Source organism: Sphingomonas sp. P4_D12 (assembly GCF_056401895.1).
Map to the genome: position 1 here is coordinate 113897 of NZ_JBFUIL010000003.1, position 112449 is coordinate 226345.

Consider the following 112449-nt stretch of genomic DNA (forward strand, 5'->3'; position numbering starts at 1 on the left):
TCCCGGACATCCGCCTGCGCATCACGCGCTCGCGCGACATCCGGGCACCTAACCTCAACGAATTGTACGCCGCGGGCTCGTCGAACAGCGATTCCGTCAGCAATCCGTTCGGCGCGGGAAGCGGGCCCAATGGCGGCAGTTACGGGACCAGCATCTCCTATTCGGCATTGGCTCTGGGCAACCCGAACCTGCGCCCCGAAAAATCGAACCAATGGAATATCGGCGCGGTCCTGTCGCCGCGCTTCCTGCCCGGTTTCAACTTCTCGGCCGACTATTTCCGCATCGATATGCGCGATGCGATCGATACGCTGAGCGCGCAGGAGATCATCAATCGCTGCAAGGACGGCCGGCCGGAATATTGCGCCTCCATTACGCAAGATCCGAACAACGCGACACGCATCCTGATCCGTACCCAGCCGTTCAACTTTGCACGCAAGCTGGTTCGCGGCATCGATTTCGAAGGTTCGTATCGCGTTCCGCTCGACAACCTGTTCAAGAACGCTTCCACCTTCACCCTGCGGGGCACGGCGACGCGCTATATCGAGAACATCAGCGATCCCGGCATTCCGGGCAATGTCGTGGTCAGCACGGTCGGAGCCAATGGCGGTCAGGGCAGCACGCCGACATGGATCTTCCGCTTCAGTGCAACGCTCGACATGCCGACGACCTCGGTAACGGCGGTCGCTCGTGGAGTGAGCTCCGGTCTATATACCGCCAACGGCATGGTGTGCACGACGAACTGCCCGGCCAACCAGACCACGACCTCGGTCTATCAGACCTATGACGAAAACCATGTCTCGGGCTTGTTCTACTTCGATCTCAACCTGGCGCAGAAGATCAAAATCAACAACCAGTCCGATGCACAATTCTTCGTCAACGTGACCAACGTGTTCAATCGCTGGCCACTGCTGGTCCCCGAAACGGGCCTCGCTGCGAACAGCACCTATTCGGACATGCTGGGTCGCACGTTCCGCGTCGGCGTCCGCATCCAGCTACGCTAACAACAGAGTCCCTCCCCGGGGCGTCGTGCGGAGAAATCCGCGCGGCGCCCCTCCCTTTTTGGGGAGCGGTTTTGCAATCCATAGCTTTAGGGAATAGGCACGCAAAACCGCGCCAATCCCATGTCGTTAGCGTCACTTTCCGGTGCTGCGATGCCACGACCTAATAGACTGGCGCGCGATCACCCGGCGTTTCGGCGCGGCTATCAAGAGGGCCAAGACATGAACCTGCGCCAGCTCGAAGTCTTCCACGCTGTCTATCTGCACGGCACCGTCAGCGCCGCGGCGCGCTCGCTCAATGTCTCGCAACCCTCTGTCACCAAGGTGCTCCGGCACGCCGAAGATTCGATCGGTCTGCCACTGTTCGAGCGCGCCCGCGGCCGACTGATCCCTACACAGGACGCCCGCGCGCTGTTCGGCGAAGTGTCGGAAATCCAGGACCGCGTGCGGTCGCTGCGCCAGGCGTGCCACAATATGCGGCTCGGCCGGGGCAGCCTGTTGCGCATCTCCGCGCTTCCCTCGCTCGGCCTTGGCGCCATTCCCGACGCCGTTGCGGAGTTCCTGCGCGGGCATGAGGACATCTTGTTCGACCTGCAGACGTTGCATCATGACGAGATGGTGCGCAAATTGTACGAGCGCGAGACGGATATCGCGATCAGCTACGAAGTGCCGCCTGCCGCGCCCGTGGGGCATCAGGTAATCGGCGAAGGCGAACTGGTCGTGCTCTATCGCGAGCAGGATTTCCCGGACGCACCGTCACGCATCCATCTTACCGATTTGCGTGAGCACAAATTCATCAGCCCGGTCCAGTCGGGGCCGATCGGGCGCATGTTGTCGAGCGAACTCAACCAATTGGGCGTGGTGCTCGACGAAGTGGTGTCGGCGCGCACTTACTATGTCGCCGCCGCGTTGGTCCGCGCCGGCGTCGGCATGGCGATCGTCGACAATTTCACCGCGCAGGCATCGGTAGCAACGGGGCTGGCGTCGCGCCCGCTCCAGCCGGCGATCACCTTCGACATCAACGCGGTCTATATGCAGGACCGCCCGCCAACCCATACCGCCTCCGAGTTTCTCGACCTTCTGGCGGACGTGATCGATAAGCTATAGCCTTACGCTATAGGGGCCGTGGTGTTAAATATTGGGGCTCGTCCGGGCGCGGCGATACAGTTTGGCTTCCCTGGAAATTTGCAGCCGAACCGACATGATCGCCACGCCTTACCTTCTGTATCTCGGTCACTCGAACGACCATGCCGGTATCAAGACGTCGCGCGGGCTGGCCGTGTTCCGGCCGGAAGTGTGCGTCGGTGAATTCCGCCACGACGATTGCAAGCTCACGCTCGACTTGCCGCGGATGGATTTTGCGACCGCGGTTGCGGCCGGCGCCAGGACGCTGATCCTGGGCGTCGCCAATGCCGGCGGCACGCTGGGTGAGGACATGGTCGCCGACGCGATCGCCGCGATGGAAGCGGGGCTGGATATCGCGTCGGGCCTCCACCAGCGGCTGAAAGACGAGCCGCGGCTGGTCGAGGCGGCGAGCCTGCTCGGTCGCGCACTGCACGACGTGCGCGACCCGCAGCCGGGCATTCCGGTCGGCAACGGCAAGCCGCGCGAGGGCAATCGCCTGCTGACCGTCGGCACCGATTGTTCGGTCGGCAAGATGTACACCACCTTGTGCGTGACGCGCGGGCTCGTCGAGCGCGGCGTCAAGGCGGATTTCCGCGCCACCGGCCAGACCGGCATCCTTGTGGCGGGAAGCGGCGTTCCGCTCGATGCGGTGATCGCCGATTTCATCTCGGGTGCGATCGAGCAATTGTCGCCCGCTCGGGCCGATGGTGGCTGGGACCTGATCGAGGGCCAGGGATCCTTGTTCCACCCGTCCTTCGCCGGGGTCTCTACCGGCCTGCTGCACGGCGCCCAACCGGATGCGATCGTGATGTGCCACGACCCGGTGCGCAAGCACATGCGCGGGCTGCCGCATTTCGGCCTGCCCGGGCTCGCCGAGTGCCTGGAAGCCAATCTGCAAGTCGCCCGGCTGACCAATCCCAAGGTGCGGGCAGTCGGCATCGCACTCAACACCTCCGCCATGCCCGAGGATGAGGCACGCGCGCTCTGTGCGCGGACCGCCGACGAACTCTCCCTGCCCTGTTCCGATCCGTTCCGTTTCGGGGTCGATGCCATCCTCGACACATTGCTCAGTGAGCCCGCCCGCGCCGGCGCCAGACAAGTCGCCTGATTGCCGCCATGCGCCGCACGATATCAATCCAGCCCGAGACCTTTCCGCTCAGCACGCCGTTCCGCATCTCGCGGGGGACCAAGACCGCCGCCGAGGTCGTGACCGTGCGGATCGAACAGGACGGCGTGGCCGGACGCGGCGAATGCGTTCCCTATCCGCGCTATGGCGAGACGGTCGACAGCACGATCGCCGCGATCAGCGCCGTGCGCGACGCGCTCGAAAGCGGTGTCGGACGTGACGAACTGTTGCGGCTGATGCCGGCAGGCGCCGCGCGCAACGCCGTGGATTGCGCGTTATGGGATCTGGAGGCGCGGCTCGCGGGCAGCGACGTCGCCACGATGATCGGGTTGAAGCAACCGATCGGCCCGATCGCGACGGCCATGACCGTCGGACTCGACACGCCCGACCGCATGCGCGTGGCGGCGGCGGCGCTGGCCGATGTGCCGCTGATCAAGGTCAAGGTCGACCGCAGCGATCCCGCCGCGCAACTGCGCGCCGTCCGCGACACCGCGCCCCTGCCTCGCCTGATCGTCGATCCCAACGAGAGCTGGACGATCGGCGAGGTGAGCTCGCTTCAGCAATTGCTGATCGAGCTGAGGGTCGACCTGCTCGAGCAACCGCTGCCGGCAGCGGACGATACCGCGTTGGCTGGGTTCGTCTCGGCGATTCCCATCGCCGCCGATGAATCGGTGCATGAAGCATCGAATCTCGCGGCGTTGCCCGACGGCTATGCCGTGGTGAACATCAAGCTCGACAAGGCCGGCGGCCTGACCGCCGCGCTCGACCTGGCGCAGGAAGCGCGCCGGCGCGGGCTGGGCGTGATGACTGGCTGCATGATCTGCTCTTCGCTGTCGATCGCGCCAGCCCTGATGGTCACCGTCGACAGCATTTTCGCCGATCTCGATGGGCCCTTATGGCTGGCGAATGATCGGGAAGGCGGAGTCGAATGCGTCGGCGGGATGCTGAGCGCGCCACGGCGGGGATTTTGGGGCGACAGCTAGAGGCGCGCGCGATCAAGTCTGAAAAGGTGGCTATTATCGCTACGGCAGCGATGCACCTAGAATAGTTTTCGGTCGATCCATCACCGTACCCCCACGGCAGATGCCGCAGAAGGCGCGACAGTGTGCCACTCATTCCGAACTAAAGCGTTGTCCCTTCCATGCCGGTCAAGGGAGAAGGTCATGTTCAATGTACTTGTCATCGACGACTCGCTCACTGTGAGGGCGATCATCGAGCAATTACTGGAAGGCGAGAAAGATTTCCGGGTCGTGGGATCCGCCGATAGCGTGGTTGCGGCGCGAGAGATGATCGAGAAGTTCGTGCCGAGCGTCATCATACTTGACCTTGCTATGCCAGGTGTTGACGGCTTCACCTTCCTCGATGAGCTGGCTGGCCATCCGCACGCACCCGTACTTGTGGTATCGTCGCACACAACATGGGGATCGGCCGCCGAGACCGAGGCGATCGAGCGCGGCGCCAAGGCGTGCTTCGACAAGGCTCAGTTGGTACGCCACGGAAAGAGCTTCGTCGCGTTGGTCAGGAAAGCAGTGAGCAGCACGGCAACATTGGATAGAGCGTAGCGAACCCCAGCCCTCCGGGCGTCGTTGATCACAAGGAACGGTGGCTCGGATCGGCGGCCATGGAATTATGGTGACCGCTGCAACAACTCCGGAATTTAGCTTCGGGGTTGATGCGCCCGTCCCCGTAAACCCCAGTCGACCTACTTCACGCGGGTCAGATAGGCCTTGAAGACGGCAGCCCAAGTGCGCCCGCCGTCCTGCGAGTAAAAGATTTCATAGCGGTGCGAATCTGCCGTGATGTCCGACCAAACCCCACGCACCATGACGCTGCGCCCCTTGTATTTCTGGGTCGCGTAAAACTCACCCCGCCCGTCCTTGAATTCACCAATGCCTGGCGAGTCTACCTCGCCGGTTTCGCTGTCGATATATGACTGGCTCCATTGGCGGGCCTTCGCGTTGTAGAGAAAGACCGTCGCTCCTTGCCAATGTCCGTCCTGGCCATCGACATCGAGCTCCTCGATCCAGCCGCGGCCACCCCAGATCGGCGTAGCGGTCTTGGTGCCGTCGGAAGTGGTGATATGGGTTCCGCCGTCGAACGGATCGAGCACGCGGGTGATGTGCGTGTGCCAGACGCCGCGCGCGAAATCGAAATCATGCGCCCCGTCATGCAGCATCTGAGGCACAGCATTGGTGTCGGCGGCGCGGCCGATGCCGACCGGTAGACCGAACGCGAGGGTCAAGGCTAAACCGAAGGCCAGTGGGGCGCGAATGTTCATCCGTACATCTCCGAGAGCATCATCGCGGCACATGTGATCGGACATGCAATCGGATCGAAGTGCCGGTTGCCGGAAATCTTTCTGGTCCACTCCACCAGGTGCATCACTCAACCGGCACGCCCGCGCGGGTGGAGCGTGGAGAAATTACAACGATGCATGGGCCGCTTCTGATCACGCCCAGCCCGGCGTCCCCTCAGATCAATCTGCCCGCCAATAGTCGAACGCGATCTGTTGCTGCTCGCGGACTACCTTTATCGCCGCCGGCCCCGTCCATAGACCGTCATACCCCAACACGAACGCCCTCGCCCCGCTCCACCAGCCCTGCCCGGGCAGACCGTCCGACTCCCGCACCACCAGCACCGCGAGTTCTGGTTCGCCCGCAGCGATGGCGGCCTCATCGATCATGTCGAGCGTCTTGCACACCGCGCGCATCTTGGGCCGGGTGAAACGATGCCCCAATTGTGCCAGCAGGTGCGAATAGCTGATCGCCTCGCCCGCCTTCGCCGCCTCGATCAGCAGCGCGCGGACGCGGGCGACATCGGCGATCGAATTGGCGGAGCTCTGGTCGATCATGACGCCTTCGGGATGACACGCACCGGTCAATTGGGCTAGTCCGCTGCAACTCGCACCATGTCAGGGGCGTTGCGGAACCTCAATGATCAAGGTCGCGAGCTACAATATCCGCAAAGGGGTCGGCACCGATCGCATCCGCAGCCCGGAGCGGATCATGGCGGTGCTGCACGAAATCGATGCCGATGTGATCGCCTTGCAAGAGGCAGATCGCCGGTTCGGCCGGCGCGCGGCGATCCTGGGACCCGATCATTTGTCCGATCACGGCGCGTGGAAGGCGCTGCCATTCGGATCGCGGCCGTTGTCGAGCGGATGGCATGGCAATGTCCTGCTGGTCCGGCGCGACGTGCAAGTGGTCGATTGCGAGGCGATCCATTTGCCGACGCTGGAGCCGCGCGGCGCGGTGATGGCCGATCTGCGCATCCGCGGCCAGGCGATCCGCGTGGTGGGCATGCATCTCGATCTGTCGGGACTGATGCGGCGGCGCCAGGCCGACGCGATCCTGGCGCATCTCGACGCCAGCACGCAGCAATTGCCGACGGTAATGATGGGCGACCTCAACGAATGGACCCGCGCCTCGGGTTGTCTCAAGGACTTCGGCGCGCGCTTCCACTTCGCGGCGACCGGACCGAGCTTTCACGCGCGACGACCGGTCGGGCGGCTCGACCGCATCATGGCCTCGCCCGACCTCGCGATCACCGATTGCGGTGTGCATGTCAGCCACGCATCGCGCTGGGCATCCGACCATCTGCCGATCTGGGCCAAGGTCGCGACGGCATGACGCGCGAAAAGGAACTGCGCATGGCGCTGGTCTGCTACGGCGGGATCAGCCTGGCGGTCTATATGCACGGCATCACCAAGGAGATCTGGCGCCTGGCCCGCGCCAGCCGCGCTTATCATTCCGGGCAGGCGCCAAGTGTCGAGTCGACCGAACACATTTATTGCGGCCTGTTGAGCGAGATCGAGAAGGAAGCCGAGGTGCGGCTGCGCGTGCTGCCGGATATCATCGCGGGCGCCAGCGCGGGCGGGATCAACGGCGTGTTCCTGGCGCAGGCGATTGCGACCGGGCAGAGCCTGGAGCCCTTGACCCAATTGTGGCTCGACGTCGCCGATATCGAAGCGTTGCTCGATCCGAAGGCAGCCCCGTCGCATCGGTTCGCCAAGGCCTGGGCATTGCCGATCGCCTGGATGGCGCAACGGCGCGGCGCGGTGCGGGTCGACGAATTGGTCGAGGCCGGAGCACGCGCCGAGGTCGAGCGGAAATTGTCGCATTTCGTCCGCTCGCGCTGGTTCGAGCCGCCGTTCGGGGGAGAGCGTTTCACCAATCTGGTGCTCGACGCGCTGGCGGCGATGGCCGCGGGCGGCGGCGACGGGCGATTGCTCCCCGCTGGGCAACCGCTCGACCTGTTCGTCACCGTCACCGATTTCCGCGGCCATCCCGAACGGCTCGAACTCAATTCCCCGCCCGAAGTGCTGGAAACCGAGCATCGCCTGGTCATCCCGTTCACCGACCATGGCACGGGCTGGTTCGCCGATCCCGCCGAGCTCGTCTTCGCGGCACGCGCCACGTCGAGCTTTCCCGGCGCGTTCCCGCCCTTCACCGTTGCCGAGCTCGACAAGGTGCTGGCCGATAGGGAAATGACATGGCCGACGCGCGAAACATTCCTCGAACGCGCGTTGCCGCGGCAATATGCCGTGAATGCGATCGACAGCGCCGTGCTGATCGACGGGTCAGTGCTGGTCAACGCGCCGTTCCGACCGGCGATCGACGCGCTGCGCGAACGCCCGGCGCGGCGCGAGATCGACCGGCGGTTCATCTATATCGACCCCTCGCCCGGCGCCGGTTTCCATTTCGGCACGACCGCGGCGCCCTCGCCGGGCTTTTTCCAGACGATCATCGGCGCGATCTCCGAAATCCCCCGGCAGCAACCGATCCGCGACAATCTCGAGGAAATCCAGGAACGCAGCCAGCGGATCGAGAATATGCGCGCGATCACGCGATCGATCCGACCGGAGGTCGAGACGCAGATCGAAAGCCTGTTCGACTATACGTTGTTCATGGACTCGCCGACCGCGACCCGACTCAAGAACTGGCGCGCCAAGGCGCAGAATGCCGCCGCGGCGAAATCGGGCTACGCTAATGCGGCCTACGGTCATCTCAAGGTGGCGGGCGTCATCGACCTGATCAGTAACCTGCTCCAAGCGGTCGGCGGAGAGCCCGGGGCCGATCGACTGACGCGCATCCGCCAGGCCGTCGAAGCCGCGGTGCAGGCCAGCGACGGCGGACTGACCTTCGCCGGCAAGGCTAGCGAATCGGCGATCCTGTTCCTGCGCTCGTTCGACCTCGGCTTCCGTATCCGCAGGCTGCGGCTAGTCGCCCGCCGGCTCGCCGAGCTGGAAGACGTTCTGTCAGAGGAGCAGCTCACCGCCGCACGCGATGCGATCTACGATGCGCTGGCCGCTTATCTCGAGGCCAAGCGGACGGACACCCATCTCGCCTTGCGCCGCGATGTGCGCAGTTTGTACAATGACGCCGCGCCATTGCTCGAAAAGCTGGCGGCATCGCTCAACCTTAAAGAACTCGACGACGACACCGACGCCAAGCTCGCCGACGCCTTTGCCGGCATGGCGAAGGATGTGAAGCGACCGCTCTTGCTCAGTTATCTCGGCTTTCCGTTTTTCGACGTCGCCACCTTGCCGCTGCTCCAGGGCGAAGGGCTCGACGAATTCGACCCGATCAAGGTCGACCGCATCGCACCGGAAGACGCCACAGCGATTCGCACCGGCGGCGCCGAAGCGACGTTGAAAGGCATCCAGTTCAACAGCTTCGGCGCGTTCTTCAGCCGCGCCTATCGCGAGAACGACTATCTCTGGGGCCGCCTGCACGGCGCCGAACGGATGATCGACATCATCGTGTCGGCGCTCCCGCCGCGGGTGCGGATGAAGCCCGGGCGCGTCGCGACGATCAAGCGCAATGCGTTCCACGCAATCCTGGACGAGGAGGAAGCGCGGCTGACCGCGGTTCCGGGCATGATCGATGCACTCAGGCGGGAAGTCGGCTGAGCTTGCGACCCAGCTCGCTTGGCTTGGCTCGGCTTGAGCGTTGTCCGTCTCAGACGCGCTCTATAGCGTCGTCGCGATGAGCACGTTCCCGACGAGGACAGCGGCCATGACGACCATCAATACGCCCTTGAGCCGCGTATCCGGCCGGCGGCACAGCCGCGCCCCGAAATAGACGAGGATCGCCGCCGCGATCATCGCTACGGCATAAATCATCTCCAGCATCGCGTTCAGGACTCGCTTTCGCTCAGCGCCGGGAAAGCCGGCGCCTCGGCCGGTTCGGGGGCCAGCGCCCTGGCATAAGCGTCGATATCGACATTGCCGCCCGACAAGATGACCAGCATTCCCGCCTCGGCGGCCACCTTGCCCGCGAGCAGCGCCGCCAACCCGACCGCACCGCCCGGCTCGACCACGAGATGCAGTTTCGCCGCGGCCCAGCGCTGCGCCGCTCGAACCTCGGCCTCGCTTACCGCTACGCCCTTGGCATCGCGCCGCGCCAGTACTTCGAAGGTTAACGGCGAGACGACCGGCGTTTGCAGCGCATCACAGGCGGTCGGCGGCGGGTTCGGACCGACCGGCTCGATCCAGCTCGCCTCCAGACTGCGGCGCATATCGTCCCAGCCTTCGGGCTCGACCACGGTGATCCTGGCCTCGGTCAGGCCAAGCGCGATTCCCGCTGCGAGCCCGCCACCGCCGCAGGGAATCACGACGTGCGTAGGTTCGCCCAGCCCGATCGCCTCCATCTGCCGCCGCGCCTCGATCCCGGCGCTGCCCTGGCCTTCGATGATCCAGGGGTCGTCGAAGCTCGGCACCAGCACCGCGCCGCGCGCTTCGGCCAGCTCGGCGGCGATTCGCACCCGGTCCTCGGTCATGCGATCATAGGGAACGACTTCCGCCCCCAGCGCGAGCGTGCCGTCGCGCTTCGCCTTGGGTGCATCCGACGGCATTACGATCGTCGCCGGAATGCCCAACCGCTTCGCCGCCCAGGCGACTCCCTGGGCGTGATTACCCGATGAGAAAGCGACCACGCCTTTCGTGCGCTGATGATCGTCCAATGCGGTCAGCCGATGCCACGCGCCGCGCAGCTTGAACGCGCCGATCGGCTGCAGCGATTCGGCCTTGAAGGCGATCGTCACGCCATTGATTTCGTGAGTGAAAAGCGGCGATGGCGCCAGGATCGCCGTGATCTTCGCCGCTGCGTCCCTGACCCCTGCCCGTGTCGGCTGTCTTACGATCGTCACTTTTCGCCTCCGCTCACCAAATTCGGTTCCAAAAAGTCTTTACTTGGTAACCTTTGGACCTTATCTGCCCGCTTCCCGCTGCCCCATGGGACTTCCAACCGCAAGGCAGCATTTCACCGTACGGCGCAAGCCACTTGGAGGTCCCTTGAGTTGCACAAGCATCATAGCGCGCTGGGGCTAGCGAAAGCCCCTGGTAATTCCGCCCGCGGAATTGCTCTTGATCAGCGGCCGGTTGCTCCGGTCACGCTCATTCGCCCGCATGCGGCAGCCCGCGCCGCCCGATTCTTCGTCGAGAAGTTTCCGGGCCGCTCGATGTATGCCGTCAAAGCGAATCCATCGCCCGAGTTGATCCAGATCCTCTGGGACAACGGCATCACGCATTACGACGTCGCCTCGATCGCCGAGGTGCGGCTGGTGCGGCGCACGTTGCCCGACGCGACCCTGTGCTTCATGCACCCGGTCAAGGCCGAGGAAGCGATCCACGAGGCGTATTTCAAGCACGGCTGCAAGACGTTCAGCCTCGATTCGATCGAGGAACTGGACAAGATCGTCCGCGCCACGCACGGCGCGAGCGACCTGACGTTGTGCGTCCGCCTGCGCGTGTCGTCAGAGCATTCCAAGCTCAGCCTCGCGTCGAAATTCGGCGTGGCGCCGGGCGAATCGAAGGAACTGCTGTTCCAGGCGCGGCAGATCGCCGACGCTTTGGGCATCTGCTTCCATGTCGGCAGCCAGGCGATGACGCCCGCGGCTTATGCCGAGGCGATGGAGCGCGTGCGGCAGGCGATCGTCGAGGCCGGCGTGACCGTCGATGTGGTCGATGTCGGTGGCGGCTTTCCGTCGACCTATCCCGGCATGGAGCCCCCGCCGCTCGAACATTATTTCGAGACGATCCATCGCGCGTTCGAGAGCCTGCCGATTTCCTATTCGGCGGAACTCTGGGCCGAACCGGGTCGCGCGCTGTGCGCCGAGTACAGCTCGATCATCGTGCGCGTCGAAAAGCGCCGCGGCGACGAATTGTACATCAACGACGGTGCCTATGGCGCGCTGTTCGACGCCGCGCACATCGCCTGGCGGTTTCCGGTCACGTTGCTGCGCGAGCCCGACAGCCACGCCAAGGACATGGCGTACAGCTTCTACGGCCCGACCTGCGACGATCTCGACCATATGCGCGGGCCGTTCATGCTGCCGGCGGATGTGCGCGCGGGCGATTATCTCGAGATCGGGATGCTTGGCGCCTATGGCTCGGCGATGCGGACCGCGTTCAATGGCTTCGGATCGGACGAGACGGTGATCGTCGACGACGAGCCGATGGCGTCGCTTTACCTGAGCGAGGACCGCGAGGTCGCGTCGAACGTCGTAAAGCTGTAACGGCGTAAAGCTAACAGCCTTCCTCTCCCCTCCCGCTTGCGGGAGGGGCCGGGGGAGGGCTTGTTATGGAGAGCGCCGTCCACCGATACGCCCTCCCCTAACCCCTCCCGCCAGCGGGAGGGGAATTTTACGGGTTTCCGCGTCCCCATAACGACGGCGGCATGAGAGAACGGAACCGATTCATGAGCGACACCCTGACCAAGACCGCGGCCGCCAACGCGCCGATCAACGACAACCGCAAGGCGGAATTGCTGTCGACGACGGTCAAGCATATCGACATCACATCGTTCGACGCGCGGCCGATCGTCGACGCGATGGCCGACATGAGCTTCACCAGCCGCGACCTCGGCCGCGCGACCAAGATCTACAACCAGATGCTGGCCGACAAGGATTGCACCGTCGTCCTGGTCATCGCCGGCTCGACCTCGGCCGGCGGCTGCATGGACCTCTATGCTGAGCTGATCCGCAACAACATGGTCGACGTGGTCGTCGCGACCGGCGCGACGATCGTCGACATGGATTTCTTCGAAGGTCTTGGCCACAAGCACTATCAAGCGCTTGAAATCCCCGACGATGATACGCTGCGCTCGCTCTATATCGACCGCATCTACGACACCTATATCGACGAAGAGCAACTCCAGGATTGCGACCACACGATCCTGAAGATCGCCGACAGCCTGGAGGCCAAGCCCTATTCGAGCCGCGCCTTCATCCGCGAGATGGGCAAGTATCTCGCCGAGCATGGCAAGAAGGACAACAGCCTGGTCAAGCTCGCCTATGAGCATGACGTGCCGATCTTCTGCCCGGCGTTCGTCGACTCGTCGGCCGGCTTCGGCCTCGTCAAGCACCAGGTCGACCGCGCCAAGGCGGGGCAGCCGTATATGGTGCTCGACGCGATCGCCGATTTCCGCGAGCTTACCGAGATCAAGATCCAGGCGGGAACTACCGGCCTGCTGATGATCGGCGGCGGCGTGCCCAAGAACTTCGTCCAGGACACCGTCGTCTGCGCCGAGATCCTCGGCCACGAGGATGTCGAAGTGCACAAATATGCGGTGCAGATCACGGTTGCCGACGTGCGCGACGGCGCCTGCTCGTCCTCGACGCTGCAAGAGGCGGCCAGCTGGGGCAAGGTCAACACCGGCATCGAGCAGATGGTGTTCGCCGAAGCCGGCTCGGTGATGCCGCTGTTGGCGAGCGACGCCTATCACCGGGGCTTGTGGAAGGACCGGCCGGAGCGTCGTTGGGCGAAGCTTTTCGCGTAAGCGCTGAAGCCTGTCGAGATAACAAAGCGGCGTCCGGTCCATCGGGCGCCGCTTTTCTTTTCTCCTTCTCCCCTTGTGGGAGAAGGAAGGGGCCCACTCGCGCAGCGAGTGGGAAGGATGAGGACAGATCGGATCACCTGCCCTCACCCTTCCGCCGACTTACGTCGGCTCCATCCCTCTCCCAGAGGGAGAGGGAATTAGCATCAATCCTTCGCCCGATAAGCCTCGGGCACGACGAACACCTCGTCGGCGCGGGTATAGCCGCCATCCCGCACCTCCTCGATCAGCACCATCGTATGCGCCCGCGCGCCTTCGCCGAAATATTCGACGAGCAGGTCGGTCGTGCGATGTGCGAGGTCGGCCTTTTGCGCCTTCGAGAGCGCGGCTTCGGGAAGCTTGAAATTCGCGAACGGCATGTCGGCGTCCTTAATTCTGATTGCCGCGCGCCTGGCGGGCGAACTGGTTGAGTTGTTGGAAAGTCTCATCGAACCGGCCTTCGCGCTCGGCATTGCGAAGGAAGGCCACGCGCTGGACCAGTATCTCCGGCGGCGTGGGCTGCTGGGCGAACAATGCCATCACTTCGTCGGCGAATTCGTCGAGCGGTTGATAGCCTTCACGCGATTCCTGCCCGGGGGTCAGCCCCGTCTGCACCGCGGGCGGCGCGAGTTCGATCACCTCGACCTTGCCGTTGAGCGCGTCGCGCATCGCGACGGTGTAGGAATGGATCGCCGCCTTGGTCGCATTGTAGGTCGGCGTATCGACCAGCGGCACGAACGCCAGCCCCGAGGTCACGTTGACGATCGCCGCGTCGGGCTGCGCGACAAGATGATCGATCAGCGCATTGGTCAGCCGGATCGGGCCAAGCAGGTTGGTGGTGATCGTCGCCTCGGCATCCGACAGGTCACGGGCATGATCGAGCGCCTCGAACCGCATGATTCCGGCATTGTTGATCAGCACGTTGAGCGCCGGGAAACTCGCGAGGACGCGCGCCGCGAAGTCGGCTACGCCCTCGGCGCTTTCGACATCGAGCGTCATCGCATGGATATTCGGCCGGCCCGCCGCCGCCGCGTCGAGCGCGTCCTGGCGGCGGCCTGCGATGATGACGACATTGCCGGCGTCGTGGAACCGGTGCGCCAGCGCTTCGCCGATGCCCGACCCGCCGCCGGTGATGAGGATGGTGTTGCCGCTGCTTTTCATCGGATCGCTCCTACCTGGGGTTGATGGCCGCGATGTACGCTCCTACTCTCCACATGAAAGAAGGCACCGAAAAGATTTATACTTACCCGAAAGAGAGTGACGGCATGAACGCCCCTGCCCCCAATCATCTGCCCTGGCCGACCGACATAGATCCGCGCGTCGAGGCGCTGGTCACCGAGGTGATCGGCCGGGTGGCGGACAAATGGACGATGCTGATCCTCGATGTCCTCGCCGAGCGGGGCGAGTTGCGATTCACCCAGGTCGGCCGTGAGGTACCCGGGATCAGCCAGAAGATGCTGACCCAGACGCTGCGCCAGATGGAACGCGACGGGTTGGTCGTGCGCACTGTCCATCCGGTGATCCCGCCACGGGTCGAGTATCGCCTGACCGATCTCGGCTTCTCGCTCGGCGAAGCGTTTTGCGGCGTGTGGATCTGGGCGAAGGACAATCTCGAGCGTATCGACGCCGCGCGCGCGTCCTTCGATTCCCGACGGCCGGGCTGAACGCCGCGCAATCCGTTGCAATATTCTACCGGTTGATGCGGCTTCCCGCTGCAACCAGTCCGGGTGTCGCCGGGCGAAACTATTCGCCTGAGGGATACACCGCTACCCGCCGACATGCTGCTTGCGAATAGCGACCAGTGTCGGTAATTCTCTGGGCTAAGGGGTTTATCGATAGGGGGATTCTTGCGGCGTATTCTTTTCGCTCTTTCGAGCGCGTTGATCCTCGTATCCTGTGGCTCCGACGGGTCGGGCACGGCCGGCACCGGGACACCCACACCATCGCCCAGTCCATCGCCATCGCCCTCTCCGTCCCCATCCCCCTCTCCGACGCCGACGCCGACGCCGACGGCGAGCTATTCGACATTCGACGCGCTTACCGGAGACCAGAACTATCCGACCGGCTGCGTTTCGGCACAATTTCCCGCCGGCCTGCCGACGGTCGGAGCGGCAACGGATTTCGGCAGCGGCCTGCAATTCACCTATACGGCAGCAACGCAGATCCATGCGCTGAGCGGGGACGGAATCTCGGTCAGCTTCGGCCCCGGCGACCATTCTGCGCTGAATTCCACAGCCAATGCTGATGTCTGGATAAAGGGCAGTGAAGACCTCACGCTCGAGGCACTGACCTGGAGCGGCACGCGGATGGCATACAACCGCGTCTCCTATCTGGAGACCAGCAAGGCTGGCGCTCCCATTACCTATGCCTGCATCACCGGGGTACCGACGTTCGCATTCGACGTGCCGACGTCGGGAACGGCGGCTTTCCCAAAGGCAGGGATGGATGCTGGCGCCTTTACTCTGAATGGCGGCACGGTCACTAATTACTCGCTGGCGAAGACGCTCGTCACCTTCCAGGCCGATTTCGCGGGAAAGACGGTGACCGCCACGCTGCACCTGATTGCTACCACTTCGGGACCGAGTCCCCATACCGACGTGGATCTCGGAACGGTGACCGGTAACGGCACGATCAATGCCACGACCGGCCGCTTCTCAGGCACTTGGTCGAGCACGGATCGCGATGCCCATGGCAATTTCGCAGGCAGCTTTTTCGGACCTCAGGCGCAGGAATTCGGGCTTACCTATTCCGTCGAGGGCAAGGATGGGGCCGGGACGCGGATATTCGCGTCCTATGGTGCCATCAATGGATCGCGTTAAGCGGCGATCACTCGTTGTGTGATGTAGCCAAATGATGCAGCTTCGCCCGATACAAGTCGGGGGAAGCTTTTTTCATGCACAGTGAAATCCTGAAGCCGGTCGTCGTCCTGATCGCCTGGACGCTGGTGATGCTCGTCTGGATGATGGCGGTGCGGTTGCCGGCAATGAAGGCCGCCGGGATCGACATGACCAGGTTGAAGGGCGGCAAGGGTAGCGACGCCGACGGCGTGCTTCCTCCCCAGGCGCAATGGAAGGCGCACAATTACAATCATCTGTTCGAGCAACCGACGTGCTTTTACGCGGTATCGTTCGTAATCGCCTTCACCGGCACCGGAGACGGGATCAATGCCTGGATCGCCTGGACCTATGTCGCGCTGCGCATCGCGCACAGCCTGTGGCAAGCGACGGTCAACAAGGTCTCAATCCGCTTTACGATCTTCATGCTGGCGACCTTGTGCCTCATCGCCTTGACCCTGCATGCCGCGATGGCGGTGTTCGGCTGGCACCATGGCTGAGAAATTCGAGCGCCACCGTCAGCCCTGGCGACAGGACGAAATCCAAAAACTCCACACGCTGGCCAAGAAGGGCATGGCGCTGAAGGCGATCGCCAAGGCGCTGACGCGGAGTGAGGAGTCGGTCAAGCAGCGGGCGAAGGAAGACGGCCTGTCGATCGCGAAATTGCGGTGAGATTCTTCTCCCCTCCCGTTTACGCGTGCGAGGTCGGCCATGCCCCCGGCATGGCCTGAAGAGCGCGGGGCGCTCTTCACCTCGCACGGGGTCGGGGGAGGGCTTGTTATTGAGAGCGCCGTCCCCTCAGACACGCCCTCCCTAGCCCCTCCCGCGAGCGGGAGGGGAATTAGCCGAACAACCTCTCGAGGCTGCGATCCAGCGTCACCAGCTGCCACAAGGTCCGGCCGTGCTCCGCCCGACCCGCTTTATGCTCGGCCGCGATGCGCTCGATCACCGGCCCGTCGAACCATTGCAGCAGCCGCGGCGATCGCGCCAAGTCGGCCGCCTGATCGGCCAGCGCGCCGCGGAACCACGCGCTGATCGGGGTCACGAATCCCATTTTCGGCCGATAAAGGATGTCGTCGGGCAGATAGCGCTGCATCGCCTTCTTCATCAGCCACTTGCCCTGGCCGCGCCGCAACCGCATCGACACCGGCAAAGTCGCGGCGAATTCCATCAGCTTATAGTCGAGCAGCGGTTCGCGTGCTTCCAGACTGACGGCCATGCTGGTGCGGTCGACCTTGGTCAGGATGTCGCCGGTCAGCCAATGCTGGATATCGGCATATTGCGCGCGGTCGAGCGCATCGCGCGCCGGCGCGTCGTGCATCGTGGCGATATAGCGATTCTCAGCACGATGGCCGCCGAGCTGGCGCCAGGCCCCGGCGGTGAACAATTTTTCGCGCAACCCGGGTGTAGTCACCCCGACCGAGCGCGCATAGGCAGTTGCGCCATCCTCGGCGAGCGCAAGCAAGGTCGTCTTGGCGCGCAGCGGGCGCGGCGCCCAATCGGCCTTGGGATAGAGCCGCCCCAGTGTTCCGAACACATTGGCCGACATCTCGCGCGGCAAGAGCGAACGGATGCGCTCCTCGGCCGCCTGGAACTTGTAGCGGCGATAGCCCGCAAACGCCTCATCCGCGCCATCGCCGGACAAGGCCACTGTCACCTGTTCGCGCGCCAGCTCGCAGACGCGGAACGTCGCCAGCGCCGACGCATCGGCGAAGGGTTCGTCGAACGCGCTAGTCAGCCGGTCGATCAAGGCGAAATCGTCGGCGGCGACGACGCGCTCGCGATGATCGGTGTGATAGCGCGCGGCGATCGCGTCGGCATAAGCGCGCTCGTCATGCCCGGCTTCCTGGAAGCCGATCGTGCAGGTTTTGACGGCCCCCTTCGACAATTCGGCCATCAGCGCAACCACCGCCGAGCTATCGACGCCACCCGACAGGAACGCGCCGAGCGGCACGTCGGACACCATGCGCAGCTTGACCGCGGCACGCATGCGGTCGACCAATTCGGCCTCGAGATCCTTGAGGGAGCCGCTCGCGCGGTTGGTGAAGTCGAGATCCCACCAGCGGCGCGGCATCGGCACCGGCCGCCCACGCTCGAGCATCAGATAATGCGCGGCGGGCAGCTTCTTCACGCCGGCCACAATACTGGCATCGTCGGGCACGTAGCCCAGCCCCATGAAATCCTCGATCGCGGCGAGATCGGGCGCGCGGCGGAGCAGCGGATGCGCGAGCAGCCCTTTCAGCTCGGAAGCGAAGGCGACCGATCCGTCCGAGAGCACGACGTAATGGAGCGGCTTCACCCCCAGCCGGTCGCGCGCCAGGAACAGGCATTGCCGCCCCGCATCGTGCAGCGCGAAGGCGAACATGCCGTTGAGGCGATCGAGCATCGCTGGACCCCATTGCCGCCAGCCATGGAGCAGCACTTCGGTATCGCCATTGGTGACGAACTTCGCGCCCATCGCCTGCAGCTCGGCACGAACCTCGGCGAAATTGTAGATCTCGCCATTATAGGTGACCGTCAGGTCGCCATCGTGCATCGGCTGCGGGCTGCCCGCGACGTCGATGATCGCCAGGCGGCGATGCGACAAGCCGACGCCAGACGCGGTCCACACGCCGGCGCCATCGGGGCCGCGATGCGCCTGGACATCGGCCATCGCCAGCACGCGGGCGCGATCGACCGGCTTGGGGGTTCCGGGATGATAGATCCCGGCGATGCCGCACATATTATTGACCAACCCCCGTGTTCGTGCTCGTCACCCCAGCGCAAGCCGGGGTCCCAGGCAATGTCGCCATAACTCTAGAGATCCCAGCTGTCGCTGGGATGACCGGAGTTGTCACCGGATCATCCCCGCCGAACGATCGGCCAAAACGTCGAGCGGCCCCAATGCCCCGAGGAATTTCGCCATCGCCGCGCGCGGGGCGTGGCCGGGCAGCGTTTCAGCTGAAACATGGATCGCAACCGCACGCTGCGGCCCGCCCAGCAGCTTGGCCTTGAGCGTTTCGAGCTTCACGATTTTGGGGTCGGATGTGAGGACATTGCCGATCCGGTACCACGTCGCGACCTGACGCTCCACCGGCCCCGGCGCGGTGATGCGCATGACCGTACCGCCGTTGAGATCGTCGAGATCCTCGACGCGCACCCAGCGGTCATCCTGTTGCATGACGCCAATCCCGAAGCCCACCATCTCCTTGCCCTGATGCTGGCTGCCATAGACCGCGATGGCCAGGTCCACGGCGTTTCCGGTCCCATCGACATAGCGGCCGAACAATTGATGATCGGCGCCGGGATAGGTCGGCGCCCAGGGCGCGCGCGTGCTGACCGGCGCGCGGGTCCAGCCGGCGACCTGCGGCAAGTCGATACGCTGCGGCAATGCCTGCGCGCGACCGGCGATCGCCGCCGACCATCCAGGGAATGCGGCCGCGACAGCGAGCACCAGCAACGCCGCGACGATCGTGTCGAGCGGCCAGCGGACCGCGCCTTGCAACCGCGCCGGATCGAACGCCGGCGCATCGGGCGCGCGGTCGAACCATTTCCAGCCGATCGCCAGCACCGCTGCCATCACCAGCCCGAAGAACACCCAGCCGAACACAATATGATCGTAGCCGGTCGCCTGTTCGACGCTGGTCAGCACCGCGGCATAGATCGTCCCGAACGCGCGGACGCCATTGGCCAGCACCGGCACGATGATCGCCATCGTCATGAAGGCGATACGCCGCGGCCAGGTGCGATAGCAGAGGTTGGCGACCAGAACGCCGTAAGCGATCATCGCGATCACGAACTTGGAGCCGGAGCACGCCTCCGCCACTTCGAAATATTTGTCGCCGGCGGTGATCAGCACACCGTCGACCGTCGCCGCGACGCCGACCAAGTGAAGCAGATGCATCGTGAGCCATACGGTGATCGTCTGGAGCGGCGGCTCGAGGAATTCGCCGAACGGCACCAGGAACAGCGCATAGACGATCGGAAAGAGCAGCCCGCGCGCGACATTGGGCCCGAATATCGTCACCACCGCGCCCTGCAGCATCATCACCACGCCGAGATGCCGCGCGAACGATACCCCCCCGGCATCGCCGAGCAGCCAGCCGAATCCGCCCGCCGCGACCAGTGCTAGCCCCGGCGCCCAAGCCTGGGGAGTCAGTTGCGCCAGCTCGCTCCGCCTAATCCATACCAGCCAGCCGACCACCGGAGCGATGAACAGGCAATGCCCGAAGGTAGTATTGGTCCAATAGAGTTCGGCCAATGCCGCAACGTCACGCCGGAACATCAGCAAGATCATCGCCATCGCCGCGGCAAGCGCCACCACCGGGCGGCGCCAGGCAGGAGCGATGGCGAAATCGGGACGAGGCGCGGAACCGGCAACGCTGGTCATGCCGCGGCCCGTCCCTTCGCCTTTGGCGGCACACCCTTCGCACCCCAGCCGATCAAGGCATCGAGCGGCGCCAGCCTGGCGTTCCAACCATAGCGCGCCTGGACCCGCTCGCGTGCCTTGCGCCCCATCGCCGCTGCGCCCCGTACGTCCGAAAGCAACCCGTTCACCGCGTCCGAAACTTCCGCCACGGTGTCGCCGCTCAGGATCGTGCCGTCATGGTCGATTCCCTCGGCGGCGGGCCTACTCGCGACGACCGGGCGCGCCATCGCCATCGCTTCGAGCACTTTGTTCTGGATACCGCGCGCGATCTTCAGCGGTGCGACCACGCAGGCCGCCGCCTCGATCCACGGCCGTACGTCCGCGACTTCGCCAGTCACCCGCACGCCATCCTGCTTCGTCAATGCGGTAACCGCGTCGGTCGGGTTGCGTCCGACGATGACGAAGACCGCATCGGGATGAACGACACGGATATGCGGTAGCACCGTTTCGGCGAACCAGATCACCGCCTCGACATTGGGACGATAGTCCATCTGACCGGTGAACACGATCAGCTTGCCAGTCGTATCGATCCGGCGAAACGACGCGGCGGGATCGAAGAAGTCGGTATCGATTCCATTCTCGACCACCTGCACATTGGCGGTGCCGGTGCGCTTGCGGAACAGATCGGCCTCCGCCTCGCTGACGAACAGGCTGGCATCGACGCGCCGCGCCACCTGGCGCTCGAACTGGAACAACAAATTCGCCTCGCGCCGCATCAGCCAGCGCATCGGTCCGCGCGAGCCCTTCGCGTAATCGGCGAACTTGAGCGAATCCATGTCGCAAAAGTCCATGATCACCCGAGCACGGGTTTTGGCCGGCACATATTGCGCCATCTGACCCGAAAAGACGTAGATCGTGTCGATCGAGCGGCGCTCCAACAGGTCGGCGACGACCTCGTGCATCGCGTGATTGTCGAACGCGGTCAGCGACGCCGGCCTGCGCTGGACCAGCGCCTCTACGAGCGCGCGCCGTCGCGACTTGCCGCGCCACAGGATCGACCGGCTGGCGGTGAACGGCACCAGCCCCTTCTTCGCCTTGAGGTCACGGGGATCGTCGGCGAAGGCGACGAGATGCACGCGATGTCTCGCAGCCAAATGCTTGAGCACGTTGAACGCGCGGATCTTGTCGCCGCGATCGGGTGGAAAGGGCGATCGATGCGCGAGGAACAGGATATCCGCCATCAGCCGAGGCCTTTGGCGATCACCGGTCCCATCGCATTGGCGAGCCACAAGGGCAGTTTCTTCCACACCGCCACTTGCAGCCGGTATTTCGGGCTCATCGGGTTCATCTCGCGCGGCGTTTCGCCAGCGGCGACACGCTTGGCGTAGCGTAGCGGGACGCCCTCGAATCCCCAATTCTTCTTGAACGCGGCGACTCCCGTCCCCGCTTTCGAGCGGCCAAAATCGTAGCGCGTGCACCCGCGTCCACGCGCATGGCGCATCAGTTCGTAATAAAGCCGGTCATTGGCCTTGAGCGCCCTCGCCTCCCGCGTGCCGCCGCCCCAGAACGGATAGACGGTGCCGTTGAGGTAGAGGCTGAACACGCTGGCATGCGGCTTGCCGTCTTTGGATACAGTCACGACGTCGGCATGCTCGCCCAACTCGGTGGCAACCGCGCGAAACAGCTTGGCCGGGAATACGGGCGTGCCGAGGTTGCGGACGGACTCCGAGAACACGGCATAATGCATCGCCAGATCTTGCGGCGTGCTGCCGATCGCGATGTCCAAATCGGCGTCGAGCGACTTGCGGACGTCGGCGCGCTGCTTGCGCGGGATCGCGAGCAGTTCGGCTTCGTCGTCCTTGGCGAGATCACGCGAGAAACCGAGATAGGTCGTCTCGTCGACGATCCATCCCTCGCCCGGCGCCGGCCCGCCGCGCAATTCGAGGCTGGGACAGCCCAGCCGTTCGGCCATCGCCCAGGCCGACGCGGCGAGAGCGTCGGCAATCGCGTCGCGGCTCGTCAGGATGCCGCCATCGACGGCGAACCCGGCCGAGACCAAAGCCTTGCCGAACAGCGGTGAGCGGATTTCGGTCAGTGGCAACACGCCGGCGAGCGTGCCATCGGCGTGCTCGGCGATCAGGCAATGCGCGGTCTGGCCGCAGGCGAGCGCAACCGCGACGTTCCAGCCGGTCAGGTGGAACGGCGTGGCATCAGGATGCGCGCGGACATAGGCATCGATCCGCGCGCGCTCGCTCGGATTGCCCAAGTCGGCGTCGTTGATCGCCACCGGCGTCGAGACCAAAGGCATCGTCACTGCAGGCGCTCCGCTTCGATGGCGACGACGGCGTCGACGCGGCCCCAATCGTGCCGCTTGACCAGCCCGCGCAATTTGCCCGCCATCGCGCCGAGCCGGCTATAATGGCGCAGCCGCGACTTGAGCGGCGCGCGCGCGACGCGCGGCTGGTCGGGGTCGACTTCCCAGGGATGGAAATAGAAGACCGCCGGGCGATGCTCGTCGCGATTGGCGCGCGCCACCGCACGATCGGTGATCGCCGCCGGGAACAACCGGAAGAATCCGCCGCCGGTGGTGATCTTGCGCCCCGCGACATCGGCGAGCGTGATCGGCAGTTCGATCAGGTCCGACCCGGCCACCGGATGATAGGCGTATTTGGGCGCGTCGGCCCAGCCATAATGGTCGTGGACGAGCGGCGCGACGCTCGACGAATAGGCATACCCTTCATCGGCCAGCACCTGATGCGCCCAGGGCGTGCGCTGATCGATCGAGAAGCTCGGCGCGCGATAACCGGTCACGCGTTGGCCCGATGCATCCTCCAGCGCGATGCGCGCTCGCTTGAGGTCGGCGCGGAACGCGTCGGGGGTCATCGTGAAGACGCGATCGTGGTCCCAGCCATGGCTCGCGACCTCATGGCCCTCATCAGCGATGCGGCGGATCAGCGCAGGGTTTCGCTCGGCCACCCAACCCAAGGTGAAGAAGGTCGCCTTGACCCCTGTCTCCCCGAACAGGTCGAGCACCATGTCGGTATTGTAAGCGACGCGGCTGTCCAGGCCGTCCCAATCGGCCTTGGCGATCACGCGTTCAAAGGCGCCGACCTGGAACCACTCCTCGACGTCGACGGACAGGCCGTTGCGCATGATGCCGCTCCCGTCGCGCGTCAGGCCGCGCGGCCACCGCGCGCTGCCGCGGCCTCGTTACCTTCGACCCAATCGACCAGCAATGCCAGCACGCGGCGCAACGCCGCATCTTGTTCCTCGAGCCGCGCCTCGATCGCCGCGAAGCGATCATGCGCAATCTCGATCGGCGCGGGCCTGGGGTCGTTCGCTGGTGCCGCAGGTTCCACCGCCGCGAGCGGTTCGCGCGTTGCGACCGGCTCAGGGGCCTTGATCGGCTCCGGCACCGCGAAGATTTCGGGCTCGGGCTTGGGTTCGGGCGCAGCAACGACCGGCCGCGGCGCGGGCGCGCTTGGGGCGGGCATGTCGCCGGTGATATCGGCGATCACCGCATCGACCACCTTGGCGTCGATCACGTCGACCTGCTCGATCGCGCCGAACAGCAACACGCGTCCCGCCAGCTGGTTGAGCCGGCGCGGCACGCCGTCCGACCCGCGATAGAGCGCAGCAAAGGCGTCGGGCGTGAATTTGGGACGGCCGTTCCAGCCGACCAGCGACATGCGGTGCAGCACATAGGGCTCGACCTCTTCGGCGCCCATCGGATCGAGATGATGCATCGCGATCACGCGCTGGCGGAGCTGTTCGAGCCGGTCGCTGCCATGCAGCGCAGCGCGGAATTCGGGCTGGCCGAGCAGGAATATCTGCAGCAGTGCGTGGCCGCCGGCCTGGAAATTGGACAACATGCGCAATTCTTCGAGCGCGCCAGTGTGCAGTGCCTGCGCCTCGTCGACGATCAGCAAGGTGCGGCGGCCCGCGCGGGCGATCGAATGCAGCCCGCGTTCGATCGCGACGAGCAATTGCGCCTTCATCAGGCCCGCGGTCTCGACTCCCAGACCAGTGGCGACGATGCGCAACAGATCGTCGCCATCAACCTGGCTCGACACCAATTTGATCACGTGCAGCCGCTCGCGGTCGATCGTCGCCATCAGATGGCCGACCAACGTGGTCTTGCCCGCGCCGACATCGCCGGTGATGACGATGAAGCCCTCGCCCTGGCTCAGGCCATAGCCGAGATACGCCATCGCCTTGCGGTGGGTGGCGGTATCGAACCAGAATTTCGGATCGGGCGTCAGCGCGAACGGGCGTCCGCTCAATCCGTAATGGTCGTCATACATCGTCTTCGTCTCCGGGCGGGGAGCCCCCGCCTCTCCGGTCAGAACTGGTAACGTGCTCCCAGCGACGCCTGCGCGCTCGTCTGGTCCTCTTGTCCCTTCTGGCTGAAGGTATAGGCGCCCACCGAGACGGTCGTGCCGAGGCGGCCAAAGCTGCGCGAGACCGACCCGGTCGCGCCCAAGCTGTAGATGCCCGGCGCAAGGCCGCTGTCGTAATAATTGGCGAACAGGTCGGCGTTGAACGACGTGTGCTCGCCGATCGAGGTCGAGTAGAAGAGCTGTGCGTAATAGCTCTCGTCGCTGGTGCCGATGATCACCACGCCCGGGCTGTTGGGCGCATAGAATTTGCGATTCGAATAACCCACGCCGAAGCCGAGCGTTGACGTGCCGCGAGTCAGCGTGGCCACCGCATCGACGCCGCGCGAGCGATAGGTCGCGGTCGACACCGACTGGAACACCGAATTCATGCACGCGCCCGCAGCGCCGCCGCCGGTCGTGCCGAAGGTGCATCCGGAGAATTGCTGAGCGAGCAAGTCGCGCGTCGCGGTGAACTGGGCGGGGAGCCCGCGCAAGCTGCGCTGCAACTGGCCGCCGAAGGTCTCGACCGTATCATAGACGCCGACCTGAACGCCGACGCTTCTGCTCGGGGCGTAGCTGAGCGAGCCGGTATAGCTCCACGACCCGTAACGGCGGCCGACATGCGCCTCGACCGCAGTGCGCGGGCTCGGACGCCAAATGACGCCGGCATCCCAATAGATGCCGTCGGTCTGATAGGCGATGCGGCGCGGCGAATTGGGATCGGTCACGAACCGCCCACGGCTGTCGGTGACCGGCACGCCGGCCGTGTCGAGCAACGGATCGCGTGCGCTCGAGGTCAGCTTTTCATAACCGACGCCGCCGACGACCGCGACATTGCCCGACAGCGGCATCACCGCGTCGACGCGGCCATAGAGATCGTCGAAGCGGTTGCCGAGCTGGCTCTGGTCGTCGCGCGTCCAGCCGCCGCTCGCGGTCAGGCCGACCGGGAGCACGGTGCCCGATTTGAAGCCGATCGAGGCGGTTGCGATCTGGGTTTTGGAATCGTCGAAATAATCGAGCCGCGGGCTGCCCGGGGCGACCCCGGTCGGACCCGGCTCGGTCACCTTGGTATAAGCAAAGCGATAGGCAGCGTTGATAGCGACCGGCCCGCTGCCGGTAGTCAGCGTCGGGCCGATATAGCCCGAATAGACGTTGCTGACATTGTCGCGGTCGTTACCGAAGAACACAGGTGCCGCGCCGCGAATGTCGCTGCGCGAGCGCGTGGCGATGCCGCCCGCGTCCAGCGACAGGCCGCGCGCCACACGCACCTGTGCGTTGGCAAGACCGGTGACGACATCGGCGTCGCCGCTATTCTTGTCCCAGGCGAACTGATGCTCGTAGCGCGCCGACAGATTGACCGACACGCGCCGTGTTTCGACCGAGGCGTCGACCCCGGCCGCGGCCGAGCTATAGGTCAGCACATCGCCCGACTGGACGTCGGCGGTCAGCACCTGGCTGAGCTCGATATAGGGCGCGATAGTGACCTTGCGGCCCCCGCCGTCGCGGTCGTCCTGCGCCGCTGCCGGCATTGCTGCCAGCAGCGTCGCAAGCGCGACCCCCGCGGAAATGCTGCGGATCATTGGCCCTCGTCCTCCTGGCCGTAATAACTGCCGAAACGAGCCCCCCCCGGGGCAAACGCAACGCTGTTCAACAAAAGCTGGATGTGCTCGCAGCCCTCAAGGCGCTGCACGGTGTCACGGATCTCGCCTTCCGTCGTCTTGTCGGCGCGGACCACGAGCATGACCTGGCCGACATGCAGCGCCAGCACCGAGGCGGGCGACGCCGACAAAGCAGGCGGCGAATCGAAGATCACCATGCGATCCGGATCGGCAGCGAGCAGCCGCGCGATCAGATCGGGCGTGCGGCCGCTGGCGACCAGTTCGGTATCCGAAATGGTCTGGGTGCCGGCAGGCAGCAGGCTGAGATTGGGAATATCGGTGCCGACCACGCATTTCTCGATATCGATCGAGGGATCGTTCAGCGCGTCGAGCAGCCCCGGACCATCCTCGACGCCGAGCCGGCTCATGATCGCCGGCTGGGCGAAATCGGCATCGACCAGCAGCACGCGGGTATCGCGCTCCGCCGCCATCGAGATCGCCAGGTTGATCGCGCAATAGGTCTTGCCGTCGCCGGGCTTTGCCGAGCAGACCAGGATCGTCCGTGCCTTGTCGGGCTCATGCTTGTTGAGCTGGCGCGCGGTGAGCAGCAGATGGCGCTTGGCGAGGCGGAATTCCTCGGCCAACACGCCGATCGCCGCACCTGGGATGAGCAACTGGCTTTCCACAAGCAGATCGCGGTCGACTTTGGCCTGGCGGCCCGCCACGGGCAGAGCCGCTGGCGGTACTGGCGCCGGCCGAGCGACGGGGGCGACGGGCGCGTCCACATGAACCGCAACTGCTTTGGGCGCCTCGACGGGTTTCAGCGCTTCGGCAACAGGCACGGCCGCAGGTACGGGCACGACCGGTTTGAGCACCGGCGGAGCCTGTAAATCGCTTTCCGGAATCGCGCGCGCGTTCAGCCGCGCCGAGAAGTCGTAGACTTCGGCTGCGCGCTCGAGCAGCGATCCCTTATTGGTGATGATCGGCTTGTTCATGCCGCGAGCCCCCGCATCAGCATCTCCACGCCAAGCAGGCCGACGAACGCCACCGGCAATGCGGCCGCCGCGCCCGCGAACATGCGCAGCTTGCGTTTCCTGAATTCGACTTCGACCCTGGACACGCGCTCGCTGATCGACCCGATCACCGGCAGTCCGGTCGCCTTTTCGAGGCGTCCGGCAGTGGCATAGGTCGCTTTGAGCTGTGACAGCGCGAACGCACCGCCGACGCCGGCGAAGATCGCCGCGAGCAGCACCCCGGTCAGCAACAACGGCCGGTTGGGCGCGGTCGGCGCACGCGGCGCCACCGGCGGATCGATGACTTTGAACTTGATCGAGTCGGTCTGCGCCTGCGCCTGCGCCCGGACGCGAACGTCCTCGCGGTCGCTCAGCAATTTGTCATATTGGTCCTTGAGCACCTGGTAATCGCGGTCGATCTGGCTCTGCTCGTTGGCCGCCGCGGGATCGCCGTTCAGCTTGCTGGTGATCGCGTCCATGTCGTGCTGCAGCTGTTGCTTGCGCGCCGACAAAGCCGCGACTTGGGACTGCTTATCGACCTGCATCGACTTGAGCGAGAGATATTGCGGGTTGGGCTGGCCGTTGCCGGCAAAGCTGCCGACCGCCGGCTCACGCGCCGCCGCCGCACGCGCGGCACCGAGTTGGCTGTTGAGCGCGATCACGTCGGGATGCCTGTCGGTATAGCCCTTGGCCCGGGCATCGGCGAGCTGCCCCTCGATCGCGGCAAGGCGCGCGCGCGCTGGCCCGGCGCTGCCGGCACCGCCAACCCCTGGAATGCTCACGGCGGTTCCCGACATCTGGCCGTTGATCGACGCCAGGCTGGTCTGCGCGGCGGCGAGGTCGCCATCGATCTGCGCCATTTGCGTGCGCGCCGCCGACATGCGGTCGGACAGCGAGCCGGTACCGGGCAGCGATCCGAGATATTGCGTCTGGAACTGTGCGCGCTTGGCATCTGCATCGCCCAGCCTGCGCTGCAGATCCTCGACCTGGCTGTCGAGGAAACGCAACGTGCTCTGAGTGTCATTGCGGCTATCGGCCAGGTTCTGGTCGACGAAGATCGAGATCAATTTCTGGTTGATCTGCGCGGCGAGCTTGGGGCTCGACGAGGTCACGCTGATCTCGAACAGATTGTTCTGTTGAGCGACGATCTTGACGGCCTGCTGCAGGCCGGCGACGCGGTCGGCGATCTCCTGCGGCGTCGAGACGGTGTTGGCCAGGTCGGTGCCCCGCACGACCTTTTCCAGATTGACTGCGCTGGTCAGCGTCTGGCGGATCGTATCGACATCGTTCTGCTGCTCGGCCGCGCTGATGCCGATCTTCGACGGCAGCACCTGGCCCATCTGGACGAACACGCGCGCTTTCGATTCGTAGCGATTGGGCATCTGGCTGACCGCCAGCCAGCCCAGAATCGCGACGGCCCAGGCCGCCGCCAGAGCAATCCAGCGGCGGTTCCAGATCGCGTGGAGCGCGACGCGAAATTCGTCATAAAGGCCGTTCACGGTTTCAGGGCCTCCGTCAGAACATCGATTCGGGGATGATGATCACGTCGCCCGGCTCGAGCTTGACGTTCGCCGACGGGTCGCCGTCCTTGAGCAGCTTGCCGAGCTTGACGTTATACTGGCGCTGCTGGCCGGTATTGCGGTCCTGGCGCACCAGCCGCGCGCGGTTGCCCGCGGCATATTGGTTGAGCCCGCCGACCGCGATCATCGCGTCGAGCAGGGTCATGTTGGCGCGATACGGGATCGATGCCGGCTTTTCAGTCGCGCCGACGATGCGGATCGACTGGCTGTACGTGCTCTGCGGGCTCTCGACGATGACCGAGACGATCGGGTCCTTGATATAGGTGCCCAGCGCGATCTTCATGTCGTCGGCGAGCATCGCCGGGGTCTTGCCGACCGCGGGCATATCGTTGACCAGGGGTGTGGTGATGCGGCCATCGGGGCGCACCTGAACCTTCGCCGACAATTCGGGGTTGCGCCAAACGAAGATGTTGAGCTGGTCCATCGGACCGATCACATATTCCTCGCTCGGCTGTTCGCGCGTTCCGACGAACGACGCGGGCGGCAATTGGGCACCGCCGCCGCCGGCACATCCCGTCAGCACGCTGGCGCTCGCACCGACGAGCATCAAGGCCTTGGAAAACTTCACGAAACTCATAATCAGCCTCCCGTCTGCGCACGGCTGGACCGGTGACGTCACTCCGGCACGCGCAGACTTCGGGCTTGGCTATGGGGTCGAGGGGGTAAAGATTGCGTTAGGAGTAATCGGTCACACCAGTATTTCCCCGGGTCTGGGGTGGCCCAGGAATTCCCAGGGACTGGCGGTAAGTCCATATGCTCCCGCCATGAAGATCGCGATGACGTCACCCGGACCGGCCCGCGGCAGTTCGACCTGGTCGGCGAGGCGATCGAGCGGGGTGCACAGCGGACCGACCACGCTCACTGTTTCGCGCGGCGCGTCGGCCGACGCCGTGGCGACGGCAAGGGGATAGTTGCGACGCACGACGGTGCCGAGATTACCGGTGGCGGCGAGTTGATGGTTGAGGCCGCCGTCGCACACCAGGAAGGTCTCGCCCCGGCTTTCCTTGCGATCGATGATGCGGGTCAGATAGACGCCCGCTTCACCCACCAGCCAGCGCCCGAGTTCGATCGCGAATCGCGTGTCGGGGAGCGCCTTCAGCCTGAGCGTCAGCGCGGCACCAATCGCTTCGATATCAAGCACCTGCTCGCCCGGGAAATAGGGAATGCCGAACCCGCCGCCGAGATTGACGAGTGGCGGCGTTGCCCCCGCTGCCTCGGCCAGCCGGGCTGCAAGGTCGAGCGTATGCGCCTGGCTGTCGATGATCGCCGCGGGATCGAGCGCCTGCGACCCCGCGAAGATGTGGAATCCGCGCCAATCGGCGCCGGCCTTCAGGAGTCGTTTCACCAGCGCCGGGACGCGTTCGGCATCGACCCCGAAGGGCGAGGCGCGCCCACCCATCCGCATCCCCGACCCCCGCAGCTCGAATTCGGGGTTTACGCGCACCGCGAGGCGCGGTGCCGCACCCCGCCGATCAGCGATAGCCAACGCACGATCGGCTTCGTTTTCGCTCTCCAGATTGATCGTGACCTCGGCTGCAATGGCGGCGTCGAGCTCGGCATCGGTTTTTCCCGGCCCGGCGAAGCTGACTGCTTTGCCAAGCGTGGCAACCCGCGCCAGCTCGCCTGCGGATGCGACGTCGAACCCGTCGACCAGCGGAACCATCGCGGCGAGCAACGGTGCGAAAGGATTGGCCTTAACCGCGTAATGGAGGTCGATGCCCGGAAAAGCTGCGCGGAACCGCGTGATCCGGCTTCGGATCACTGCTGAATCGTAGACGAATAGCGGCGAGGAGCTGAGCAACTCTTCCACCGACCGGCCGCCGATCGTCAGCGGAAGTGACTGAAATTCCAGAGGGATCGCGCCCATTGACTTCATGACGTCATCCCTCTCAGCCCGGCGCGATCGAGCTTGCCGTTGGCATTGCGCGGCAGCTCGGCCAGCCAGATGTAGCGCGCCGGTTGCATGAAATTGGGTAGATCGCGGCGCAGACGCTCCCGCAAGACCGTTTCGGTGGAACCGTCACCCTTCGCCGCCACCACGATCGTCTGGCCCTGGCGTTCGTCGGGCACGCCGATGGCGACGGCCTCGCTGGTCTCGCCACCGGCGGTGATCGCTTCCTCGATTTCGTTGGGGCTGATGCGGTTGCCGGCCGATTTGATCATCTCGTCATCGCGGCCGACAAAGCGCAGCAGCCCGTCGGCGTCGCGTACCGCCGTATCGCCCGACCATACCGCCATGCCGCCCGCTTGCGACCAAGCCGGTGCCGGGCGGAAGCGCGCCGCGGTCCGTTCGGGATCCTGCCAATAGCCTTGGGCGACGAGCGGTCCGGCATGGACCAATTCGCCCGGCTCATCGACGGCAGCCTCGGTCCCGTCGGGCCGCACGATCATGATTTCGGCGAAGGGGATCGCTCGACCGATAGAGTCCGGGTGGTCGGCGACCAAGGCGGGATCGAGATAGGTCGAACGAAACGCCTCGGTCAGCCCGTACATCGGATAGATATCGGCCTGCGGGAAACGCTCGCGCAGTCCGGCAATCAGCCGCCGGATCAACGCGCCGCCTGAATTCGTAATTCTTTTCAAGGAGCTTGTGTCGATATCCTGAGGGTCGATATCAAGTAACTGCGCCCACAGTGGCGGCACGCCGGCCAAAGTCGTGATCCGCTCGCGCTCGATCGCGCGGTAGACGTCGCGCGGCAGCAGATAGTCGAACGGCACGACACACGCCCCCGCTGCCCAGGTCGAGAAGAGTTGGTTCTGGCCGTAGTCGAAGCTGAGTGGCAGCACGCCGAGCACGCGGTCGGCGGGAGCGAGCGCGAGATAATGCGCAACGCTGATCGCGCCGAGCCACAAATTGGCGTGGCTGAGCATCACCCCCTTGGGCCGCCCGGTCGATCCCGAGGTGTAAAGCAGCGCCGCCAAGGCGTCGGGATCGGCGTCTGAGGGCGGCAGATATTCATCGCGCCCCGCACTAAAGTGGACCGGAACCAACGGCGGTACGTCGCCTGTTTCCAATGTGGAAGCACGTGCCTCCTGTGTGACGAGAACGCTTGCGCCACTGTCTGCCAAGATGTGAGCGACCTGCGCGCGCTTCAGCAGCGGGTTGATCGGTACGTGCACGAGCCCAACGCGCGCTGCTGCCAAGGGCAGTAAGCAGGCGTCGCGTGTCTTCGGCAACCAAGTCGCAACGACGCCGCCGCTGCCGAGCCCGAACTGCCCTAGCCAACCGGCGAGTTCGCCAACCTCGCGCTCCAGGCCAGCGAAATCAAACACGCCGTCGCGCGTCGCCAGCGCGGGATCGCCCGCGCGTCCCAGCAGCGTCAGGTGATCGAGCGGCCGCGGCACGGGGTCGAGTGGGATCATGCCCCCTGATAGCGGCGCGCTGCGGTTACCCCAAGGGCCTCCGTCTCGCTTCAATTCAGCCTCAACTTCCTCCTCCATCACCCCGGCCTTGTTCCTGGGTCCAACTCTCCACCACGGAATCCAGCCGGTGTTGCGCGTTGGATGCCGGGACAAGCCCGGCATGACGGCTTTGGCGTTTCGCAAACGGTGCGCGCGCCTTCGCTGCGATCACCCGACACCCTTCCCAAGCCGCTTCCCTATCGGTAACGCGCCGAAACGATGACTACGCACCACGCTTCGTCGACGGTCGACCAGACCGTGCGCGCCGTTCTCAAGGATGTCCTCGCGCTCGACGCCGATCGCGTCGCCGCGTTCGACGACGATACGGCGCTGTTCGGCGCCTTGCCCGAACTCGATTCGATGGCGGTCGCCGGCGTGCTGACCGAGATCGAGGATCGGCTGCACATCCTGATCGAGGATGACGAGGTGGATGGCGAGATGCTCGAAAGCTTCGGCGCGCTTCGCCGCTTTGCCGAGGCCAAGGTCGCGGCAAGGGATTCCGCATGATCGATCACTACGATTGGGCCGGTGGGCGCGAGGCGATGATGCGCTTCGGCCCCGCCACCGGCCCGGTCGTGGTCGCGGTGCTGCCGCTGTTCGAGGAAGCCAATCGCACGCGCACGTTCCTGAGCGGCGTGTTGCGCCGGCTTGCCGAGCGCCATATCGCAAGCGCACTCCCCGACCTTCCCGGTCAAGGCGAGAGCCTGGTGCCGACCGAAAATGCCATGCTCGCCGGCTGGCGCACCGCGCTGGCGTCCGCCGCAAGCGCTGCCGCGGGCGAGCGTCCTATTCATATTTTATCCTGTCGCGGCGGGGCGTTAGTCGATCATGACGTCAAGGCGGTATCGCGCTGGCAACTCGCGCCCGCCAAAGGCGAGGCGCTGGTCCGCGAGCTGCTCCGCACCAGCGCTGCCGCGGGCGAGCGGATCGAAATCGACCTCGGCAATTACAACGACGAGGGCAATCCGGTGACGATCGCCGGCAATGCATTGTCGCGCACGTTGCTCCGCGATCTCAACGCCGCCGATTGCGTGCGCGACGGCGCCGTCCGCGTCGTCCGGCTCGAGACCGACCCCGCTGTCGCCGATCGCAAGGTCGCCGGCGCACCGCTCTGGCGCCAGAGTGAACCAGGCGACGATCCCGCGCTCGCCGACGTGCTCGCGGACGATATCGCCGACTGGATCGCGCGATGCGCGAGCTGACCAATTTTCCCTGCGATGGCGACACGCTGATCGGCACGCTCGACGATGCGCCGGGGACGACCGGCCTGTTGATCGTATCGGGCGGCAACGAACTGCGCTGCGGTGCGCATCGCGGCATGGCGCTGCTGGCCGCCGATCTCGCCGCCGCCAGCATTCCGGTGTTCCGCTTCGACCGGCGCGGGATCGGCGATTCGGACGGTACTAATCACGGCTATCAGGATAGCGGGCCGGACATCGCTGCCGCAGTTCGCGCTTTCCGCACGCTGGCACCGCAACTGACTCGCGTCGTCGGCTTCGGCAATTGCGATGCCGCCACCGCGCTCGCCTTGTTCCATCGCGGTGCCGGGATCGATGCGCTGGTGCTCGCCAACCCCTGGGTCGGCGACGAAGACGATTCTTTGCCCCCCGCCTCCGCCATCCGGTCGCATTATGCCGATCGCGTGCGCGATCCGCGCGCATGGCTTCGCGCCTTGTCGGGAGGGATCAATATAGGAAAAGCGATCAAGGGGTTACGCAAGGCTTCTTCCAAATCGAAAGAAGCTACAAATCCGATCGCCGCACGGATGGCGGTGGCGATGGTCGATACGCCACGCACCATCCTGCTCGCCCAGCGCGACAATACCGCGATCCGCTTCCAGCATGCGTGGCGCGAGTCGGATACGATCCGTCGCCGCGAAACCGACAGCCACAGTTTCGCGCGGCCGGGCGATGGCGACTGGCTGCGCGAGCAGATTCTGGTGGCGATCCGGAGCGCCTGACGCGGGAACGCCCCGCTCGCCTTCGCGTTTAGCCGTGACGTGACGGGAGCTACCGCATGTTTTCCAACCAAGATGTCGTCCGCGGAGCGCTGCAAGCTTATGTCGACAAGGACCGCGAGGCGATCGAGCAGTTGATCGCTGAAGACTTCCACTTCTCCAGCCCGCTCGACAACCGGATCGACCGCGACACCTATTTTCGCCTCTGCTGGCCCAACAGCGGCAACATGGAGGATTTCAAGATCGTGCGCATGGCGACCGACGGGGACGCGGTGTTCGTCACCTATATCGGCACGGTCAGCGGCAGGCGTTTCCGCAACACCGAAGTCCATACCGTACGCGACAGCAAGATCGTCGAGGTCGAGGTCTATTTCGGCTGGAACGTCCCCCATGACGTCGCCGAAGGCGAGCATGCCGACCCGAAGGCCGAGCCGGCAACCGCCTGACCTCACTCGGCCGCTTCGGCGACCTTCTCGAAATCCGCCTCTGCCAGGAACCGCTCGGCGTCGAGCGCGGCCATGCAGCCGGTCCCCGCGGCGGTGACCGCCTGGCGATAGACCTTGTCCATCACGTCGCCGCAAGCGAACACGCCGGGGACGCTGGTCCGCGTCGTGCCGGTTTCGACCTTAATATAATGGTCGGCGTCGAGTTCGAGATGTCCGCGGAACAATTCGGTCGCCGGATGATGCCCGATCGCGACAAACCCGCCCTCGACATCGAGCCGCGACAATTCGCCGGTCACCGTATCGCGCAATTCGAGCGCAACCAGCCCGGATGTGCCGCCGCCGTCGACGAAAGTCTCGACTTCCTTGTTCCACAACACCTTGATCCGCTCGTTGGCGAATAGCCGTTGCTGGAGAATTTTCTCCGCCCGAAAAGAATCGCGGCGGTGGATCAAGGTCACGTCGGGCGAGTGGTTGGTCAGGTAGAGCGCTTCCTCGACCGCGGTGTTGCCGCCGCCGATCACCGCGACCTTCTTGCCGCGATAGAAGAAGCCGTCGCACGTGGCGCAGGCGCTGACCCCCTTGCCCTTCAACGCTTCTTCACTGTCGAGCCCAAGCCATTTGGCCTGCGCGCCGGTCGCGATCACCAGCACATCGCCGACATAGACATCGCCGCTATCGCCGATCAGTCGGAACGGGCGCCGGGTCAGGTCGACCTCGACGATCGTGTCCCACATCATCCGCGTGCCGACATGCTCGGCCTGCGCCTGCATTTCCTGCATCAGCCAGGGGCCCTGGATCACCTCGCGAAAGCCGGGATAATTCTCGACATCGGTGGTGGTGGTCAACTGGCCGCCAGGCTGGATGCCCTGGACGACGATCGGCTCCATCCCGGCGCGCGCGCCATAGATCGCGGCAGACAGGCCGGCCGGGCCCGAGCCGAGGATGAGCATGCGAGTGGTATGCGTAGTCATGCGGGACGTCCTAAGGGCGAAGGGCCCTTTCGCGCAAACATGGGTTGAGATTTATCCACAACAAGCTGCGTGGAGACGGAGAAAAGCTTGCACCTGCCCAAGTGCGGCAGGATGCTGGGCCGATCAATTTTCGAGCAAGGAATGCGATGGTGCGACGTCTCGGATCGTCGATTCTCTGTGCGCTAACCCTGACCAGCCTCGCTTATAGCGCGCAGAGTATATCGCAGTCGGACAAACAGCCCGCCCCCGCCAAGAGCGCGCCGCCGGTGCGCACCATCGGAGTCTGGCAACCCGCGGCAGGGCAAACCCAGTTGCCAATCTGGCCCGGCAGCCCACCCGATGGCACGCTCAGGCCACAGCCGCCCGAAAGCGTGAATACCTACAAGGAACCGCCCGAATTCGGCGGCAAGTCCGAAGCGGTGCTCGACATCGCGATCCCGACGATGACGATCATCCCGCCCAAAGGACGCAGCAACGGCACCGCCGTCATCGTCTTCCCCGGCGGCGGGTTTCAGATGGTGTTCGTCACGCTCGAGGGCACCGAGATCTGCGACTGGCTGGTCACCAAAGGCATCACCTGCATCGTCTCGAAATATCGCGCGCCCGGTGGCAATGAATATTGGGACGACGGGCTTCAGCGTCACATCACGCCCAAGATCATGCGCGCGCTACAGGACGCACAGCGGACGATCCGGCTGGTTCGCTCCAAGGCGAAAGAGTTGAACATCGACCCCAACAAGATCGGCGTGATGGGCTTTTCGGCGGGCGGCTATCTGGTCGCGCAGACCAGCAATATTCTGACGCCCGCGTACAAGCCGGTCGATGCGATCGATCGCATCAGCAGCCGGCCCGACTTCGCCGTCGCACTCTATCCCGGCCATATCTGCCGCGACGGCAAGTTCGACCGCACGCTGCCGACCATCAAGAATGCGCCACCGACCTTTATCGCCCAGGCCTGGAACGACCCGATCGACCCGATCTGCAACAGCTTGATGTACGCCGCCGCGCTCGACAAAGCCGGCGTGTCGACCGAAATGCACCTGTTCGCCAAAGGCGGACACGCTTTCGGACTGCGTAAGAAGAATGAGCCAGTCGGCGTCTGGCCGCAACTAGTCGAACGCTGGATGACGCAGATCGGGATGCTCTAGGCGAGCATCCAACCCGTACTTTCACCCCGGCCTTGTGCCGGGGTCTACCGTCCCCCAAGCTGACGCGCCAGCGGCTCCGTGGATGCCGGCACAAGGCCGGCATGACGGAGGTAGCTTCACGGAATCTCGAACAGCCCCGCCGCGCCCATGCCGCCGGCGGTGCACATCGACACGACGACATATTTCACGCCGCGCTTACGCCCCTCGATCAGGGCATGGCCGGTCAGGCGCGACCCCGTCATCCCGAACGGATGCCCGACCGCGATGGCGCCGCCATTGACGTTGAGCTTGTCGGGATCGATCCCCAGCGTGTCGCGGCAATAGAGGCATTGCGACGCGAACGCCTCGTTGATCTCCCACAGGCCGATATCCTCGATCCTGAGCCCCGCGCGCTTCAACAGCTTGGGGATTGCGAAGACGGGGCCGATGCCCATTTCGTCGGGCTCGCACCCCGCGACCTGGAAGCCGCGATAGATGCCGAGAATGTCCTTGCCTTCGGCCTCGGCCGCCTGGCGCTCCATCAGGATCTGCGCCGCCGCGCCATCCGAGAGCTGCGAGGCATTGCCGGCAGTAATGTACTTGCCTTCCTTGATCACCATGCCGTCCTTGAACACGGTGCGCAGGCCCGACAGGATTTCCGCCGTCGTGCCGCCGCGAATGCCCTCGTCCTGCGTCACCGTGACCTGTTCGGTGCCGGTCTGGTTGCCTTCCTTGTCGAAGGTGGCCTTTTCGACCGTGATCGGCACGATCTCTTCGGCGAACGCGCCTTTCTGCAGGCCATCATAGGCACGCTGCTGGCTCATCGCGCCGAACTCGTCCTGCGCCTGGCGAGAGATGCCATAACGTTCGGCAACGACCTCGGCGGTCTCGATCATCGGCATATAAGCGTAGGGCTTCTTCGCGATCACCGATTGGTTCTGATACGGCTTGCCGGCCTGTTTGGCGGTCAAGGTGATCGATTCCATCCCGCCGGCAAGCGCGACATCGAGTTCGTCGCACATGATCCCACGCGCGGCGAGGGCGATCGCGGTCAGGCCCGATCCGCATTTGCGATCGAGCGTGAAGGCGGGAATGCTGGTCGGCAGGCCGGCGGCGAAGACCGTGTTGCGCGCGACGTTATAGCCCTGCGTCCCCCATTCGTTGCCAGCGCCGTAAAATACGTCATCGATCCGCGCCGGGTCGATCCCGGCACGCTCGACCACGGCGTTCATCACGTGCGCGCCGATCACCGGCGCCTCGGTGATGTTGAAATAGCCACGATTGGCCTTGCCGATGCCGGTGCGGGCGGTGGAGACGATGACGGCTTCGCGCATGGGCTACCCTCTCATTTATCGAATATCGGGTATGGCGCTTAATCTCGCCGCGCGCGAAAAGCGAGAGGGCTGGCGCACGCCCCTCACCTGCGCCAGAACGCCGCCATGAATATTATCCCGCTTGCCGCACGCTCCTTGCTGTTCGCCCCGGGCGATTCGCCCCGCAAGCTTGAGAAAGCCGGTCTGAGCGCCGCCGACCTGGTGATTATCGACCTGGAGGACGCGGTCGCCGAAAGCGCCAAGCCCGATGCGCGCAAGGCAGTCGCCAGCCACCTCAAGACGACGCATCGCCGCCAACCGCATTGGGTACGGATCAATCCGCTCGATACGCCCCACGCGCTGCCCGACCTCGCAGCGATCGTGCCGGCGCGTCCCGACGGCATCATGCTGCCCAAGGCGACTCGTGCCGACGCCGAACGGCTCAACCATTATCTGACCGCGCTCGAGGCCGCCGCGGGCCTTCCGATCGGTGCGATCCCGGTGTTCGTGCTGGCGACTGAGACCGCGGCGGGCGTGTTCGACGTGGGCAATTATGCCGGCTGCCCGCGCCTCGTCGCCCTGAGCTGGGGCGCGGAGGACAGCGCCACGGCGCTCGGCGCGACCAGTAACCGCGATGACAACGGCGAGTACGACTTCCCTTATCAGCTATTCCGCGCGCTCTGCCTGACCGGCGCCGCTGCCGCCTCGGTCAGCGCGGTCGAAACGATCCACGGCGATTTCCGCGATTCCGATGGTCTGGAGAAAATGGCCCGCCGAGCGCGCCGTGCGGGCTTTCGCGGGATGCTGGCGATCCACCCCGACCAAATCCCGGTAATCAACGCCGCCTTCACGCCGTCGCCCGAAGAGATCGTGCATGCGGAGAAAGTTCTCGCCGCATTCGACTCCAATCCAGGCGCCGGCACGGTGGGTCTCGACGGCGCCATGCTCGACATGCCGCATCTCAAGCGGGCGCAGGCGTTGCTGGCGATGAAGCGATAAAGCTGGTTACGAACGGAATGACGGCAAGAGCCCGGATCGCCCTCATGGTGGCGCTCGCCGTTCTTCCGGGAGCAGCAAGCTCGGCGCCGGTCGCCGCCCTGCCCGACCGCGCGCTGGATGCGGTGCTGGCCAGTTTCGACAAGGACGAACATCCCGATTTGAAAGGCGTCGTCGTCATGCGCGACGGACACATCGTCGCCGAGCGCTATTTCAACGGCGATACCGCCGAAACCCTGCACGACATCCGCTCGGCCGGAAAAAGCATCACATCACTGCTGATGGGCATTGCGATCGATCGGAGAAAGATCGCCGGCATCGACGATCCCGTCGCACGTTATTGGCCTCAGGCAAAGGGCAGCGCGATCGGCGATGTGCCGCTGCGTGACGTGCTGACGATGCGATCGGGACTTGCCGCCTTCGACGAGGATCCCGCCTCGCCCGGCAATGAGGACAAAATGGACGAGGCGGCCGACCCGCTCGCCTTCGTCCTGTCGGTGCCTCGGGCCGACCAGCCGGGTACGCGGTATCGCTATAATTCCGTCACCGCTTATGTCGCGGGCCTCGTGGTGGCGAAAGCGACCGGCGGGACACTGGCGGACTTTGCGCGCGCCAACCTGTTCGGTCCTCTCGGCATCACGCGCTGGCAATGGCGCGCCGACGCGGCGGGCTATACCAAGGGCCAGGGAAACTTGTCGCTGACCACGCGCAGCCTCGCGGCGATCGGCGAGATGGTGCGCGAGGGTGGACGCTATCGGGGGCGCCGCGTCGTCAGTGCCAATTGGCTGCGGCAAGCGCTGGCGCCGAAGGTCGCCATCGCCGCCAGCCACCCGTTCGCCGACGGCTATGGCTATTTCTGGTACGCAAAGACCCAACAGGTCGCCGGCACCGCGATCCCGGTGTCGTTCGCATCGGGCAATGGCGGCAACAAGATCTATGTCGTGCCGAGCCGCCATCTGGTGGTGGCGATCACGTCGAGTGCTTACGGGCGCGGCTATGGCCAGCGGCGATCGGAGACGATCCTCAAGACCATTCTAGCGCAGGAATCGCCGACGCGTGCCGACGATCGAAAGCGCTAGTTCGCGCCCTTCCCCGTCCACTTGCCCATCCAGCCAAGCACCTCGCGATACCATTGGCGACTTTCCTTGGGATTGAGCACCCAGTGGCTGCCGCCCGGGAAGACGATCAGGCGCGACGGGATGTCGCGGCGCTGGAGCGCGGTGAAGGCGGCGATACCCTGGGTATAGGGAATGCGGTAGTCGCCCTCGCTGGTGATCACGAGTTGCGGCGTCTTCCACTTGTCGACCAGGTTGACCGGGTTCCACTTCTCGAACGCGGCCGGATCCTCGTAATAAGGATGCCCGCCATGCTCCCATTCGTCGAACCATAGCTCCTCGGTTTCATACGCCATGGCGCGGGCGTCGAACACGCCGTCATGCTGGACGATGCACTTGAAGCGATCCGGCCAATTGCCCTCGATCCAGTTCATCATATAGCCGCCATAGGACGCGCCAAGCGCACAAGCATTGTTGCCGTCGAGCCAGGTGAACTTGGTCGTCGCAGCGTCGAGGCCTTTCTTCAGGTCCTCGAGCGGCCAGCCACCCCAATTGTTGCGGATCGCGTCGCTGAAGCCCTGGCCGTACCCGGTCGACCCATGGAAATCGACCGCGACCAGGCCATAACCCGCGCCGGCGAACAAAGCGGGGTTCCAGCGGTAGGACCAGCTGTTGTTGCTCGATCCCTGCGGCCCACCATGCACCATGAAGGCAACCGGCGCCTTGGCGCCCGTAGCGAGCCCGGCTGGCTTGACCGCATAGCCCCACACCTTGTCGTTATTGGCGCCGGTGAAGCTGAAGCGCGTGACCGTCGGCATGTCGATCCCGGCGAACTTGTCGGCATTGACGCTGGTCAGCCGGGCGCTCTTCTTGCCCGCCAGCCAGTAGAAATCGTCGGGCGCGGTCAGCGAGTTCATCGCATAGACCAAGCCCTTGGCGGTCGGCACCACCGCGGAGACCGACCCTTCCTGGGTCAGCCGAGTCGGCTTGCCCGACTTGAGGTCGACCGCGAAGATCGGCACTTCCTGCGTATCCTCGGCAGTGACGTAGACCGTCTTGCTGTCCTCGCTCCACGCGATCGAGCCGACCGAGCGGTCCCAGCTTTCGGTCAGCGCGCGCACCTGCCCGCTTGCCAGATCGCGAACCATCAGCACCTGACGGTCGGCTTCGTAGCCCGGACGCTTCATCGCGAACCAGGCGAGATATTTGCCGTCGGGCGACGCGGTGGGCAAATTGTCCATGCCGTCATTGGCGTCGGTCAGATTGATCGGCGCGGCGGATCCGTCCGCAGGCGCGGCGAAGATGTCGAGATTGGTCGATAGCGGTTCGGTCCGCCCTGCCTCGCGCAGCGCGAAGAACACCGTCTTGCCGTCCGCCGACCACGATACTTCCTCGCCACCACCGAACGGCTTCGAGGGAGAATCGCCGACCAGCCCGCCTTCGATCGCCTTGCCGTAACCGCTCGCCTTGCCGTTCGCCATCGGCAGCACGAACAGCTGCGACCGTGTCCCGTCGGACCAGCTCGCCCAATGGCGGATGAACATCTGATCGAAGGTGCGGCCATTGCCGGCATCGTCGCGCTTCTTGACCATCGCCGGCTCACTCGACGGCGCGCCGGGCAGGCGATCGGCCCAGATCAGCATCTTGTCTTCGGTCGGCGCGACCTTGAACCCGCCGATCCCGCCTTTGAGGTCAGTGACCTGGGTCGGGGCGCCGCCGGTGACAGCGATCGCCCAGACATTGTCCTCGCCGCCCTTGTCCGACTGGAACCAGATGGTCTTGCCGTCATGAGAGAATTGCGGGCTGGTCTCGTTGACCGCCCATTCGCCGATCAGCTTTTCTGGTTTGGCGCCTTTGGCCGTCAGGTCGAGCCGCCAAAGATCGTAGCGCCCCTTGTCGCCCGCCAGATCGGTCTCACGCTGTTGCCAGACCAGCCAATGACCGTCGGGCGACACGGCCGGCGACGAGACGCGGCTGAACATCGTCACATCCTCGATGGTCAGTTGGCGCGCGGTAGCAGGAAAGGCGAACGAAACGAGCGCGACGCTCGCGAGGAGGAGCTTCTTCATGCAGCGAGATAGAGCAGATGGGGGGTGCGCGAGCAACTGTCCGTCGCGGTGAATACTCGTTTCATCGGCGGATCGTGACTACACCCTCTCCGTCATCCCCGCGCAAGCGGGAACCCCATCTCCCGCAGGGATCAACGCATCGCGCCGGCTCGGGTGTGGATGGTACAAGAGATGGGTTCCCGCTTTCGGCGGGAATGGCGGCTTATTTTTCACGGGCAATCCGTTATCGGCGGCGCCGTTCGCGCAACCGAGAACCCCTCAGCGCTGGCCGGTGATCCGCGCGATTTCCTTGGCGACCATCGCTTCGACCAGGTCGGGCAGGTTCGTATCAAGCCAGTCGCGCAGCATCGGCTTCAGCATCTCGCGGACCAGCCCTTCCAGCGTGTCGCTTCCCGCGACTTCGGGCTTGATGACGAGCCGCGACAGGCTGGCGAGCCTCGCGCGGCTGGCTTCCGCGGCCTCATCGGAGATGATCTTTTCGGCGGGCGTGGCCGGCGCAGGTCCCGCGGCAGCGGGCGCCGCCATCGACGGTGCTTCCGAATCGGGCATGGCTTCGCTCAATTCGAGCACGTCGTCCTCTTCGGCGACCTGGGCCGGAGTCGGCTGCGACGTCGGGCGACGGCGCGCGCGCGATACCCCGCCGGTCTCGACATCCTCGGCGATGATCCGTTTGATCGAGGACAGGATGTCCTCCATCGACGGTTCGGCGCTTACATCCCCCATAGGCGGCCTGCTTCCTGACGACGCACGAACCCGCGCAAATCGCGAGTTATTTGGTCTCGTTTGCGGGACGATCGGGGGCCGTGTCAACCGGGGCGTTCAACTGAGGGTCGAGCGGACGCTTCTGCGACGAGTCCTGCGGGGGCGTATCGCGCGTGCTGGTACCGGTCGGTTTGTAGGCCGGATCCACATCCCAATCGCTCCACTTGCCCTTGACGCGGTTGTAATTGGTCAACGGATCGTAGAGCGCGCCGCCCTCAAGTCCGAGGTCGCGGGCCTCGGCCTGCCCCATCGCCGCGAGCAGCGCGAAACCGGCGACATAAGCGTCGCGCTGCGCGGTCACCAAGGTCACCTGGCTGTTGAGCAATTCCTGCTCGGCGTTGAGGATGTCGAGAATCGTGCGGTTGCCGACGCTATTCTCGGCGCGCACGCCCTCGAGGCTCAGTTTGTTGGCCTCGACCGCGCGCTGCGACGAGGCGATCACCTCGAGCGAGGACTTCCAGATGGCATAAGCCGAGCGCGTCTGCGCGATCACGCCGCGTTCGGTATCCGTCGTCAGTTCGAGCGCCTGGGCGCGGCGTGCCTGCGCCTGGCGCACCTGCGCCGACGGGCCGCCGCCCTGATAGAGCGGGACCGAGAATTGCAGACCGACGGTGCCGGCCGACCCGGTCTGGCCCGGCTTGGGGCTGGTACCGGTGCCGTAGGAACCGAGATAGTTGAAGTAATTGCCGCCGACGACGCCGCTCAATGTCGGCAGCCGCGCGCCCTTGGCCGCATCGATGTCGAAACGCGTCGCGTCGCTGTTCCGCTGCGCCGCGAGCAGCACCGGGTTGTTCTTGAGCGCAACGTCGACCGCGTCGTCGGGCGCATTGGGCAGGTTCGGCAAAGCGGGCGGATCTTCCAACTGCCCCGGAGGCGAACCGACCACCCGGATGTAGCTTTCCTTGCTCGAGATGAGCTGCGCCTGGGCCTGTTCGAGCTGGCCGCGCGCGACCGACAGACGCGCGTCGGACTGCGCGACGTCGGTGCGCGTCAGGTCGCCGACCTGGAAACGATCCTTGGCGGCCTGGAGATTGACCTCCAGCACCTTAACGTTTTCCTTGTTCAGCCCGACGATCGCCTCGTCGCGGATCACGTCCATATAGGCACCGACCACACCAACGAAGGTATCCGATTCGGTGCCGCGCAATTGCATCCGGCTCGCATCGACCCGCGTTTCGGCGCCCTTGATCGAGTTGCGGACGCGACCGCCGCTATACACCGGAACCGCGAGTTGCGCGCTCGCCTGAAGCTGGCGGTCAGGCGACAGCAAGCTGTTCTGGCTGCTGTTGAGTGCGTTCTCGGTATAATTGCCGGTGACGCCGACATTGGGACGACCCTGCGCCTTGGCGATCGGAACGTTCTCGTCGGACGCGCGGACATTGGCGCGCTCGGCGGCCAATCCCGGATTGGTGTTGTACGCTTTGACGAGCGCGTCGCGCAGTGTGTCGGCCGCAGCCGGCACGGCCGCGACGGCGACCATGGCGACACCAGCGAGTAGGACGGAAACGCGCATCAAATCCCCATTTCTTTTAAAACGCCCATTGCTTTCAAAAGACGAAGCTCCGCGGCGCCGAGAAACCTGGCAGCGCGACGCAATCCACGTCGGCGAAAGCGCGCAGCCCGAACGCACCCTTGATCGTGCGCCCCGACGCGAGGCGCGATACGCCACGTTCGCGCAGCCCCGTCACGACACGCCCTCCAGAAGCAATTTGGCCGACCAGCGATTCGGACAGCGCTTCGACGCAGCCATCGACGACCAGCACGTCGTAAGGCGCGCCCGCTTGATGGCCCTGATCGAGCGGTCCCTCCACCAGCTCGACATTGCCGTAACCCACCAGCGCCGCGCTGGCGTGCGCGGCAAGGTCGGTATCGCTTTCGACCGCGACGACCGAGCGAACCAAACCGGACAGCACCGCCGCTGTATAGCCGCCGGCGGCGCCGATCAGCAGTACCTTGTCGGTCGGCTCCAGATAGGCCTCGGTCAATAGCTTGCCGGTCGCGATCGGCAGGTTGAGATAGCGGCCATTGCCGATCGCCACGGCGGTGTCGCGATAAGCCAGGCGACGCGCGCCTTCGGGAACGAACTGCTCGCGTGGGACCCTGGCCATTGCGGTCACCACCCGCGGGTCGTTGACCGCGTTGGTGCGCAGCTGGCTCTGCACCATGGCATGGCGCATCGCCTCGAAGTTGATGTCGTCGCCGATCGTTTCTGGCGCCAAGTTGTTCATAGCCCGCCCAATCGCATAACTGTTTTACGTATGCAACACACTTCGTGCCGCTCGGCTGCTATATGGTGCGCCGCGCCGCACGCCAACCCGCAATAGCGCATTAAATTATAGGCATCATATAAAGCCGCTGTTGACTTGGGGCTGTCCGATGCGCAAAGCCCCGCGCCTTACCACGCCTACGAGGCCCGTTGGCGGAGTGGTTACGCACCGGACTGCAAATCCGTTTACGCCGGTTCGATTCCGGCACGGGCCTCCATCGTCGCGCCTTTGCGGCCGCGCGGTCAGGGTAGTTTTTTCCCCATCGATGCCTGCAGGACGGCGTACCATTCGGCGCGCGTCCATTCGACCTTGAAGGCATCGCGCGCCTCGCGAATTCGCTCGACGCGCTGACTGCCGACGATCGGGATGACCCGCGCCGGATGCGCCATCAGCCACGCATAGGTCGCCGCCGCTGCGGAGACACCGTAGTGAGCGCCCTTCCCCGCCAGCAGCGCGGCAACCGGCCCATCCTGGCCCAGCCGCCCTCCGCCCAGCGGCGACCAGGCAAGGACGGCGTGATCGCGTGCCATCGCCAGGTCGAGCGTGCCGTCCCACAGGGGATCGGTGTGGAGCGGCGAGAATTCGGGCTGCGTGCTTGCCAACGGAACCGTGAGGAAGCTTTCCAACGCCGCGACCTGCGCCGGCGTGAAGTTGGACACACCGATCGCGCGCGTCTTCCCGCTGGCGATCATCTTCTCGAGCGTCGCCGCGAGCTCCTGCGGATGTGCGAGCAAATCGGGACGATGGACCTGCCAGAGATCGACCTGTTCGACGCCCAGACGTCGTAGCGACGCATCGAGCGCGCGATCGAGATAGCCGGGGCTCGAATCGTACGGCACGCCAGGGATGATCCCTCCCTTGGTCGCCACCACCATATGCGCGCGCAATTCGGGCGCCTCGCCCAACACGCGGCCGAGCGCCGCTTCGGCATCGCCAAATCCGTCGGCGCCGTTGAAGCCATAGATATCGGCTGTATCGAACAACGTGATCCCGCTGTCGAGCGCCGCCTCGATCAGCGCCCGGGCGCCGATGACGTCGGCGCCACGCAGCCGCCACATGCCCCAGGCAATGGGTGAGACAAGGATGCCACTTTTACCAAGCGGGCGTGATTCAACGGAAAGATGTTCGATCATGGCAGCGCTCTTGCCACGGCTATGGGCCAGCTGAAATGGCTAAAGGATCACGTCGCCTTCGCCGCCGGCGAGAATGCGCCCCATCGCCTCGAACAGAGCGTCCATCGCCACCGGCTTGAACAATACCTCGTTGGCGCCCGCTGCGATGCAGCGTTCGCGAAGGTCGATCGCGGTATCGGCGGTGACCACGATGATCGGCAGCTTGGCCTTGGCATCGGGACGTGCGCGAATGCGCCGAATCGCGGTGATGCCGTCCATCCCCGGCATGCGCAGGTCGACCAACGCCATGTCGAAATCGCGCTCTTCGATCAGTTTGAGACCGATCTCGGCGCTTTCCGCCTCGGTCATTGCCGCCCCGGCCACGTCGAGCATGTCGGCGACGACCCGCCGATTCATCGGATCGTCCTCGATGAAAAGCACATTCATCGCAGCGACCCCATCCGGACCGTCGGGCAAAGCATATCAGATAGCATGGTTGGTCCCCCTATCCGCCTATGCAGCCCGACTATCAACATCTTCATTTTGCGCTACCGAAACGATCGTCTGGACCAGTGTCGCCCCGGCAATCGGCTTGGCAATCAGTTGATCTACGCCCGCCGCGGTTAACCGGGTGCGGTCAGCCGCATCCGGGTTTGTCCATAGCAACGACACCGGCGCGCCGGCGAGGCGCCCGATCGCGGCGTCCACGTCCCCGTCCATGGCAATCGTCGCTTCATCGGTGACGATCCGCTGGACGCCGCCCGCTGCGATCATCTCCGCCGCTTCGTCGATCGAGCCGGCCGCGATCAGCGTCGGGAAACGCGGCGCGAACAAGGTCTTCAGCATCGCGCGGCTGATTGGGTTCTTGTCGACGATGAGCAGTGCCTTGCCATGCTCGTGCTCGACCGCCGCGGCTTGATCCTCCTCGACGCGAACCAGCGGGACGGCCAGGGTAAAGGTCGATCCCTCACCCGGAACACTCGCCACCGTGACGTCGCCGCCCATCGCCCGTGCGATGTTGCGGCAGATCGCCAAGCCCAGACCGGTGCCGCCGAACTGACGCGTGGTGCCGGCGTCAGCCTGACGGAACGACTCGAAGATGAGTTCGAGCTTGTCCGGCGGGATGCCAATCCCAGTATCGTGGATTTCGATGGTCACGAGTTCGTCGCCGGCCCCCTGAATCACCCCCGACCGGACGTGAATATGTCCATTCTGGGTGAATTTCAGTGCATTGGAAAGTAGGTTGAATACAATTTGTCGCAAACGCGCCGGATCGCTTTCGATCAGTGGTGGTGCCTCGCTGACGTCGAGTTCGAATTCGACACCCTTCGCGGCGGCCTGATCCTGCCACATGCGAGACACGTCGCGCAGCATCGCCGCCAGATCGACGGGTGCGCGTTCGATCGTCAGATTGCCCGTCTCCATCTTGGCGACGTCGAGAATGTCGTCGACCAGTGCGCGCATCGACACTCCGGCACCGTGCACCACGCCGATCCGGTCGCGCATCGCGGGATCGAGCCGTCGGTCGGCCAGCATCACCTGAGTCATCCCCAAAATGCCATTGAGCGGGGTGCGAATCTCATGACTGGTGGTGGCCAGGAATTCGGTCTTGGCGGCCAGCGCCTTGCCCAAGGCCGCATTGCTCGCTTCGAGATCGATGTTCGCCGCGCGAACCTCGTTCCGACTGCGACGGATCGTGACGAGGCCAAAGCCGAGCATCCCAACGATCACCACCGCGGTCACGCCCGATCCGATGAAAATCCAGAATTGTGTATTGGCCCGCGCCTTTTCGTATTCCGCGCGCCGGTTGGCTTCGTCACGCTGCAGCTTGGCGATCTTGAGGCTTTGATTGGCCGAATCGAATCGCGCCGCCATCAGCGCCGTTGAGTGCGACGACACCAGCTTGGCATTATCGTCGTCGAGCTTCTTCAACGCCACCAGGTGGATCAGCGCGTGCTGCGAATCGCCCAAGCGCTCGTAGATCGCAAACGCGGTTTTATGCGCGCGCCACCAGACCATGGTCGGGTTGCCGATATCAACCCCGGCAAAGGCACGCTCGATCATCGTTCGCGCCTGATCGACTTTGCCGCGTTGCAGCGCTGCTTGCGCCGCCACCGCCCAGAATTGTGCGGCGGACCCGTCGCTATCGCCCTTGCGCAACAACTGAAATCCCTGGGCGATCGTGCGATCGGCGGCATCCAGGTCGCCGGCGAGCAATTCGTTGCGCGCCGCGTTGCGGAGGATCTGTGCTTCGAGCACCGGGCTGTCCATCGTCTCGGCAAGCTTGTAGGCGGCGCGGAAATCGCGTTCGGCATCGGGATAGCGCGCCAATTCCATCAACGCGTCGGCGCGATTGTTGTAGATCGATACCAGCAGTTGCGGATCGCCCTGATAGATATCGAGCGCCTGCCCGTAATATTTGAGCGCCGTATTATAGTCGTTCGCCTCCTGATAGAGCGCGGCGATGCTCAGCAGTGCGATCGATTGGCTGCGCGTGTCGTCGATCGTGCGATAGATCAGGAACGCCGATTGATAGTCAGCCAACGCCGTGGCCACGCTAGCCGACGCGGCGTGATAGCCTGCGCGCGACCGCAACACGTCGCCCTTGAGCTTGCTGGCCTTCGCGTCCTTGAGCGCGGCGAACGCGGCGTCGAGCAACGGCCCCGCCGTGACGATATCATTCAGGCGAAGGTGCGCCTCGCCTTCCAGCCATTGCGCGGTTGCGATATCGATCACACGATCCTGCCCGGTGAGCCGTTCGGCTATCGCCCGCGCTTGCTTGGCTTTGGCGATGGTCTTCGCCGGATCGGTGAGCATCGTCGCCTTGGCGTCGCCGATAGCGCTGTCGAATTGTGCGGCCGGATCTCCTTGCGCGAACGCGGAGACGGGCATCGCCAGAAAGGCGACGATGACCAACAAAAGTGCGGCAAACCGACGAGTCATGACGCGGCAGTAATGACCTCCGCAGCGTTAAAACGGCTTTAAGCGCGTCACGCCAGGCGGCGGAACGCGGTCGCGCGGAAACTGGCGCGCGCCGAATCGACCAAGGCGGCATCCTTATGGTCCCGCAGGAACTGGCGGAACGCCTCGATCTCGATGGGACGGCTGATCAGATAGCCCTGGATGATGTCGCATCCCATCACGCTGAGCAGCGCCAACGCTGCCGGCGTCTCGACCCCCTCAGCAGTCACCTCCATCTCCAGCGCGTGCGCGAGGTCGATGGTCGACCGAACGATCAGCGGGTCGCGGTTGCTGCTGGTCAGCTGGAGGACAAACATTTTATCGATCTTGAGCTCTCGCGCCGGAAGCTGCTTGAGATAGGCGAGGCTCGACAGGCCGGCGCCGTAATCGTCGATCGCGATCGCAATGCCGTGGTCGGCAAAGATATTCAAATTGGCGATCGCGCTGACCGGGTCGCGAATCACCGAGGTCTCGGTGATCTCGAAGCCGAGCGGGACGCCCCCCTTGCTGACCATCTCGCACGCGCGTTTCACGAACGAGGCATTGCTCAGCAATTGGCCGGAGATGTTGACGAAAATCGTGATCTCCTGCCCATCGGCCCGGAGATAATGCTGGTCGGTGATGACCTGTTCGATCGTCCACAGCGTCAGCCGGTCGATGTCGCGCGACGTTTCGGCCAGAGGGATGAAGTCGCTCGGCAGGATCAATCCGCGCGTGGGGTGACGCCAGCGCACCAACGCCTCCGCGCTCGCAATCTCCTGGCGGCGGACATGCACCTTGGGTTGATATTGCAGGAACAGCTCGCCGCGATCGATCGCGCCCTTCAGCTCGCGCTTCAGCGTGATTTTGTCGACCATCGGATCGACCAGCGACAAATCGCGCAATACTAACTGGCTCTCATTACGCGACTGGACCAGCGCGTCCTCGGCCTCCTCCGCCAGACGGACATCGTCCAGCGTCCCTGGCGGCCCGGCGGCGATACCGATCGCGAGATCGATGTGATGCCGTTCGCCGTCCAGGTCGAACGGGTCCGCCAGCGCCGCGGTGAGGCTGTCCGAGAATTGCTGAAGTTCGGCCGCGTCGGCAACGCAGGTTTCCACTTCGACCGTCCAGCGGCCGATCACCGTCGCCACGACGCCGGGCATCGCGCCCGCGATTCGGTCGGCGATGTCGAAAGCGATGTCGTTCGACCGCGCGACGCCAAGGTGCCGGCGCAGGAATGCCTGATTGGTCATTTGCGCAAGCGCTTGAACGGCCCAGGGTTTCGTGGGGGAAACCTGCGCGAACGGCGTCGCGGCGCCGCGCATACGGCTCCGCGATGTCGACGAAAGGCCGGTTTGGCCAACCGGTTCTTCGACCGGGCTGATCGGGGTGTGGTCGCGCGCCATCATCGCCCTGCTACCCCAAGGGCCTGAAAGAACTCTTAAGCTCGCAAGCCTGAAGCTCAGGGAAAACACGTAACTGCCCGGAATCGCGATTGCTTTTGAGTTAAAAAACTATTAAGAATTCGCTCGTGCCCGGGGTGGGCGCATTAGGAGTAAATCAATGCTCGCGTTTCTCATTGCGCTCGTCCACGGCGAACTCATTCGTCCCTGGTAAAGCGATTTTAGACGGCCCGCTTCCCACCGATTGATTTGTTGATTCAACAAGTTGACGGTGGAAGCGGGTCGCTCTGTATCTGGCTGGTTCGCTCTCTTGCGCCGCCGCCATCGCGACCGAAAGTCGCGCTAAATTAACCTTTTATTAACTTTTCCGAATCGGGCGCTAACCATTACGCGCCGTGGCAACCCCCTGCGCGAAAAAAATGGCCTGCCTGTTGCGCAACGCGCTCGTTAGCCGGCGCTCGGCGCACCTTCCGACCATCCGCCACCAATCGCCTTGAACAAGGCAACCGACAGCTGTCGCAGCTGTGCATCGCTGTCCGCCAGGTTTTCTCGCGCGCGTAAGACGTCAACCTGCGTGTTGATGACCGTATCCTGAGCGACCAAGCCTGCCTGGTACCGCGCCAGATCGGCGGCGGCGGTGCGGTCGGCGTCGGCCAACGCCTGACGCAGGAGAGCATTGCGACGGCGCTCGGCATCGATCCGGCTCAACGGATCCTCGACGTCGCGTAGCGCCCGCAGCACCGTCAGGCGATAATCCTGATAGGCTTGCTCGCGCTGCTCCTTGCGGATGTTCACCGTCGCCTTGCGCTTTCCCCAATCCAACAGCGGAAAGGTCGCCTGTCCGGTGCCGGTCAACTGCAGGCTATCGCCCGCAAACAGGCTGCCCAGCGAGGTGGAAATGAGCTGTGCCATCCCGGTCAGGCTGAACTTCGGGTAGAGATCGGCGACGGCAACGCCGATATCGGCGGTCGACGCGGCAAGGTTGCGTTCGGCGGCGCGAATGTCCGGGCGGCGGCGTAGCAGGTCGCTGGGCAATCCGGCTGGAATTTCCGGGGTGGGAACCAGCGCAGGCAACGGCCCGGACAGTTCCGCCATCAAAGCCTCTGGCGGTTGTCCGACGAGGACACCGAGCGCGTGCTTGCGCACGTCGAGATCGGCCTTGAGCGGTTCCAATCGCGCGCGTGTCGCAGTGATGTTGCCGTTCTGCCGGGTGACGTCGATCGATGGCGTCAGCCCGACCTTGGCGATGTTCGAGGCGATCTGTAGCGCCCTGCTCTGCCGTTCGACCTCGCTCTCGATCACGGCGATCTGTTCCTGATCGAGGCGAAGCGCGAAATAGGCGTCGGCGACTTCGGCCGCGAGCGTCACCGCGGCGTCGCGCCCGTTCCACTCGGCTGCCTCCGTTCGCGCCAGCGCCGCCTCGACGCCGCGACGGCCGCCACCGAACACGTCAAGCTCCCAGCTCGCGTCGAAACCGACCGCGAAGGTCTTGATACTGTCGCCGGGCAAAGCGACGCCGGAAGGCGGTCCGCTATTGCCGCCTCCCGAAAAGGCCCGCGCTAGCGTCGCGAAGCCGGCATTCTTGCTGAACTTGACATCGGTCGCGTTGGCGTCGGCGTTGACCACCGGCTTGTACTGCGCGCGCGCCTGGATTTCGCCCAACCGCGCCTGACGCACGCGGCTGGCCGCGGACGCCATGTCCGGATTGTCCTTCAGCGCGCGATCGATCAAGTCGGTCAGTTTGGGATCGTTGAACGCCTCCCACCAATGCCCCGGATCGATCGCCTGGCCGGGAGGCGGCGCGCCTTGCGGGCCGGCATAGGTCGCAGGGGCTGCCAGATCGGGCTTGGTATAGTTCGGACCGACGGTGCAGGCGGCAAGCGCCAGCATGGAGACGAGCAAAATCGGTTTCTTCATCATCAATGTCCCATTCCGCCGCTCGCGCCCTTGCCCGATCTCATGAAGATGATCACCGGCAGCAAGATCAGGATCAGCACCATCAGCGACCGGAAGACGTCGAGGAACCCGAGCATCGCCGCCTGCCGCTGCACTTGTTGATAGAGGATCGCGTGGGGCAGCGTGGTCGGATCGCCCAAGCCGGCGAACGCGCCCTGCGCCCTAGCCAGCCAGTCGGTGTAATTGGGATCGAGCGGATTGAGTTTCTGGACCAGCTCTGTCTGGTGCCGCTGCATCGAACCGGCGAGCATCGATTGCGCCGCCGAGATACCGATCGACCCGCCAAGGTTGCGCGCGACGTTGAGCAGGCTCGACGCTTGCGCGGTCTTGTTGCGCGGCAGCCCCTGATAGGCGACCGCGTTGATCGGCACGAACAGGAATGGCAGCGCCATCGCCTGATAAAGCCGCCCCATCGCGGCATCGGCGAAGCTGATATCGACACTGAAATGCGACATGTTCCACAGCGCCGCCGCTTGCACGAGCAAGGCCCCGCCGAGCAGAATCCGGGCGTCGACCTTGCCGACCATTCGGCCCGCGAACGGCACGGCGACCAATGTCGCGAGACCGCCGAGCGTCAGCGCCAGCCCGGCGTCGAACGAGCTGTAGCCCATCACCTGCTGCAACATCTGCGGGATCAGCTGGGTCGTACCGAACAGGATCAGGCCGGTGATGCCCATGATCAGCGTGGTGATCGCGAAACTTCGATTCTTGAACAATTTGAGGTCGACCACTGGGTCCTTGTGGTTGAGTTCCCAGAAGACCAGCGCGACCAGCGATACTGCCGATATCGTCGCGGTGGCGACGATCAGCCCGCTGGCGAACCAGTCCTCGCGTTCACCGCGGTCGAGCGTCAGTTCGAAAAAACCGAGGCCAAGCGCGACCAGGATCACGCCGATATAGTCGATGCGAAGCCCGCCCTCGAGCCGCTTGGCGCGATCGTCCTTCACTTGCTTGGGCTCGTCGACGAACAAATCGGCCAGGATCCAAGCGCCAATACCGATCGGGACGTTGATCAGGAACACCCAATGCCAGCTCGACGTTTCGGTGATCCAACCACCGAGCGTCGGTCCAAGCACCGGACCGACCACGACGACGATAGCGAAGGCCGCCATCGCCATGCCGCGCTGCCTGGGCGGGAAAGTGTCGACCAACATCGATTGCTCGACCGGCGCCAGCCCGCCGCCGCCTATCCCCTGGAAGACGCGCGCGATGACTAAGGTCGTAAGATTGGGCGCGATCCCGCAAACGAACGACGAGATCGTGAACAAGGCGATCGAGATCAGGAAATAGCGTTTGCGCCCGATCGCGTCGGACAGCCAGCCCGAGATCGGGATGACGATGGCGTTGGCGACCAGATAGCTGGTCAGCACCCAGGTCGCCTGATCAATGGTGATCGACAGGCCGCCGGCGATATGGTCGAGGCTGACGTTGGCGATCGAGGTGTCGAGCACCTCCATGAAGGTCGGCAGTGAGATGATCGCGACGATCAGCCAGGGATTGAACCGCCCCGCCGCCGACCTGCCGTCATCCCAGCCATCCTCGCTCGGCGCGGGTTTCGCCGCGCCGGCCGGAGCCGCGGCACTCGCCATCTCAGCGGACCTTGACCGACGGGGTCACCGACATGCCGGGGCCGATCGGGTAATTGCGCGGATCTGGATTGCCGTTGCCGGTGATGAAGTTGATCCGCACCGGCACGCGCTGGACCACTTTGACGTAATTGCCGGTCGCGTTCTGCGGCGGCAGGATGGCGAAGGCCTGACCGGCGCCGCGCTGGATCGAATCGACCCGCCCCTTGAACTCGACATCAGGATAGGCGTCGACCTTGATCGTCACCGGCTGCCCGATCCGCATGTTCTTGAGCTGGGTTTCCTTGAAGTTCGCGGTGACCCACATCGTATCGGGCACGATCGCCAGCAACTGGCTGCCCGGCGCGACGTACGAGCCCTTGTTGACCTGGCGATTGACCACCTGGCCCGAGACCGGCGCGACGAGGCGGAGATTGCCCAAGGTGACATTGGCCTGCGCGACCTGCGCACGCTTGGCGGCGATGACCGCGCCGGCGGCATCGACCTGCCTGCGCGCGACGGCGATCTGCGCGTCCGAGCTCGCGATCTGGCGCTGGGCAGCATCGGCCTGCGCCCGGGTCGAATTGGCGTTGGCGCGCGCCTGGTCGAGCTGGGTCGAGGCGACCGCCGAGCGATCGATCCTCGCCAGATTCTGATAGCGGGCGAGATCCTGTGCCGCCTTGACCGCGGCGGCCATTGGGGCTTGCGCTTCCGCCGCCGACTGGTTGCGCGTGGCGATCGCGCTGCTGACCTGCGCCTGCGCCTGTTGCAGCTGCGCGAGGGCCTGATCGACCCCGGCGCGGGCTTCGTCGAGCTGCGCTTCGGGACCCGTGGGCTTGATCACCGCCAGCAACTGGCCGGCATTGACGTGGCGATTGTCTAAATCGGCGACATCGATCAGCGTTCCGGCCACTTCGGGTGCGATGCGGACGATGTGCGCGTCGACGAACGCGTCATCGGTCGCTTCGAACTGACGCGAGTGCAGATAATAGAGCGTGCCGCCAATGACCGCGACCCCTGCCACCAGGATCAATACCCAGAAGAACGGCCGGCGATAGATCGGGGTCGTGTCCTTAGCGTTCTTGCCATCGTCGTGCGCGCCGGCGTCGGGCTGATCGGCTGCGGGCTCGGGCTTGGTATCGTCGCTCATCGGCTTTCCTTTGCTTCCGCCGTCAGGGCATCGAGAATGGCGTTGGTGTTGATCCGGATTCGCGCGCGGATTCGTTCGGCGAGCGCTGCATCGATCACCTCGACGTCGAGCACACGCAGCACTGAGGCGCGTGCCGATCGCACGACCAACACCTGGCCGAACAACGTCATCGTCGCGATTCGTGCCGCCTCGCTGTCGTCGATCCCGGCCGCGGTGCAGACGAACCGCACCAGCCTCCGCAGCATCTGGCCCATCGGTCCGTCGAACAGCCGGGCAAAGGCGGCGGTTGGGTGCATCTGCTCCCGCACGATGAACAGGCTCCAGTTCCGGACCTGCTGGTCGAGCATCTTGTCGAGCAACGCGCCCAGCACACGGTGAATGGCCTCGCGCGCCGCGACCTGATCTCCGTCGGCCACTTCTATCGCGAACGCGGGCGACATCGTCTCACCCATTTGCTGCGCGATATAATCGGCGGCGGCCAGATAAAGCCCCTCCTTGCCACCGTAATGATAGGTGATCGAAGACATCGCCGTCCCGGCGGCCGCAGCGATTTCGCGCGTGCTGGCCCCTTCCAGCCCATGCCTTCCGAAGGCATCGACCGCGATATCGAGGAGTCGCTGCTGGACCATGTGCCGCCCATTAGTTCGTTCGAACGAACAAGCAACCTTTAAATGAAAGGAGAGAGCAAAATCCGCTCTCCCCTTCCCGCGATCAGATGGTCGTCAGCTGACGAATTGCAACAGGATCCAATATAGGCCGCCCGACAGGATCATTGCCGCCGGCAGCGTTAACACCCAAGCAAGCACCATGTTCCGTATCGTGCGGAACTGCAGCCCGGCGCGATTGGCGAGGCTGGCTCCGGCGACGCCCGACGTCAGGATGTGCGTGGTCGACACCGGCACCGCCATTCTGTCCGCGAACGCGATTGTAACGCCGGCGACCAGTTCCGCCGCCGCGCCCATGCCATAGGTCAGATGCGTCTTGCCGATCCGCTCGCCCACCGTCTTCACGATGCGCCGCCAGCCGACCATCGTGCCAAGTCCGAGCGCGATCGCCACCGCCAGCTTCACCCAGATCGGGATATAGCGCGTGCCCTGTTCGAGATTCTTCTGATAGCCGTCGATCGCCTTGAGTTCGTCGGGGCGGAACCGCGAGCCGGCGTCCTTCGCCTTGGTGATCAGCTTCGACGTGTCGAGCACGAGGTACATGTCGTTGCGCAGGTTTCCGGTCGCCGCCGCAGGAACGTTGGAAATCGTGCCATAGCCCTGGATGCGCTGGCTGATGTCGCCCGACAGCGTGGTGATTGCGCCATAGACGCGAGCATCGTCTGCCTTGCGTTGTTGCAGCGCGGCGACCAAGGTCGCGCGGGCATTGTCGGCATTCGGATCCGCGGCACCGGCGCGTGCCGCGAACGGCGCCACCCCGCTCTTTGCCGTCTCGATGAACGCCGCGCTGGCGCTGGCCGGCATCGTCCGATTGAGCGCATAAGCGGTCGGCGCGCAGCCGATCAGGATGAGCATGATCAGGCCCATGCCCTTTTGCCCGTCATTCGAGCCGTGGAAGAAGCTGACGAGCGTACAGGTAAAGATCAGCAACGCGCGGATCGGCCCCGGCGGCGGCGCGTCACCCTGGGGCGCCTCGTAGAGGCTGGGCGTACGGATCACCTTTTTCATCAGCGAGAGCAGAAGGAACGCGCAGGCGAATCCGATCAACGGGCTCCAGAACAGGCCGGACAGCACGCCATAGGCCTGGCTCCAGTCGACTCCGGCAGTGCCGCCCTTCGAGCCGGCGGAAATGAGCTGATTGGCGAGACCGACGCCGAGCACCGACCCGATCAGCGTGTGGCTCGACGAATTGGGCAGCCCGACATACCAGGTCGCCAGGTTCCACAGCACCGCCGCCAGCAACAAGGCGAAGATCATCGCATAGCCGGCATTGGATCCGACATGCAGGACCAGGTCGACCGGCAACAATGTAACGATCGTATAGGCAACCGCGCCCGAAGACAGCAGCACGCCGAGGAAGTTGAACGCCCCCGACCACATCACCGCGAGCGGCGCCGGCATCGAATTGGTATAGATGACCGTCGCCACCGCATTGGCGGTGTCGTGAAAGCCATTCACGAATTCGAAGCCTAGCGCGATCACCAAGGCAACGATCAGGAACGCAAAGACGTGCGTCGCCATCTGTTCGCCGACATGGTTAGTGTCGACCAGGATCGAATAGCCGGCATAGCCCAGCGCGCCGATGATCAGCGCGACGAACACGAATTTCGCGATCGGATGGTTCGGCTGATCGAGTCGTGGGCCTCGCGCATCCTGGCCGGACTCGGCCGCGAGAAGCACTTGGCCTGAATCAGCCGTCAAATCGGTAGCCATGCCGCCGCCCTGCACGGATCGTGTGACAGGCTTGTTACAGCCCTGTCCCAACGCGGGGCGGCATTGCCGATTTCTTCATAGTCGCGCGGCTAAGCCGCCTCCGATCGACATCGATTCGCCAAGGGACGCGCATGAAGGAGAATAGGTCATTCGTGATCACGCTGGCGCTTGCGATAATGTCGGGCGCGATGATCGGATTGTTCGCGTTCGGCGTTAGCGGCAAGGGCGCTCAGCCGGCCCCCGCGATAGAGGCCTCCCCGGATGCCAATGTCAACGCCAGCGCGGCGCCTTCAGCGCCTTCGCCTTCGAGCCCTACGCCCGAATCGATGGCGCCGGTCCAATATGACGATCCCAATGCCGGCGGCACTCCCGCAGCGACGCCGACGCAAGAGTCTCCGGTCCGCCGCCCCGTCTTGTTGTGATCAGCGGCGGCGCGACGCGGCCAGCCCGATCCAGCTCAGCACTCCCGCCGCCGCCAGATACAGACCGACCCAACCGAGCCCGCGCGCCGACAATGCCTGCGCCGCAAATGGGGTCAGCGCGCCTCCAATCACGCCGCCGACATTGAACGCGATCGACGCCCCGGTATAGCGCACGCGCGCCGGGAATTGATCGGGCAGCCATGCGCCGACGGGCCCATAGACGAACCCCATCACGAACAGCGCCAAGGCGAGAAACACTCCTGCCAGCAGCAGCGGCCCCGCCATCAGCGGCGCGAGCAAGATGCCCGCGACGACCGTCCCGGCGCATCCCCACATCAACACTGCGCGCGGGCTCGACCGGTCGCTCCACCAGCCGGCGATCGCGATGCCCGCGGCCATGAACAGGATCGCGACGAGCTGGACGCCGAGAAACGCCTGTTTGGGGTGGCCGAGTTTGGTCGTGCCGTAGCCCAATGCGAACGCGGTCGCGATGTAGAAGATCGCGAAACACGCCACCACCGCCAGCGTCCCGCGCGCGACTGCGCCGAGATGCTCGCGCGCCATTTCGCCCAGCGGAACACTCGGCGGCGGCCCTTCCGCGAGGACGCGCTTGAACGCCGGCGTCTCGCTCACCTTGAGCCGCACCCACAGCCCGAGCCCGACCAGGATCGCGCTCGCCAAGAACGGCAGCCGCCATCCCCAGTCGCGAAACTGATCGGGCGTCAACGTCACGCCGAGGATCAGGAACAGGCCGTTGGCCGCGATGAACCCGATCGGCGCGCCCATTTGCGGCGCGGTGCCGAACCTGCCACGCCATCCCTCCGGCGCATTCTCAACCGCGAGCAAGGCCGCTCCGCCCCACTCGCCGCCCAGCCCGAACCCCTGGCCGAAGCGCAGCACGCACAACAATAACGGCGCCCACCAGCCGATCTGCTGATAGGTCGGCAGGAACGCGATCAGCAATGTCGACGCGCCCATCAGCATCAGGCTGGCGACCAGCGTCGACTTGCGCCCGATGCGGTCGCCGAAATGGCCGAACACCGCGGCCCCTACCGGGCGCGCGACGAAGGCGAGCCCGAAACTGGCATAAGCCGACAGCAATTGCGCGGTGTCGGAGGTCGACGGAAAAAACAGCGGCCCGAGCACCAACGCGGCAGCCGTCGCGTAGATATAGAAATCGTAAAACTCGACCGAGGTGCCGACGAGCGCGGCGAGCAGGATGCGGCGATTGGCGATGATCGGGTGCATGCGCCCACTGCACGCAGCCTGAGACAATTTGCAACAATTGCGACATTGCGCTGCGACAAAGTGCGCCTACCTATGCGTTGCCGCGGAGAGTTCTTCCCCTTGCTTGCCGCGGTTTGTACCGGTCGCCTCCCCTGTCGGCCGGTCCTCCCTGAACTACGGGGCGGTTCCACCTGCGAACCGCCCCCTTTTTTTTGCCTAGGGAAGCTTCGCCACGCTCCTCATGCGCGGCTGCCGGCCGCTCACAGAAAATCGCTGAGCGTGAACGCAACATCCAGCGATTGCCCGCCTCGCTCTATCTTCAGCACAACGCGACTGCCGACCGATGCGCTGATCGTCCTCAGTACATCGCTCCATTCTCCGACGACGCGGTCGCCCGGCTGGATGCCTGCTTTGGCCGCGGGACTGCCATTGCCCACCGACGCGACAACGATCCGCGGACCGGCGCGATCGAGCCAGAGACCCGACGGGCCATAGCGGTCGGGCGGCGAAACCTGGCGGCTGGGCTTGATCCACAATCTGCGACCGTGGGAATCGATCGACGTATTGAACAGCCGGATGAACGACAAGCCGACAATGCCGTCCAGATTGCTGCCAAGATCGTTGCCGAGCAACGAAATCAGCGGGCGATCGAGCCGCACGTCGCCGAGCGTCATCTCGTCGACCCGCACCGTCCGCGCGATCGGCCCGGCCCCGCCGATGCCGTTGGGGCGGCTGGGAGCGAACGGGCGATTGTCCCACAACCCGAGGCGTCGCGCCGCCGCTTGGTAGAGCGACAGCGTGTTGGGAGACCCGGTGTCGAGCGCGCAACGCAGCGGACGGCCGTTAACGAGGATCGTCGCGACTATCTTGCGCGAACCTCGGTCGGGCTGGTTCGCGCGGGGAATTTCCGAGTCGACCGCGACATAGCCGGCCCGGTCGCCGCGGCCATCGGGATAGATGCGCAACTCGCCCGCATCGAAATCGAGATCGGTGTCGCTCGCAGTCAAGATCCCCGCGGCCAGCGCCCCGTATATGTCCTGCTGATAGCCGAACCTGAACGAATCCTCGAGCACCACCGACGATTGGCGAATCCCGCCGCCGATAATGAAATCGCGCGCGAGATAGATTGCGTACCGGTCGCCCTTACCGCCGATCCCGCGCGAGGCTTCATAGCCCTGAACCGGCAAGTTGAGTTTCTTGGCAAGATCGGGGCGGACAATGCTCACATACGTGCCGGTATCGATCATGAAGATGAACGGCCCCTGCCCGTTCATCCCCACGGCGATCAGCACGCGGTTACCCTCGAGCGAGATGCTCGCCTTGAACACCCGCCCTTGCGCTGCGAATGCGGGCAGCGATCCGACCATGATTCCGCCGGCCACCGTCGCGATCGCAGTCCGCCTGTCAAACTCGACCATGCCTGATTCCCCGCTTCTCGCCGCATCCTATCGGGCACGGTAGTGGAGGAAAACCGTTTGCCGAAAAATCAGTCGCTTGCGACATTTTGATACAGCCGTGACACGCGCGTGCGACAAATGGCGCTCAGAGCGCCGCTCGCGGTAGGCCCCTTGCGTGCCGCGAGCGCCGGTCCATCCCCATGTGCCGGCTCTTCCCGAACTGCGGGGCGGTTCTTCCCCGAACCGCCCCGATTTTTCGGCGGCGATATCGCGGCCAGGCCATAGCGCCGCTCCGCCGGCTTGCCGCTCCGCGGCCGCCACGCCATGGTCGCGGCGATGACCGATACACCCTCCGTCAAGCGCCTCGCCGCCGCGACCAGCGCCTGGCGCGCGGCGCCCGACGATGCGGTCGCGCGTACCCGACTGGCGGCGCTGCTGTGGCGCCGACCCGATCTGGCCGATGCGTCACACTTGCCGGCGATTGCGGCGATGATTCGCGATCCGGGGATCGATCCCGCCCAGTTCGAACGTTCAGGCTGGATTGCGCTTGGCTCCGCCCTGCCCGACCCCGGCGATCCGCAGGCCGCTGCGCGCTGGCTCGACCGCGACGATCTCGCGATCGCGCTGGTCGAGGAAACCCAGGTCGCCGATGCCGCCGCCGAGCGCGTGTTGAGCGCGGTGCGCCGCTGGCTGCTGCTCGACCGCAAGACTGCCGCTTTTCCTCGCCTCACGGCGGCGTTGATCCGGCAAGCGACGATCAACGGTGGTGCCTGGCCGTTCGATGCCGAAGAGCGAGCGGCGCTCTCCACGGCGCCCGATTTCCGCTCCGCCTATTTGCCCGAACCACCGGCCGCCATCGGCGCGGACTTCGCCGCGCCAGTGACGCGCGCGGTGGCGGCGCAATATGGTCGCTGGCCCTATCCGGTGTGGCAACGACCGAACGCCGTCACGCTACGATCGCTTGCCGAGACGTTGCGCACGTGCGGCCCGGACGCACCGATCCTGCCCGAGCGGCCCAATATCCTGGTCGCCGGGTGCGGCACGGGACGCGAAGCGATGAGTCTCGCTCGCCTGGCGCCCGATGCGACGGTGACGGCGATCGAGCTCAGTGAGACCTCGCTGGCCGTCGCGCGGGCGCGTTGCGCCGAGCAAGCCAATTTGCGGTTGCTGCGCCACGATCTCCATGCCGTCGCCGAGCTTGGCCAGCGGTTCGACTATATCGTCTGCTCCGGCGTGCTTCATCATCTGCCCGATCCCGAAGCCGGCTGGGCGGCGCTGGTCGGCGTATTGGCGCCCAGCGGCGCGATGCAGGTCGCGCTGTACAGCCGGATCGCGCGGTTGTCGGTCGCCGCCGCGCGGATGCGGCTCGGCGCGCTGATGCGCGAACCGGTCAGCGACGACCTGATCCGCGAGGCACGGCGCCGGCTGATCGCCGCGCCAGTGCCCGGCGTCACCGACTCGCGCGATTTCTTCAGCACAGCGGGCGTTCACGATCTGCTGTTCCACGTGCATGAGGATTGCTTCGACGTGCCGAGGATCGAGCAGGCAATCGATGCGCTCGGCCTCAAATTGCTGCGCTTCGGCCTACCGACACCGGAAGATGCCGCGCGGTATCGCGAGCTGGCGCCGCACGATCCGCTGCACCGCGATCTCGTTGCCTGGCATGCTTATGAAATCCATCACCCGTCGACCTTCGCGGCGATGTATAAGATGACGCTTACCCGCGCGTCCTGACGGTTGCCCCGCCGGGCGCCGTTCCCTAAGTGTTCACGCGTGACCGACCCTGCCCCCGCCTCTCTTCCCGACGATCCGCCCTATCTGCGCGGCCTCAATCCGCCGCAGCGTGAAGCGGTGCTGACCACCGACGGCCCGGTGCTGGTGCTGGCCGGCGCGGGCACCGGCAAGACTGCGGCGCTGACCGCCCGGCTCGCGCACCTGTTGTGGACGCGCAAGGCTTATCCGTCGGAGATCCTCAGCGTCACTTTTACCAACCGCGCCGCGCGCGAAATGAAGGAGCGCGTCGGGCGGCTGGTCGGCGATGCGGTCGAGGGGATGCCGTGGCTCGGCACGTTCCACGCGATCGGCGCCAAGATGCTGCGCCGCCATGCCGAACTGGTCGGACTGCATCCCAATTTCACCATCCTCGACACCGACGACCAATTGCGCCTGCTCAAGCAGCTCATCCAGGCGGAGGATCTCGACGAGAAACGCTGGCCGGCGCGCCAATTGGGCGGCCTGATCGACGAGTGGAAGAATAAGGGCCTGACCCCCAAGGACGTCGATGCCGGCGAGGGCGAGCGCTACGCCAATGGCCGCGGCGCGCAGCTTTATGCCGCCTATCAGGACCGGTTGCGCGCGCTCAACGCCTGCGATTTCGGCGACTTGCTGCTCCACATGCTGACCATCCTGAAGACCGATCGCGAGGTGCTGCAGCTTTATCAGCAGCGCTTCCGCTACATCATGGTCGACGAATATCAGGACACCAACAGCGTCCAGTATCTCTGGCTGCGGCTGCTGGCGCAGGAGCGCAAGAATATCTGCTGCGTCGGCGACGACGACCAATCGATCTATTCGTGGCGCGGCGCACAGGTCGAAAACATCCTGAAGTTCGAGAAGGATTTCCCCGGCGCCAAGGTGATCCGGCTCGAACAGAATTACCGCTCCACCCCGCACATCCTCGCCGCCGCGTCGGGGGTGATCGCCAACAATTCGGGCCGGCTCGGCAAGACCTTGTGGACCGAGCATAATGACGGCGAGAAGGTCAAGGTACTCGGCGTCTGGGACGGGCCCGAGGAAGCGCGCCGCGTCGGCGACGAGATCGAGGCCGCGCAACAGATCCGCAAGGCCAGCCTGGACGACATCGCCATCCTGGTCCGCGCGCAGCACCAGACGCGCGAGTTCGAAGACCGCTTCATCTCGATCGGCATGCCCTATCGCATCGTCGGCGGTTTTCGCTTCTACGAGCGGCAGGAAATCCGCGACGCGCTCGCCTATCTCCGCGTCGTCGCCCAGCCGGCCGACGATCTGGCGTTCGAGCGCATCGTCAATACCCCCAAACGCGGCCTGGGCGACAAGGCGCTGGCCAAGGTCCACCAGCTCGCCCGCGCCGAACAGGTGCCGCTGACGACCGCGGCAGCGCGCATCCTCGACACCGACGAACTCACCCCGCAAGCCCGCCGCGCGCTCGGCAACCTCGTCATCGACATCGCCCGATGGCGAGACATGCTGAATTCCTCCGCGCTTCGCGGAGAGGGGGACCAGCTAGCGGAGCTGACTGGTGGAGGGGGCGTGCCTCACTCGGAACTCGCCAGAGTGATCCTCGACGAATCCGGCTACACCGCCATGTGGCAAGCCGAGAAATCCGCCGACGCCGCCGGCCGCCTCGAGAACCTGAGCGAACTCGTCCGCGCGATGGAGGAATATGAAACGCTCGGCGCGTTCCTCGAACATGTCAGCCTCGTCATGGATAACGAAGCCCAGGCCGATGAGGCCAAGGTCACGATCATGACCATCCACGCCGCCAAGGGGTTGGAGTTCGACACCGTGTTCCTGGTCGGCTGGGAGGAAGGCCTGTTCCCTTCGCAACGCGCGCTCGACGAAGGCGGGCTGACCAGCCTCGAGGAGGAACGCCGCCTCGCTTATGTCGCGATCACCCGCGCGCGGCGCCGCGCGATCATCATCCACGCCGCCAACCGCCGCATCTACGGTCAATGGACCTCGAGCATCCCCAGCCGCTTCGTCGCCGAACTGCCCGATGCCAATATCGAGAGCGAAAGCAGCATGTCGGGGGGCGAAAGCCTGTGGCGCGCCAACTGGAGCGAGCGCAGCGACCCGTTCGCGGATGTCGGACGTGGGACCGGGCGCGGGCCGGGATGGCAGAGGGCGGCCGGCACGCTCAACGCGGCCAAGCCGGGCGGCGAGTGGCAGAGCCGGACGTTCACGCGCGAACCGGCGCGGGTGGTGGAGAGCCGCGCGAGCGCGGTGAGTTTGGGGAATAAGGGTCGCAGCGACCTGTCGGTCGGCATGCGCGTGTTCCACCAGAAGTTCGGTTATGGCGAGATCGCGGAGATTGAGGGAAATAAGCTTGAGATCGATTTCGAGCAGGCCGGGCGGAAGCGAGTGATGGATAGCTTTGTGACGTTGAGCAATGGTCAAATCTAGGGCGATAGCATCGGCCTTCATTTTGCCTCGACCGTGGGGCGAATCTCTCGAATTCTTGGAGTATCGGCGCGAAGTGCTCAACACTTTGGACGGCCTTCAGATAAACGCAAACGCCTTGGATCCAGACTCCCCCATCGGTATCTGCTCAATTTCGATCAGGTCGCCGCACCCTGATGAGATTACGTTTATCGAGGGGAAATTATTTCGTGGCGGGTTAAAAAGCACCATCGTTTTGGAAATTTGTTCGGACGACTTCTCTTTATCCGAGATGAAGAATGATATTAAATCATCGGATGGCACCCCGCTATCGCCGCACAATGAAACGTATCTACCAAAATACTTCGCCGCGACTAGCTTAAGCTCTATCCTAAATGGATGTTTGTCAATTTGGAATATTTGCTATTTTGGGTGCCTTAACTCGGCCTATCACATCGCCTCTTTTGACGAAGAGACACTGGATTTCGGAGATGCGTGTGAATTCAGGACCCTTTGGGCGGTTGCTGACGGCGGAATGATCGGGAACGCTTTCGACATTAAAGTGGCCCCAATGGCGGCATTAGAGTGGAGTAGAAAATGTTCTGGGTTTTGGAAAGGCTATGCCGATACTAAGATTCAAAGAGCCGCCGCCTGCTTATTGCGAACATTTTCGACAAGAACATCTGGCATGGATACCTACAGCACCCTCATGTGGTCCTTAGCGGGCCTAGAGGCGCTCTATTGTAACAACGAATCATCTATAAAATATCAAATTAGAAAACGAGCGCCGATCGTTGTTGGTCGATTTGGAATAAAGGATCTGGATAGAAATATATCCAGAGGCTATGATTTTAGATCTAGGCTATTTCATGGGGATATAAAGATCAGAAGCCCGATTGCCGACGATGATAGTGACTACGACGACGATAAATATCATAAACTTCAGGCAGATATATATGCAGATTTTTTCTGCCTACTCCTAACCTGTTCTATAAAAGCTGCAATTGAGGAAGAGTCGCAGGAAATTTTGTTCGAAGAGCGCGGGAATTTTGTTAAATGTGGTTCGCCTACAGCCTAGATTAGCCTTCCCCCCGTCCCAACCACCGATCCCCCATCCACACCAGCAACGCCCAGGCCGTCCCGAAACACCAGCCCGCCAGCACATCGCTCGGCCAATGCACGCCGAGATACACCCGGCTCATCCCGATCAGCACCGCGAGCAGGCTGAAGAACGCGACCACCGCGACGCGCCCCGCCCTGCCCCGCCAGCCGTCGCGCGGCATGGCCTCGGCCAGCATCAGCGCCAGCGTCAGGTACACCGCGGACGAGATCATCGCGTGGCCGCTGGGGAAGCTGGCATTGGTCACCTGAACCAGATGCGGGACGAGATCGGGCCGCGGGCGGGCGATCCAGCTCTTGAGCATGCCGTCGATCACCGAGCTGCCGATCAGCGACAGCGCGATCCCCGCCGCCTCCGACCTTTTACCCGCGCCGATCAGCCAGGCGATGCCGGCGACGCCGAACAGCCACAGCAAGGTGTAGCCGCCGAGCGCGCTGATATCGACCGCCGACTGCAACAGCCAGGACGGCCCGATCGGCGTCTGCGGATGGCCAGGCACGCGGAGAGCGAGCAGCAAGCGGGTGTCGAACGAGAAGCCCTCGCCCTCGATCAGCTCGTCGGCAAGATGGACGCCGAGCAATATCAGCGAGACGGCGAACAAGGCGAGCGCGGGCCACGCCCAGCTGCCACGCCGAGCGGGGGCGGTTACCCGTTCGATATCGTCCGCTTCGGCCATCGCTCCTCCAACGCGCGAACTCTCGCACGGTCCTGGCTTGTGGACCAGACGAAGGGTGCTCTCCGCTCCCCTCCCGTTTTACGGGAGGGGAACATCTGCGCGATCGCGCCTCCAGCACTGAAGCCAATATGAACCTGCCAGAGACGGGTCGTTCAGGAACCATAACGGCTGCGAATCGTATCGTTCGGAACGGCTCATATCGGGCCAGGAGAGGTTACATGAAGACGTTCCTGATAGCGGCTGGCCTGATGGCCACCATGCTGGGCGTTACGCCAGCGGTCGCGGCGCCTGTTGCCGGCAACGCGCCGGGGATCGAAGCACCGCAGTCGCGTGGCGACGTGCGTGACGATCGCCGCGATGATCGCGGGATGGATCGGCGCGATGATCGCGGCGACCGCCGGATGGACCGTCGCGACGATCGTCGTGGCGATCGCTGGGACAATGGCCGTCGCGACGGTCGCCAGGATCGTTGGAACAACGGTCGCGGCAATCGCTGGGGCTGGAACAGCCGCCGTTGCCACAATGAGCGCCGTCATCACCGTTGGGTGCGCGTCTGCGGTCGCAACTGGCGCTGAACGAACAAAAGAGGGGCGGCCGGTCGGTCGCCCCTTTTCATGTCACCACAAATTCTTGCCGTCCAACACCGTCACCGGCCAGTCGGCCGCCTCGAAATCGTCGAACAGCCGCGCGTTGACCGCGATCCGCCGCGTCTTGCCGTCCCAGCTGCCGTCGCGCTGGAAATCCGGGCTGTCGGCGTAGAGATCGCACCCGCACGCCGAGCAGAAGTGATTGTGCACCATGCGGCTGTTCCAGCGATAGATCGCATCGCTGTCCGCCTGCGTGACCTTGAATTGGGCCGGCGGGTAGTAAGCGTAGAGATGCCCGCGCTTCGAACAGAACGAGCAGGTGCAGCGGGTCAGCTTCTCAGGCAGGTCGCCATCGACCTCGAACGCATTGCGTCCGCAATGGCATCGGCCGGTCAGTGTCATCAATGCTCTCCCTTCCAATGCTAGCTACGCTCGACTGCGCGGACGGTTGCGGCCAGCGCTTGCCGATGCGCTCAACCGCTCAGGAAAACAGCGCCGCCACGAGCGTGACCAGCGCCAGCGATTGGATCATCGCGATATTCGCTTCCCACCAGCCGCGCAGCAGGGAAACGCCGAGGTGCCGCGCGAACCAGCGCGTCTGCAGCAATCCATACCACAGCAAGGCAATCGCCCCGAGCACGAGCCCCGCCACCCCGCACCATAAAGGCTTGAGGGTGAGGAGGATCCCCGCAATGCCGAGCACCAGGGCGAACGGCGCGGTGACATAGCATTGGCTGTAGAAAGGCGGCCTGAGCGTATCGCGGTCGAGTCGTTGCTTCTGCTGCCGCACCAGCCGCGCCGCCATGATCAGCGGAAACACGCTGAACGTCGCCAGCCGCAGCACCAGCAGATTGGTATCGTCGCCGACCACCGCATCGAGCCCGACCTTGCTCGCGACGATCGGGCTCTGCCCCACCGTCGCGAGTTCGATGCCGTGGCTGAGGATCAAGGTCAGCAGCAGGAATAGCGGCGGCGTGAGCGTGTCGGTATATTGCTGGTCGGGCTGGTCGCCGAGCTCGATATCGGCGTAGTTCATCATCTCCTGCGGCCGCGCCAGCGAGCGCCACAGGGTGACCGGATAGAAGATCAGCCACGACATCACTTCGTAGAGAAGCTCGTCGAGCGACTTCAGCAGCGTGAAGAACCCCATGGCCGACCCCCTGTCAGGCGACCAGGGGAGTTGAGCATGAAAAAGCGTTTCAGGCCAGCGCGATGGCGCGGGCGATGCGGTGGATCAGCCCTCTACCGCCATCAGCGTCGAGCCGACGAAGCGCTCGTCCTCGGGCTCGTAGACCGAGCTGGTCACGAAATCGCGCTCGTCGAGCCGCAGCCCGACCAGCCCGTCGAGCTTGAACAGCCCGACTTTCTCCTCACGCGGGCGCTGCCCGTCGCGCTCGATCGTCACCGCGGCGACGTAAAGCGCGTCGTTCTTGGTGAACAAGGCGTGCGGCGCCAGGATCACCGCCATGCGGTTATAGGTCGCCGCGACGCACTTCTTGCGGACGATCCCTTCCAGGATGACGGGGGCACCGCCATTCGGCGCGGGATCGGTTTTCTCAGCGAGGTACATGACTCGGTTATAGCGTATATGCTGCATTGCAGCAAGAACGTCGGGCCGAAATGTGCTCGCCTATCGGTCAGTCGCGTCAGTCGTCGCGCTGTTCGATCGTCACGCGGTCCGGATAGAAAGCGAGGTGGTCGCGGATGTCGGCGACTGCCTCGTGCGGCTGCTCATAGGTCCAGATCGCATTCTCGCCGCGCTCGATCCCGGGGATCGAGAAATAGGACGCCTCGCCCTTATACGGGCACCAGCTGTGATGATCGGTACGGTCGAGCCCCGACAGATCGGCATCGCCGCGCGGGATATATTGCACTGCGGGATAGCTCGCTTCCTGCAAGCTCAGCGCGTTGCGCGTATCGGCGATGACCTTGCCGCCGGCAGTGACGACGATGTGCTTCGGGTTGACCGTGACGGTGATCGGATGGTCGGGCCCCGGAATCAGGGTGCGGCGGGCAGTGGCGGTATCGGACATGACGGTCCTCCTTGGGGCTACCCGTCAGATGGGTCCGCCCTCTGCCCCACTCAATAGCCGCTCATCGAATAAGGTCGCGACGCGATGCTCGCCCCCCACGTCTTGTTGGGTGTCGCTGCCATCGTGAAGCGCAGCGTCCCGCCGCGCATGATCTCTTCATGCCCGATCCACACGCGGTCGAGCGGTTTGCCGTTGAGCGTCACCGCGCCGACATAGCGATTGGCCGGCGACAGACTGTCGGCGAGGATGGTGAAGCGCTTGCCGTTGGGCAGGTTGAGCGTCGCGCGGTCGACGAACGGGCGGCCGATAACGTACTGGCCGCTACCCGGCGCGACCGGATAAAAACCGAGCGACGTGAACACCAGCCAGGCCGACATCTGACCGAGATCGTCATTGCCTGCCAGGCCGTCCGGGGTCGGCTTGTACTGGCTGTCGACGATCTGCTTTAGCCGCTCCTGCGTCCGCCACGGCGCGCCGGCATAAGCATAGAGATAGGCGACGTGGTGGCTCGGCTCGTTGCCATGGATATATTGGCCGATCAGCCCGGCAATGTCCTCGGCATGGCTGTAATCGACCTTCGAATTGTCGAAATCGAACATCGCGTCGAGCTTCTTGACGGTCGCCGCGTCGCCGCCGAGCAGCTTGATCAGCCCGCCCTGGTCGTGCGGCATGAACCAGGAGTATTGCCAGGCATTGCCTTCGGTATAGTCCGATCCGTAGTTGATTGCGGTCGGATCGAACGGCGTGCGATAGCTGCCGTCGCTCTTGCGCGCGCGGAGCCAGCCAGTCTGGGTATCGAAGCTGTTGCGCCAGAAGGCGGCGCGCTTCTCGAACGTCTCCGCGACGTCGGTGCGGCCGAGCTTCCGCGCCATCCGCGCGATCGTCCAGTCGTCGAAGGCATATTCGACCGTCTTCGACGCCGCCTCGGGCTCGCGGTCGATCGGGACGTAGCCGAGCTTCATATAGTCGCCGAGCCCGCCATATGGGGCATAGGTCGCGCTCGCGACCATCGCGTCGAGCGCCTTATTGGCGTCGAAGCCCTTGATGCCCTTGAGATAGGCGTCGGCAATGATCGGCACCGCGTGGTAGCCGATCATGCACCAGGTCTCCTGCCCCTGGAACTGCCAGATCGGGAGAATACCGTATGGGCTCTGGTCACGGCTCACCATCAGCGAGCGGACGACATCGGTCGAGGTCTGTTGCGGCTGGACGATCGTCAGCAGCGGATGTTCGGCGCGGAACGTGTCCCAGAGCGAAAAGGTCGAGCGGAAAGTGAAGCCCTCCGCCTTGTGAACCTGATCGTCGGGCCCGCGATAGCGGCCATCGGCATCGCCGGCGATGCTCGGCGCCATCATCGCATGATAGAGCGCGGTATAGACCGACTTGCGGATCCCCGGCTCGGCCTGGATGTCGATGGCGCCCAGCGCCTTCGCCCAGGCCGCCTCGGTCTTCGCGCGGATCGCGTCGAAGCCGCCGGGCTCGCTGTCGAGGTTGCGGATGGCACCGTCTTCATCGACACTGGAGATCGCGACCCTGACCTCGAGCGGTGCATCGAGCCGGCCGAAATCGAGCCGCGCGACCAATGCCCTGCCCTTGATTTCGGCGATGTCGCTGCCGGTGCGGCCCGGGCCCTTGAAGCCCTTGTACGGAATGTCCGTTTCGCGATTGACGAACTCATGTCCTGTGAGCGGGCGCGAGAAGCGCATCGCGAAGAACAATTTGCGCCCCGGCGCCCAGCCGCGCGTCTCGCGACCCCCGGTCAGCGTACCGTCGGCGCGCAGGCGGACCGAGGACCAGGAAACCTTGCCGGGATAATTGTAGAGGCTCGAACGTAGGTCGAACACGAGATGCGCGGGCTTGCCGCCCTCGAACGTATAGCGATGCACGCCGATCCGCGTTCCCGCGGTCAGCTCGGCGCGGACGCCGGCATCGGTCAGGTTGACCGCATAATAGCCCGGCGACGCGACCTCGCCCTGATGCGTGAAGCGCGAGCGGTAGCCGCTGCCGGGTTTGGCGGGATCGCCCGGCTCGAGCGGCACGGCATCGCCCGACACCGGCATGACCAGGAAATCGCCGAGGTCTGAATGGCCCGAGCCCGAGAAATGCGTCTGGCTGAAGCCCTGGATTGTGGGATCGTCATAGCGATAACCGGCGGCATGGCCGTAACAGGTGCGGATCACGCAAGTCGCGTCGGTGTCGGGTGACACCTGCATCATCCCGAACGGCGACACCGCGCCGGGGAAAGTATGCCCTTCTCCGCCGGTGCCGATGAACGGATCGACCGAAGCGACGGCGCCCGACGGCGCGGCCTGGGCGATCGGCGAGAGGACCAGCCCGCATACGGCGAGTAGGGCGGGAAGGCGGCGCGGGGGGAGGATCGGCATATTGTGCTTCAAGCACAGCGGGGGCCTTGCGCCAAGGTTGTCGGCGAAATCAGCTCATTAGAACTCCCCTCTCCCGCTTGCGGGAGAGGGCTAGCGATGTTCGTGACTAAGTCCCAATTTTGGGGTTGTCCTCCCCTGATTCCCGGGAGCATGAGCCTCCCCATGCCGCATCCGCTCGTCGCTCGCCTGAACCTCGCCCCGCATCCCGAGGGCGGGTGGTTCAGGGAAACGATGCGCACCCCCGACCCGCGCGGCGGCCGCGATCTCGCCACCGCGATCCTGTTCCTGCTCGATGCCGGCGAGCGATCGCACTGGCATCGCGTCGATGCCGCCGAATTGTGGATCTGGAACGATGGCCATCCGCTCACCTTGCTGATCCATGAAGACGGCGAGACGCGCGACCATCGCCTGGGCCCGGACAACCCGCAGGTGCTGGTCCCGGCGGGCGCTTGGCAAGCGGCCGAACCGCGCGACGGCTGGACCTTGGTCAGTTGCGTGGTGACGCCGGGCTTCGATTTCGCCGGCTTCGAACTGGCGGCGCCAGGATGGAGCCCGGCATGAGCGCCGACCATCACCTCGAACCGGAAATCGAACCGGCGCGCAGCGATGGCCTGCCGCTGCCCAAGCGCTACCTCGCGATCGGTGCGCTGTGCGCCGGCACGGCCCTGGTCATCATCGACGGCGGCATCGCCAATGTCGCGCTGCCGTCGATCGCGCGCGACCTGAAGGTCGATTCGAGCTCGGTCGTCGCGATCGTCACCGTCTATCAGTTGATGCTGGTGATGCTGCTCCTGCCCTTTGCCGGGCTCGGCGAGCGGATCGGGCTGAAGCGGATGTACCAGGTCGGGCAGCTGATCTTCACGGTCGCGACCCTGCTGTGCTTCTTCGCCAAGAGCCTCCCCTTCCTGCTCGTCGTCCGCGCGGCGCAGGCGATCGGCGCGGCGGGCGCGCTCAGCGTGTCGTCGGCGCTGATCCGCTCGACCTATCCGTCGAAGCAATTGGGCCGCGGATTAGGGATCAACTCGGTGATCGTGTCGAGCTCGGCCGCCGCCGCACCGACGATCGGCGGCCTGGTGCTGGCGATCGCGCCCTGGCCCTGGGTCTTCGCTTGCGCCATTCCCTTCGCCTTGCTCAGCCTGGTGCTCGGTCGCGCGCTGCCCGACCCCAAGCCACGCCATGCGCATTTCGACCTGCTCGGTGCGGTGATGTGCGCGGCGATGTTCGGGCTGGTGATCGGCGGCGCGGAAAGCGCGGTCCATGGCAATAGCCCGGTTGTCTCGGCGGCGATCGTCGCGACCGGTGCGTTGATCGGTTATTATTTCGTCCGTCGCGAGCGAGGCGACGCCAATCCGATCCTGCCGCTCGATCTGCTCGAACGCCCGGTCATCGCGCTGTCGGTGATCGGCGCCTACACCGCATTCATCGCGTCGATGACGTTGCTGCTGTCGACCCCGTTCCGACTGACTCAGGAATTCGGGTTCAGCGCGGCGATGGTCGGCGCCGCGATCGCGCCCTGGCCGCTGACCAACATGATCGTCGCGCCGATGGCCGGCTGGCTGTCCGACCGCATTCCGGCGGGTCTGCTCGGCGGGATCGGCATGTGCGTCAGCATCGTTGCTTTGCTGCTGATCGCGTTCCTGCCCGAGCATCCGAGCTATTTCGACATCGCCTGGCGGATGGCGCTGTGCGGATCGGGCTTCGGCACCTTCCTGCCGCCCAATGCCCGCCTGATCATCGGCAGCGCCCCGCGCGACCGCGCCGCGGCGGCGGGCGGACTGATCTCGACCGTGCGCCTGACAGGGCAGACTACCGGGGCCACCGTCGTCGCGCTGTTGCTCGCGCTCGGTATCGGCGCTGGGCGCGTGCCGCCGCTGGTGTCGGTTGGATTGGCGGTCGTCGCCGGCCTGTGTAGCATCGCTCGCCTGCGTCCCTCGATCCGCAATCCCACGCGGACCGAGGTTCAAGGGGACGTGCCGACGCTCAAGACGACGCGGTAATATTTTTACCCTCTCCCGCTTGCGGGAGAGGGAGGGACCCTCCGCCGACGGCGGTGGGAGGGTGAGGGTCTTCCTTCTTCTTAAACTACTGCCGCTTGGAAGAAGAAAGAAGACCCTCACCCAACCCTCTCCCGCAAGCGGGAGAGGGCAGTATCAAAATACCGATTTCGCCTCAGTCCCCATCATAGCCCCACGCACCAGCGGGATCGGCGGGCCGCCGTAGGACAGGAACTGGTTGTGGAACTGCTTCCACGCCTTGCGTCCGCCGCGGGTCGCGGTCCAGTCGTCGCGCAGCTTGCGGATCATCAGCTTGCCGAGCGTGTAGTTGAGATAGGCCGGATCATAGGTCCCGCGCGCCGCCTGCTGGTCCGAATTGCCTTCGTCCTGATAGCATTGCTCGCGGAACATCTTGAACGAATCGGCCTGGGTCATGCCGCGCGCATGCATGCCGATCGCCGACAGGAAGCGGCAATCGCGCAGCAAGGCGTTGGACAGCTCCCCGATATGCGTCTCGGGATCGCCATTCCCCAGCCCGGCATCCCACATCATCTCCTCGGCATAATGCGCCCAGCCCTCGGCATACGCATAGCCGACGAACAGCTGGCCGAAGAGCGACGGCGAGCGATTGGCGTGAAGGAACTGGACGAAATGCCCCGGCATCACTTCGTGCACCGAAGTGAAGAGCAGGTCCATCTTGCCCGGCACGAAGCCGAGTTGCTTGGCCTTGGGCCAGCTCGGGTCGGGCGGCGAGATGTAATAGACCGATGGGATGCCTTTATCGAACGGCCCCGGCGGATCGATATAGGCCGAATTCTGCCGGTTATAGGGCGGACTTTCCTCGACCAAAGCCTGTTCGGTGCCGGGGATCGAGACGATGTCGTGCGACACCACGAACTGGCGCAGCATCGGGATCTGGCGCCGCGCCTCGGCGACCGGATCGTTGCCGGCCGGCTTGTTGGCGGACATCTTGTCCATGCAGGCCTGGATCGTCTTCTTCGGCGCATATTTGGCGCAGGCTTGCTTGAGCGCGTCCTGGTTCTTGGCAAGATCGGCCTTGCCTGCGGCCTCGAGCTGGTCGAGCGGGGTATCGACGCCTTCCGTTTCGGCGAGCATGCGCTGGAACTTCTCCGGCCCCAGCGCGAAATCCTTGGTCGCGGTCTTCTTCTGATTGCCGAGCCATTTGGCCAGGTCGCCTGTCACCACCGCGGCGGCTTCGGAGGCGTCCTTCAGATCCTTCTGCATCTTCTTGTCGTGGACGCTCGCAAACGCTTTACGCGCGTCGCCGCGATAATAGTCCGCGAATCCGCTGAACGCCGCGACGCCGTATTTGATGAAGCTCTCGGGCATCGGCGTGCGCAGATTGGTTCGGATGTTCCACACCGCCGACGGCACCTGGCGGAAGAACTTGATCAGCGCTTCCATCCGCACTTTCGCTGGCGCGTAAGGCCGCGCGATATAGGTGTTGGGATCGAGGCCGTTGCCGACATAATAAGCCGGGTTGGTGTGCGGCTGATCGGCATCCTCCAGCCAGAACAGCTTGCCGCGCGCGACCTGGACCAGATAGTCGCGCTCGAACGCATCCTCCTTGGACAGCTTGGCCTTGTCGAACGCCTGGGCGTCGGCGATCGCCTTGTGCAGGAAGTCCGCCTGTGCCTTCAGCCCGGACGGGCTCCAGTCGGGCATCACGCCGTCAAATTCATGCTTGCCCTGATAGACCGCAAACGCGGGGTCGAGCTTGAACCAGCCGTTGATGAAGCTGTCGCGGAATTGTGCCCATTGCGGCGAGGGGGCCGTAGGCACTGCCGCCGTCGTGTTGACGACACTGGTTTCGTTGACGTTGGTCGCGTTGACATTGGTGGAGTTGGTGGACGAATGACACGACGCCAGCGCGATGCAGGCGACCGCGCCCAGCAGCTTGAACTTCATTGGACTCTCCGAACCTTATGGGGCGGAGTGCTGCCAGATTGCGCGGCACGACGCCAGTGCGCTTGCTCCACATCAACGCCGCAGCCGCTTATTTGAGCGGGACGACGACCTCGTTGGGATTAACCACATTGAGCTGCTTGCGCGTCAATTCGTCGGCCATGTCGGGATCGACCTTGTTCGGGTCGAGCAACTGGACGCGGTTGGCGAGCACCGTCTGCTTCTGCTTGAGGTCGGCAAGCTGCTGCTGCTTCTTGGCGAGCAGGCGCTGGTAGTCGCCATAGGCAAGCGCGCCGTTGCTGCCGACGACCGCATAAGTGCCGAAAAACGCCATGATCCCCAGCGCGAGCGCGGGAAAGGCGGCACGACGAAAAACTGAACCGAAAGTGGTGCGGCGACGGGACGACATCTTGGGGTAGCCTTGTCGCTCACCACGACTCGCGGATCAAGCTAGTATTTAACCATAAATCGCCGAATCGAATCGGATTGGCGATGAATTGAATCAGGCAGAGCGGCGGCTCTGCACCATTCCGTCACCCCGGACTTGTTCCGGGGTCCAACTTTCCACAACGGAATCTAGCCGTTGTTGCGCGTTGGATGCCGGGACAAGCCCGGCATGACGGTTGAGGTCAGCGACTGCGGATCACACTCCGCCCGGCGAACACCGCGACGTCGCCCAGTTCCTCTTCGATCCGGATCAGCTGGTTGTACTTGGCCAACCGGTCGGAGCGCGCCAGGCTGCCGGTCTTGATCTGCCCGCAATTGGTCGCGACCGCGAGGTCGGCGATCGTCGAATCCTCGGTCTCGCCCGAGCGGTGCGACATCACCGCGGTGTACGAATTGCGCTGCGCCATCGACACCGCCGCCAGTGTCTCGGTCAGCGTGCCGATCTGGTTGACCTTGATCAGGATCGAATTGGCCAGCCCGCGCTCGATGCCGTCGGCCAGACGCGTGGGATTGGTTACGAACAGATCATCGCCAACCAACTGAACCTTGTCGCCGACCATGTCGGTCAGCGCCTTCCAGCCTTCGAAATCGTCCTCGGCCATGCCGTCCTCGATCGAGATGATCGGATATTTGGCGACGAGATCGGCGTAATAGCCGGCCATTTCCGCCGGGGTCAGCACCTTGCCCTCGGCCGAGATGTGGTATTTGCCGTCCTTGAAGAATTCGGTCGAGGCCGGGTCGAGCGCGAGCATGACGTCGTCGCCAGGCTTATACCCTGCCCCTTCGATCGCCCGCATGATGAAGTCGAGCGCGTCGGTGGTATTGGCGATGTCGGGGGCGAAGCCGCCTTCGTCGCCGACGCCAGTCGACAAGCCCTTTTCATGAAGCATCTTTTTGAGCGTGTGGAAGATTTCCGAGCCCGTCCGCACCGCCTCGAACAGCGACGAGGCGCCGACCGGCATGATCATGAATTCCTGGAAATCGATCGGATTGTCGGCATGCTCGCCGCCATTGATGATGTTCATCATTGGCACCGGCAAAACGTGCGCGTTGACCCCGCCGACATAGCGATAGAGCGGCAAACCGCGCGCGTCGGCCGCAGCTTTGGCGGTGGCGAGGCTGACGCCCAGGATCGCATTGGCGCCCAGCCGGCCCTTGTTCGGCGTACCATCGAGCGCGATCATCGCGGCGTCGACCTCGGCCTGATCCTCGGCATCGAAGCCGAGCAGCGTGTCGGCGATCTCGCCGTTGACCGCGTCGACCGCTTTCTGGACGCCCTTGCCCGACCAGCGGCTCTTGTCGCCGTCGCGCAATTCGACCGCCTCGTGCGCGCCGGTCGAGGCGCCCGACGGCACCGCGGCGCGACCGAACGATCCGTCCTCGAGCATCACTTCGACCTCGACCGTGGGGTTGCCGCGGCTGTCGATGATCTGGCGGCCGTGAATGTCGATGATTGCGGTCATGGAACGGTCTTCCTAGATTAGGGTAGTAGGAATTAACTTGGGGCGTCGCGGCGGCGCTCTAACGGCTTCGCGCGCGGGCGGCAAATCGCTTGTCCCGCATGACGGAACCGGCAAGCGCCGCCTTGGTTGTCGATATGGAACAGCGATTGTCGACGTCCGTCGACAACGAACCAGTAAGGAAGAGTACCATGGCCGATACCGCATCGAACGAGACGCCGAACGGCACCGGGACCGGTCCCGGCGCCAGCACCGGCGGGACGACTGGTGACAAGCCCAACGCCACCCAGGCCCTCAAGGACAATGTGATCAAGTTCGCCAACGACGCGGGCGAAAAGGCGAAAGGCTATGCCGAGGATGGCAAGAGCCGCGCCGGCACCGCGCTCGACGAGCTGGCAAAGATGCTGCAGGAGGCCGCCGGCACGGTCGATGAGAAGGTCGGCGAGCAATATGGCCAATATGCCCGCTCCGCCGCCGACGCGGTCGCCAATTTCTCCGGCGCGCTCAAGGAAAAGCAGGTAGACGACATCATCGACGATGCGCGCGAATTCGTGAAAAAGAGCCCGGCGGTGGCGATCGGCACGGCGGCGGCGATCGGCTTCGTCCTGGCGCGATTGGTCAAGGCAGGGCTCGACGGTCAGGCCGACAAACCGTCGGACAAGCCGTCGAACGACACCAAAGCCTGATCAGAGCGGCCGCGCGTGGAGGGGGAACCGCAGCCCGACGACAGCATCACATCGTTGGTCAGCCGACTGATCGACGATGGCGAGAATTTCGTTCGGGCGGAGGTCAAACTCTATCGCGCGCGGCTGTTCTCGCGGCTGGACGAGGCCCGCAACGCGATCCTGCTCGGGATCGGCGCGCTGGTGCTGGCCCAAGCGGTGCTGGTGGCAGCGCTGGTCGGGTTGCTGATGACACTGCGCTGGCTGGTCGGCCCCGGCTGGGCGACGTTGATCGTCGTCGGTGGCGGCGTGCTGGTCACCGCGATCATGGCCTGGAGCGCTTGGCTGCTGGTCAAGAAGGCGACCGAGATCAAGGACAAGGACGAGCGGCCGTGAATTTGATAGACGACGAACTGGTCAAGGCGGAGGCCAATTCCATCGATGCGCGGCGTCAGCTCGCCCAAACGGTCGTCGCGCTGCAATCCAGACTCAAGCCCAGCGCCCTCGCACGCGACGCGGTCGAGGAACTGAAAGAAGTCGGTGGCGAAATGGCGCGGTCCGGAATCGAGTCGGTGAAGCGCAATCCCCTGCCCGCCGTCGGCGTCGCCGCGCTGTTGACCGCATTTTTCGCGCGCAAACCGCTCGCCCGGCTGCTCCGAAGGCAACCGACCGACGCATGAAGAGTTCGACCCCATTGAGAGGGACATGAATATGACCGAGACAGCAGAACCGCAGGGCACAGTGAACAAGCAGGGTGGCCGTATGGAAAATGCATTGGCGACGGCACGTGGCGCGACCAACGACGCGCTCCATGAAACGCGCAAGGCCGCGGAACGCGCCGGCAAGGCGATCGAGGCCAACCCGCTGGCGGTGATCGCCGGCGGGATCGCGATCGGCCTGGCGGCGGGCGCGTTGCTGCCCAAGACCAAACGCGAGACCGAGTTGCTCGGCTCCGTCGGCAAGCGCCTGACCGGTGTCGCGGCCGGCGCCGCCGAAGCCGCGCGCGACGCGGCCAAGGCAGAGCTCGGCTCGCTGCCGCTCAGCAAGGACGCGGCAAAAGCGCAGGTTTCGAAGCTGATCGACCAGGTGGCCAAAGCGGTATCGAGCGCCGGGGAAGCGGCGCTCAACGGCAGCCCTGTCGCGGCCGCGGAGATCAAGCCGGCAAAGAAGTCCAAATAGGCGCTTCAACGCTGCAGCGCAGCGCGTTATGGGGTGGAGCCATGAGCAAGCTCCACCTCGTGTTCGGCGGTCGCGTCAAGGATCCGCGAACGCTCGACTTCGATCAAACGACCGTCGAGGTCGTCGGCATCTTTCCCGATTACGCCAGCGCCGAAAAAGCTTGGCGCGCCGCCGCGCAGCGGACGGTCGACGATGCCGAAATGAAGTTCGTGGTGGTCCACCTCCACCGCTTGCTCGAGCCCGATCCAGAGTTGCAGGCGCCGCACGCTTAAGAGCGATTGCCAGATGTTATCGGCTTCTGGCTGAGGTTGCCCCCTTACGCCTTGCGATATCGCCACAGCAGCAACGGGCGCGCCAGGATCAGGCCGACGATGAACCCGCCGATATGCGCGCCGATCGCAACCGGCTGGCCCATCATGGTGGTGAACCCGATCAGGAGATTAATGCCCGTCCAGGCCACACCCAGCCACAAAGCGTGGATAAGTCCCGCGGGGAGCGGGCCGACGCCTGGCGTGCGGCTCCCGCCGTACAGCATCGCATACGCCGCCACGAGCGCGGAGATTGCTCCGCTCGCGCCGATCATCGGCATGACCGCGCCCGGATCCTGCGCCCATTGCCCCGCCGCTGCGGCATAGGCGCCGATCACATAGAGCGCCGCAACGCTGACCGATCCGAGCGCACGCTCAGCCTCGCGTCCGCAATAGACCAGCATCACCATGTTGAAGAACAGATGCATCCACCCGCCATGCAGCAAGGTGGCGCTGAGCGGAGTCAGCCAGACGGGCACGAGCCAGCCGGCATAATTGGCGATCGGCACGTGGGGAACGCGGCCGGGAATGAACCCGCCGGTCACCGCCGCCACGTCGGGCGCGACGAACAGGATCGCGCACACCGACACGGCGACGGTCAGGATCGCGATCCCGTACGTCGCCGGCGCATCGCGAAAATGCATCGGGTTTAGATGAACTCGATCTTGGCGACGACGTAATAGCGGTCGCCCGCCGGCACCGACACTTCGACCTCGTCATCGACCTTGCGGCCGATCAGCGCACGGCCGAGCGGCGAATTGTACGAGATGCGGCCGCTCTTGGCGTCCGCCTCGGTCTGGCCGACGATCTGGTACTTAACCGGCTTCTCGTCGTCGTCGAGCAACGTCACCGTCGCGCCGAACACGACCTTGTCGCCCGACAATTCGGTCGGATCGATGATCTGCGCGCGGCTAAGCTTGTCCTCGATATCGGCGATCGATGCCTCGATCTGGCCCTGACGCTCCTTCGCGGCATGGTATTCTGCGTTTTCCGACAGGTCGCCGTGCGCACGCGCTTCCTCGATCGCATCCACGATGTGGGGGCGTTCGTCTTTGAGACGGCGCAGATCCGCAGTGAGCTTTTCATAGCCCTCTTGCAGCATCGGCATCTTCTCAACAGTCGCCATAACCCCTGGTCCCTCGTTCCAAATATCCATCCCCAAGCGACCCCTTCCCGGAACCGCCCGCACCTGTTTCTCTTGTGAGGGGATCAATTGTGCGAGTGCGAATGATAGGATTGCAACGGCCGAACTTCAAGTGACCGTGTTGCAAGCGCGACAATAGCCTTCGCAGCTTCGACCGATGCCGAGGCCGTGGTGAAGTGCGGAATCTTCTGCGCGACCGCCGCCTGGCGGATCGGCTGCGAGTCCTTGAGCGACTGCCAGCCCTCGGTCGTGTTGAAGATCATGTCGATCCCGCCGTCCTTGATCCGGTCGACGATATGCGGACGTCCCTGCGCGACTTTGTTGACGCGCTCGACCGGCACGCCATGCTCGCTGAGATAATCGGCAGTGCCGCCGGTCGCGACGACGGTGAAGCCGAAATCGGCCAGCGCACGGGCGCCCGGCAGGATGACCGGCTTGTCGCTGTCCTTGACGCTGATGAACACCGTACCGCTCTCGGGCAGGATGGTTCCTGCGCCGAGCTCGGCCTTGCCGAACGCCGCGGTGAAATCCTGATCGATTCCCATGACTTCGCCGGTAGACTTCATTTCCGGCGAGAGGACTGGATCGATCCCCTGGAAGCGATTGAACGGGAACACGGCTTCCTTGACCGCGAAATAGCCGATGTCGCGGTCGATTACCGGCAGGTCCTTGAGTTTCTCGCCCGCCATCACCCGACTGGCGATCTTGGCGATCGGCGATCCGATCGCCTTGGCGACGAACGGCACGGTGCGGCTGGCGCGCGGATTGACCTCGATCAGATAGACTTTGCCGTCCTTGACCGCGAACTGGATATTCATCAGGCCGACGACGTTGAGCGCGCGCGCCAGCAGGTCGGTCTGGCGCTCGATCTCGGCGATGATGTCCGCGGGCAGGCTATAGGGCGGGATCGAGCAGGCGCTGTCGCCCGAATGGACCCCGGCTTCCTCGATATGCTGGAGCACGCCGGCGACCACGACGTCGGTGCCGTCGCAAATCGCATCGACATCGACCTCGATCGCGTCGCGCAGATATTGGTCGATCAGCACCGGCGAATCGCCCGATACCTGGACCGCGGTCTGGATGTAATCGTCGAGCTGCTGGGTGCCGTCGACGATCTCCATAGCGCGGCCGCCGAGGACATAGCTCGGGCGCATGAGCACCGGATAGCCAATGCGTTCCGCCACCGCGACCGCCTCGTCGCGGCTGCGCGCGATGCCGTTGGCAGGCTGGTGCAGGCCGAGCTTGTTGACCAAAGCGGCGAAGCGCTCGCGGTCCTCGGCCAGGTCGATCGCGTCTGGGCTGGTGCCGAGGATCGGGATGCCGGCTTTCTCCAGCGCGCGCGCCAGGTTGAGCGGGGTCTGTCCGCCGAACTGGACGATCACGCCGACCAGTTCGCCCACCTGCTGCTCGGTATAGAGGATCTCGAGCACGTCCTCGGCGGTCAGCGGCTCGAAATAGAGCCGGTCCGAGGTGTCGTAGTCGGTCGACACCGTCTCCGGGTTGCAATTGATCATGATCGTCTCGAACCCGGCATCGGCCAGCGCGAAACAGGCATGGCAGCAGCAATAGTCGAACTCGATCCCCTGCCCGATCCGGTTCGGGCCGCCGCCCAGGATGACGATCTTGCGCCGCGTCGACGGCTGGCTCTCATCCTCGGGCTCACCGAAGCTCGGCGCCTCATAGGTCGAGTACATGTAGGGTGTCTTGGCGTCGAATTCGGCCGCGCAAGTGTCGATGCGCTTGAACACCGGGCGCACGCCCAAGCGATGGCGCAGCGCCCTCACCTCGTCTTCGTTGACCCCGCCGGCCATCGCCTTGACTGCTTCGTGGATCAGCCCGCTGCGCGCCGGGAAACGGTCGCGTAAACCCACCGACTGCACAGCGAGATAGGCGAGCCGCTTGTCGCTGAAGCCCATCGACTTGAGCCGGCGCATGCCTGGCGCGTCCTGCGGTAGGCCGTTGGCGATCACTTCGCTTTCGGCGGCAATGATTTCTTCGATCCGTTCGAGGAACCAGGGATCGTATTTGGCGATCGCGTGGATCTCGGCGACGGTGAAGCCTTCGCGCAGTGCCTGCGCCGCGACCAGCAGCCGGTCCGGAGTCGCGACCGCCAGCGCCGCCTCGATCTCGTCGCGCGGCGCACCGACCAGCCGGTCGACCGTATTGAACCCGGACAGCCCGGTCTCGAGCCCGCGCAATGCCTTTTGCAGCGATTCGTGGATGTTGCGGCCGATCGCCATCACTTCGCCGACCGACTTCATCGCGGTCGACAGCACCGCTTCAGCGCCCTTGAACTTCTCGAACGCGAAACGCGGGATCTTGGTGACGATGTAATCGATCGTCGGCTCGAACGAGGCCGGGGTCGCCCCGGTGATGTCGTTGATGATCTCATCGAGCGTGTAGCCGACCGCGAGCTTGGCCGCGACCTTGGCGATCGGGAAGCCGGTCGCTTTCGACGCCAGCGCAGACGAGCGCGACACGCGCGGGTTCATCTCGATGACGACGAGGCGGCCGTCCTTCGGATTGACTGCGAACTGAACGTTCGAACCACCTGTTTCCACACCGATTTCACGCAGCGTCGCGATCGACGCGTTGCGCATGATCTGATATTCCTTGTCGGTCAGCGTCAGCGCTGGCGCGACGGTGATCGAATCGCCGGTGTGGACGCCCATCGGATCGATATTCTCGATCGAGCAGACGATGATGGCATTGTCCTTGCGGTCGCGGACGACCTCCATCTCGTACTCTTTCCAGCCGAGCAGCGATTCCTCGATCAGCACCTCGGTGGTCGGGCTGGCGTCGAGCCCCTTGCGGACGATGTCGATGAACTCGTCCTTGTTATAGGCGACGCCGCCGCCAGTGCCGCCGAGCGTGAAGCTCGGGCGGATGATCGCCGGCAGACCGACTTTCTCCAGCCCTTCCAGCGCCTCGGCCTCCGAATGCGCGATCGCAGAACGAGCGCTTTCGAGACCGATCTTGGTCATCGCGCCCTTGAACTTGAGCCGATCCTCGGCCTTGTCGATCGCCTCGGCATCGGCGCCGATCATGATCACGCCGAACTTCTCGAGCGTGCCGTCCTGCGCAAGCGCGAGCGCGGTGTTGAGCGCGGTCTGCCCGCCCATCGTCGGCAGCACCGCGTCGGGGCGCTCCTTCTCGATGATCTTGGCGACGACGCCAGGCGTGATCGGCTCGATATAGGTCGCATCGGCCAGGTCGGGATCGGTCATGATCGTCGCCGGGTTCGAATTGACCAGGACGATGCGATAGCCCTCTTCCTTCAGCGCCTTGATCGCCTGCGTGCCCGAATAATCGAACTCGCACGCCTGGCCGATGACAATCGGCCCGGCGCCGATGACGAGGATCGAGGAAATGTCAGTGCGTTTGGGCATGTTAGTTCTTCTTGGCCCCGAATAATTTGCTCAAGAGCGATTTAGGTTGGGATTTAGGAGGCTCGGACTGCGCTGCGGCGGCGCCGACGACCGGGGTCTCCCAACCGTCGTATTCCACACCGTGTCGCTCGGCCATTCCAACAAGGACGGGCGTGACCTCTCTGAAGATCCCGAATTCGACTGGGGTTTCGGTGGTCAATACCACGCCAGCGGAGTCATCCAGCCAGTGATCAACCGAATAACCCCATGGCTCAAGGTCACGGATCAGTCCTAGAAGGCGATCCTTTTCCCCATAGAACCAGAAGTCGGTTTTGCGTGCTGTCGACCCGTCGTCGCCATGCTTCTGGAGATTGGAAATAACTTCCTGGTCGCCATGGAGCTTACGGTCGATGATAGTGGGCGTAACAAGCTCGATGAGCGCTGGCCGATCGGTCAGCGACGCAGCGCTGAGCGCATAACCCTCAACGCTCAACTGATCGAGGATCGGCGTAAAGTTTATGGGCCTTGCATGGCTGTAAATCATGCGTCGCTCACCGTCTCCTGAAACACTGGCAACGTGCAGCGCTCCGATGTCAAACGCGCCAAGTTCCAGCGCAAGGCGGTCTTCAACCGGATAGATGCGATCAGTATGCTGCGGCATTCCGATGTCGTTCACTATGGCGGCGTCGGCGCGGCAATGAACGGCTGTGACGGAACCTTCCTGCAAGGCGGTTTCGACAAGCGGGTTGCCGGTCCGAGCTAGGACAACAAGCGGATATCCGTCCGATGTGAGGCGCTCGAAAAGAATCCAACTGTCATTGTCACCGGCTACCGACTGATCGAACGCCACACTCACTTCAGCCCACCGACAAACTTCTCGAACAGATAGAAGCTGTCCTGCGGGCCGGGGCTCGCCTCGGGATGATATTGCACGCTGAACGCGGGTCGATCGGTCAGTTCCAGCCCCGCGTTCGAGCCGTCGAACAGCGACACATGCGTCTCGCGCGCATTGGCCGGCAGGCTGTCGCGTTCGACCGCGAAGCCGTGGTTCATGCTGGTGATCTCGACCCGACCGTCGCTGAGGCGCTTGACCGGATGGTTGGCGCCGCGATGGCCCTGGAACATCTTGGTCGTCTGCGCGCCCACAGCCAGCCCGAGCAATTGGTGGCCGAGGCAGATGCCGAACAGCGGGATGTTGGTTTCGAGCAATTGCTGGATCACCGGCACGGCGTACTCGCCGGTGGCGGCGGGATCGCCCGGGCCATTCGACAGGAACAGGCCGTCGGGCTTGAGCGCCATCACCTGATCGAACGTCGCGGTGGCGGGGACGACGCTGACCTTGGCGCCGGCCTTGACCAAATTGCGGTAGATGTTGCGCTTGGCGCCATAGTCGATCGCGACGACATGGGGGCGGTCATCCTCGCGCCCTTCGCCGCCATAGCCGAACCCAAGCCGCCAGACGCCGCCTTCCCAGCCGTAATCCATCTCGGTGGTCACCGCGATCGCCAGGTCCATACCTTCGAGCCCCGGCCAGGCGCGCGCCATGTCGAGCAGCAACGGAATGTCGAACTTGCCGTCGGCGGCATGCGCGATGACGCCGTTGGGTGCGCCGCCGGTACGAATCCGCTTGGTCAATGCGCGCGTATCGATCCCCGACAGGCCGACGCGCGCATGGCGCTTCATCCAGTCATCGAGCCGCTCGACCGAGCGGAAGTTGGACGGCGCGGTGACGTCTTCACGCACGATCATGCCGAGCGCGTGGGGCATGTCCGCCTCGATATCGTCGGGATTGGCGCCGACATTGCCGATATGCGGGAAGGTGAAGGTGATGATCTGACCGGCGAATGACGGGTCGGTCATGATCTCCTGATAGCCGGTCATCGCGGTGTGAAAACACACTTCGCCGACCGCCTGGCCCTCGGCACCGAAGCCGCGGCCCCACACTATCTCCCCCGACGCCAGAACTAGGCATCCAGTCGCTCCTGCGGGCACGTCGAAAGGCTTGGCGTCGGCCATTGCGGGCGGGCACTCCGTTTGGTTTGGGCAGCGATGTCGCTAAGGCCCGGCAGCTAGACCCCCCACCCCCTCGCGTCAACCGGCTCGCGTCGCTATGTGGGCTCCATGATAAGAGATGACATCAAAACAGCGCTGATCACCGCCATGAAAAGCGGCGACAAGCAGGGCACAGCGGCGATCCGCCTGATCCAGAGCGCGATCAAGAACCGCGACATCGAGGAGCGCGTCAAAGCGCAACCGACCGAGGACGACACACTCGTCACCGAAGTCCTGCAGAAAATGGTCAAGCAGCGCCGCGAATCGATCGAGATGTACGTGAAGGGCGGTCGCCAGGAACTCGCCGATGTCGAGCAAGGCGAGATCGACATGATCGAGCGGTTCCTGCCCGCGCAGATGAGCGAGGCGGAGACCAGCGCGGCGATCGAGGCGATCAAGGCCGAGCTGGGCGCGTCGGGCATGAAGGACATGGGCCGCGTGATGGCGGAGCTTAAGGCTCGGCATGCACAGAATCTGGATATGTCCAAGGCGAGTGGGCTGGTGAAGGCGGCGCTGTCGTAACTAGCTCCAATTTGGAGACATCCCCTCCCCTAGCCCCTCCCGCAAGCGGGAGGGGAATAGTAGGTTAGCGGCCTGGGAAAACTTAACTCCCCTCCCGCCTGCGGGAGGGGTTGGGGGAGGGCATGTCGGACAAAAACTATCAACGTCCCACGCGACGGTCGCGCGAACTCCGCGCCAATATGACGCCCGCGGAACGCAAGCTTTGGGCGCGGCTTAGCGCCCGCAAGGTCGCCGGCGTCCGCTTCAACAGGCAGTTCCCGATCGGCGAGTTCATCTGCGATTTTGTGTCCCGGGGCGCCAAGCTTGTGATTGAAGTCGATGGCGCCACCCACGGGGAAAGCGAGCGAGCGGACGCCGAGCGAACCCGCTTCATCGAAGGACACGGCTATCGCGTGATTCGGTTCTGGAACAACGAGGTCATGGGCAACGTCGAAGGAGTCGTTTCTGAGATCGAGCAAGTCCTTCGTGACATGCCCTCCCCTAACCCCTCCCGCAAGCGGGAGGGGAATTGCTAGCGCCGCCCTCCACAACGACCCGCACGCCAATCCCGCAATTCAGACACCTCCATCGCCCCCCATCGTACCCGCCTCCCGTTCGGTAAGGATGCGGTCGATCAGGCCCCATTCCATCGCTTCTTCCGCCGTCATGAAGCGATCGCGGTCCATCGCGGCCTCGAACTCCTCATAGGTCCGACCGCAATGCTCGGCGTAGAGCCGGGTCATGCGCTGCTTGGTACGAAAGATTTCCTCGGCGTGGATCAGCATATCCGACGCTTGCCCCTGGAAGCCGCCCGACGGCTGGTGGATGAGGATGCTGGCATTGGGCAAGGCGGCGCGTTCCCCGGATTCGCCCGCCATCAGCAGGAACGAGCCCATCGATCGCGCCGTCCCCATGCAGAGCGTGTGAACGGGTGCGCGGATATATTGCATTGTATCGTACATCGCGAGGCCGCTGGTCACAACGCCGCCGGGCGAATTGATGTAGAGCTGGATCGGCTTCCGGGGATTTTCGGCCTCCAGGAACAGCAATTGCGCGCAGACGAGCGCGGCCACGGCATCGTTCACTTCCCCGTTCAGGAAGATGATCCGCTCGCGCAGCAGGCGCGAATAGATATCGAACGAGCGTTCGCCGCGGCTGGATTGCTCGATGACCATGGGGACGAGTTGCATCGCTTCGCGCATCGGCGAACTCCTAGGTGCTGGAATTTTTGCTGGCGGGCCGAGGCGTCAGGCGGCGAGCATCATCCAAGGGCCGTTATTGTTCGCCGCCGGCATCTTCCGTGGCACCAACCGCGCATCCGTCAGGCCGTGAACCACCCTGAGGATCGAGCCGCCGTCCGCGCCGGGCCTGACCTGGAAGGTAACCACGCTTTCGAGGAATGGCGGTTCAACGTCGCGAATCGCATAGCGGATCTCCTCGCCAGGTGCGGTGGAGACCGGATCGGCATCGGCCAGATCCTCCTCGGGCAGCCATTTGTCCCGAAAGCCGGGGATACTGATCGCTCGCCAGACCTTTTCGGGCGGAGCATCGAGTTCGTATTCGAACACCAGAATCTCGGCCTGCTTTTCGGGCTCGGTACCGCTCATTGATCCATGTCCTTCAGCAAGATCTTCAACGCATCGATCCGCGCGGGCCAATAAGCGCGGTATTTGGTCAACCATGTAGCGATCAGCGCCAGCCCCTCCGGGTCGACCTCATAGTTCACGAAACGCCCCTGCCGCTCTTCGCGAACGAGCCGTGCGGTGCGCAGCACGGCAAGGTGCTGGGACATTGCCGGCTGGCTGATCTTCATGCCGTCCCGCAAGGCGCTGGCGTTCATGCTGCCGCTCGCCAGCTTCTCGAAGATCGCGCGGCGGGTAGGGTCGGCCAGAGCCTTGAACAGCTCATTCTCAAACATGTCGACAGATAAGCGCATACTTATCTGATTGGCAATGCCGAAATCGAGATTTCGCCGCAGTTGCCAAACCCCACGGCTATGCGCCAATAGCGTGATATAATGCGCGGGTGAGTCTTACCCCCGCCTTTCTCGACGAACTCCGCGCGCGAACCCTGCTGTCCGCGCTGGTCGGAAAGACCGTCAAGCTCACCAAGGCGGGTCGCGAGTTCAAGGGCTGCTGCCCGTTCCACAGCGAAAAGACGCCGAGCTTCTACGTCAACGACGACAAGAGCTTCTATCACTGCTTCGGCTGCTCGGCGCATGGCGATGCGATCCGCTGGATGACCGAACAGCAGGGGCTGCCGTTCATCGATGCCGTCAAGGAACTCGCCCAGGCCGCCGGCATGGAAATGCCCGCGCAGGACCGCCAGTCGGTCGAACGCGCCGAGCGCGCCAAGGGCCTGCACGACCTGATGGCCGACGCCGCGCAATTCTTCACCGACCAATTGAACGGCATCGCCGGTGCGGAAGCGCGGTCGGTATTGGAGAAGCGCGGCATCAAGGCGGAGACCGCGCGCACCTTCGGCATGGGCTATTCGCCCGATTCGCGGGGCAAGCTGCGCGAGGAACTCAAAGGCTATGGCGACCCCGCGCTGATCGAATCGGGTATGTTGATCAAGGTCGACGACAAGGAGCCGTACGATCGTTTCCGCGGGCGATTGATGATCCCGATCCGCGACGCGCGCGGGCGCGTGATCGCGTTCGGCGGGCGCGTGATTGGCCAGGGCGAGCCCAAATATCTCAATTCCCCCGACACGCCGCTCTTCGACAAGGGCCGCACGCTCTACAATCTCGACCGCGCCGCACCCGCCAGCCGCAAGTCCGGCCGGATCATCGTGGTCGAGGGCTATATGGACGTGATCGCGCTCGCCCAGGCCGGGTTCGGCGAAGCGGTGGCGCCGCTCGGCACCGCGCTGACCGAGCACCAGTTGGAGCGGCTGTGGCGGCTGGCTGACGTGCCGATCCTCTGCTTCGACGGCGATTCGGCCGGGCAGAAGGCCGCGATCCGCGCGGCGTTGCGCGCCCTGCCCGGCCTCGCCCCCGGACGCAGCCTGCGATTCGTGACCTTGCCCGAGGGACAGGATCCGGACGACCTGGTCCGCGCTCGCGGTCCCGCGGCGTTCGAGGCGTTGCTGGAAAAACCCGAGTCGCTGGTCGACCGATTGTGGGCGCACGAACATGCCGCCGAGCCGCTCGACACGCCCGAACAACGCGCAGGGCTCAAGCGCCGGCTGATGACTCATGCCGAGACGATCGCCGATCCCGACGTGCGCCACGAATATCAGGCCGAATTCCGCCGCCGCATCGATGACCTGTTCGCCCGCCCGCAACGCGATTTCACCCCGCGCCAGTTCACGCCACGCAAGCCAGGCACCAAATGGGTGCCTCCCTTGCCCCCGGCCACATCCCAGGCCAAGGCGGTGCGTGCCGCCGGGATCGACCGGCTGCTGGCCAAGGCCGTACTCGCGGGATTGATCCGCCATCCCACGGAAATCGCTCGCCATATGGAAGTGCTCGGCAGCCTGAAACTGGCCGACGGCGCACTTGGACGATTGTTCGAAGCCGTGGTCGATCTGGCGCTCGAGGACCGAGCGCTTGATAGCCAGCGCCTGATCACCATATTGGGCTCATCAGGACTTGGTCAGATAACCACAGATCTGCTGAGAGCCGATGCCACTCCCTATTCGTTTACCCAGGATGGTGCAGAGCCCGAACGGGCCAGCGCCGATCTTGACGAGGCGATAGCGATCATGGTGGCGCGGCCCGAAGTCGATGCGGCGCTGGCGCAGGCGACATCCGAACTGGAAATTTCCGCGTCGGATGAAGCTTTCCAACGGCAAATGGAACTGTTGCGCGAGCAACGAGCTTTGGAACTGCGGCTTGCAAATCTGATACAAGCGAACAATGACGCGTAAAATTACGCATCGAGCGTAAAACCGAGGGCATTTGATGGTGAAGACGACTATGGCGGAAGCGGCAGAACCGGCTGAGACGGGCGACGCTCCGCTGATCGATCTCAACGATGCGGAAATCAAGAAGCTGGTCGCCCGCGCCAAAAAGCGCGGGTACATCACTGTCGACCAGCTCAACGAGATGTTGCCGCAGGACCAGATGTCCTCGGAACAGATCGAGGACGTGATGTCCGCGCTCAACGAAATGGGCGTCAACGTCGTCGAGAATGACGAGGGCGGCGAGGACGGCGAGGATCAGAAGGACGAGGACGAAGATATCGATCCGGTCGATTCGTCCGAGGAAAACGCCCCCGCGCTCGAGACCAAGAAAAAGGAAACGATCGACCGCACCGATGACCCGGTGCGGATGTACCTGCGCGAGATGGGCGCGGTCGAATTGCTCAGCCGTGAGGGTGAGATCGCAATCGCCAAGCGGATCGAGGCCGGCCGCGACACGATGATTCTCGGCCTGTGCGAATCGCCGATCACGTTCAACGCGATCATCGACTGGTCGACCGCGCTCAACGAAGGCACGATGCAGTTGCGCGAGATCCTCGATCTCGACGCGATGCTGTCCAAGGGCCCGTCGGCCGAGCAGGTCGAAAGCGCCGAGGACGACGATTCGGGCGAGATCAGCGAGAAGACCGCCGGCGCCAGCTTCAAGGAAGAGGAAGAGCCCGAGGAGGTCCAGGCGGCCGACGAGGACGAGGACGACATGACCGAGCGTCGTGCGCCGCGCATCTCGGACGACGAGGAAGAGGACAACACGCTCAGCCTCGCCCAGATGGAAGAACAGCTCAAGCCATTGGCGCTCGAGCGGTTCGCCAACATCACCTCGATCTACAAGAAATTCTCCAAGATGCAGGGGCAGCGCCTCGACGCGATGGGCGCCGGTGGCGAACTGTCGGCAGCCGAGGAGCGCAAGTACCAGAAGCTGCGCGAGGACCTCACCGCCGAAGTCGAGAGCGTCCAGTTCCACCAGGCGAAGATCGAATATCTGGTCGACCAGCTCTACAGCTTCAACCGGCGCCTGACTGCGCTGGGCGGGCAGATGCTGCGTCTGGCCGAGCGCCACAAGGTCGCCCGCGCCGATTTTCTCAATCGCTATCAGGGTCACGAGCTCGACGATTCGTGGCTGACGACGGTGGGCAGCCTCGACAAGAAGTGGACCGCCTTCGCTACGAACGAGGTCGGCGCGGTCGATCGCATCCGCGGCGAGATTTCGGAAATCTCGCAGCAGACCGGCATGGCGCTTCCCGAGTTCCGCCGCATCGTCAACATGGTGCAAAAGGGCGAGCGCGAGGCGCGGATCGCGAAGAAGGAGATGGTCGAGGCCAATCTCCGCCTCGTGATCTCGATCGCCAAGAAATACACCAACCGCGGGCTGCAATTCCTGGATTTGATCCAGGAAGGCAATATCGGTCTGATGAAGGCGGTCGATAAGTTCGAATATCGCCGTGGTTACAAATTCTCGACCTATGCGACCTGGTGGATCCGCCAGGCGATCACCCGCTCGATCGCCGACCAGGCGCGGACCATCCGCATCCCGGTCCATATGATCGAGACGATCAACAAGCTGGTGCGGACCAGCCGCCAGTTCCTCCACGAGCAGGGCCGCGAGCCGACGCCCGAGGAAATGGCCGAGCGCCTGTCGATGCCGCTCGAAAAGGTCCGCAAGGTGATGAAGATCGCCAAGGAACCGATCAGCCTCGAGACGCCGATCGGCGACGAAGAGGATTCGCATTTGGGCGATTTCATCGAGGACAAGAATGCGGTCATCCCGGTCGATGCCGCGATCCAGGCCAACCTCAAGGAAACGGTGACCCGCGTGCTCGCATCGCTCACCCCGCGCGAGGAACGCGTGCTGCGCATGCGCTTCGGCATCGGGATGAACACCGACCACACGCTCGAGGAAGTCGGCCAGCAGTTCAGCGTGACCCGCGAACGTATCCGCCAGATCGAGGCGAAGGCGCTGCGCAAGCTCAAGCACCCGAGCCGGTCGCGCAAGATGCGGAGTTTCTTGGACCAGTAAGTTCAAGCACCGAACGAAAAAGAGGCCGCGACGGGAAACCGCCGCGGCCTTTTTTTGTCTTCATAGCTCATCAAACCCCTCTCCCGCCTGCGGGAGAGGGAGGGACCCGCCGCGAAGCGGTGGGAGGGTGAGGGTCTTCTTACTTCTTCTGTTTCGCCACGCGCTCGGAATCGGAAGAAAGAAGACCCTCACCCAACCCTCTCCCGCAGGCGGGAGAGGGCTATAAGCGCCGTCATCAAGCGTCCCCGCCGTCCCCACTATTTCAACGGCAGAAACAACTCCGCGACCGCATCATGAACGGGTTCGTCCGGAGAAAAGGTAAGATACCGCCGGCAATAGATCGGAAAGTCCCGCACGTCCTCGCCACTCGCCGGCAACCAATCGCGATAAAGGAACAGCGCGGCGGGCTCCATATTGTTCGTGGCGCCGACGACGCGCAGCACCGCGCAGCGCCCGCCGGGGATCACGCCGGCCGTCATCCCTTCTTCGTTGGGCGCGACCGGCTGATCGGTGCCAACACACAGATCCATCGCGTAATCGGCCGCTACCGCGGGGGTTCGCTCGGACCGGAAGACGTTGATCGTCGGGCTCGTCGCGGGCGACAGGCCAGCCGCCTTGCGCCAGGCAATGAATCGCTGGATCGTGTCGCCCAGCGTCGCCCGGTCGCCCCGGTGCTCCATGATCGCCACCGGCATCGGCGGCACATCGCGGATCGTCACGTCGTCATGGGTAAAACTATGTTGCATGAGCTTACTCCTCGCATTGTCGAGAGGCCCGAAGGCCGCAAGCCACGGCTCCCAATCGGGAGATTTCCGGAACGACGATGGCGATTGCCCGAACCGTTGCCGAAAGGCGCGGGCAAAGGCGTCGGGCGCGTCGTAGCCGGCGTCCATCGCGATGTCCGTTACGCTGTCCGCACTGCAATGGGCGAGCTGGTGCGATGCACGCTTCATCCGGGCAAGCTGGACATAGCGATGCAGCGACAGTTCGAACGTCGCCATGAACTGCCGATGGAAATGGAATTTCGAGAAAGCCGCGACGCGGCTCACCGTTTCCAGATCGAGATCCCCGTCGAGATGCTGGTCGATATAATCCAGCACCCGCTGCATCTGGTCCTGATAGTTTTGAAGCGCCGCCTTCATCGTCCTTCCTCCGTGGCGGCACCAGCTAGTCGCTCATGGCTCTCGCTTGCTCGACCGATCTTGCGGTTCGGGATGGATCGATCGCAAGTGCGTAACGCGCCCGGGGCGCTCGCGATCACGCCCGCTTCAAAACGCCACGTATGGTCCGCCAACGCCTCCGGCGGGCCGGCCCTCGATCGCGGTATAGACCGTTCGTCCAAAGAAGAACGGCACGCCGAAATCGAAGCTGTTGGCGAACGGGAGCGGCGGTTTGACCAGCGTCGGATTGACGCCGAGCCCCGGGGCGACGGTCGATGACCCGGACACGTTCAGCGGGCTGTACAGCTCGAACGCCCCACTCGCGGTCACGCCGTTGGTCGCGGTCAGCAAAGGCGACAGCGGCGTCGGCATCGGCGGACAGTAAAAGGCGATCAGGCCAGCGTCGGTGCAGGGGTTCAGGCTGGTGTCGATGAAATAATAATCGTTGCTGCCGCTGTCGACGAAGCTCTGAGTCAGCTTCTTGCCATTATAGGTTGCGGCGAGCGTCCCCGGCCCCAGCTGGCTCGTCGAGGTAGTCAACGGCAACACATTGGCCGCGCTCAAGCTGTTATCGGCCTGCGTTCCGATGCCGAAGGTCACAGTGCCGGTCAGCGAGGTCGCGCCGGACTGCGCCACCGCCGGCAGCGATATGATCGTTCCGTTATTGTCGGAGGCGAAAGCCGCGACCGGATTGGGCAATTGCTGGAACGGCGCGGCAGCGTTCGCCGCGCGCGCGATCACGCTGCTGCAGCCACTGCTTGGGCAATCATAATAGATCGCGCCCGACGAGCCGCCATTGACCGTGCAAAAGCTGCCGCAATCGGTGGTGGTCGTACCGACGCCGATAATCCCGTTGGCGCCGAAATCCTGCACCGTCTGGATCGCGGTGCCGCCACCCGAGGAGCAGCTCGAGGGCACGCTGGCGAAGGTCCCGCTGTCGCCGATCGCCTGAAACGGCATGTTGGCGACCTTCTCCCCCGCGATCGAGAAATCGGCCGTTCGCACCGAGCCGAAGGCATAGGAATTCACGTACTGATAGCATTCGCCGACCGGATTGCTCGACGCGTCGGTTTCGGTCGGCAGCGCGGCGAGCAGGCCCGCGTTGAGCACGGGCTTGATGATACGCAAGCCGACCGAGCCGGTGTCGAGGATGACATGGTCGATCGTCTGGCAATTGATCGTCGAGCCCGGTGCACAGATGGTGACCGAGACATAGGGCTCGTTGAACGCGGTATACGCGCCGGTCCCGGTATTGAGCGCGGCCGGACCCGCATCCAGCGTGACCGTGGCGGTGTTGGCGGTGGGAGTCGGTGTCGGCGTGGGAGTCGGCGTTGGCGTAGGTGACGGTGTGGGGCTTGGCGTCGGCGCGGCGGCGATGGGCGTCGAGGATCCGGTGCCTCCCCCGCCGCACCCGACGAGCGCCAATGCGATCATCAGCCCGCCGAGATGTTTGCGGACCTTCATGGTTGTGTCGCCAGATCGTCGATTGAGAAGCCGGCCGGCGCCAGCGAGGGCACGAACGCCACTCCGTGGAACCAGCCCATATGGCCGCCGGCCTGGATCTGCAGATCGCGCTGCGCGACCTGCGGAGGACGGCGCAGCGAGTGCATTTGTCGCGCCGTCGCGACGCTATTCGACTGGAAGGTCGAGAAATACGGTCCGAACAGAGTCTTGAGATCGGGCTTGCCCGGGCCGGACCAGGTCACCGCGAAGACCGTTCCGGCGGCATTGGTGAACTCGCGCACCGAACCGCCATTCGGACGCGTCATTTCATGGCGCGTGTAGCGACCCATAGCGACCGACTTCATGCTGACGGCCATTCGCCCGCGATCCTCGGTGACGCTGGACATCGCGCCCCCGAGCTTCGCCGATGCAGCGGTGGAGAGAAACAGGCAGCTTGCCGCGAGGCCGAGGGCACCAACGCGATGGATCAGAGACACGGTCGAAAAACCCTCCAAACGCAACATCGCTGCGCACGTTGATCTCGCCGCGAACGATCGGCAGCGTATTCCTCGCCGGTGGCGAGTCAACGTCCATTTGGGTGGCGAATCTCGGCCGCCGCCCAAGCCAGGAGGCTGTTGTTTTCTGCCGGTCTTATGTCTTCACGTCGCTGTACACCGCGACGCTTGGCGCCACCGGGTCGAGCAGTATCCATAGAGCGATCCCGGTCGCAACGACCAGCAATGCCGCCACCATCGTCAGCGCGCGTCGCGGTTCGGGCATCAGCGGCAAGAGCAACACCGCGCTGATCGCTAGCGGAATCGCGGCAACCATCGGCATGCCAGGACCCACCGCCTGCAGCAGGAAGAATCCGAACCCGAGCATATAGCCGACACCCAGCGTCGCCGCGACGATCGTCGCAGCGATGCCAACGCTCCTTCCAGCGTAACGATCGATCGCCAGCGCCATCCCGCCAAGCATCAAGGGCATCGCGAAGGGGTAGGATGCCGTGGGCGCCAACGCCTGCATGACGACGCCGAGCGCCAGCAACGGAATCGCCGCCCCGGCGATGCTCCCCACCCCCGACGGAAGCCAATGGCGGATTGTCAGGAATGTGGCGAGACAGACGAGCAAGGCCTGAACCTGAAGCCGGGGAATCGCCGCGAGCCTGTCGTAATAATGGTTGTTTGCGCCGAACCCGATCGACACCATGTTGACGAGATACAACCACGCCATCGCGATAACGATCAGCGCGAGCAGCATACCCGTCCCCTTGGCGACCTCTCCGATCGTCGCACGCCGCCACGCTGCCGCGCCATAACCCAGCCCGCCGATCCCCAGGAACACCCAGCCCAGCGCCGCCGGATAGCTGACGAAGAACAGGCCGTAAGCGTCGAAGAACGTGCGGTCGGCCGCCCTGCCCGGCAGCACCGGCGCATCGGCCAGCGCGCGCGTCAAATCGAGCGTCTGGCGTCCCATGTCCTGCAACGCACCCTGGTCAAGCGCGTCGGGAGTTGCCAGCGGCGAATGATAGAGACCCGCGCGGCCGATGAACGCGAAATTGAATCCCGGATAGCCGAGTTTCTTGGCCACGGTCAGGTCGGTCGAATTGGGCAGTTTCTTGTAGATGAACACGCTGAGCGACGTCGCCACCGGCCGGCGCACAGCCTGTCCGAACAGGTCCATCATCGCGCCATTGTCGCTGCCCGTCTCGAACATCGATGCGCGCCCGCCGCCTCCGCGCGTCTCGAGATTGACGATCACGCCGACATGCGCGCGGCGCGAATCGGTGGCGAAGAACGCTTTCGCGCCTTCCAGCCCGAGTTCCTCGCCGTCGGTCAGCAGCACCATCACGTCTCGGCGCGGCTGGCCGCCCGCCTTGATCGCACGAATCGTCTCCAGCACCGATGCCACGCCCGCGCCGTCATCGGCAGCGGCGGGCGATCCCCAGACGCTGTCGTGATGGGCCATCAACAGGACCGCGGGTTGCGCGCGATCGCGACCGGGCAGGATCGCGATGATATTGGTAAGCGGCGGCGCGGGCGCGACTGCCTTGCTCCAACCATCGAGGCGCTTTTTGGCCGCGGTGCTCATCGTGCCGGTGGCGGTGGCGACTTCCAGGCCCATGCCTTTAAGACGTGCGACCAAATAGGCACGGACTTGCGCGTCCTCGGCGCTGCCAGTCGGATGCGGCGCGCGGCCGATCACGCGAACGTCCGTCATTGCCCGAATCGCCGAGAAAAGTGTGGTGGGCGCATCGGCGGGCACCGGCCCCGGCGGCGTTGTCGCCACGATCGCCAGGATCACCGCACCGGCCAGCGCGATCACCGCCGCCCACCATCTCGTCATGGCGTTCCTCCCCCGTCTCGATGCAATTGCTACAGGCGACCGGCGGGACCGGCAAGAATGCGCGCCGGCAAAGGGGCTGCCAAGGGGCTGCGCCGAAGTGCCCCGCTCCTGCGGCGGTTGCGACATACTTAAGGGCACATAAACCGCGTCTTTACGTGGTTCGGTATATCCCTCTGCCCCAAGAGTGCGCGGAGCCACATTGCATTGGGGAACCATGTCAGTCGAAACACTATCATTTGATCGTCGCGGTGGCGGGTGGAGCGTGCTCGCCGCGCTCGCCGATGCCGACGGCAGCGCGCGCCACCCGTTCATTCGCGCCATATGTGCGCCGGGTGCCGCGACGCGCGACCTCGCTGACGCGATCCACTTGCTGTGCGCATTGCACGGGCGCCATCCCGGGGTAATCGATCATGCGGTCGGCCATGGGCACAGCCAGACGGCCCAGCCGTGGCTGGAAGCCGCGGCCGAATCATTCGCCGACGAACGCGCCTTGCTCGCGCGCCTGACCGCCGCGGCCGGACCGATCCCCTCCACGCCGGGCCAGGCCGAATCGGAAGCCGCCGTCAATGCGCAGCGCCACGCGCTCGACATGCTGGCGCAGTCCGACCGCGCCGGGTGCGCGGTAGGCGCCTCGATCGCTTTGGTCCTCGACTGGCACGCGGTGCGCGCGCTGATGAGTGCCGCCGCCGATCGCGCGGGGTTCGCGCCGCTGCCGTCCAACCTGCCGATCGATGCCGAGACGCAGACGATCGCGGTGACATTGGCCTCCGAAGCGCCGGTCGAGCGCGCGATGAGCTTTGGCGCCCAACAGCTGCTCGCCCAGCATCGCGCGCTGTGGGATCTGGCCGAAGCCCGCAAGAGCGCGCGCGACCGGAGCTGAGCTTGCGTTTTCCCTTTGGGCAGTTCTAAGCAAACCCGAGTTTCGAAAAAATTCGGGGACAGCAATGATTCGCTTCGAAGGCACCCAGAGCTATGTCGCGACCGATGACCTGAAGGTCGCGGTCAATGCCGCGGTGACCCTTCGCCGTCCGCTACTGGTCAAGGGCGAGCCCGGTACCGGCAAGACCGTTCTGGCCTATGAGATCGCCAAGGCGGTCAACGCGCCGCTGATCGAGTGGAACGTCAAATCGACCACCAAGGCGCAGCAGGGCTTGTACGAATATGACGCAGTCGCCCGCCTGCGCGACGGCCAGTTGGGCGACGAGCGCGTCCACGATATCTCCAACTATATCCGCAAGGGCAAATTGTGGGAGGCGTTCACAGCGCCCGAGGTCCCCGTCCTGCTGATCGACGAGATCGACAAGGCCGATATCGAATTCCCCAACGACCTGCTCCAGGAACTCGATCGCATGGAATTCCATGTCTACGAGACCAAGGAGACGGTGCGCGCGGCCGAGCGGCCGATCGTCGTCATCACCTCGAACAACGAGAAGGAATTGCCCGACGCATTCCTGCGCCGCTGCTTTTTCCATTATATCAAATTCCCCGACCGCGACACGATGCAGGCGATCGTCGACGTCCACTTCCCCGGCATCCAGAAGATCCTGGTGTCGAAAGCGATGGACATTTTCTACGACGTCCGCGACGTCCCCGGCCTCAAGAAGAAGCCGTCGACCAGCGAGTTGCTCGATTGGCTCAAGCTGCTGCTCCACGAGGACATGCCGCTCGACGTGCTGCAGAATCGCGACCCGACGAAGGCGATCCCGCCGCTCCACGGCGCCTTGCTCAAGAACGAGCAGGACGTGATGCTGTTCGAACGGCTGGCGTTCATGGCTAAACGCCAGCAAGGCGGCACCCCGCGCTGATTGCGGCAGCAGATGGCGGCCCGCCTACCGCTCTGAACGACAAGCGCCTCAGATCAAATACCGTCACCCCAGCGCAAGCTGGGGTCTCAAGCCTCTTGAGATGAGCATCTGGTCGGATCGCCCCCCGGACGATCCTTAAGCATGCGGGGCATGCTTAACCTGATGCTCTTTCGCTGGCATGACGGGTAGATGAGCGATCATCCCTTGCAGCCCGGCGCCACCCGCTTCGCCCGCGTCCGCGCCAAGCTCGAGGCGGCGCAGCCGAGCAGCGGGTGGAAGTCGTGGGTCTACGAATTCCTGCTGTTCGGCTTCAAGCAAGGCTGGGCGTGTCTGTTCGGCGCGCTGATGCTCGTGCTGCTGCTCGGCGCGCACCTCTTCTACCCCGATGACGCGCCACTCGCTCGTAACGACTTCGTGACCTTGACGGCGATCGCGATCCAAATCGGCATGCTCGCCTTCCGGCTGGAGAATTGGGAAGAGGCTAGGATTATCCTGGCGTTCCACGTCACCGGTACGATCATGGAGCAGTTTAAGACACAGGCCGGCTCGTGGAATTATCCGGCCGGCGGCGTGCTCCATATCGGGCTGGTCCCGCTCTATTCCGGATTCATGTACGCCGCGGTGGGCAGCTATATCGCGCGCATCTGGCGCATCTTCGGGATTCATTTCGATCATTGGCCGTCCCGGCGCGCGCTGATCGCGCTTGCCGTCGCGATCTACGTCAATTTCTTCTCCCATCACTGGCTTCCCGATATCCGCTGGCTGCTGTTCGTGGTGATTGTCCTGATGTTCTGGCGCTCGCGTTTCTATTTCACCCCGTTCCGTCGCGAGCGCTGGATGCCGATCCTGCTCGGTTACTTTCTGGTCGCCCTGTTCATCTGGTTTGCCGAGAACATCAGTACCTTCGCCCACGCTTGGTCCTACCCGAACCAGCGTCATGGCTGGGCGATGGTGAGCCCCGCCAAGCTCGGTTCCTGGTATCTCCTCATGATCATCTCGGTAGTGATGGTGTCGCTGATCCATGGCGAGGACGGCGCGCCGAAAACACAGTCACCAGCTAATTAACCCCGTCCGCCAACCATCCGGTCAGGCAACCGCCCCTATGGCAGGCAGGCATGAGGAGATACCCCCCCCATCTCCGCGTGCTGGCGGTTACTCTTGCCCTGTTGGCGGGAATAGCCGCCCCAGCGCGCGCCGGAACATTGCTCGACTATGTCGGGCAGTGCGTGCCGTTCGCACGAGCGGCGTCCGGCATCCAGATCTATGGCGACGCCTGGACCTGGTGGGGCCAAGCCGAGGGTCGATATCGCCGCGGCCAGACCCCGCGCGCTGGAGCGGTCGTCGTCTTCCGCAAGACCGCCCGGCTGCCGCTCGGCCATGTCGCGGTGATCAGCCGGGTGGTCGACAGCCGGGTGGCGATGGTCACCCACGCCAATTGGTCGCGGATGAACGGCGAGCGCGGCCATGCCGAGCAGGACGTCACGCTGACCGACGTCAGCCCAGACAATGACTGGAGCGAAGTGCGCGTCTGGTATCGCGATGCCGATGGGCTCGGGTCGACCACCTTCCCCCTTTACGGCTTCATTTATCCATTGGCGCTGGACGGCCACAAGGCGAAGCCCGCTCCCGAACTGACCGGCCGCGATCCCGATTATGTCGGCGCGCTGATCGACGCCTATCGCTGACCTTTTGGGTGCGTTAAGACCGTACCCATGTTTCTGAACTTTCTCGACGAGCTTCGCGCTGCCGGCATCCCCGCGAGCATGAAGGAGCACCTGATCCTGCTCGAGGCGCTCGACAAGAACGTGATCGATCGCACGCCGGAGGATTTCTATTATCTCAGCCGCGCGGTGTACGTGAAGGACGAAGGCCTGCTCGATCGCTTCGATCAGGTCTTCGCCAAGGTCTTCAAGGGGATCGCCACCGCCTATGGCACCCAGCCGGCGGAAATCCCGGCGGATTGGCTGAAGGCGATCGCGGAGAAATATCTCTCCCCCGAAGAGATGGAGCAGATTAAGTCGCTCGGTTCCTGGGACGAGATCATGGAAACGCTCAAGAAGCGCCTGGAGGAACAGGAAAAGCGCCATCAGGGCGGCAACAAATGGATCGGCACCGGCGGCACCAGTCCCTATGGCAATTCGGGCTACAATCCTGAAGGCGTGCGGATCGGCGGCGAATCCAAGCATGGCCGCGCGATCAAGGTGTGGGATCAGCGCGAGTTCAAGAATCTCGACAGCACGCGCGAGCTCGGTACCCGCAACATCAAGATCGCGCTCCGCCGCCTGCGCCGCTTCGCGCGCGAAGGCTCGGCCGACGAACTCGATCTCGACGCGACGATCGAGGGCACGGCGCGCCAGGGCTGGCTCGACATCCATATGCGCCCCGAGCGGCATAATGCGGTCAAATTGCTGCTGTTCCTCGACGTCGGCGGATCGATGGATCCCTGGGTCAAGCTCTGCGAAGAATTGTTCTCGGCGGCGACGTCAGAGTTCAAGAACATGGAGTTCTTCTATTTCCACAACTGCCCGTATGAAGGCGTGTGGAAGGACAATCGCCGCCGCTTCACCGAGCGCACGCCGACCTGGGATGTGCTCCACAAATTCGGCCATGATTATAAATTGGTGATCGTCGGTGACGGATCGATGAGCCCCTACGAGATCACCCATCCCGGTGGTTCGGTCGAACATTTCAACGAGGAATCGGGGGCGGTGTGGCTGCACCGGATGACGACCACTTACCCCGCCGCGGTCTGGCTCAACCCGATCAAGGAAGAGCAATGGGGCTATTCGCAATCGATCAAGATCGTCCGCGAGCTGATGAACGACCGCATGTACCCGCTGACGCTGGTGGGGCTTGATGACGCGATGCGCGAGCTGACGCGCAAAAGGTGAGGGTCAAGCTCTAGAAGAAGTCGAGCTTCAGCACGCCTCTAACTGCGTGAGTTTTTCCTGAAACTTCTCGGCGAGTTCGAGCCGTCGTGCGCGCGCTTCCGCTGTCACGGCGTTCTTCGCGGCGATGCGCTCCTGGGCGACCCGGCGCGCATAAAAACGAATATCTGATTCCATAGCTGCGATCCCGATCCCCGCGATTCGGTTATCCACAGACCATGTCACGCTGATGACGCGATGCATCCCTTTTGGGATCAAAGGGGAGCGACTCGCGATAGAATGCGGGTTTCGCGTCGTTTTCGGCCAATCCAACGGTCAATAGAGCAAATGCGGCCGCCGTACCTCCGCCCAAACAGCCTCATCGGGAACGGTCAGCGAATCGAGATCGCCCGGCAGGGCGGCCGCATCGTCGACCCATTCACGCAGGTCCGTGCCGCCATTGATGACGTCGATCGCCAGTTTGTCGAAGACATATTCATAGGCGAAATCGCGCCATAGGTCGTAGTCGCCATAAATCGTGCGAACCGCCTTGAACGCCAGCGCCTGAAGCCGCCACGGGCGAAACGCGTCATGGTCATAGGCAGCGCCCTCGGCATGGATGAACACGCCGTTGCACAACCGCCCGACATGCTTGTGAAAGGTCGGCTGGAACCAGAGATCGCGCAGCGTGCAGCCGTCGAGCCATCGCGGCGCGATCCGCCTCATCTCGGCGATGACCGCGCGCGCGTCGATATCGGGGGCGCCGAACAGTTCGAGCGGGCGCGTCGTCCCGCGTCCCTCGCTCAAATTCGTGCCTTCGAGCATCACCGTCCCGGCATAAGCGCGTGCCATATTGATGTTGGCGGCATTGGGACTGGGATTGATCCAGGGGCGTTCGGGCGGCCAGCCGAAGCCGGGCGCCGCGTCGGGTTGCCATCCCTCCATCGCGATCACCCGATAATCGACGTCGAGCTTGTAATGATCGATGAACCAATGCCCCATCTCGCCCAGGGTCATGCCGTGCCGCATCGGCATCGGCCCCGCGCCGACAAAGCTTTCCCAACCGGGGCGCAAGGTTAGCCCTTCGATCGGCCGTCCCGCGGGGTTGGGTCGATCGAGCACCCACACCGACTTGCCGTGCGCCGCCGCCGCTTCGAGCACGTAGAGCAATGTCGTGACGAAGGTATAGATGCGGCAGCCGACGTCCTGAAGGTCGATCAGAATCGTGTCGAACGTGCCCATCGACTGGCCGGTCGGACGCCGCACTTCGCCGTACAGACTGAACACCGGCATGCCGTAGGTCGGATCGGTGAAGTCGGGCGACTCCATCATATTATCCTGCAGATCGCCGCGCACACCGTGCTGCGGACCGAACACCGCGGAGACGTTGAGCCCCGTCGCGACCAGCGCGTCGATCGAATGCGTCAGGTCCGCGGTGACCGAGGCCGGGTGCGCGAGCAACGCGACACGCTTGCTCTCGAGCGGTTTCCTCAGGTCTGGCTCGTCGAGGAGCCGGTCGATACCGAATTTCATGCGCGATCAGGTGCCGGGAGCCGCGCGACAAAGCAATCCGCGTTGTGAAAATCGGGCGGCCCGGCGGGGTGTTCCAGCGCCCAAAAGCTCTTCGACCCGTCGACCGCTTCGATCACGGCGGTAAGGCCGAGCCGCCAGTCCATGTCGGCGATATCGCCCAGGTCAATCCTGGCGGTGAGCGCGGGCGATCGCCATGACAGATCGGGAACCGCCGCAGCGTTGCGCATGCCGACGCGGTGCCCATCGAAGTGATAGGTCGCCCAGCGCCCCGAGGGCGACAGGTTGAGCTCGGTATAGCCCGCCTCCCCCGTCGGCTGGACGAACGCTTCTAAACAGGTGTGCGTCCATAATTCATCGGTCCGAGCCGATGCCATCGGCTCGGGCCAGAGGACGCGATCCAGCGCACCTTCAACCGAGTAGCGCAAGGACAGACGAGCGCCATCACGGGCGATCGCGACGTTGATCGCGATGACTGCCGTGCTCTTGAAATCGGGATGCGGCCGCAGCCAATAATCGGGCAAATCGACCTCTCTCGCTCAGTAGCGCTCGACGGCGAAGGATAGGCGCGCAGCCCTACCCTGTTCAAGCGGCGTCAAAACGCTTATGTGCGCGCGCAATCATGGCAACCAAACTTCCCGAACCGCCCCGCGTGGGTATGGTGTCCTTGGGCTGTCCCAAGAACCTGGTCGACAGCGAGCGCATCCTGACTAAGCTGCGGTCGGACGGCTATCAGCTGTCGCCCGATTATGCCGGCGCGGACGTCGTGCTGGTCAATACCTGCGGCTTTCTCGACTCCGCCAAGGAGGAAAGCCTGGAGGCTATCGGCGAGGCGATCGCCGAGAATGGCCGGGTCATCGTCACTGGCTGCATGGGCAAGGAAGCCCAGGTCATCCGCGACCGCTTCCCGGCCGTGCTCGCGATCACCGGCGCGCACGAATATGAGCAGGTCGTGGGCGCGGTGCACGAGGCCGCGCCGATGCCGCCCAACGCGTTCCTCAACCTGGTGCCCGAAAGCGGGCTCAAGCTTACCCCGCGTCATTACAGCTATTTGAAGATTTCGGAGGGCTGCAACCACCGCTGCGCTTTCTGCATCATCCCAAGCTTGCGCGGCGACCTGGTCAGCCGCCGCCCCGACGCGATTCTACGCGAGGCGGAAAAGCTGGTCGAAGCGGGCACCAAGGAACTGCTGGTCATCAGTCAGGATACGTCGGCCTATGGTGTCGATATCAAGCATTTCCCACGCATGTGGCACGGCAACGAAGTCCGCGCCCACATGACCGACCTGGCGCGCGAACTCGGCAAGATCGCGCCCTGGGTGCGGCTCCATTACGTCTACCCCTATCCGCATGTCGATCAGGTCATCCCGCTGATGGCGGAGGGGTTGGTGCTCCCCTATCTCGACATTCCGTTCCAGCACGCGAGCCGCAACGTGCTCAAGCTGATGCGCCGCCCGGCCAACGAGGCGAAGGTACTTGAGCGCATCAAGTCATGGCGCTCGATCGCGCCCGATATTGCAATCCGCTCGACCTTCGTGGTCGGCTTCCCCGGCGAAACCGAGGAGGATTTCGAGTATCTGCTCGACTGGCTGGACGAGGCCCAGCTCGACCGCGTCGGCGCCTTCCGCTTCGAACCGGTAGAGGGCGCGGCGGCGAACGCCTTACCCAACCATGTGCCGGAAGAAGTCAAGGAAGAGCGCTACGCGCGGATCATGGAAAAGACCGCAGCGATCAGCGCGGCCAAGCTTCAGGCCAAGGTCGGCCGCACGCTGCCGGTGATCATCGACGCGGTCGACGAGGACGGCGGCGCCACCGGCCGCAGCCAGGCCGATGCGCCCGAGATCGATGGCGAAGTTTTCCTGCGCGACGCCGGGCATCTCGCGGTGGGCGACATCACGCCGGTGCTGATCGAGGACGCCGACGAGCACGATTTATACGGCGTGCCCGCCTAAGAGGTCTATATTCGCTAGCGAATATAGACCCCAACTGTCCCGATCTCGGACAGCACTATTGCCAGACGCCGCGCGCCACCTAACAGAGTGGCGTCATGAAGATATGGGCGATCCTGTTGGGCCTGGTCGTGGCGCTGATTACGCCCGCCGCATCGGCGCAAATCGTGTCGGCGTCACTGCAGAAGATCGTCACGCCGGTCGATCCGATGGTGATGGCGACCGACGATTTCACGCGCCTCGCCAATCCCGCAATCTGGGACGGATTGTCGGTCAATCGTATCGAGTTTCGCGAAGATCGCGCCTTCTGGCGCCTCTATCGCATCGTCAATCTGCGTCATCCCGGCGGGCCATTATGGTTCGTGCCGCACGATAACGAGAATGCCGCATTCCAGGCCGCGATATTCGCGGTGCGATCCTATGGCGGCGTGGTGATCGCGATCGAGGAAGCGCGCTCGATCGATGGGCCCGACAGCCGGATGAACCCCGACGTCGCTTATGGCCGCTCGATCGACCCCAATCGCAATTTTCGCGACGATACGCCCAATTACGCCGCGACGGTGCTGGCGGATCTGGGCAGTCCGACGCGGCTGATCGTGGCGCTGCACACCAACGAGCCCGGCTATAGCGCCTCGGAATCGACCTGCACGCCGCCCGATGCCGGCTATACCGGCAAGGGCGAGATTTCGGTGCTGTTGTGCAGCGACCTCTATTCGCCGCGCCCGTCGATCCGCGCGGCCTGGCCCTATGACGACACCGACAGCGTCGCGATCGTCTCCTATCTCGGCGACCGCAGCCCGGCGAGCGGCTTTTGCGCGCGGCCGCTGTCCGATGCCGACATGAACATCATGTTCGAGCATGTCGTGACTAGCGACGGGTCGCTGTCGAATTATGCGCTGTTCCGCGGGTTGCCTTATGTGAATCTGGAAACGCAGGATCGCGGCACCGACCCGATCGGGCTCGGCAATGCGCGATCGCGGCTGCTGGCGATGATCGGCACGGTGATGACGCGCTGTGCGCCGGTCGAAGGCATTGCGCTGCGACTACCAGCAGTTCCGGTCCGCACGCCGGCACCGGCCAAGCGCAAGAAACGCCGTTAGGCGAGCAATTCCCGGATCTGCGCTGCCTCGGGCGAAGTCAGCGCTCCTCCGATCCCGCAGAGATACAGCGTGTTGGGCGCGCGTCCCGCCGTCGCCGGTTCGAGGCCGGCCGCAAGGCAGGCATCGAGCGGCGCGATCGTCGCACCGCGCCCGGCGCGGACGCTGATCAGCGCCTCTTCGAGTTCGGTGCAATGGTCATGACGGATCAGCGACGCCGGTTGGCGGCCGAACACGCGGTCGAACCAATGGCCGAACACATAGTCATATTCGTCATAGGTGATGAAACGCAGCCGCTCGATCGCATGGAGACTGCCGACATCGCCGATGGCGCCCACCAGCACCGCTTCTTCGCCCGCCAATTCGACCGATTCGACCGGTACCGCAGTCACCGCGCGATAGGTCACGGCCAGATCGATCTCCCCTGCCAGCAACACCGCGAGCAGGTCTTCGTGCGATCCGGTGCGAAACAGGATCGGCCGCGCATCCGGCATGCTCGCGAACAGAAGTGGCGCGAGCCGGTAGCGGCCGAACCCAGTCACCGCACCGACCCTGAGCGGTGTGACGAACCCGTCGTCGCGGTTGAGATAGACGCGCACCCTGTCGATCTCGTCGAGCGCGCGGCCAATCGTATCGAACAGCACCCTTCCCTGTGGAGTCAGCCGAAGTGCTCGGCCCGATCGCTCCATCAGCGTCACGCCGACATCGCGCTCGAATCGGCGAAGGTCGGCATGGACCGCGGGCGCCGATTTCCCGATCGCCCGTGCCGCTGCGGCGATCCCGCCGGCCCGCGCGACCGCGTGGAATATTGCCGCCCGCCGCAAGTCCGCACCCTCAAACATTCTGTCTAACCTAACGATTATCTCCTAGCTTTCGAATTACGGAATTACCGGGACAAGTCTACATTGCGAGTGAAGGAGAAATCCGATGCTCGTCCGACTGTCGCTCGCCTGTCTGCCGATTGCCGTCCCCGCCGTCGCGGCCGCGCAATCGGGCGGCACCGCCCATCTCTACGCTTACACGGTCAAGGACCGAGCCGCGTTCGAAGCCGGCTATCGTCAGCATTTGCGCTGGCATGCGGCTCATACCGACAAGCTCGCCTGGTTCGCCTGGTATGTGACGAACGGCGATCGCGCCGGCGCCTTTGTCGATGGGACGTTCGGGACGACACCCGACGGGCTGGCGGGTCGTCCCGATCCCGAGGGCGACGGCGCCGACTTCCGCGCCAATGCCGGGCCCTATGTCTCCGCGATCGGCGACGAAGGTTGGGAATTGTGGCGCGAAGCGAGCCGCACGACTCCGCTCGAACAGCGGCGACCGGGAGCATATCTGCACGTCTATGCGATTGCCGCGGACGATCCCGCCGCGTTCGAGGCCGCCATCGCCGCTCGGCGGCTGCAGGGCGCGACCTGGTATCGCAGCCTCGACGGAGCGCCCGGACGCTATCTGCTGATGCTCCCCGCGCGGTCGCCCGACGCTCCGGCGCCTATATCGCTGAGCGCCGGATCGATACGCACGCTGCGTGCCGAAACCTGGCGCTACGCCCCGCGCATGGCGCTCATGCCCGGTGTACCGCTGGCCCGCTGATTGCGCGCGGCGAATGGCGGCTTATAGCGAGCGGGCATTTCTTTCGGAGCCGCCCGCCGATGCGCTTTCTGCCGCTTGCCCTGCTTCTCGTCGCCACGCCAGCGCTCGCGCAGGATCTGACTCCCGCCGAAACCACTAAGGTCGATTCGATCGTCACCGACACGCTGGCGCGCAACGGCGTGCCCTCGGCATCGATCGCGATCGTGCGCGACGGCAAGATCGTATTCGCCAAAGCCTATGGCAAACAGTCCGAGACGATCGCAACGCCGCGCAGCGACGCCCCGTATCAGATCGCCTCGATCTCCAAGCAATTCACCGCCGCCGCGATCCTGATGCTCGAAGATGAGGGCAAACTCAGCCTCGATGACACGGTGGCCAAGTGGCTGCCTGGCATCACCGACGGCGACAAGATCACCATCCGCCAGCTGCTAAGCCACACGTCGGGCCTGCAGGACTATTGGCCCCAGGATTACAGTTTCGCGGCGATGGAAAAGCCGATCACGCCGCAGCAGATCGTCGATCGTTGGGCGAAGAAGCCGCTCGATTTCGCGCCCGGCACACAATGGCAATATTCGAACACCGGCTATGTCGTCGCCGGGATGATCGTCGAAAAGGCCGCGGGCAAGCCGCTGCTCGCCTATCTGCAGGACAAGGTATTCAAGCCGCTGGGGATGAAGGTGATCGATCAGGATCTCGCGGTCGGCAAAGGCTTTCCGCAAGGCTATCATCGCTATGCGCTCGGCCCGGTGCGGGTCGAGAAGCCGGCGGCGCGGGGCTGGCTGTTCGCGGCGGGCGAACTCGCCATGTCGGCAAGCGATCTCGCCAAATGGGACATCGCCCGGCTCAACCGCAGCGTGATGCCCGCTGACGACTGGCAGGTGCAAGAAACCCCGATCCTGCTGACCAACGGCAAGTCGACCAATTACGGCCTGGGGGTCTTCACTGGCACCGCCAAGGGGCATCGCTACGTCGAACATAGCGGCGAGGCGGTCGGATTCCTGTCCGAGAATATCGTCTATCCCGATGACAAGGCCGCCGTCGTGGTGCTGGTCAATTCGGACTTCTCCGACGCCTTTACCGGCATTGCCGGCCAGATTTCCGAGCTGATTTTGCCACCTGCCACCGAGCCGGCTGCTGCCGGCGACGCCGAAACGGCGAAGACCGCGCAGGCGCGCGCGATTTTCGACCAGTTGCGCGCGGGCAAGCTCGATCGCGCGACGATGACAGAGGACGCCAATTACTATTTCGACGCGACGGCGATCGGCGATTATCGCGACAGCCTGGCCAAGCTCGGTGACCCGGCGTCGTTCACCTTGACGCGGCCCGCGCGGCTGCGCGGCGGGTTCGTCAACCGCAACTATACCGTAACCTATGCGAACGGCACCAAGCTGGCCGTGGTGACCTACGCCGAGCCCGACGGCGCCGGCCGCTACGAACAATTCATCGTGATGCCCGCCGAGTGACCGGCGCTCTCGACCAGATGATCCGCTTTCCCGACGAGACCGCCACATGACCGACTTCGCCGCCCTCCTCCAGCCCGATCGCGGCCAGTCCGCCCGCGCGATCGAGGTCGTCCATCCCGACGGGTTCGCCGATTGGCTGGCCGCGCAACCGCCGCGCGTGCGGGCGATGCTCACCGCTGCCCGGGCGACCGGTAAGGCTGGGAACAAGGCGATCCTTCCCGGCGAGGGCGCCGAGGATTGGTCGGTACTGCATGTCTGCGACGAAGCCGCGACGTCGCCATGGCGTATCGCGTCCCAGCCCGATTTCCTGCCCGAAGGTACGTATCGACTGAAGAGCGGCGATTTGGGTGCAGCGGGTCTCGGCTGGCTGCTCGCACAGCATCGCTTCGACAAATATACCAAGCCCGACAAGGACAGCGGGCCGCGCGTCCTGCTGACCAGCGATCCCGCGGCGATCGACGAAACGGTCAGGCTCGCGCAGGCGACCGCGTTGGTCCGCGACCTGGTCAATCTCGGCTCGTCCGACATGGGCCCGGCCGAGCTCGAGGCCGAAGCGGCGAAGCTCGCCAAGACGTTCGATGCGACGCTGACGGTCACGCGCGGCGATGCGCTGGCGACGGGCTATCCGATGATCGACGCAGTGGGCCGCGCCGCCGCCAAGCATCGCGCGCCGCGCTTGATCGAGATCGAATGGGGCAATCCCAAACATCCGCGCGTTGCCGTGCTCGGCAAGGGCGTGTGCTTCGATTCGGGCGGGCTCGACATCAAGCCGGCGAGCGGCATGCGGCTGATGAAGAAGGATATGGGCGGCGCGGCGCATGCGCTGGCGCTGGCCAATCTGATCATGGGCGCACGACTGCCCATTCGCATGCACGTGCTGATCCCCGCAGTCGAGAACGCGATTTCGGCCGATGCTTTCCGCCCGGGCGACGTGCTCAGGACGCGCAAGGGACTGACGGTCGAGAATACCAACACCGATGCCGAAGGGCGGCTGGTGCTCGGCGATGCGTTGACCAAGGCCGGCGAAGCGAAGCCCGAACTGGTGATCGACTATGCTACGCTGACCGGCGCGGCGCGCGTCGCGCTCGGTCCCGATCTGCCCGCCACCTTCATCAGCGACGAGGTGCTGGCCGCCGATCTGATCGAGGCGGGCACCACGGTCCACGACCCGTTGTGGCGGCTGCCGTTATGGGACGGCTATGACGAATATCTCAAGTCCGACATCGCCGATCTGATCAACGCCCCCGACAACGGCTATGCCGGCGCCGTCACCGCTGCCCTGTTCCTGCGCCGCTTCGCGCCCGAAGGTGTGCCCTGGGCGCATCTCGATACCTTCGCCTGGCGCCCGACCGCCAAGCCGGGACGTCCCAAGGGCGGCGATGCCCTGGGCGTGCGCGCAGCCTGGGCGATGCTCAAGAAACGCTACGGAGGCTAATGTCGTTTCTACGCTTCCCCGGCGAAGGCCGGGGTCCAGCGTCACCGCGACCAATTGGCTAGGCGGCACCTATCCAACATAAGGCGTTGCAACTGGCCCCCGCCTTCGCCGGGGAGGCGTGAATAGAGAATCCGTCAGGCCGGCCGCCCCCCGCCGCGCACCATGCCCAGGATATCGTCGAGCGGATTGCCGTCGTGATTGGCATCGAGCATCGATGCCAGCCCGCCGAGACTGCCGAAGATGCCGCCGGCCGGCGCCGCGGCGGGTGCCGCCGGGATAACGGGAGCAGCACTCCCGCCGCCGCCCGCGATCATCGACGTGAGGACGCTGGCGGCGATCCCGCCCATCACGCCACCGCCCATCTTCTTAGATACTTGTTGCGCGACCAGCCCGGCGACGATCGGCAGCATCGCCTTCATGATCGTGTCGCTGATCCCGGTTTGCGCCGAGGCGGCGGTCGCGACCGAGCGACTGACGTCCTTCGATCCGAAAATCTGGCCGAGCACGGCATTGCCGGCATCGGTGTCGGTTGCCGGCGATGTGGTCGCGCCGGCAATGTCGGCGACTGAGCCGAGCCCGCCGCCCTGTTCGACCTTCTTCAATCCGCCGAGGACCGCCGGCAACAAGGCGCCGACCGCCGCATTGGCCTGGTCGGGGGTCAGCCCGAATTGCTGCGCGAGCGCGCCGACATCGACTTGTGGTGCCGCGCCGGCGTCACCGCCGGTTGCGCCTGTCGCCTGCTGTAGAAGCTGTCCGAGAATATCCATTGCCGCGACTCCTTGAAGAGGAAGGTCACCAAGCTAGTTCGGATTCCGACGCAAACCTACCGCAATCAGGCGGTGGCGGAGCGTACCGCGTCGATCAATACGAAAGCAATGCGCGCAAGGTGGTCCGACCTGTTTTCCCACCCATGCGGCGTCCCGCGCTGGATCAGGATGTCGCCTGCGCGCAGGATCGTCTCGTCACGATCCATCACCGCGACGATCTCACCGTGCAGCACGATCGCGTAATCCACCGTATCGGTGGTGTGCATGCTCGCCGAGCGCGTGCTGCCTTCGTGGTGATCGGCATCGGGATAGAGCGCGGCGAACACCGCCTTGACCATCGCGGCGCGC

At 64.3% G+C, this 112449-nt stretch carries 108 protein-coding genes and 1 tRNA gene (2 of these 109 only partly in view); 47 read left to right on the top strand and 62 right to left on the bottom strand.

What is annotated here, in order from left to right; all coding sequences use genetic code 11:
• From AC1DSD_RS06480 to AC1DSD_RS06500, 5 genes are all read left to right on the top strand, one after another.
• On the top strand, positions 1-1001 hold the final stretch of the coding sequence (locus AC1DSD_RS06480; protein WP_478029125.1) for a TonB-dependent receptor plug domain-containing protein. 2068 nt of this gene lie to the left of the window's left edge; 1001 of the gene's 3069 nt are visible here — the last part of the coding sequence; its start codon lies off the left edge, out of view; its stop codon occupies positions 999-1001.
• A gap of 219 nt (positions 1002-1220) precedes the next feature.
• Complete coding sequence (locus AC1DSD_RS06485) at positions 1221-2105, top strand: LysR family transcriptional regulator (protein WP_066804118.1); 885 nt, start codon at positions 1221-1223, stop codon at positions 2103-2105.
• 94 nt (positions 2106-2199) lie between these two features.
• Positions 2200-3231: an N-acetyltransferase DgcN gene (gene dgcN, locus AC1DSD_RS06490; protein ID WP_478029126.1), complete on the top strand. Its 1032-nt coding sequence runs from the start codon at positions 2200-2202 to the stop codon at positions 3229-3231.
• A gap of 8 nt (positions 3232-3239) precedes the next feature.
• Complete coding sequence (gene dgcA / locus AC1DSD_RS06495; protein WP_478029127.1) at positions 3240-4232, top strand: N-acetyl-D-Glu racemase DgcA; 993 nt, start codon at positions 3240-3242, stop codon at positions 4230-4232.
• A 180-nt stretch (positions 4233-4412) separates the two neighbouring features.
• Entirely contained in the window at positions 4413-4811 is a 399-nt protein-coding gene (locus tag AC1DSD_RS06500; RefSeq protein ID WP_478029128.1) for a response regulator, read from the top strand.
• Between the two features lie 140 nt (positions 4812-4951).
• On the opposite strand, the gene AC1DSD_RS06505 is transcribed toward AC1DSD_RS06500, so the two are convergent.
• Together AC1DSD_RS06505 and AC1DSD_RS06510 are read right to left on the bottom strand one after the other, a co-directional pair.
• Positions 4952-5527: a hypothetical protein gene (locus AC1DSD_RS06505; RefSeq protein WP_478029129.1), complete on the bottom strand. Its 576-nt coding sequence runs from the start codon at positions 5525-5527 to the stop codon at positions 4952-4954.
• Positions 5528-5725: 198 nt separating this feature from the next.
• The gene (locus AC1DSD_RS06510; RefSeq protein WP_478029130.1) at positions 5726-6100 is read right to left on the bottom strand and encodes a ribose-phosphate pyrophosphokinase; all 375 of its coding nucleotides are present in this window, start codon (positions 6098-6100) and stop codon (positions 5726-5728) included.
• Positions 6101-6182: 82 nt separating this feature from the next.
• Here AC1DSD_RS06510 and AC1DSD_RS06515 point away from each other — a divergent pair, with 82 nt between their 5' ends.
• Both AC1DSD_RS06515 and AC1DSD_RS06520 read left to right on the top strand, forming a co-directional pair.
• A complete protein-coding gene (locus AC1DSD_RS06515) occupies positions 6183-6878 on the top strand; it encodes an endonuclease/exonuclease/phosphatase family protein (protein WP_478029131.1) in 696 nt (231 codons plus the stop codon).
• Positions 6875-9160, top strand: coding sequence for a patatin-like protein (locus tag AC1DSD_RS06520; protein ID WP_478029132.1), 2286 nt, complete (start codon positions 6875-6877; stop codon positions 9158-9160). The genes AC1DSD_RS06515 and AC1DSD_RS06520 overlap by 4 nt, the downstream gene beginning before the upstream one ends.
• Before the next feature lie 60 nt (positions 9161-9220).
• On the opposite strand, the gene AC1DSD_RS06525 is transcribed toward AC1DSD_RS06520, so the two are convergent.
• Entirely contained in the window at positions 9221-9382 is a 162-nt protein-coding gene (locus AC1DSD_RS06525) for a hypothetical protein (RefSeq protein WP_478029133.1), read from the bottom strand.
• Positions 9383-9387: 5 nt separating this feature from the next.
• The gene (locus tag AC1DSD_RS06530) at positions 9388-10398 is read right to left on the bottom strand and encodes a threonine ammonia-lyase (protein WP_478029134.1); all 1011 of its coding nucleotides are present in this window, start codon (positions 10396-10398) and stop codon (positions 9388-9390) included.
• A gap of 150 nt (positions 10399-10548) precedes the next feature.
• Between AC1DSD_RS06530 and AC1DSD_RS06535 the strand changes: the two genes are divergently transcribed.
• Together AC1DSD_RS06535 and AC1DSD_RS06540 are read left to right on the top strand one after the other, a co-directional pair.
• Positions 10549-11766 (top strand): type III PLP-dependent enzyme domain-containing protein, encoded by a 1218-nt coding sequence (locus AC1DSD_RS06535; RefSeq protein ID WP_478029135.1) that lies wholly within the window; start codon positions 10549-10551, stop codon positions 11764-11766.
• Between the two features lie 182 nt (positions 11767-11948).
• Positions 11949-13028, top strand: coding sequence for a 1,9-bis(guanidino)-5-aza-nonane synthase (locus AC1DSD_RS06540; RefSeq protein WP_478029136.1), 1080 nt, complete (start codon positions 11949-11951; stop codon positions 13026-13028).
• Positions 13029-13231: 203 nt separating this feature from the next.
• Here AC1DSD_RS06540 and AC1DSD_RS06545 read toward each other — a convergent pair whose 3' ends face one another.
• Positions 13232-13444 carry a tautomerase family protein gene (locus AC1DSD_RS06545; RefSeq protein ID WP_478029137.1) on the bottom strand — a complete coding sequence of 71 codons (213 nt, stop codon included), beginning with the start codon at positions 13442-13444 and terminating at the stop codon, positions 13232-13234.
• Positions 13445-13454: 10 nt separating this feature from the next.
• Positions 13455-14225 carry an SDR family oxidoreductase gene (locus AC1DSD_RS06550; RefSeq protein WP_478029138.1) on the bottom strand — a complete coding sequence of 257 codons (771 nt, stop codon included), beginning with the start codon at positions 14223-14225 and terminating at the stop codon, positions 13455-13457.
• 104 nt (positions 14226-14329) lie between these two features.
• Between AC1DSD_RS06550 and AC1DSD_RS06555 the strand changes: the two genes are divergently transcribed.
• The 4 genes from AC1DSD_RS06555 to AC1DSD_RS06570 all read left to right on the top strand — a co-directional run bounded on the left by AC1DSD_RS06555 (position 14330) and on the right by AC1DSD_RS06570 (position 16570).
• Positions 14330-14728, top strand: a complete 399-nt coding sequence (locus tag AC1DSD_RS06555; protein ID WP_478029139.1) for a winged helix-turn-helix transcriptional regulator — start codon at positions 14330-14332, stop codon at positions 14726-14728.
• A 183-nt stretch (positions 14729-14911) separates the two neighbouring features.
• Positions 14912-15883, top strand: a complete 972-nt coding sequence (locus AC1DSD_RS06560; protein WP_478029140.1) for a transferrin-binding protein-like solute binding protein — start codon at positions 14912-14914, stop codon at positions 15881-15883.
• 74 nt (positions 15884-15957) lie between these two features.
• Positions 15958-16398 (top strand): MAPEG family protein, encoded by a 441-nt coding sequence (locus AC1DSD_RS06565; protein ID WP_478029141.1) that lies wholly within the window; start codon positions 15958-15960, stop codon positions 16396-16398.
• Positions 16391-16570 (top strand): hypothetical protein, encoded by a 180-nt coding sequence (locus AC1DSD_RS06570; RefSeq protein ID WP_066820566.1) that lies wholly within the window; start codon positions 16391-16393, stop codon positions 16568-16570. Before AC1DSD_RS06565 ends, AC1DSD_RS06570 begins: the two co-directional genes overlap by 8 nt.
• A 169-nt stretch (positions 16571-16739) precedes the next feature.
• Here AC1DSD_RS06570 and AC1DSD_RS06575 read toward each other — a convergent pair whose 3' ends face one another.
• The 12 genes from AC1DSD_RS06575 to AC1DSD_RS06630 form a co-directional block, all read right to left on the bottom strand.
• A complete protein-coding gene (locus AC1DSD_RS06575; RefSeq protein ID WP_478029527.1) occupies positions 16740-18620 on the bottom strand; it encodes an XrtA/PEP-CTERM system amidotransferase in 1881 nt (626 codons plus the stop codon).
• Positions 18621-18731: 111 nt separating this feature from the next.
• Positions 18732-20267, bottom strand: coding sequence for an exosortase A (xrtA, locus tag AC1DSD_RS06580; RefSeq protein WP_478029142.1), 1536 nt, complete (start codon positions 20265-20267; stop codon positions 18732-18734).
• On the bottom strand, positions 20264-21487 hold the full coding sequence (locus tag AC1DSD_RS06585) for a TIGR03087 family PEP-CTERM/XrtA system glycosyltransferase (protein WP_478029143.1): 1224 nt from the start codon (positions 21485-21487) through the stop codon (positions 20264-20266). Before AC1DSD_RS06585 ends, xrtA begins: the two co-directional genes overlap by 4 nt.
• Positions 21487-22554 carry a FemAB family XrtA/PEP-CTERM system-associated protein gene (locus AC1DSD_RS06590; RefSeq protein ID WP_478029528.1) on the bottom strand — a complete coding sequence of 356 codons (1068 nt, stop codon included), beginning with the start codon at positions 22552-22554 and terminating at the stop codon, positions 21487-21489. The genes AC1DSD_RS06585 and AC1DSD_RS06590 overlap by 1 nt, the downstream gene beginning before the upstream one ends.
• A 2-nt stretch (positions 22555-22556) precedes the next feature.
• Positions 22557-23399, bottom strand: a complete 843-nt coding sequence (locus tag AC1DSD_RS06595; RefSeq protein WP_478029144.1) for an XrtA system polysaccharide deacetylase — start codon at positions 23397-23399, stop codon at positions 22557-22559.
• A 20-nt stretch (positions 23400-23419) separates the two neighbouring features.
• The gene (locus tag AC1DSD_RS06600; RefSeq protein WP_478029145.1) at positions 23420-24550 is read right to left on the bottom strand and encodes an AAA family ATPase; all 1131 of its coding nucleotides are present in this window, start codon (positions 24548-24550) and stop codon (positions 23420-23422) included.
• A gap of 38 nt (positions 24551-24588) precedes the next feature.
• The gene (locus AC1DSD_RS06605; protein ID WP_478029146.1) at positions 24589-26205 is read right to left on the bottom strand and encodes a hypothetical protein; all 1617 of its coding nucleotides are present in this window, start codon (positions 26203-26205) and stop codon (positions 24589-24591) included.
• Positions 26202-27218 (bottom strand): AAA family ATPase, encoded by a 1017-nt coding sequence (locus AC1DSD_RS06610; RefSeq protein ID WP_478029147.1) that lies wholly within the window; start codon positions 27216-27218, stop codon positions 26202-26204. The genes AC1DSD_RS06605 and AC1DSD_RS06610 overlap by 4 nt, the downstream gene beginning before the upstream one ends.
• The gene (locus AC1DSD_RS06615; RefSeq protein ID WP_478029148.1) at positions 27215-28735 is read right to left on the bottom strand and encodes an XrtA system polysaccharide chain length determinant; all 1521 of its coding nucleotides are present in this window, start codon (positions 28733-28735) and stop codon (positions 27215-27217) included. The genes AC1DSD_RS06610 and AC1DSD_RS06615 overlap by 4 nt, the downstream gene beginning before the upstream one ends.
• Before the next feature lie 16 nt (positions 28736-28751).
• Positions 28752-29393, bottom strand: a complete 642-nt coding sequence (locus AC1DSD_RS06620; RefSeq protein WP_478029149.1) for an XrtA/PEP-CTERM system exopolysaccharide export protein — start codon at positions 29391-29393, stop codon at positions 28752-28754.
• A 111-nt stretch (positions 29394-29504) separates the two neighbouring features.
• Positions 29505-30692: a pyridoxal-dependent decarboxylase, exosortase A system-associated gene (locus AC1DSD_RS06625; protein ID WP_478029150.1), complete on the bottom strand. Its 1188-nt coding sequence runs from the start codon at positions 30690-30692 to the stop codon at positions 29505-29507.
• On the bottom strand, positions 30689-32179 hold the full coding sequence (locus tag AC1DSD_RS06630) for an AMP-binding protein (RefSeq protein WP_478029151.1): 1491 nt from the start codon (positions 32177-32179) through the stop codon (positions 30689-30691). The genes AC1DSD_RS06625 and AC1DSD_RS06630 overlap by 4 nt, the downstream gene beginning before the upstream one ends.
• Before the next feature lie 258 nt (positions 32180-32437).
• Here AC1DSD_RS06630 and AC1DSD_RS06635 point away from each other — a divergent pair, with 258 nt between their 5' ends.
• Genes AC1DSD_RS06635 through AC1DSD_RS06650 form a run of 4 tightly spaced genes read left to right on the top strand, consistent with a single transcriptional unit; the run spans position 32438 to position 34621 of the window.
• Positions 32438-32725 carry an acyl carrier protein gene (locus tag AC1DSD_RS06635; RefSeq protein ID WP_478029152.1) on the top strand — a complete coding sequence of 96 codons (288 nt, stop codon included), beginning with the start codon at positions 32438-32440 and terminating at the stop codon, positions 32723-32725.
• On the top strand, positions 32722-33420 hold the full coding sequence (locus AC1DSD_RS06640; protein ID WP_478029153.1) for a hypothetical protein: 699 nt from the start codon (positions 32722-32724) through the stop codon (positions 33418-33420). Before AC1DSD_RS06635 ends, AC1DSD_RS06640 begins: the two co-directional genes overlap by 4 nt.
• On the top strand, positions 33408-34178 hold the full coding sequence (locus AC1DSD_RS06645; protein WP_478029154.1) for a hydrolase 1, exosortase A system-associated: 771 nt from the start codon (positions 33408-33410) through the stop codon (positions 34176-34178). Before AC1DSD_RS06640 ends, AC1DSD_RS06645 begins: the two co-directional genes overlap by 13 nt.
• Before the next feature lie 56 nt (positions 34179-34234).
• Positions 34235-34621 carry a nuclear transport factor 2 family protein gene (locus AC1DSD_RS06650; RefSeq protein ID WP_478029155.1) on the top strand — a complete coding sequence of 129 codons (387 nt, stop codon included), beginning with the start codon at positions 34235-34237 and terminating at the stop codon, positions 34619-34621.
• Between the two features lie 2 nt (positions 34622-34623).
• Here the strand turns inward: AC1DSD_RS06650 and trxB are convergent, their stop codons facing one another.
• The gene (gene trxB / locus AC1DSD_RS06655; RefSeq protein ID WP_478029156.1) at positions 34624-35592 is read right to left on the bottom strand and encodes a thioredoxin-disulfide reductase; all 969 of its coding nucleotides are present in this window, start codon (positions 35590-35592) and stop codon (positions 34624-34626) included.
• Between the two features lie 146 nt (positions 35593-35738).
• On the opposite strand from trxB, the gene AC1DSD_RS06660 reads away from it, so the two are divergent.
• Entirely contained in the window at positions 35739-36740 is a 1002-nt protein-coding gene (locus tag AC1DSD_RS06660; protein ID WP_478029157.1) for an alpha/beta hydrolase, read from the top strand.
• 116 nt (positions 36741-36856) lie between these two features.
• On the opposite strand, the gene AC1DSD_RS06665 is transcribed toward AC1DSD_RS06660, so the two are convergent.
• A complete protein-coding gene (locus tag AC1DSD_RS06665) occupies positions 36857-38053 on the bottom strand; it encodes an acetyl-CoA C-acyltransferase (protein WP_478029158.1) in 1197 nt (398 codons plus the stop codon).
• Positions 38054-38158: 105 nt separating this feature from the next.
• On the opposite strand from AC1DSD_RS06665, the gene AC1DSD_RS06670 reads away from it, so the two are divergent.
• Together AC1DSD_RS06670 and AC1DSD_RS06675 are read left to right on the top strand one after the other, a co-directional pair.
• Positions 38159-39031 (top strand): HpcH/HpaI aldolase/citrate lyase family protein, encoded by an 873-nt coding sequence (locus AC1DSD_RS06670; RefSeq protein ID WP_478029159.1) that lies wholly within the window; start codon positions 38159-38161, stop codon positions 39029-39031.
• A 44-nt stretch (positions 39032-39075) separates the two neighbouring features.
• Complete coding sequence (locus AC1DSD_RS06675; protein WP_478029160.1) at positions 39076-40107, top strand: serine hydrolase domain-containing protein; 1032 nt, start codon at positions 39076-39078, stop codon at positions 40105-40107.
• Here the strand turns inward: AC1DSD_RS06675 and AC1DSD_RS06680 are convergent.
• From AC1DSD_RS06680 to AC1DSD_RS06695, 4 genes are all read right to left on the bottom strand, one after another.
• Positions 40104-42152: a S9 family peptidase gene (locus AC1DSD_RS06680; RefSeq protein WP_478029161.1), complete on the bottom strand. Its 2049-nt coding sequence runs from the start codon at positions 42150-42152 to the stop codon at positions 40104-40106. The two genes, AC1DSD_RS06675 and AC1DSD_RS06680, sit on opposite strands and share 4 nt — an antisense overlap.
• 258 nt (positions 42153-42410) lie before the next feature.
• Positions 42411-42875 (bottom strand): DUF2497 domain-containing protein, encoded by a 465-nt coding sequence (locus AC1DSD_RS06685; protein WP_478029162.1) that lies wholly within the window; start codon positions 42873-42875, stop codon positions 42411-42413.
• A gap of 46 nt (positions 42876-42921) precedes the next feature.
• Positions 42922-44427, bottom strand: a complete 1506-nt coding sequence (locus AC1DSD_RS06690) for a TolC family outer membrane protein (protein ID WP_478029163.1) — start codon at positions 44425-44427, stop codon at positions 42922-42924.
• Positions 44428-44461: 34 nt separating this feature from the next.
• Positions 44462-45142, bottom strand: a complete 681-nt coding sequence (locus AC1DSD_RS06695) for a protein-L-isoaspartate O-methyltransferase family protein (protein WP_478029164.1) — start codon at positions 45140-45142, stop codon at positions 44462-44464.
• Between the two features lie 182 nt (positions 45143-45324).
• Between AC1DSD_RS06695 and AC1DSD_RS06700 the strand changes: the two genes are divergently transcribed.
• Positions 45325-45398, top strand: a tRNA-Cys gene (locus tag AC1DSD_RS06700).
• A 25-nt stretch (positions 45399-45423) separates the two neighbouring features.
• On the opposite strand, the gene AC1DSD_RS06705 is transcribed toward AC1DSD_RS06700, so the two are convergent.
• The 9 genes from AC1DSD_RS06705 to AC1DSD_RS06745 form a co-directional block, all read right to left on the bottom strand.
• Entirely contained in the window at positions 45424-46314 is an 891-nt protein-coding gene (locus AC1DSD_RS06705) for an aldo/keto reductase (RefSeq protein ID WP_478029165.1), read from the bottom strand.
• Positions 46315-46353: 39 nt separating this feature from the next.
• The gene (locus AC1DSD_RS06710) at positions 46354-46740 is read right to left on the bottom strand and encodes a response regulator (RefSeq protein WP_478029166.1); all 387 of its coding nucleotides are present in this window, start codon (positions 46738-46740) and stop codon (positions 46354-46356) included.
• Positions 46741-46806: 66 nt separating this feature from the next.
• A complete protein-coding gene (locus AC1DSD_RS06715) occupies positions 46807-49236 on the bottom strand; it encodes an ATP-binding protein (protein ID WP_478029167.1) in 2430 nt (809 codons plus the stop codon).
• A gap of 47 nt (positions 49237-49283) precedes the next feature.
• A complete protein-coding gene (locus tag AC1DSD_RS06720; protein WP_478029168.1) occupies positions 49284-50489 on the bottom strand; it encodes an EAL domain-containing protein in 1206 nt (401 codons plus the stop codon).
• Between the two features lie 597 nt (positions 50490-51086).
• Complete coding sequence (locus AC1DSD_RS06725; protein WP_478029169.1) at positions 51087-52556, bottom strand: efflux transporter outer membrane subunit; 1470 nt, start codon at positions 52554-52556, stop codon at positions 51087-51089.
• 2 nt (positions 52557-52558) lie between these two features.
• The gene (locus AC1DSD_RS06730) at positions 52559-54184 is read right to left on the bottom strand and encodes a DHA2 family efflux MFS transporter permease subunit (protein WP_478029170.1); all 1626 of its coding nucleotides are present in this window, start codon (positions 54182-54184) and stop codon (positions 52559-52561) included.
• 1 nt (position 54185) lies between these two features.
• Positions 54186-55310: an HlyD family secretion protein gene (locus AC1DSD_RS06735; RefSeq protein WP_478029171.1), complete on the bottom strand. Its 1125-nt coding sequence runs from the start codon at positions 55308-55310 to the stop codon at positions 54186-54188.
• Complete coding sequence (locus tag AC1DSD_RS06740; RefSeq protein WP_478029172.1) at positions 55307-55939, bottom strand: CerR family C-terminal domain-containing protein; 633 nt, start codon at positions 55937-55939, stop codon at positions 55307-55309. Before AC1DSD_RS06740 ends, AC1DSD_RS06735 begins: the two co-directional genes overlap by 4 nt.
• A gap of 93 nt (positions 55940-56032) precedes the next feature.
• Positions 56033-57688, bottom strand: a complete 1656-nt coding sequence (locus AC1DSD_RS06745) for an inorganic phosphate transporter (RefSeq protein ID WP_478029173.1) — start codon at positions 57686-57688, stop codon at positions 56033-56035.
• Positions 57689-57819: 131 nt separating this feature from the next.
• On the opposite strand from AC1DSD_RS06745, the gene AC1DSD_RS06750 reads away from it, so the two are divergent.
• Positions 57820-58110: a hypothetical protein gene (locus AC1DSD_RS06750; protein ID WP_478029174.1), complete on the top strand. Its 291-nt coding sequence runs from the start codon at positions 57820-57822 to the stop codon at positions 58108-58110.
• On the opposite strand, the gene AC1DSD_RS06755 is transcribed toward AC1DSD_RS06750, so the two are convergent.
• Together AC1DSD_RS06755 and AC1DSD_RS06760 are read right to left on the bottom strand one after the other, a co-directional pair.
• Positions 58111-59358: an MFS transporter gene (locus AC1DSD_RS06755; RefSeq protein WP_478029175.1), complete on the bottom strand. Its 1248-nt coding sequence runs from the start codon at positions 59356-59358 to the stop codon at positions 58111-58113. It lies immediately after the preceding gene.
• Between the two features lie 239 nt (positions 59359-59597).
• Positions 59598-60755, bottom strand: coding sequence for an aspartyl protease family protein (locus tag AC1DSD_RS06760; RefSeq protein ID WP_478029176.1), 1158 nt, complete (start codon positions 60753-60755; stop codon positions 59598-59600).
• A gap of 315 nt (positions 60756-61070) precedes the next feature.
• Between AC1DSD_RS06760 and AC1DSD_RS06765 the strand changes: the two genes are divergently transcribed.
• The 3 genes from AC1DSD_RS06765 to AC1DSD_RS06775 all read left to right on the top strand — a co-directional run bounded on the left by AC1DSD_RS06765 (position 61071) and on the right by AC1DSD_RS06775 (position 65949).
• Entirely contained in the window at positions 61071-62468 is a 1398-nt protein-coding gene (locus AC1DSD_RS06765) for a class I SAM-dependent methyltransferase (protein ID WP_478029177.1), read from the top strand.
• A 39-nt stretch (positions 62469-62507) separates the two neighbouring features.
• On the top strand, positions 62508-64895 hold the full coding sequence (locus AC1DSD_RS06770) for an ATP-dependent helicase (RefSeq protein WP_478029178.1): 2388 nt from the start codon (positions 62508-62510) through the stop codon (positions 64893-64895).
• A gap of 73 nt (positions 64896-64968) precedes the next feature.
• Positions 64969-65949, top strand: a complete 981-nt coding sequence (locus tag AC1DSD_RS06775) for a hypothetical protein (RefSeq protein WP_478029179.1) — start codon at positions 64969-64971, stop codon at positions 65947-65949.
• A 1-nt stretch (position 65950) separates the two neighbouring features.
• Here AC1DSD_RS06775 and AC1DSD_RS06780 read toward each other — a convergent pair whose 3' ends face one another.
• Positions 65951-66667, bottom strand: a complete 717-nt coding sequence (locus AC1DSD_RS06780) for a phosphatase PAP2 family protein (protein WP_478029180.1) — start codon at positions 66665-66667, stop codon at positions 65951-65953.
• 218 nt (positions 66668-66885) lie between these two features.
• Between AC1DSD_RS06780 and AC1DSD_RS06785 the strand changes: the two genes are divergently transcribed.
• Positions 66886-67242, top strand: a complete 357-nt coding sequence (locus tag AC1DSD_RS06785) for a hypothetical protein (RefSeq protein ID WP_478029181.1) — start codon at positions 66886-66888, stop codon at positions 67240-67242.
• A gap of 42 nt (positions 67243-67284) precedes the next feature.
• Here AC1DSD_RS06785 and AC1DSD_RS06790 read toward each other — a convergent pair whose 3' ends face one another.
• From AC1DSD_RS06790 to AC1DSD_RS06810, 5 genes are all read right to left on the bottom strand, one after another.
• Complete coding sequence (locus AC1DSD_RS06790) at positions 67285-67656, bottom strand: GFA family protein (protein WP_478029182.1); 372 nt, start codon at positions 67654-67656, stop codon at positions 67285-67287.
• 79 nt (positions 67657-67735) lie between these two features.
• On the bottom strand, positions 67736-68404 hold the full coding sequence (locus AC1DSD_RS06795; RefSeq protein WP_478029183.1) for a hypothetical protein: 669 nt from the start codon (positions 68402-68404) through the stop codon (positions 67736-67738).
• An 84-nt stretch (positions 68405-68488) separates the two neighbouring features.
• Positions 68489-68824: a WYL domain-containing protein gene (locus AC1DSD_RS06800; RefSeq protein ID WP_066585011.1), complete on the bottom strand. Its 336-nt coding sequence runs from the start codon at positions 68822-68824 to the stop codon at positions 68489-68491.
• A gap of 76 nt (positions 68825-68900) precedes the next feature.
• Entirely contained in the window at positions 68901-69287 is a 387-nt protein-coding gene (locus tag AC1DSD_RS06805; protein WP_478029184.1) for a DUF427 domain-containing protein, read from the bottom strand.
• A gap of 50 nt (positions 69288-69337) precedes the next feature.
• Positions 69338-71671, bottom strand: a complete 2334-nt coding sequence (locus AC1DSD_RS06810; RefSeq protein ID WP_478029185.1) for a GH92 family glycosyl hydrolase — start codon at positions 71669-71671, stop codon at positions 69338-69340.
• Positions 71672-71833: 162 nt separating this feature from the next.
• On the opposite strand from AC1DSD_RS06810, the gene AC1DSD_RS06815 reads away from it, so the two are divergent.
• Both AC1DSD_RS06815 and AC1DSD_RS06820 read left to right on the top strand, forming a co-directional pair.
• Positions 71834-72232 (top strand): cupin domain-containing protein, encoded by a 399-nt coding sequence (locus AC1DSD_RS06815; protein ID WP_478029186.1) that lies wholly within the window; start codon positions 71834-71836, stop codon positions 72230-72232.
• The gene (locus AC1DSD_RS06820) at positions 72229-73668 is read left to right on the top strand and encodes an MFS transporter (protein ID WP_478029187.1); all 1440 of its coding nucleotides are present in this window, start codon (positions 72229-72231) and stop codon (positions 73666-73668) included. The genes AC1DSD_RS06815 and AC1DSD_RS06820 overlap by 4 nt, the downstream gene beginning before the upstream one ends.
• Positions 73669-73821: 153 nt before the next feature.
• Here the strand turns inward: AC1DSD_RS06820 and AC1DSD_RS06825 are convergent, their stop codons facing one another.
• From AC1DSD_RS06825 to eno, 3 genes are all read right to left on the bottom strand, one after another.
• A complete protein-coding gene (locus AC1DSD_RS06825; protein WP_478029188.1) occupies positions 73822-75594 on the bottom strand; it encodes a DUF885 domain-containing protein in 1773 nt (590 codons plus the stop codon).
• A gap of 88 nt (positions 75595-75682) precedes the next feature.
• Positions 75683-76000, bottom strand: a complete 318-nt coding sequence (locus tag AC1DSD_RS06830; protein WP_478029189.1) for an FtsB family cell division protein — start codon at positions 75998-76000, stop codon at positions 75683-75685.
• A 220-nt stretch (positions 76001-76220) separates the two neighbouring features.
• Positions 76221-77501, bottom strand: a complete 1281-nt coding sequence (gene eno, locus AC1DSD_RS06835) for a phosphopyruvate hydratase (RefSeq protein WP_478029190.1) — start codon at positions 77499-77501, stop codon at positions 76221-76223.
• Positions 77502-77689: 188 nt separating this feature from the next.
• Here eno and AC1DSD_RS06840 point away from each other — a divergent pair, with 188 nt between their 5' ends.
• Genes AC1DSD_RS06840 through AC1DSD_RS06860 form a run of 5 tightly spaced genes read left to right on the top strand, consistent with a single transcriptional unit; the run spans position 77690 to position 79611 of the window.
• Positions 77690-78184, top strand: a complete 495-nt coding sequence (locus AC1DSD_RS06840) for a hypothetical protein (RefSeq protein ID WP_478029191.1) — start codon at positions 77690-77692, stop codon at positions 78182-78184.
• A 15-nt stretch (positions 78185-78199) separates the two neighbouring features.
• On the top strand, positions 78200-78556 hold the full coding sequence (locus AC1DSD_RS06845) for a phage holin family protein (RefSeq protein ID WP_478029192.1): 357 nt from the start codon (positions 78200-78202) through the stop codon (positions 78554-78556).
• Between the two features lie 2 nt (positions 78557-78558).
• A complete protein-coding gene (locus AC1DSD_RS06850; protein WP_478029193.1) occupies positions 78559-78840 on the top strand; it encodes a DUF3618 domain-containing protein in 282 nt (93 codons plus the stop codon).
• Between the two features lie 31 nt (positions 78841-78871).
• Positions 78872-79339, top strand: coding sequence for a hypothetical protein (locus AC1DSD_RS06855; protein ID WP_478029194.1), 468 nt, complete (start codon positions 78872-78874; stop codon positions 79337-79339).
• 41 nt (positions 79340-79380) lie between these two features.
• Positions 79381-79611: a DUF4170 domain-containing protein gene (locus tag AC1DSD_RS06860; RefSeq protein ID WP_066810542.1), complete on the top strand. Its 231-nt coding sequence runs from the start codon at positions 79381-79383 to the stop codon at positions 79609-79611.
• Between the two features lie 44 nt (positions 79612-79655).
• Here AC1DSD_RS06860 and AC1DSD_RS06865 read toward each other — a convergent pair whose 3' ends face one another.
• The 5 genes from AC1DSD_RS06865 to carA all read right to left on the bottom strand — a co-directional run bounded on the left by AC1DSD_RS06865 (position 79656) and on the right by carA (position 86175).
• Positions 79656-80291, bottom strand: coding sequence for a rhomboid family intramembrane serine protease (locus AC1DSD_RS06865; RefSeq protein ID WP_478029195.1), 636 nt, complete (start codon positions 80289-80291; stop codon positions 79656-79658).
• A 5-nt stretch (positions 80292-80296) separates the two neighbouring features.
• Positions 80297-80773 (bottom strand): transcription elongation factor GreA, encoded by a 477-nt coding sequence (greA, locus tag AC1DSD_RS06870; RefSeq protein WP_478029196.1) that lies wholly within the window; start codon positions 80771-80773, stop codon positions 80297-80299.
• A gap of 83 nt (positions 80774-80856) precedes the next feature.
• Positions 80857-84180, bottom strand: coding sequence for a carbamoyl-phosphate synthase large subunit (gene carB, locus AC1DSD_RS06875; RefSeq protein ID WP_478029197.1), 3324 nt, complete (start codon positions 84178-84180; stop codon positions 80857-80859).
• A gap of 1 nt (position 84181) precedes the next feature.
• Positions 84182-85009, bottom strand: a complete 828-nt coding sequence (locus tag AC1DSD_RS06880) for a ribonuclease E inhibitor RraB (protein ID WP_478029198.1) — start codon at positions 85007-85009, stop codon at positions 84182-84184.
• Between the two features lie 2 nt (positions 85010-85011).
• The gene (gene carA / locus AC1DSD_RS06885) at positions 85012-86175 is read right to left on the bottom strand and encodes a glutamine-hydrolyzing carbamoyl-phosphate synthase small subunit (protein WP_478029199.1); all 1164 of its coding nucleotides are present in this window, start codon (positions 86173-86175) and stop codon (positions 85012-85014) included.
• Between the two features lie 105 nt (positions 86176-86280).
• Here carA and AC1DSD_RS06890 point away from each other — a divergent pair, with 105 nt between their 5' ends.
• A complete protein-coding gene (locus AC1DSD_RS06890; protein ID WP_478029200.1) occupies positions 86281-86733 on the top strand; it encodes a GatB/YqeY domain-containing protein in 453 nt (150 codons plus the stop codon).
• 122 nt (positions 86734-86855) lie between these two features.
• Positions 86856-87248, top strand: coding sequence for an endonuclease domain-containing protein (locus tag AC1DSD_RS06895; RefSeq protein ID WP_478029201.1), 393 nt, complete (start codon positions 86856-86858; stop codon positions 87246-87248).
• Positions 87249-87287: 39 nt separating this feature from the next.
• Here AC1DSD_RS06895 and AC1DSD_RS06900 read toward each other — a convergent pair whose 3' ends face one another.
• Genes AC1DSD_RS06900 through AC1DSD_RS06910 form a run of 3 tightly spaced genes read right to left on the bottom strand, consistent with a single transcriptional unit; the run spans position 87288 to position 88648 of the window.
• Positions 87288-87914: an ATP-dependent Clp protease proteolytic subunit gene (locus AC1DSD_RS06900; RefSeq protein ID WP_478029202.1), complete on the bottom strand. Its 627-nt coding sequence runs from the start codon at positions 87912-87914 to the stop codon at positions 87288-87290.
• Positions 87915-87959: 45 nt separating this feature from the next.
• On the bottom strand, positions 87960-88319 hold the full coding sequence (locus AC1DSD_RS06905) for an SRPBCC family protein (protein WP_478029203.1): 360 nt from the start codon (positions 88317-88319) through the stop codon (positions 87960-87962).
• On the bottom strand, positions 88316-88648 hold the full coding sequence (locus AC1DSD_RS06910) for an ArsR/SmtB family transcription factor (RefSeq protein WP_478029204.1): 333 nt from the start codon (positions 88646-88648) through the stop codon (positions 88316-88318). The genes AC1DSD_RS06905 and AC1DSD_RS06910 overlap by 4 nt, the downstream gene beginning before the upstream one ends.
• A gap of 89 nt (positions 88649-88737) precedes the next feature.
• On the opposite strand from AC1DSD_RS06910, the gene dnaG reads away from it, so the two are divergent.
• Positions 88738-90585 carry a DNA primase gene (gene dnaG / locus AC1DSD_RS06915; RefSeq protein ID WP_478029205.1) on the top strand — a complete coding sequence of 616 codons (1848 nt, stop codon included), beginning with the start codon at positions 88738-88740 and terminating at the stop codon, positions 90583-90585.
• 34 nt (positions 90586-90619) lie between these two features.
• Positions 90620-92653, top strand: coding sequence for an RNA polymerase sigma factor RpoD (gene rpoD, locus AC1DSD_RS06920; RefSeq protein WP_478029206.1), 2034 nt, complete (start codon positions 90620-90622; stop codon positions 92651-92653).
• A 257-nt stretch (positions 92654-92910) separates the two neighbouring features.
• On the opposite strand, the gene AC1DSD_RS06925 is transcribed toward rpoD, so the two are convergent.
• From AC1DSD_RS06925 to AC1DSD_RS06940, 4 genes are all read right to left on the bottom strand, one after another.
• On the bottom strand, positions 92911-93795 hold the full coding sequence (locus tag AC1DSD_RS06925) for an AraC family transcriptional regulator (protein ID WP_478029207.1): 885 nt from the start codon (positions 93793-93795) through the stop codon (positions 92911-92913).
• Positions 93796-93921: 126 nt separating this feature from the next.
• A complete protein-coding gene (locus AC1DSD_RS06930) occupies positions 93922-95277 on the bottom strand; it encodes a DUF3443 family protein (protein WP_478029208.1) in 1356 nt (451 codons plus the stop codon).
• Positions 95274-95780 (bottom strand): DUF2844 domain-containing protein, encoded by a 507-nt coding sequence (locus tag AC1DSD_RS06935; protein ID WP_478029209.1) that lies wholly within the window; start codon positions 95778-95780, stop codon positions 95274-95276. Before AC1DSD_RS06935 ends, AC1DSD_RS06930 begins: the two co-directional genes overlap by 4 nt.
• Positions 95781-95907: 127 nt before the next feature.
• Positions 95908-97602 (bottom strand): M28 family peptidase, encoded by a 1695-nt coding sequence (locus AC1DSD_RS06940; protein WP_478029210.1) that lies wholly within the window; start codon positions 97600-97602, stop codon positions 95908-95910.
• Between the two features lie 214 nt (positions 97603-97816).
• Here AC1DSD_RS06940 and AC1DSD_RS06945 point away from each other — a divergent pair, with 214 nt between their 5' ends.
• The 5 genes from AC1DSD_RS06945 (at position 97817) to AC1DSD_RS06965 (ending at position 102298) form a co-directional block, all read left to right on the top strand.
• Positions 97817-98482, top strand: a complete 666-nt coding sequence (locus AC1DSD_RS06945; RefSeq protein WP_478029211.1) for a DUF6975 family protein — start codon at positions 97817-97819, stop codon at positions 98480-98482.
• Between the two features lie 67 nt (positions 98483-98549).
• Positions 98550-99407, top strand: coding sequence for an AAA family ATPase (locus tag AC1DSD_RS06950; protein ID WP_478029529.1), 858 nt, complete (start codon positions 98550-98552; stop codon positions 99405-99407).
• A gap of 189 nt (positions 99408-99596) precedes the next feature.
• On the top strand, positions 99597-100472 hold the full coding sequence (locus AC1DSD_RS06955) for a DUF817 domain-containing protein (RefSeq protein ID WP_478029212.1): 876 nt from the start codon (positions 99597-99599) through the stop codon (positions 100470-100472).
• Positions 100473-100522: 50 nt separating this feature from the next.
• Positions 100523-101092 carry a CHAP domain-containing protein gene (locus tag AC1DSD_RS06960; protein ID WP_478029213.1) on the top strand — a complete coding sequence of 190 codons (570 nt, stop codon included), beginning with the start codon at positions 100523-100525 and terminating at the stop codon, positions 101090-101092.
• Between the two features lie 27 nt (positions 101093-101119).
• A complete protein-coding gene (locus AC1DSD_RS06965) occupies positions 101120-102298 on the top strand; it encodes a vWA domain-containing protein (protein ID WP_478029214.1) in 1179 nt (392 codons plus the stop codon).
• Between the two features lie 27 nt (positions 102299-102325).
• Here the strand turns inward: AC1DSD_RS06965 and AC1DSD_RS06970 are convergent, their stop codons facing one another.
• The 3 genes from AC1DSD_RS06970 to AC1DSD_RS06980 all read right to left on the bottom strand — a co-directional run bounded on the left by AC1DSD_RS06970 (position 102326) and on the right by AC1DSD_RS06980 (position 104328).
• Entirely contained in the window at positions 102326-102538 is a 213-nt protein-coding gene (locus AC1DSD_RS06970) for a hypothetical protein (RefSeq protein WP_478029215.1), read from the bottom strand.
• 72 nt (positions 102539-102610) lie between these two features.
• Positions 102611-103807, bottom strand: a complete 1197-nt coding sequence (locus AC1DSD_RS06975) for an exo-beta-N-acetylmuramidase NamZ family protein (protein WP_478029216.1) — start codon at positions 103805-103807, stop codon at positions 102611-102613.
• Positions 103804-104328, bottom strand: a complete 525-nt coding sequence (locus AC1DSD_RS06980; RefSeq protein WP_478029217.1) for a DOMON-like domain-containing protein — start codon at positions 104326-104328, stop codon at positions 103804-103806. Before AC1DSD_RS06980 ends, AC1DSD_RS06975 begins: the two co-directional genes overlap by 4 nt.
• Before the next feature lie 98 nt (positions 104329-104426).
• Between AC1DSD_RS06980 and rimO the strand changes: the two genes are divergently transcribed.
• Positions 104427-105755 (top strand): 30S ribosomal protein S12 methylthiotransferase RimO, encoded by a 1329-nt coding sequence (gene rimO / locus AC1DSD_RS06985; RefSeq protein WP_478029218.1) that lies wholly within the window; start codon positions 104427-104429, stop codon positions 105753-105755.
• Between the two features lie 95 nt (positions 105756-105850).
• The gene (locus tag AC1DSD_RS06990; RefSeq protein ID WP_478029219.1) at positions 105851-106852 is read left to right on the top strand and encodes a hypothetical protein; all 1002 of its coding nucleotides are present in this window, start codon (positions 105851-105853) and stop codon (positions 106850-106852) included.
• Here the strand turns inward: AC1DSD_RS06990 and AC1DSD_RS06995 are convergent.
• Positions 106849-107691 (bottom strand): LysR family transcriptional regulator, encoded by an 843-nt coding sequence (locus AC1DSD_RS06995; RefSeq protein WP_478029220.1) that lies wholly within the window; start codon positions 107689-107691, stop codon positions 106849-106851. The two genes, AC1DSD_RS06990 and AC1DSD_RS06995, sit on opposite strands and share 4 nt — an antisense overlap.
• Positions 107692-107776: 85 nt before the next feature.
• Between AC1DSD_RS06995 and AC1DSD_RS07000 the strand changes: the two genes are divergently transcribed.
• From AC1DSD_RS07000 to AC1DSD_RS07010, 3 genes are read left to right on the top strand one after another with little or no spacing between them, the layout of a single operon-like run.
• Positions 107777-108436, top strand: a complete 660-nt coding sequence (locus AC1DSD_RS07000; RefSeq protein ID WP_478029221.1) for a hypothetical protein — start codon at positions 107777-107779, stop codon at positions 108434-108436.
• 59 nt (positions 108437-108495) lie between these two features.
• Positions 108496-109899: a serine hydrolase domain-containing protein gene (locus tag AC1DSD_RS07005; protein WP_478029222.1), complete on the top strand. Its 1404-nt coding sequence runs from the start codon at positions 108496-108498 to the stop codon at positions 109897-109899.
• Between the two features lie 46 nt (positions 109900-109945).
• The gene (locus AC1DSD_RS07010; protein ID WP_478029223.1) at positions 109946-111334 is read left to right on the top strand and encodes a leucyl aminopeptidase family protein; all 1389 of its coding nucleotides are present in this window, start codon (positions 109946-109948) and stop codon (positions 111332-111334) included.
• A 134-nt stretch (positions 111335-111468) separates the two neighbouring features.
• Here the strand turns inward: AC1DSD_RS07010 and AC1DSD_RS07015 are convergent, their stop codons facing one another.
• Together AC1DSD_RS07015 and AC1DSD_RS07020 are read right to left on the bottom strand one after the other, a co-directional pair.
• Positions 111469-112101, bottom strand: coding sequence for a DUF937 domain-containing protein (locus AC1DSD_RS07015; protein WP_478029224.1), 633 nt, complete (start codon positions 112099-112101; stop codon positions 111469-111471).
• 65 nt (positions 112102-112166) lie between these two features.
• A protein-coding gene (locus AC1DSD_RS07020; protein WP_478029225.1) for a cupin domain-containing protein crosses the window boundary here: on the bottom strand, positions 112167-112449 show its 3' portion. It continues 275 nt past the right edge of the window; the window shows 283 of its 558 coding nt (coding positions 276-558); the start codon falls outside the window, past its right edge — the gene reads right to left on this strand; it ends in the stop codon at positions 112167-112169.

Excerpts from the sequence above, each read along its gene's own strand:
- AC1DSD_RS06485 (WP_066804118.1), top strand. The coding sequence starts at position 1,221 with ATGAACCTGCGCCAGCTCGAAGTCTTCCACGCTGTCTATCTGCACGGC.
- dgcN (WP_478029126.1), top strand. The coding sequence starts at position 2,200 with ATGATCGCCACGCCTTACCTTCTGTATCTCGGTCACTCGAACGACCAT.
- dgcA (WP_478029127.1), top strand. The coding sequence starts at position 3,240 with ATGCGCCGCACGATATCAATCCAGCCCGAGACCTTTCCGCTCAGCACG.
- AC1DSD_RS06500 (WP_478029128.1), top strand. The coding sequence starts at position 4,413 with ATGTTCAATGTACTTGTCATCGACGACTCGCTCACTGTGAGGGCGATC.
- AC1DSD_RS06505 (WP_478029129.1), bottom strand. The coding sequence starts at position 5,527 with ATGAACATTCGCGCCCCACTGGCCTTCGGTTTAGCCTTGACCCTCGCG.
- AC1DSD_RS06510 (WP_478029130.1), bottom strand. The coding sequence starts at position 6,100 with ATGATCGACCAGAGCTCCGCCAATTCGATCGCCGATGTCGCCCGCGTC.
- AC1DSD_RS06515 (WP_478029131.1), top strand. The coding sequence starts at position 6,183 with ATGATCAAGGTCGCGAGCTACAATATCCGCAAAGGGGTCGGCACCGAT.
- AC1DSD_RS06520 (WP_478029132.1), top strand. The coding sequence starts at position 6,875 with ATGACGCGCGAAAAGGAACTGCGCATGGCGCTGGTCTGCTACGGCGGG.
- AC1DSD_RS06525 (WP_478029133.1), bottom strand. The coding sequence starts at position 9,382 with ATGCTGGAGATGATTTATGCCGTAGCGATGATCGCGGCGGCGATCCTC.
- AC1DSD_RS06540 (WP_478029136.1), top strand. The coding sequence starts at position 11,949 with ATGAGCGACACCCTGACCAAGACCGCGGCCGCCAACGCGCCGATCAAC.
- AC1DSD_RS06545 (WP_478029137.1), bottom strand. The coding sequence starts at position 13,444 with ATGCCGTTCGCGAATTTCAAGCTTCCCGAAGCCGCGCTCTCGAAGGCG.
- AC1DSD_RS06550 (WP_478029138.1), bottom strand. The coding sequence starts at position 14,225 with ATGAAAAGCAGCGGCAACACCATCCTCATCACCGGCGGCGGGTCGGGC.
- AC1DSD_RS06555 (WP_478029139.1), top strand. The coding sequence starts at position 14,330 with ATGAACGCCCCTGCCCCCAATCATCTGCCCTGGCCGACCGACATAGAT.
- AC1DSD_RS06565 (WP_478029141.1), top strand. The coding sequence starts at position 15,958 with ATGCACAGTGAAATCCTGAAGCCGGTCGTCGTCCTGATCGCCTGGACG.
- AC1DSD_RS06570 (WP_066820566.1), top strand. The coding sequence starts at position 16,391 with ATGGCTGAGAAATTCGAGCGCCACCGTCAGCCCTGGCGACAGGACGAA.
- AC1DSD_RS06575 (WP_478029527.1), bottom strand. The coding sequence starts at position 18,620 with ATGTGCGGCATCGCCGGGATCTATCATCCCGGAACCCCCAAGCCGGTC.
- xrtA (WP_478029142.1), bottom strand. The coding sequence starts at position 20,267 with ATGACCAGCGTTGCCGGTTCCGCGCCTCGTCCCGATTTCGCCATCGCT.
- AC1DSD_RS06585 (WP_478029143.1), bottom strand. The coding sequence starts at position 21,487 with ATGGCGGATATCCTGTTCCTCGCGCATCGATCGCCCTTTCCACCCGAT.
- AC1DSD_RS06590 (WP_478029528.1), bottom strand. The coding sequence starts at position 22,554 with ATGCCTTTGGTCTCGACGCCGGTGGCGATCAACGACGCCGACTTGGGC.
- AC1DSD_RS06595 (WP_478029144.1), bottom strand. The coding sequence starts at position 23,399 with ATGCGCAACGGCCTGTCCGTCGACGTCGAGGAGTGGTTCCAGGTCGGC.
- AC1DSD_RS06600 (WP_478029145.1), bottom strand. The coding sequence starts at position 24,550 with ATGTATGACGACCATTACGGATTGAGCGGACGCCCGTTCGCGCTGACG.
- AC1DSD_RS06605 (WP_478029146.1), bottom strand. The coding sequence starts at position 26,205 with ATGATCCGCAGCATTTCCGCGGGGGTCGCGCTTGCGACGCTGCTGGCA.
- AC1DSD_RS06610 (WP_478029147.1), bottom strand. The coding sequence starts at position 27,218 with ATGAACAAGCCGATCATCACCAATAAGGGATCGCTGCTCGAGCGCGCA.
- AC1DSD_RS06620 (WP_478029149.1), bottom strand. The coding sequence starts at position 29,393 with ATGAGTTTCGTGAAGTTTTCCAAGGCCTTGATGCTCGTCGGTGCGAGC.
- AC1DSD_RS06625 (WP_478029150.1), bottom strand. The coding sequence starts at position 30,692 with ATGAAGTCAATGGGCGCGATCCCTCTGGAATTTCAGTCACTTCCGCTG.
- AC1DSD_RS06630 (WP_478029151.1), bottom strand. The coding sequence starts at position 32,179 with ATGATCCCACTCGACCCCGTGCCGCGGCCGCTCGATCACCTGACGCTG.
- AC1DSD_RS06635 (WP_478029152.1), top strand. The coding sequence starts at position 32,438 with ATGACTACGCACCACGCTTCGTCGACGGTCGACCAGACCGTGCGCGCC.
- AC1DSD_RS06640 (WP_478029153.1), top strand. The coding sequence starts at position 32,722 with ATGATCGATCACTACGATTGGGCCGGTGGGCGCGAGGCGATGATGCGC.
- AC1DSD_RS06645 (WP_478029154.1), top strand. The coding sequence starts at position 33,408 with ATGCGCGAGCTGACCAATTTTCCCTGCGATGGCGACACGCTGATCGGC.
- AC1DSD_RS06650 (WP_478029155.1), top strand. The coding sequence starts at position 34,235 with ATGTTTTCCAACCAAGATGTCGTCCGCGGAGCGCTGCAAGCTTATGTC.
- trxB (WP_478029156.1), bottom strand. The coding sequence starts at position 35,592 with ATGACTACGCATACCACTCGCATGCTCATCCTCGGCTCGGGCCCGGCC.
- AC1DSD_RS06660 (WP_478029157.1), top strand. The coding sequence starts at position 35,739 with ATGGTGCGACGTCTCGGATCGTCGATTCTCTGTGCGCTAACCCTGACC.
- AC1DSD_RS06665 (WP_478029158.1), bottom strand. The coding sequence starts at position 38,053 with ATGCGCGAAGCCGTCATCGTCTCCACCGCCCGCACCGGCATCGGCAAG.
- AC1DSD_RS06670 (WP_478029159.1), top strand. The coding sequence starts at position 38,159 with ATGAATATTATCCCGCTTGCCGCACGCTCCTTGCTGTTCGCCCCGGGC.
- AC1DSD_RS06675 (WP_478029160.1), top strand. The coding sequence starts at position 39,076 with ATGGTGGCGCTCGCCGTTCTTCCGGGAGCAGCAAGCTCGGCGCCGGTC.
- AC1DSD_RS06680 (WP_478029161.1), bottom strand. The coding sequence starts at position 42,152 with ATGAAGAAGCTCCTCCTCGCGAGCGTCGCGCTCGTTTCGTTCGCCTTT.
- AC1DSD_RS06685 (WP_478029162.1), bottom strand. The coding sequence starts at position 42,875 with ATGGGGGATGTAAGCGCCGAACCGTCGATGGAGGACATCCTGTCCTCG.
- AC1DSD_RS06690 (WP_478029163.1), bottom strand. The coding sequence starts at position 44,427 with ATGCGCGTTTCCGTCCTACTCGCTGGTGTCGCCATGGTCGCCGTCGCG.
- AC1DSD_RS06695 (WP_478029164.1), bottom strand. The coding sequence starts at position 45,142 with ATGAACAACTTGGCGCCAGAAACGATCGGCGACGACATCAACTTCGAG.
- AC1DSD_RS06705 (WP_478029165.1), bottom strand. The coding sequence starts at position 46,314 with ATGATCGAACATCTTTCCGTTGAATCACGCCCGCTTGGTAAAAGTGGC.
- AC1DSD_RS06710 (WP_478029166.1), bottom strand. The coding sequence starts at position 46,740 with ATGAATGTGCTTTTCATCGAGGACGATCCGATGAATCGGCGGGTCGTC.
- AC1DSD_RS06715 (WP_478029167.1), bottom strand. The coding sequence starts at position 49,236 with ATGACTCGTCGGTTTGCCGCACTTTTGTTGGTCATCGTCGCCTTTCTG.
- AC1DSD_RS06720 (WP_478029168.1), bottom strand. The coding sequence starts at position 50,489 with ATGACCAATCAGGCATTCCTGCGCCGGCACCTTGGCGTCGCGCGGTCG.
- AC1DSD_RS06725 (WP_478029169.1), bottom strand. The coding sequence starts at position 52,556 with ATGAAGAAACCGATTTTGCTCGTCTCCATGCTGGCGCTTGCCGCCTGC.
- AC1DSD_RS06730 (WP_478029170.1), bottom strand. The coding sequence starts at position 54,184 with ATGGCGAGTGCCGCGGCTCCGGCCGGCGCGGCGAAACCCGCGCCGAGC.
- AC1DSD_RS06735 (WP_478029171.1), bottom strand. The coding sequence starts at position 55,310 with ATGAGCGACGATACCAAGCCCGAGCCCGCAGCCGATCAGCCCGACGCC.
- AC1DSD_RS06740 (WP_478029172.1), bottom strand. The coding sequence starts at position 55,939 with ATGGTCCAGCAGCGACTCCTCGATATCGCGGTCGATGCCTTCGGAAGG.
- AC1DSD_RS06745 (WP_478029173.1), bottom strand. The coding sequence starts at position 57,688 with ATGGCTACCGATTTGACGGCTGATTCAGGCCAAGTGCTTCTCGCGGCC.
- AC1DSD_RS06750 (WP_478029174.1), top strand. The coding sequence starts at position 57,820 with ATGAAGGAGAATAGGTCATTCGTGATCACGCTGGCGCTTGCGATAATG.
- AC1DSD_RS06755 (WP_478029175.1), bottom strand. The coding sequence starts at position 59,358 with ATGCACCCGATCATCGCCAATCGCCGCATCCTGCTCGCCGCGCTCGTC.
- AC1DSD_RS06760 (WP_478029176.1), bottom strand. The coding sequence starts at position 60,755 with ATGGTCGAGTTTGACAGGCGGACTGCGATCGCGACGGTGGCCGGCGGA.
- AC1DSD_RS06765 (WP_478029177.1), top strand. The coding sequence starts at position 61,071 with ATGACCGATACACCCTCCGTCAAGCGCCTCGCCGCCGCGACCAGCGCC.
- AC1DSD_RS06780 (WP_478029180.1), bottom strand. The coding sequence starts at position 66,667 with ATGGCCGAAGCGGACGATATCGAACGGGTAACCGCCCCCGCTCGGCGT.
- AC1DSD_RS06785 (WP_478029181.1), top strand. The coding sequence starts at position 66,886 with ATGAAGACGTTCCTGATAGCGGCTGGCCTGATGGCCACCATGCTGGGC.
- AC1DSD_RS06790 (WP_478029182.1), bottom strand. The coding sequence starts at position 67,656 with ATGACACTGACCGGCCGATGCCATTGCGGACGCAATGCGTTCGAGGTC.
- AC1DSD_RS06795 (WP_478029183.1), bottom strand. The coding sequence starts at position 68,404 with ATGGGGTTCTTCACGCTGCTGAAGTCGCTCGACGAGCTTCTCTACGAA.
- AC1DSD_RS06800 (WP_066585011.1), bottom strand. The coding sequence starts at position 68,824 with ATGTACCTCGCTGAGAAAACCGATCCCGCGCCGAATGGCGGTGCCCCC.
- AC1DSD_RS06805 (WP_478029184.1), bottom strand. The coding sequence starts at position 69,287 with ATGTCCGATACCGCCACTGCCCGCCGCACCCTGATTCCGGGGCCCGAC.
- AC1DSD_RS06810 (WP_478029185.1), bottom strand. The coding sequence starts at position 71,671 with ATGCCGATCCTCCCCCCGCGCCGCCTTCCCGCCCTACTCGCCGTATGC.
- AC1DSD_RS06815 (WP_478029186.1), top strand. The coding sequence starts at position 71,834 with ATGCCGCATCCGCTCGTCGCTCGCCTGAACCTCGCCCCGCATCCCGAG.
- AC1DSD_RS06820 (WP_478029187.1), top strand. The coding sequence starts at position 72,229 with ATGAGCGCCGACCATCACCTCGAACCGGAAATCGAACCGGCGCGCAGC.
- AC1DSD_RS06825 (WP_478029188.1), bottom strand. The coding sequence starts at position 75,594 with ATGAAGTTCAAGCTGCTGGGCGCGGTCGCCTGCATCGCGCTGGCGTCG.
- AC1DSD_RS06830 (WP_478029189.1), bottom strand. The coding sequence starts at position 76,000 with ATGTCGTCCCGTCGCCGCACCACTTTCGGTTCAGTTTTTCGTCGTGCC.
- eno (WP_478029190.1), bottom strand. The coding sequence starts at position 77,501 with ATGACCGCAATCATCGACATTCACGGCCGCCAGATCATCGACAGCCGC.
- AC1DSD_RS06840 (WP_478029191.1), top strand. The coding sequence starts at position 77,690 with ATGGCCGATACCGCATCGAACGAGACGCCGAACGGCACCGGGACCGGT.
- AC1DSD_RS06855 (WP_478029194.1), top strand. The coding sequence starts at position 78,872 with ATGACCGAGACAGCAGAACCGCAGGGCACAGTGAACAAGCAGGGTGGC.
- AC1DSD_RS06860 (WP_066810542.1), top strand. The coding sequence starts at position 79,381 with ATGAGCAAGCTCCACCTCGTGTTCGGCGGTCGCGTCAAGGATCCGCGA.
- AC1DSD_RS06865 (WP_478029195.1), bottom strand. The coding sequence starts at position 80,291 with ATGCATTTTCGCGATGCGCCGGCGACGTACGGGATCGCGATCCTGACC.
- greA (WP_478029196.1), bottom strand. The coding sequence starts at position 80,773 with ATGGCGACTGTTGAGAAGATGCCGATGCTGCAAGAGGGCTATGAAAAG.
- carB (WP_478029197.1), bottom strand. The coding sequence starts at position 84,180 with ATGCCCAAACGCACTGACATTTCCTCGATCCTCGTCATCGGCGCCGGG.
- carA (WP_478029199.1), bottom strand. The coding sequence starts at position 86,175 with ATGGCCGACGCCAAGCCTTTCGACGTGCCCGCAGGAGCGACTGGATGC.
- AC1DSD_RS06890 (WP_478029200.1), top strand. The coding sequence starts at position 86,281 with ATGATAAGAGATGACATCAAAACAGCGCTGATCACCGCCATGAAAAGC.
- AC1DSD_RS06895 (WP_478029201.1), top strand. The coding sequence starts at position 86,856 with ATGTCGGACAAAAACTATCAACGTCCCACGCGACGGTCGCGCGAACTC.
- AC1DSD_RS06900 (WP_478029202.1), bottom strand. The coding sequence starts at position 87,914 with ATGCGCGAAGCGATGCAACTCGTCCCCATGGTCATCGAGCAATCCAGC.
- AC1DSD_RS06905 (WP_478029203.1), bottom strand. The coding sequence starts at position 88,319 with ATGAGCGGTACCGAGCCCGAAAAGCAGGCCGAGATTCTGGTGTTCGAA.
- AC1DSD_RS06910 (WP_478029204.1), bottom strand. The coding sequence starts at position 88,648 with ATGCGCTTATCTGTCGACATGTTTGAGAATGAGCTGTTCAAGGCTCTG.
- rpoD (WP_478029206.1), top strand. The coding sequence starts at position 90,620 with ATGGTGAAGACGACTATGGCGGAAGCGGCAGAACCGGCTGAGACGGGC.
- AC1DSD_RS06925 (WP_478029207.1), bottom strand. The coding sequence starts at position 93,795 with ATGAAGGCGGCGCTTCAAAACTATCAGGACCAGATGCAGCGGGTGCTG.
- AC1DSD_RS06930 (WP_478029208.1), bottom strand. The coding sequence starts at position 95,277 with ATGAAGGTCCGCAAACATCTCGGCGGGCTGATGATCGCATTGGCGCTC.
- AC1DSD_RS06935 (WP_478029209.1), bottom strand. The coding sequence starts at position 95,780 with ATGTTGCGTTTGGAGGGTTTTTCGACCGTGTCTCTGATCCATCGCGTT.
- AC1DSD_RS06940 (WP_478029210.1), bottom strand. The coding sequence starts at position 97,602 with ATGACGAGATGGTGGGCGGCGGTGATCGCGCTGGCCGGTGCGGTGATC.
- AC1DSD_RS06945 (WP_478029211.1), top strand. The coding sequence starts at position 97,817 with ATGTCAGTCGAAACACTATCATTTGATCGTCGCGGTGGCGGGTGGAGC.
- AC1DSD_RS06955 (WP_478029212.1), top strand. The coding sequence starts at position 99,597 with ATGAGCGATCATCCCTTGCAGCCCGGCGCCACCCGCTTCGCCCGCGTC.
- AC1DSD_RS06960 (WP_478029213.1), top strand. The coding sequence starts at position 100,523 with ATGAGGAGATACCCCCCCCATCTCCGCGTGCTGGCGGTTACTCTTGCC.
- AC1DSD_RS06965 (WP_478029214.1), top strand. The coding sequence starts at position 101,120 with ATGTTTCTGAACTTTCTCGACGAGCTTCGCGCTGCCGGCATCCCCGCG.
- AC1DSD_RS06970 (WP_478029215.1), bottom strand. The coding sequence starts at position 102,538 with ATGCATCGCGTCATCAGCGTGACATGGTCTGTGGATAACCGAATCGCG.
- AC1DSD_RS06975 (WP_478029216.1), bottom strand. The coding sequence starts at position 103,807 with ATGAAATTCGGTATCGACCGGCTCCTCGACGAGCCAGACCTGAGGAAA.
- rimO (WP_478029218.1), top strand. The coding sequence starts at position 104,427 with ATGGCAACCAAACTTCCCGAACCGCCCCGCGTGGGTATGGTGTCCTTG.
- AC1DSD_RS06990 (WP_478029219.1), top strand. The coding sequence starts at position 105,851 with ATGAAGATATGGGCGATCCTGTTGGGCCTGGTCGTGGCGCTGATTACG.
- AC1DSD_RS06995 (WP_478029220.1), bottom strand. The coding sequence starts at position 107,691 with ATGTTTGAGGGTGCGGACTTGCGGCGGGCGGCAATATTCCACGCGGTC.
- AC1DSD_RS07000 (WP_478029221.1), top strand. The coding sequence starts at position 107,777 with ATGCTCGTCCGACTGTCGCTCGCCTGTCTGCCGATTGCCGTCCCCGCC.
- AC1DSD_RS07005 (WP_478029222.1), top strand. The coding sequence starts at position 108,496 with ATGCGCTTTCTGCCGCTTGCCCTGCTTCTCGTCGCCACGCCAGCGCTC.
- AC1DSD_RS07010 (WP_478029223.1), top strand. The coding sequence starts at position 109,946 with ATGACCGACTTCGCCGCCCTCCTCCAGCCCGATCGCGGCCAGTCCGCC.
- AC1DSD_RS07015 (WP_478029224.1), bottom strand. The coding sequence starts at position 112,101 with ATGGATATTCTCGGACAGCTTCTACAGCAGGCGACAGGCGCAACCGGC.